General features: G+C 47.8%; 95 protein-coding genes, 17 tRNA genes and 3 rRNA genes (2 of these 115 running past the window's edge). 75 read left to right on the forward strand and 40 right to left on the reverse strand.

Annotated features, from left to right (window positions below):
• From MHI12_RS01625 to MHI12_RS01745, 25 genes are all read left to right on the forward strand, one after another.
• Nucleotides 1-61 carry the 3' portion of a transporter substrate-binding domain-containing protein gene (locus tag MHI12_RS01625; RefSeq protein ID WP_405171323.1) on the forward strand. The gene continues 767 nt to the left of window position 1, outside the view, so the window shows 61 of its 828 coding nt (coding positions 768-828); its start codon lies off the left edge, out of view; its stop codon occupies nt 59-61.
• Nucleotides 62-84: 23 nt separating this feature from the next.
• Complete coding sequence (locus tag MHI12_RS01630; protein WP_036671925.1) at nt 85-741, forward strand: amino acid ABC transporter permease; 657 nt, start codon at nt 85-87, stop codon at nt 739-741.
• Between the two features lie 141 nt (nt 742-882).
• Nucleotides 883-2103: an ornithine--oxo-acid transaminase gene (locus tag MHI12_RS01635; RefSeq protein ID WP_405171324.1), complete on the forward strand. Its 1221-nt coding sequence runs from the start codon at nt 883-885 to the stop codon at nt 2101-2103.
• Nucleotides 2093-3058 carry an arginase gene (gene rocF, locus MHI12_RS01640; protein ID WP_405171325.1) on the forward strand — a complete coding sequence of 322 codons (966 nt, stop codon included), beginning with the start codon at nt 2093-2095 and terminating at the stop codon, nt 3056-3058. The genes MHI12_RS01635 and rocF overlap by 11 nt, the downstream gene beginning before the upstream one ends.
• A 616-nt stretch (nt 3059-3674) precedes the next feature.
• Nucleotides 3675-5227, forward strand: a 16S ribosomal RNA gene (locus MHI12_RS01645).
• Nucleotides 5228-5534: 307 nt separating this feature from the next.
• Nucleotides 5535-8460: ribosomal RNA gene (locus MHI12_RS01650) — 23S ribosomal RNA — on the forward strand.
• 75 nt (nt 8461-8535) lie between these two features.
• Nucleotides 8536-8652, forward strand: a 5S ribosomal RNA gene (rrf, locus tag MHI12_RS01655).
• Together the 16S, 23S and 5S rRNA genes with 17 tRNA genes alongside form the textbook arrangement of a ribosomal RNA operon.
• 59 nt (nt 8653-8711) lie before the next feature.
• Nucleotides 8712-8785 (forward strand) — tRNA-Ile (locus MHI12_RS01660).
• A 34-nt stretch (nt 8786-8819) separates the two neighbouring features.
• Nucleotides 8820-8895, forward strand: a tRNA-Ala gene (locus MHI12_RS01665).
• A gap of 1 nt (nt 8896) precedes the next feature.
• Nucleotides 8897-8972: transfer RNA gene (locus MHI12_RS01670), tRNA-Asn, on the forward strand.
• Nucleotides 8973-8975: 3 nt separating this feature from the next.
• Nucleotides 8976-9067: transfer RNA gene (locus tag MHI12_RS01675), tRNA-Ser, on the forward strand.
• Nucleotides 9068-9084: 17 nt separating this feature from the next.
• Nucleotides 9085-9156, forward strand: a tRNA-Glu gene (locus tag MHI12_RS01680).
• A 6-nt stretch (nt 9157-9162) separates the two neighbouring features.
• Nucleotides 9163-9238 (forward strand) — tRNA-Val (locus tag MHI12_RS01685).
• 16 nt (nt 9239-9254) lie between these two features.
• Nucleotides 9255-9328, forward strand: a tRNA-Met gene (locus MHI12_RS01690).
• A gap of 27 nt (nt 9329-9355) precedes the next feature.
• A tRNA-Asp gene (locus MHI12_RS01695) sits at nt 9356-9433 on the forward strand.
• A gap of 23 nt (nt 9434-9456) precedes the next feature.
• Nucleotides 9457-9532, forward strand: a tRNA-Thr gene (locus MHI12_RS01700).
• A 97-nt stretch (nt 9533-9629) separates the two neighbouring features.
• A tRNA-His gene (locus tag MHI12_RS01705) sits at nt 9630-9705 on the forward strand.
• Nucleotides 9706-9716: 11 nt separating this feature from the next.
• Nucleotides 9717-9791: transfer RNA gene (locus MHI12_RS01710), tRNA-Gln, on the forward strand.
• A 9-nt stretch (nt 9792-9800) separates the two neighbouring features.
• Nucleotides 9801-9876, forward strand: a tRNA-Lys gene (locus MHI12_RS01715).
• 9 nt (nt 9877-9885) lie between these two features.
• Nucleotides 9886-9972, forward strand: a tRNA-Leu gene (locus tag MHI12_RS01720).
• 8 nt (nt 9973-9980) lie between these two features.
• Nucleotides 9981-10055: transfer RNA gene (locus MHI12_RS01725), tRNA-Gly, on the forward strand.
• A 6-nt stretch (nt 10056-10061) separates the two neighbouring features.
• A tRNA-Arg gene (locus MHI12_RS01730) sits at nt 10062-10138 on the forward strand.
• 16 nt (nt 10139-10154) lie between these two features.
• Nucleotides 10155-10228: transfer RNA gene (locus MHI12_RS01735), tRNA-Pro, on the forward strand.
• A gap of 12 nt (nt 10229-10240) precedes the next feature.
• Nucleotides 10241-10311: transfer RNA gene (locus MHI12_RS01740), tRNA-Gly, on the forward strand.
• A 186-nt stretch (nt 10312-10497) separates the two neighbouring features.
• The gene (locus MHI12_RS01745) at nt 10498-11103 is read left to right on the forward strand and encodes a short chain dehydrogenase (protein ID WP_405171326.1); all 606 of its coding nucleotides are present in this window, start codon (nt 10498-10500) and stop codon (nt 11101-11103) included.
• Nucleotides 11104-11326: 223 nt separating this feature from the next.
• On the opposite strand, the gene MHI12_RS01750 is transcribed toward MHI12_RS01745, so the two are convergent.
• Together MHI12_RS01750 and MHI12_RS01755 are read right to left on the reverse strand one after the other, a co-directional pair.
• Nucleotides 11327-12376, reverse strand: coding sequence for an ABC transporter substrate-binding protein (locus MHI12_RS01750; RefSeq protein WP_405171327.1), 1050 nt, complete (start codon nt 12374-12376; stop codon nt 11327-11329).
• A gap of 94 nt (nt 12377-12470) precedes the next feature.
• Entirely contained in the window at nt 12471-14153 is a 1683-nt protein-coding gene (locus tag MHI12_RS01755; protein WP_405171328.1) for a helix-turn-helix domain-containing protein, read from the reverse strand.
• Between the two features lie 147 nt (nt 14154-14300).
• Here MHI12_RS01755 and MHI12_RS01760 point away from each other — a divergent pair, with 147 nt between their 5' ends.
• Nucleotides 14301-14726, forward strand: coding sequence for a hypothetical protein (locus MHI12_RS01760; RefSeq protein ID WP_405171329.1), 426 nt, complete (start codon nt 14301-14303; stop codon nt 14724-14726).
• A gap of 252 nt (nt 14727-14978) precedes the next feature.
• Here MHI12_RS01760 and MHI12_RS01765 read toward each other — a convergent pair whose 3' ends face one another.
• Together MHI12_RS01765 and MHI12_RS01770 are read right to left on the reverse strand one after the other, a co-directional pair.
• Nucleotides 14979-15839: a hypothetical protein gene (locus MHI12_RS01765; RefSeq protein ID WP_405171330.1), complete on the reverse strand. Its 861-nt coding sequence runs from the start codon at nt 15837-15839 to the stop codon at nt 14979-14981.
• Between the two features lie 146 nt (nt 15840-15985).
• Complete coding sequence (locus MHI12_RS01770) at nt 15986-16894, reverse strand: LysR family transcriptional regulator (protein WP_405171331.1); 909 nt, start codon at nt 16892-16894, stop codon at nt 15986-15988.
• A gap of 367 nt (nt 16895-17261) precedes the next feature.
• Here MHI12_RS01770 and MHI12_RS01775 point away from each other — a divergent pair, with 367 nt between their 5' ends.
• The 4 genes from MHI12_RS01775 to MHI12_RS01790 all read left to right on the forward strand — a co-directional run bounded on the left by MHI12_RS01775 (nt 17262) and on the right by MHI12_RS01790 (nt 22769).
• Nucleotides 17262-18278 (forward strand): ABC transporter ATP-binding protein, encoded by a 1017-nt coding sequence (locus tag MHI12_RS01775; protein ID WP_047840482.1) that lies wholly within the window; start codon nt 17262-17264, stop codon nt 18276-18278.
• A 70-nt stretch (nt 18279-18348) separates the two neighbouring features.
• A complete protein-coding gene (locus MHI12_RS01780; RefSeq protein ID WP_405171332.1) occupies nt 18349-19422 on the forward strand; it encodes an ABC transporter substrate-binding protein in 1074 nt (357 codons plus the stop codon).
• A gap of 81 nt (nt 19423-19503) precedes the next feature.
• Nucleotides 19504-21174, forward strand: coding sequence for an ABC transporter permease (locus MHI12_RS01785; RefSeq protein WP_405172913.1), 1671 nt, complete (start codon nt 19504-19506; stop codon nt 21172-21174).
• Nucleotides 21171-22769 carry an MBL fold metallo-hydrolase gene (locus MHI12_RS01790; RefSeq protein WP_405171333.1) on the forward strand — a complete coding sequence of 533 codons (1599 nt, stop codon included), beginning with the start codon at nt 21171-21173 and terminating at the stop codon, nt 22767-22769. The genes MHI12_RS01785 and MHI12_RS01790 overlap by 4 nt, the downstream gene beginning before the upstream one ends.
• 76 nt (nt 22770-22845) lie before the next feature.
• On the opposite strand, the gene MHI12_RS01795 is transcribed toward MHI12_RS01790, so the two are convergent.
• Together MHI12_RS01795 and MHI12_RS01800 are read right to left on the reverse strand one after the other, a co-directional pair.
• Nucleotides 22846-23406, reverse strand: coding sequence for a GerMN domain-containing protein (locus MHI12_RS01795; RefSeq protein WP_405171334.1), 561 nt, complete (start codon nt 23404-23406; stop codon nt 22846-22848).
• A gap of 34 nt (nt 23407-23440) precedes the next feature.
• Nucleotides 23441-24853, reverse strand: coding sequence for an N-acetylmuramoyl-L-alanine amidase (locus MHI12_RS01800; RefSeq protein ID WP_405171335.1), 1413 nt, complete (start codon nt 24851-24853; stop codon nt 23441-23443).
• 282 nt (nt 24854-25135) lie between these two features.
• On the opposite strand from MHI12_RS01800, the gene MHI12_RS01805 reads away from it, so the two are divergent.
• Together MHI12_RS01805 and MHI12_RS01810 are read left to right on the forward strand one after the other, a co-directional pair.
• Entirely contained in the window at nt 25136-26365 is a 1230-nt protein-coding gene (locus MHI12_RS01805) for an anhydro-N-acetylmuramic acid kinase (protein ID WP_405171336.1), read from the forward strand.
• Nucleotides 26366-26491: 126 nt separating this feature from the next.
• Nucleotides 26492-27331 (forward strand): MurR/RpiR family transcriptional regulator, encoded by an 840-nt coding sequence (locus MHI12_RS01810; protein WP_036616797.1) that lies wholly within the window; start codon nt 26492-26494, stop codon nt 27329-27331.
• A 148-nt stretch (nt 27332-27479) separates the two neighbouring features.
• Here the strand turns inward: MHI12_RS01810 and murQ are convergent, their stop codons facing one another.
• Both murQ and MHI12_RS01820 read right to left on the reverse strand, forming a co-directional pair.
• The gene (murQ, locus tag MHI12_RS01815) at nt 27480-28385 is read right to left on the reverse strand and encodes an N-acetylmuramic acid 6-phosphate etherase (RefSeq protein ID WP_405171337.1); all 906 of its coding nucleotides are present in this window, start codon (nt 28383-28385) and stop codon (nt 27480-27482) included.
• A gap of 22 nt (nt 28386-28407) precedes the next feature.
• Nucleotides 28408-29364: an N-acetylglucosamine kinase gene (locus MHI12_RS01820; RefSeq protein ID WP_405172914.1), complete on the reverse strand. Its 957-nt coding sequence runs from the start codon at nt 29362-29364 to the stop codon at nt 28408-28410.
• Nucleotides 29365-29725: 361 nt separating this feature from the next.
• Between MHI12_RS01820 and MHI12_RS01825 the strand changes: the two genes are divergently transcribed.
• From MHI12_RS01825 to nagZ, 7 genes are all read left to right on the forward strand, one after another.
• Entirely contained in the window at nt 29726-31078 is a 1353-nt protein-coding gene (locus tag MHI12_RS01825; RefSeq protein ID WP_405171338.1) for an ABC transporter substrate-binding protein, read from the forward strand.
• Between the two features lie 55 nt (nt 31079-31133).
• Nucleotides 31134-32057 carry a carbohydrate ABC transporter permease gene (locus tag MHI12_RS01830; RefSeq protein WP_405171339.1) on the forward strand — a complete coding sequence of 308 codons (924 nt, stop codon included), beginning with the start codon at nt 31134-31136 and terminating at the stop codon, nt 32055-32057.
• A 64-nt stretch (nt 32058-32121) separates the two neighbouring features.
• Nucleotides 32122-32955 (forward strand): carbohydrate ABC transporter permease, encoded by an 834-nt coding sequence (locus MHI12_RS01835; RefSeq protein WP_017691096.1) that lies wholly within the window; start codon nt 32122-32124, stop codon nt 32953-32955.
• Nucleotides 32956-32998: 43 nt separating this feature from the next.
• On the forward strand, nt 32999-34108 hold the full coding sequence (locus MHI12_RS01840; RefSeq protein WP_405171340.1) for an ABC transporter ATP-binding protein: 1110 nt from the start codon (nt 32999-33001) through the stop codon (nt 34106-34108).
• 432 nt (nt 34109-34540) lie between these two features.
• Nucleotides 34541-35251: a hypothetical protein gene (locus tag MHI12_RS01845; protein WP_405171341.1), complete on the forward strand. Its 711-nt coding sequence runs from the start codon at nt 34541-34543 to the stop codon at nt 35249-35251.
• Complete coding sequence (locus tag MHI12_RS01850) at nt 35251-36447, forward strand: exo-beta-N-acetylmuramidase NamZ domain-containing protein (RefSeq protein WP_405171342.1); 1197 nt, start codon at nt 35251-35253, stop codon at nt 36445-36447. The genes MHI12_RS01845 and MHI12_RS01850 overlap by 1 nt, the downstream gene beginning before the upstream one ends.
• Before the next feature lie 31 nt (nt 36448-36478).
• The gene (nagZ, locus tag MHI12_RS01855; protein ID WP_405171343.1) at nt 36479-38197 is read left to right on the forward strand and encodes a beta-N-acetylhexosaminidase; all 1719 of its coding nucleotides are present in this window, start codon (nt 36479-36481) and stop codon (nt 38195-38197) included.
• A gap of 168 nt (nt 38198-38365) precedes the next feature.
• Here nagZ and MHI12_RS01860 read toward each other — a convergent pair whose 3' ends face one another.
• Nucleotides 38366-39766, reverse strand: coding sequence for a serine hydrolase (locus MHI12_RS01860; protein ID WP_405171344.1), 1401 nt, complete (start codon nt 39764-39766; stop codon nt 38366-38368).
• A gap of 266 nt (nt 39767-40032) precedes the next feature.
• Between MHI12_RS01860 and MHI12_RS01865 the strand changes: the two genes are divergently transcribed.
• Nucleotides 40033-42006, forward strand: a complete 1974-nt coding sequence (locus MHI12_RS01865; RefSeq protein ID WP_405171345.1) for a methyl-accepting chemotaxis protein — start codon at nt 40033-40035, stop codon at nt 42004-42006.
• Between the two features lie 274 nt (nt 42007-42280).
• Nucleotides 42281-43477, forward strand: coding sequence for a DUF2087 domain-containing protein (locus MHI12_RS01870; RefSeq protein WP_405171346.1), 1197 nt, complete (start codon nt 42281-42283; stop codon nt 43475-43477).
• Nucleotides 43478-43586: 109 nt separating this feature from the next.
• Here the strand turns inward: MHI12_RS01870 and MHI12_RS01875 are convergent, their stop codons facing one another.
• Nucleotides 43587-45587: a methyl-accepting chemotaxis protein gene (locus MHI12_RS01875; protein WP_405171347.1), complete on the reverse strand. Its 2001-nt coding sequence runs from the start codon at nt 45585-45587 to the stop codon at nt 43587-43589.
• 446 nt (nt 45588-46033) lie between these two features.
• Between MHI12_RS01875 and MHI12_RS01880 the strand changes: the two genes are divergently transcribed.
• The 7 genes from MHI12_RS01880 (at nt 46034) to MHI12_RS01910 (ending at nt 54497) form a co-directional block, all read left to right on the forward strand.
• On the forward strand, nt 46034-46738 hold the full coding sequence (locus MHI12_RS01880) for an AzlC family ABC transporter permease (RefSeq protein WP_405172915.1): 705 nt from the start codon (nt 46034-46036) through the stop codon (nt 46736-46738).
• Nucleotides 46729-47058 (forward strand): AzlD domain-containing protein, encoded by a 330-nt coding sequence (locus MHI12_RS01885; RefSeq protein ID WP_076319591.1) that lies wholly within the window; start codon nt 46729-46731, stop codon nt 47056-47058. The genes MHI12_RS01880 and MHI12_RS01885 overlap by 10 nt, the downstream gene beginning before the upstream one ends.
• A gap of 110 nt (nt 47059-47168) precedes the next feature.
• Nucleotides 47169-47966, forward strand: a complete 798-nt coding sequence (locus MHI12_RS01890; protein WP_405172916.1) for an NAD-dependent epimerase/dehydratase family protein — start codon at nt 47169-47171, stop codon at nt 47964-47966.
• Nucleotides 47967-48270: 304 nt separating this feature from the next.
• Complete coding sequence (locus tag MHI12_RS01895) at nt 48271-48927, forward strand: SGNH/GDSL hydrolase family protein (protein ID WP_405171348.1); 657 nt, start codon at nt 48271-48273, stop codon at nt 48925-48927.
• Nucleotides 48928-49225: 298 nt separating this feature from the next.
• Nucleotides 49226-51223 (forward strand): heparinase II/III family protein, encoded by a 1998-nt coding sequence (locus MHI12_RS01900; RefSeq protein ID WP_405171349.1) that lies wholly within the window; start codon nt 49226-49228, stop codon nt 51221-51223.
• Nucleotides 51216-53180: a glycosyl hydrolase gene (locus MHI12_RS01905; RefSeq protein ID WP_405171350.1), complete on the forward strand. Its 1965-nt coding sequence runs from the start codon at nt 51216-51218 to the stop codon at nt 53178-53180. The genes MHI12_RS01900 and MHI12_RS01905 overlap by 8 nt, the downstream gene beginning before the upstream one ends.
• A 180-nt stretch (nt 53181-53360) precedes the next feature.
• Nucleotides 53361-54497, forward strand: a complete 1137-nt coding sequence (locus MHI12_RS01910) for a glycoside hydrolase family 88 protein (RefSeq protein ID WP_405171351.1) — start codon at nt 53361-53363, stop codon at nt 54495-54497.
• 384 nt (nt 54498-54881) lie between these two features.
• Here the strand turns inward: MHI12_RS01910 and MHI12_RS01915 are convergent, their stop codons facing one another.
• Nucleotides 54882-55487, reverse strand: a complete 606-nt coding sequence (locus MHI12_RS01915; RefSeq protein ID WP_339196560.1) for a class I SAM-dependent methyltransferase — start codon at nt 55485-55487, stop codon at nt 54882-54884.
• A gap of 208 nt (nt 55488-55695) precedes the next feature.
• Here MHI12_RS01915 and MHI12_RS01920 point away from each other — a divergent pair, with 208 nt between their 5' ends.
• Entirely contained in the window at nt 55696-58071 is a 2376-nt protein-coding gene (locus tag MHI12_RS01920; protein ID WP_405171352.1) for an Ig domain-containing protein, read from the forward strand.
• Between the two features lie 411 nt (nt 58072-58482).
• On the opposite strand, the gene MHI12_RS01925 is transcribed toward MHI12_RS01920, so the two are convergent.
• The 6 genes from MHI12_RS01925 to MHI12_RS01950 form a co-directional block, all read right to left on the reverse strand.
• Nucleotides 58483-59028, reverse strand: a complete 546-nt coding sequence (locus tag MHI12_RS01925) for a chromate transporter (protein ID WP_017691072.1) — start codon at nt 59026-59028, stop codon at nt 58483-58485.
• Between the two features lie 2 nt (nt 59029-59030).
• Nucleotides 59031-59618 (reverse strand): chromate transporter, encoded by a 588-nt coding sequence (locus tag MHI12_RS01930; protein WP_017691071.1) that lies wholly within the window; start codon nt 59616-59618, stop codon nt 59031-59033.
• Nucleotides 59619-59630: 12 nt separating this feature from the next.
• Nucleotides 59631-60125, reverse strand: coding sequence for an Lrp/AsnC family transcriptional regulator (locus MHI12_RS01935; RefSeq protein WP_036616550.1), 495 nt, complete (start codon nt 60123-60125; stop codon nt 59631-59633).
• Nucleotides 60126-60395: 270 nt separating this feature from the next.
• Entirely contained in the window at nt 60396-61511 is a 1116-nt protein-coding gene (locus MHI12_RS01940; RefSeq protein ID WP_341005853.1) for a PAS domain-containing protein, read from the reverse strand.
• On the reverse strand, nt 61504-62154 hold the full coding sequence (locus tag MHI12_RS01945) for a response regulator transcription factor (RefSeq protein WP_017691068.1): 651 nt from the start codon (nt 62152-62154) through the stop codon (nt 61504-61506). Before MHI12_RS01945 ends, MHI12_RS01940 begins: the two co-directional genes overlap by 8 nt.
• Nucleotides 62155-62263: 109 nt before the next feature.
• Nucleotides 62264-62695 (reverse strand): GAF domain-containing protein, encoded by a 432-nt coding sequence (locus tag MHI12_RS01950; RefSeq protein WP_307415298.1) that lies wholly within the window; start codon nt 62693-62695, stop codon nt 62264-62266.
• Nucleotides 62696-63255: 560 nt separating this feature from the next.
• Between MHI12_RS01950 and MHI12_RS01955 the strand changes: the two genes are divergently transcribed.
• Nucleotides 63256-64032, forward strand: coding sequence for a Crp/Fnr family transcriptional regulator (locus MHI12_RS01955; RefSeq protein ID WP_339311836.1), 777 nt, complete (start codon nt 63256-63258; stop codon nt 64030-64032).
• A gap of 160 nt (nt 64033-64192) precedes the next feature.
• On the opposite strand, the gene MHI12_RS01960 is transcribed toward MHI12_RS01955, so the two are convergent.
• From MHI12_RS01960 to MHI12_RS01970, 3 genes are all read right to left on the reverse strand, one after another.
• The gene (locus tag MHI12_RS01960) at nt 64193-64750 is read right to left on the reverse strand and encodes a GNAT family N-acetyltransferase (RefSeq protein ID WP_405171353.1); all 558 of its coding nucleotides are present in this window, start codon (nt 64748-64750) and stop codon (nt 64193-64195) included.
• Between the two features lie 124 nt (nt 64751-64874).
• On the reverse strand, nt 64875-65030 hold the full coding sequence (locus MHI12_RS01965; protein ID WP_017691064.1) for a hypothetical protein: 156 nt from the start codon (nt 65028-65030) through the stop codon (nt 64875-64877).
• Between the two features lie 153 nt (nt 65031-65183).
• The gene (locus tag MHI12_RS01970; RefSeq protein WP_405171354.1) at nt 65184-65477 is read right to left on the reverse strand and encodes a hypothetical protein; all 294 of its coding nucleotides are present in this window, start codon (nt 65475-65477) and stop codon (nt 65184-65186) included.
• 224 nt (nt 65478-65701) lie between these two features.
• On the opposite strand from MHI12_RS01970, the gene MHI12_RS01975 reads away from it, so the two are divergent.
• The 4 genes from MHI12_RS01975 (at nt 65702) to MHI12_RS01990 (ending at nt 71742) form a co-directional block, all read left to right on the forward strand.
• The gene (locus MHI12_RS01975) at nt 65702-67216 is read left to right on the forward strand and encodes a DUF6359 domain-containing protein (RefSeq protein WP_405172917.1); all 1515 of its coding nucleotides are present in this window, start codon (nt 65702-65704) and stop codon (nt 67214-67216) included.
• Nucleotides 67217-67423: 207 nt separating this feature from the next.
• Entirely contained in the window at nt 67424-68053 is a 630-nt protein-coding gene (cdaS, locus tag MHI12_RS01980; RefSeq protein ID WP_315371026.1) for a sporulation-specific diadenylate cyclase CdaS, read from the forward strand.
• Nucleotides 68054-68339: 286 nt separating this feature from the next.
• Nucleotides 68340-69446 carry a Leu/Phe/Val dehydrogenase gene (locus tag MHI12_RS01985; RefSeq protein WP_405171355.1) on the forward strand — a complete coding sequence of 369 codons (1107 nt, stop codon included), beginning with the start codon at nt 68340-68342 and terminating at the stop codon, nt 69444-69446.
• Nucleotides 69447-69675: 229 nt separating this feature from the next.
• A complete protein-coding gene (locus MHI12_RS01990) occupies nt 69676-71742 on the forward strand; it encodes a methyl-accepting chemotaxis protein (protein ID WP_405171356.1) in 2067 nt (688 codons plus the stop codon).
• Nucleotides 71743-71985: 243 nt separating this feature from the next.
• On the opposite strand, the gene MHI12_RS01995 is transcribed toward MHI12_RS01990, so the two are convergent.
• The 4 genes from MHI12_RS01995 to MHI12_RS02010 all read right to left on the reverse strand — a co-directional run bounded on the left by MHI12_RS01995 (nt 71986) and on the right by MHI12_RS02010 (nt 76179).
• Nucleotides 71986-72558: a nitroreductase gene (locus MHI12_RS01995; RefSeq protein WP_405171357.1), complete on the reverse strand. Its 573-nt coding sequence runs from the start codon at nt 72556-72558 to the stop codon at nt 71986-71988.
• Between the two features lie 6 nt (nt 72559-72564).
• On the reverse strand, nt 72565-73581 hold the full coding sequence (locus MHI12_RS02000) for an ABC transporter substrate-binding protein (protein WP_405171358.1): 1017 nt from the start codon (nt 73579-73581) through the stop codon (nt 72565-72567).
• An 87-nt stretch (nt 73582-73668) separates the two neighbouring features.
• Nucleotides 73669-75252, reverse strand: a complete 1584-nt coding sequence (locus MHI12_RS02005; protein ID WP_405171359.1) for a helix-turn-helix domain-containing protein — start codon at nt 75250-75252, stop codon at nt 73669-73671.
• Nucleotides 75253-75315: 63 nt separating this feature from the next.
• Nucleotides 75316-76179: a LysR family transcriptional regulator gene (locus tag MHI12_RS02010; RefSeq protein ID WP_405171360.1), complete on the reverse strand. Its 864-nt coding sequence runs from the start codon at nt 76177-76179 to the stop codon at nt 75316-75318.
• Between the two features lie 156 nt (nt 76180-76335).
• On the opposite strand from MHI12_RS02010, the gene MHI12_RS02015 reads away from it, so the two are divergent.
• Nucleotides 76336-77397 (forward strand): alkene reductase, encoded by a 1062-nt coding sequence (locus MHI12_RS02015; RefSeq protein WP_405171361.1) that lies wholly within the window; start codon nt 76336-76338, stop codon nt 77395-77397.
• A 41-nt stretch (nt 77398-77438) separates the two neighbouring features.
• On the opposite strand, the gene MHI12_RS02020 is transcribed toward MHI12_RS02015, so the two are convergent.
• The gene (locus MHI12_RS02020; RefSeq protein WP_405171362.1) at nt 77439-78725 is read right to left on the reverse strand and encodes an MFS transporter; all 1287 of its coding nucleotides are present in this window, start codon (nt 78723-78725) and stop codon (nt 77439-77441) included.
• A 66-nt stretch (nt 78726-78791) separates the two neighbouring features.
• Entirely contained in the window at nt 78792-80039 is a 1248-nt protein-coding gene (locus MHI12_RS02025; RefSeq protein WP_405171363.1) for an ATP-grasp domain-containing protein, read from the reverse strand.
• 217 nt (nt 80040-80256) lie between these two features.
• On the opposite strand from MHI12_RS02025, the gene MHI12_RS02030 reads away from it, so the two are divergent.
• Together MHI12_RS02030 and MHI12_RS02035 are read left to right on the forward strand one after the other, a co-directional pair.
• Nucleotides 80257-80820 carry a hypothetical protein gene (locus tag MHI12_RS02030; protein ID WP_036673091.1) on the forward strand — a complete coding sequence of 188 codons (564 nt, stop codon included), beginning with the start codon at nt 80257-80259 and terminating at the stop codon, nt 80818-80820.
• On the forward strand, nt 80817-81227 hold the full coding sequence (locus MHI12_RS02035) for a DUF2000 family protein (RefSeq protein ID WP_405171364.1): 411 nt from the start codon (nt 80817-80819) through the stop codon (nt 81225-81227). Before MHI12_RS02030 ends, MHI12_RS02035 begins: the two co-directional genes overlap by 4 nt.
• 112 nt (nt 81228-81339) lie before the next feature.
• Here MHI12_RS02035 and MHI12_RS02040 read toward each other — a convergent pair whose 3' ends face one another.
• Entirely contained in the window at nt 81340-82554 is a 1215-nt protein-coding gene (locus tag MHI12_RS02040) for an MFS transporter (protein WP_405171365.1), read from the reverse strand.
• Nucleotides 82555-82834: 280 nt separating this feature from the next.
• Here MHI12_RS02040 and MHI12_RS02045 point away from each other — a divergent pair, with 280 nt between their 5' ends.
• Nucleotides 82835-83419, forward strand: a complete 585-nt coding sequence (locus MHI12_RS02045) for a TetR/AcrR family transcriptional regulator (protein ID WP_405171366.1) — start codon at nt 82835-82837, stop codon at nt 83417-83419.
• 94 nt (nt 83420-83513) lie between these two features.
• On the opposite strand, the gene MHI12_RS02050 is transcribed toward MHI12_RS02045, so the two are convergent.
• Nucleotides 83514-84638, reverse strand: coding sequence for an LLM class flavin-dependent oxidoreductase (locus tag MHI12_RS02050; RefSeq protein ID WP_405171367.1), 1125 nt, complete (start codon nt 84636-84638; stop codon nt 83514-83516).
• 264 nt (nt 84639-84902) lie between these two features.
• On the opposite strand from MHI12_RS02050, the gene MHI12_RS02055 reads away from it, so the two are divergent.
• From MHI12_RS02055 to MHI12_RS02100, 10 genes are all read left to right on the forward strand, one after another.
• The gene (locus MHI12_RS02055; protein WP_405171368.1) at nt 84903-86297 is read left to right on the forward strand and encodes a helix-turn-helix domain-containing protein; all 1395 of its coding nucleotides are present in this window, start codon (nt 84903-84905) and stop codon (nt 86295-86297) included.
• A 207-nt stretch (nt 86298-86504) separates the two neighbouring features.
• A complete protein-coding gene (locus MHI12_RS02060; protein ID WP_405171369.1) occupies nt 86505-87029 on the forward strand; it encodes a pyruvate kinase in 525 nt (174 codons plus the stop codon).
• Nucleotides 87030-87339: 310 nt separating this feature from the next.
• Nucleotides 87340-87528: an aspartyl-phosphate phosphatase Spo0E family protein gene (locus MHI12_RS02065; protein WP_223868875.1), complete on the forward strand. Its 189-nt coding sequence runs from the start codon at nt 87340-87342 to the stop codon at nt 87526-87528.
• A gap of 242 nt (nt 87529-87770) precedes the next feature.
• The gene (locus MHI12_RS02070; RefSeq protein ID WP_405171370.1) at nt 87771-89594 is read left to right on the forward strand and encodes a sensor histidine kinase; all 1824 of its coding nucleotides are present in this window, start codon (nt 87771-87773) and stop codon (nt 89592-89594) included.
• Nucleotides 89595-89599: 5 nt separating this feature from the next.
• On the forward strand, nt 89600-90367 hold the full coding sequence (locus tag MHI12_RS02075) for a response regulator (RefSeq protein WP_405171371.1): 768 nt from the start codon (nt 89600-89602) through the stop codon (nt 90365-90367).
• 103 nt (nt 90368-90470) lie between these two features.
• Nucleotides 90471-91766 (forward strand): ABC transporter substrate-binding protein, encoded by a 1296-nt coding sequence (locus tag MHI12_RS02080; protein ID WP_405171372.1) that lies wholly within the window; start codon nt 90471-90473, stop codon nt 91764-91766.
• 30 nt (nt 91767-91796) lie between these two features.
• Nucleotides 91797-92498 (forward strand): hypothetical protein, encoded by a 702-nt coding sequence (locus MHI12_RS02085; RefSeq protein WP_405171373.1) that lies wholly within the window; start codon nt 91797-91799, stop codon nt 92496-92498.
• Between the two features lie 350 nt (nt 92499-92848).
• On the forward strand, nt 92849-93763 hold the full coding sequence (locus MHI12_RS02090; RefSeq protein ID WP_405171374.1) for a carbohydrate ABC transporter permease: 915 nt from the start codon (nt 92849-92851) through the stop codon (nt 93761-93763).
• Nucleotides 93747-94601, forward strand: a complete 855-nt coding sequence (locus MHI12_RS02095; RefSeq protein WP_405171375.1) for a carbohydrate ABC transporter permease — start codon at nt 93747-93749, stop codon at nt 94599-94601. Before MHI12_RS02090 ends, MHI12_RS02095 begins: the two co-directional genes overlap by 17 nt.
• 59 nt (nt 94602-94660) lie before the next feature.
• A complete protein-coding gene (locus MHI12_RS02100) occupies nt 94661-95998 on the forward strand; it encodes an FAD-dependent oxidoreductase (RefSeq protein ID WP_405172918.1) in 1338 nt (445 codons plus the stop codon).
• 521 nt (nt 95999-96519) lie between these two features.
• On the opposite strand, the gene MHI12_RS02105 is transcribed toward MHI12_RS02100, so the two are convergent.
• The 4 genes from MHI12_RS02105 to MHI12_RS02120 form a co-directional block, all read right to left on the reverse strand.
• Complete coding sequence (locus MHI12_RS02105) at nt 96520-97170, reverse strand: amino acid ABC transporter permease (protein WP_405171376.1); 651 nt, start codon at nt 97168-97170, stop codon at nt 96520-96522.
• Nucleotides 97171-97393: 223 nt separating this feature from the next.
• On the reverse strand, nt 97394-98116 hold the full coding sequence (locus tag MHI12_RS02110) for an amino acid ABC transporter permease (RefSeq protein ID WP_036616642.1): 723 nt from the start codon (nt 98114-98116) through the stop codon (nt 97394-97396).
• A gap of 101 nt (nt 98117-98217) precedes the next feature.
• Nucleotides 98218-99051, reverse strand: a complete 834-nt coding sequence (locus MHI12_RS02115) for a transporter substrate-binding domain-containing protein (RefSeq protein ID WP_076216505.1) — start codon at nt 99049-99051, stop codon at nt 98218-98220.
• A gap of 39 nt (nt 99052-99090) precedes the next feature.
• A complete protein-coding gene (locus tag MHI12_RS02120; RefSeq protein WP_051449904.1) occupies nt 99091-99819 on the reverse strand; it encodes an amino acid ABC transporter ATP-binding protein in 729 nt (242 codons plus the stop codon).
• A gap of 480 nt (nt 99820-100299) precedes the next feature.
• Between MHI12_RS02120 and MHI12_RS02125 the strand changes: the two genes are divergently transcribed.
• Nucleotides 100300-101913, forward strand: coding sequence for a glycoside hydrolase family 28 protein (locus tag MHI12_RS02125; protein WP_405171377.1), 1614 nt, complete (start codon nt 100300-100302; stop codon nt 101911-101913).
• A 152-nt stretch (nt 101914-102065) separates the two neighbouring features.
• Here the strand turns inward: MHI12_RS02125 and MHI12_RS02130 are convergent, their stop codons facing one another.
• Nucleotides 102066-102917 (reverse strand): AraC family transcriptional regulator, encoded by an 852-nt coding sequence (locus MHI12_RS02130; protein ID WP_341005877.1) that lies wholly within the window; start codon nt 102915-102917, stop codon nt 102066-102068.
• A 200-nt stretch (nt 102918-103117) separates the two neighbouring features.
• Here MHI12_RS02130 and MHI12_RS02135 point away from each other — a divergent pair, with 200 nt between their 5' ends.
• Nucleotides 103118-103579, forward strand: coding sequence for a cupin domain-containing protein (locus tag MHI12_RS02135; RefSeq protein WP_062837177.1), 462 nt, complete (start codon nt 103118-103120; stop codon nt 103577-103579).
• Nucleotides 103580-103730: 151 nt separating this feature from the next.
• On the opposite strand, the gene MHI12_RS02140 is transcribed toward MHI12_RS02135, so the two are convergent.
• From MHI12_RS02140 to MHI12_RS02150, 3 genes are all read right to left on the reverse strand, one after another.
• On the reverse strand, nt 103731-104582 hold the full coding sequence (locus MHI12_RS02140) for a hypothetical protein (protein ID WP_405171378.1): 852 nt from the start codon (nt 104580-104582) through the stop codon (nt 103731-103733).
• Entirely contained in the window at nt 104579-105097 is a 519-nt protein-coding gene (locus tag MHI12_RS02145) for a sigma-70 family RNA polymerase sigma factor (RefSeq protein ID WP_341005879.1), read from the reverse strand. The genes MHI12_RS02140 and MHI12_RS02145 overlap by 4 nt, the downstream gene beginning before the upstream one ends.
• Nucleotides 105098-105371: 274 nt before the next feature.
• Entirely contained in the window at nt 105372-106199 is an 828-nt protein-coding gene (locus tag MHI12_RS02150) for an aldo/keto reductase (protein WP_405171379.1), read from the reverse strand.
• Nucleotides 106200-106533: 334 nt separating this feature from the next.
• Here MHI12_RS02150 and MHI12_RS02155 point away from each other — a divergent pair, with 334 nt between their 5' ends.
• The 4 genes from MHI12_RS02155 (at nt 106534) to MHI12_RS02170 (ending at nt 110105) form a co-directional block, all read left to right on the forward strand.
• Nucleotides 106534-107790, forward strand: a complete 1257-nt coding sequence (locus MHI12_RS02155; RefSeq protein WP_341005880.1) for a DUF445 domain-containing protein — start codon at nt 106534-106536, stop codon at nt 107788-107790.
• A gap of 353 nt (nt 107791-108143) precedes the next feature.
• Nucleotides 108144-108425, forward strand: a complete 282-nt coding sequence (locus MHI12_RS02160; protein ID WP_091038121.1) for a hypothetical protein — start codon at nt 108144-108146, stop codon at nt 108423-108425.
• Between the two features lie 15 nt (nt 108426-108440).
• On the forward strand, nt 108441-109781 hold the full coding sequence (locus tag MHI12_RS02165; RefSeq protein WP_405171380.1) for a hypothetical protein: 1341 nt from the start codon (nt 108441-108443) through the stop codon (nt 109779-109781).
• A gap of 51 nt (nt 109782-109832) precedes the next feature.
• A complete protein-coding gene (locus tag MHI12_RS02170; protein ID WP_091018402.1) occupies nt 109833-110105 on the forward strand; it encodes a hypothetical protein in 273 nt (90 codons plus the stop codon).
• Nucleotides 110106-110336: 231 nt separating this feature from the next.
• Here the strand turns inward: MHI12_RS02170 and MHI12_RS02175 are convergent, their stop codons facing one another.
• From MHI12_RS02175 to MHI12_RS02190, 4 genes are all read right to left on the reverse strand, one after another.
• Nucleotides 110337-111098 carry a YcnI family protein gene (locus MHI12_RS02175; RefSeq protein ID WP_405171381.1) on the reverse strand — a complete coding sequence of 254 codons (762 nt, stop codon included), beginning with the start codon at nt 111096-111098 and terminating at the stop codon, nt 110337-110339.
• 388 nt (nt 111099-111486) lie between these two features.
• Nucleotides 111487-113202, reverse strand: a complete 1716-nt coding sequence (locus MHI12_RS02180; RefSeq protein WP_405171382.1) for a copper resistance CopC/CopD family protein — start codon at nt 113200-113202, stop codon at nt 111487-111489.
• 207 nt (nt 113203-113409) lie between these two features.
• Nucleotides 113410-114066: a response regulator gene (locus tag MHI12_RS02185; protein WP_405171383.1), complete on the reverse strand. Its 657-nt coding sequence runs from the start codon at nt 114064-114066 to the stop codon at nt 113410-113412.
• 1 nt (nt 114067) lies between these two features.
• Complete coding sequence (locus tag MHI12_RS02190; protein ID WP_405171384.1) at nt 114068-114898, reverse strand: sensor histidine kinase; 831 nt, start codon at nt 114896-114898, stop codon at nt 114068-114070.
• A gap of 316 nt (nt 114899-115214) precedes the next feature.
• On the opposite strand from MHI12_RS02190, the gene MHI12_RS02195 reads away from it, so the two are divergent.
• Nucleotides 115215-115343: the 5' portion of a hypothetical protein gene (locus MHI12_RS02195; protein WP_017691019.1), read on the forward strand. It continues 39 nt past the right edge of the window; 129 of the gene's 168 nt are visible here — the first part of the coding sequence; its start codon is at nt 115215-115217; its stop codon lies off the right edge, out of view.

Genomic DNA, 115343 nt, shown 5'->3' on the forward strand with positions numbered 1-115343 from the left:
CAAAACGAACGGAGATATTGAACGGTTCGTCGTTGAAGCGAATGAGATGCTCGGCGAATAAACCGGACGAGTGAGGGATATGCCGTGAATTTAGATTTTTCCTTTCTATTAGAACATTGGCAGGACTATGCACGAAGTGCGTGGGTTACGCTTGAACTTTCCTTTTTCGGCGTATTGTTTGGTACGTTGCTTGGTGTAATCATGGCGCTAATGCGAATATCCCGAATATGGCCAATTAAATTTGTGGCATCGGCGTATATTGAACTCATTCGAGGAACACCGATGCTGGTACAGATTCTTATTATTCATTATGGTCTGACGGTTGTAGGTGTGAACTTGCCGGCATTTATGTCGGGGGTGGTAGCTCTGACGATGAATAGCTCGGCTTATATGGCGGAGGTGTTCAGGGCCGGGATTCAAGCGATTGATAAAGGACAGACCGAAGCTTCGCGCTCCCTTGGTATGACAAATGGTATGACACTTCGTTATATTATACTGCCGCAGGCTTTTCGTAACATGCTTCCAGCCATCGGTAATGAATTCATTATTATCATTAAAGATTCTTCGCTTGTCTCCATGATCGGCATAGCCGAGATTATATACACGGCCAGAACGATTCAGGGTGTTACGTTCCAGCCGCTTGCTCCGCTGCTTGTTGCCGCCGGCCTCTATTTTATAATCACATTTACACTGGCTAATTTACTCTCTTGGTTGGAACGTAGACTGTCTACTTCTCGCTAACTATGGATAAAGGATTGGATTCGAGAAAGGCTTGGAGTAGGCTGGAGTGGAAAAAGAGAGATGTAGTCGTAAATAGGGATGGCATCGCATACATTGTTATTGTATTTTGTATACAATATTTCGGAAAGGTGTTGGGTGTGTATGTTAGATTCCAAAATGTTAATGGATTGGTCGGAGCGTTATGCTGCACCTAATTATCATCCGCTCCCTATTGTTATTGAACAGGCGGAAGGGGTATGGGTGGAAGACCCAGAAGGCCGCCGTTATATGGATATGTTAAGTGCATACTCTGCATTGAATCATGGTCATAGACATCCTGCGATCATACAGGCGCTCAAGGATCAGGCGGATCAGGTTACGCTGACATCACGGGCATTCCACAGCAGCTCCGCTTCTCTTTTTTATCAGAAACTCTCACAATTCACGGGGAAATCGAAGATTCTCGCCATGAATACAGGAGCGGAAGCGGTGGAGACTGCGGTGAAGGCGGTACGTAGATGGGCTTATCGTTGCAAAGGTGTACCGGACAATCAAGCCGAAATAATCGTATGCTCTGGTAACTTTCATGGAAGAACTCTGACGGTTACGTCTTTTTCTTCTTCAGCGGAGTATAAAAAAGATTTTGGACCGTTCACACCTGGATTCCGGATTATTCCCTATGGAGATATAGAAGCGCTGAAGCAGGCCATTACACCAAATACGGCTGGTTTTCTTGTAGAGCCTATTCAGGGCGAAGCTGGAATCGTTATCCCGCCTGATGGATATTTGGCAGAAGCTTTTGCTCTGTGTAAGAGCCAGCAGGTGTTGACTGTAGCTGATGAAATCCAGACCGGATTTGGCAGAACAGGTCGCCGTTTTGCCTCCGACTGGGAAGGGGTTGAACCGGACATCTGGATTATGGGCAAAGCGCTGGGGGGAGGAGTCATGCCCATCTCGGCTATCGCTGCTGATGCGGAGATACTTGATTTGTTTGAGCCAGGGTCTCATGGTTCTACGTTTGGGGGTAACCCACTCGCTTGCGCCGTGGCTATAGCAGCTCTGGAAGTTCTTGAAGATGAGAAGCTTGCCGAGCGATCGGAGCGTCTGGGGAACTATTTTATGAAAAGACTTCGAGATATTCGCAGTTCAGCCATACGGGATATTCGGGGGAAAGGCTTATTTATCGGTGTTGAACTGCATGAACCAGCCCGTCCTTATTGTGAGCGTTTGATGTCTATTGGACTGCTGTGTAAAGAAACACATGAGACAACCATTCGATTTGCTCCACCACTGACGATTAAAGAGTCCGAGATTGACTGGGCACTGGAGAGAATTGAGCAGGTATTGATCAACAATGAGGGAGCTGACCTACATGAAAAATGATGATGATGTACATGGTGGAATAAAAGATACTTCTATTGATACAAATCAAACATCTGTGCGACGTAATATTGCTATCATTAAGGTTCCTTTTGGACTCGGTGGAGCAAGAGGTGGAGCAGAGTTGGGGCCTGATGAATTGATTACAGCTGGACTGAAGCGGGAGATTGCGAGTCTTGGGCTAGTGCTTTCCAAAGAAGTGCGGGTAGATTGTCCTTCTGAACCGGCTGCCCCTATTGAGCGAAATCGTGTAAAACATTTAAATGAGGTACGTCAGGTCAGTCAGAAGGTGTGTAGTGAAGTATCAGGCGCAGTAGAGGAGGGGGCTTTTCCACTTGTGCTTGGGGGAGATCATAGTGTAGCGATTGGTACTTTTGCCGGACTAACAGCGCATTATTCGAATTTGGGTGTGATCTGGTTTGATGCGCATGCAGACTTGAATACGGAAGAACGTAGCTTGTCCGGTAATATGCATGGGATGAGCGTGGCTGCATCCTTGGGGCATACTGCATTCAATCTGTCACACATTGCTGGAGCAGGCGCGTTTATTGATCCGTCCAACTTGGTCTATATTGGTCTGCGTGATTTGGATGAGTATGAGAAAGAGCAGATTAAGGGACTGGGAATCCGAGCATTTACGATGCATGATATTGACCGTATGGGAATACAGCAAGTTATTGAGCAAGCAGTAGCTACAGCGGGAAAAGGGACAGATGGTATCCATGTCAGTTTTGACATGGATTGTCTGGATCCGCGGGAAGCTCCGGGTGTAGGCACCCCAGTACCGGGTGGTTTGAATTACCGAGAGGCACATTATGCATTGGAGATACTCGCTTCCACAAATCAAGTTACATCGATGGAACTGGTTGAGGTGAATCCGTTGTTTGATCACAATAGACACACGGCACGAGTTGGTGTGGAACTGATCGCTTCGTTACTTGGTAAGCGCATATTGTAAGCACTGAGAAGTGAAACGGAATGTGTAAGCTGTGCCTAAGGAATGTAAATCTTATTTGAAATAGAAGGAAAGAAAACTGAGATCACTGAAAACCCGGGGCTAGTCACAATCAATTGTCCACTGCAATCGCAGTGGAAGTGACTTCCCTGGTTGTGTTTAATGGATAAGTATATTAGAAGCACCGTAATGAGAATGCTGAGAGTTAATTGTATGTACAGGAGCGTCAGATTACATATTGTGCTGATGATGTGGGTTAATTATCATTCTTGAAAAAAAGACTTGCAATTGAAATCTGTACATGATATATTCTAATTCCGGCCAAGAAAACACGGTTTACACGGTGCGGCAAGCGAATGAAATAAGCTTCGAAAGAAACTTAAAAAAAGAGCTTGCAAAGTTGGTTCGGACATGATATTATATAAGAGTTGCTGAAGAGAACGACATTCGGTAACAAAACAAGTTTGATCTTTGAAAACTGAACAACGAGTGAGTAAACATTCTGCTTGCAGAATGAACGCGAAAGTTTGAGACAAGCCTTGGCTTGAATCGACTGGAGCACAAATGAGATTTTTAATCTCGTCAGATTCAAAATGAGCTTATCGCTCTTTTCAATACTTTATTGGAGAGTTTGATCCTGGCTCAGGACGAACGCTGGCGGCATGCCTAATACATGCAAGTCGAGCGGACTTGAAGAGAAGCTTGCTTCTCTGATGGTTAGCGGCGGACGGGTGAGTAACACGTAGGCAACCTGCCCTCAAGTTTGGGACAACTACCGGAAACGGTAGCTAATACCGAATAATTGTTTTCTTCGCCTGAAGAGAACTGGAAAGACGGAGCAATCTGTCACTTGGGGATGGGCCTGCGGCGCATTAGCTAGTTGGTGAGGTAACGGCTCACCAAGGCGACGATGCGTAGCCGACCTGAGAGGGTGATCGGCCACACTGGGACTGAGACACGGCCCAGACTCCTACGGGAGGCAGCAGTAGGGAATCTTCCGCAATGGGCGAAAGCCTGACGGAGCAATGCCGCGTGAGTGATGAAGGTTTTCGGATCGTAAAGCTCTGTTGCCAGGGAAGAACGCTTGGGAGAGTAACTGCTCTCAAGGTGACGGTACCTGAGAAGAAAGCCCCGGCTAACTACGTGCCAGCAGCCGCGGTAATACGTAGGGGGCAAGCGTTGTCCGGAATTATTGGGCGTAAAGCGCGCGCAGGCGGTCATTTAAGTCTGGTGTTTAATCCCGGGGCTCAACCCCGGATCGCACTGGAAACTGGGTGACTTGAGTGCAGAAGAGGAGAGTGGAATTCCACGTGTAGCGGTGAAATGCGTAGATATGTGGAGGAACACCAGTGGCGAAGGCGACTCTCTGGGCTGTAACTGACGCTGAGGCGCGAAAGCGTGGGGAGCAAACAGGATTAGATACCCTGGTAGTCCACGCCGTAAACGATGAGTGCTAGGTGTTAGGGGTTTCGATACCCTTGGTGCCGAAGTTAACACATTAAGCACTCCGCCTGGGGAGTACGGTCGCAAGACTGAAACTCAAAGGAATTGACGGGGACCCGCACAAGCAGTGGAGTATGTGGTTTAATTCGAAGCAACGCGAAGAACCTTACCAGGTCTTGACATCCCTCTGATCGATGCAGAGATGTATCTTTCCTTCGGGACAGAGGAGACAGGTGGTGCATGGTTGTCGTCAGCTCGTGTCGTGAGATGTTGGGTTAAGTCCCGCAACGAGCGCAACCCTTATATTTAGTTGCCAGCACTTCGGGTGGGCACTCTAGATAGACTGCCGGTGACAAACCGGAGGAAGGTGGGGATGACGTCAAATCATCATGCCCCTTATGACCTGGGCTACACACGTACTACAATGGCCGGTACAACGGGCTGCGAAATCGCGAGATGGAGCCAATCCCAACAAAGCCGGTCTCAGTTCGGATTGCAGGCTGCAACTCGCCTGCATGAAGTCGGAATTGCTAGTAATCGCGGATCAGCATGCCGCGGTGAATACGTTCCCGGGTCTTGTACACACCGCCCGTCACACCACGAGAGTTTATAACACCCGAAGTCGGTGGGGTAACCGCAAGGAGCCAGCCGCCGAAGGTGGGATAGATGATTGGGGTGAAGTCGTAACAAGGTAGCCGTATCGGAAGGTGCGGCTGGATCACCTCCTTTCTATGGAGAATCGTTTCCTGCAACGGAAACATTCAAATACGCAGCTTAGCTGCAAAACACTCACTCGTTGTTCGGTTTTGAGAGCTCAAACTCTCAAAACAGCTTGCTTTTGCATGGAGCTTGTTCTTTGAAAACTAGATATCGAAACGAAACAAACGCGAATTAGAACATTCCTTTTTAGCTGAACTTGTGTACAACAAGTTTCAATAAAAACGGTAGATTGCACGTACGATGGTATCGAATGGGAGCGACTTTTGGCTTTGCGCAAGCAAAACAAGGGAAGCGAGCAGTCGAAACCGGAGCACGAGGTTAAGCTACTAAGAGCACACGGAGGATGCCTAGGCGCTAGGAGCCGATGAAGGACGTGGCGAACAACGAAACTGCCTCGGGGAGCTGTAAGCAAGCTTTGATCCGGGGGTGTCCGAATGGGGAAACCCAGCTGGGGTAATTTCCAGTTACTCACAACTGAATACATAGGTTGTGTAGAGGCATACCAGGGGAACTGAAACATCTAAGTACCCTGAGGAAGAGAAAACAATAGTGATTCCGTCAGTAGCGGCGAGCGAACGCGGAGAAGCCCAAACCAGAGAGCTTGCTCTTTGGGGTTGTGGGACGTCTCACATGGAGTTACAAAGGAACCGGTTAAGCGAAGAGGTCTGGAAAGGCCCGCCAAAGAAGGTAAAAGCCCTGTAGTTGAAAGTCTGTTCCCTCCGAGACGGATCCCGAGTAGTGCGGGGCACGTGAAACCCCGTATGAATCCGGCAGGACCATCTGCCAAGGCTAAATACTTCCTAGCGACCGATAGTGAAGCAGTACCGTGAGGGAAAGGTGAAAAGCACCCCGGAAGGGGAGTGAAATAGAACCTGAAACCGTGTGCTTACAAAAAGTCAGAGCCCGTTTTAGGGGTGATGGCGTGCCTTTTGTAGAATGAACCGGCGAGTTACGTTCCCGTGCAAGGTTAAGGTGAAGAGCCGGAGCCGCAGCGAAAGCGAGTCTGAATAGGGCGACATAGTACGTGGACGTAGACCCGAAACCGGGTGATCTACCCCTGTCCAGGGTGAAGGTGCGGTAACACGCACTGGAGGCCCGAACCCACGCATGTTGAAAAATGCGGGGATGAGGTGGGGGTAGCGGAGAAATTCCAATCGAACTCGGAGATAGCTGGTTCTCCCCGAAATAGCTTTAGGGCTAGCCTCGGAAAACAGAGTCGTGGAGGTAGAGCACTGATTGGGTGCGGGGCCCGCAAGGGTTACCAAGCTCAGTCAAACTCCGAATGCCATAGACTTACTTCCGGGAGTCAGACAGTGAGTGCTAAGATCCATTGTCAAAAGGGAAACAGCCCAGACCATCAGCTAAGGTCCCCAAGTGTGTGTTAAGTGGGAAAGGATGTGGAGTTGCACAGACAACCAGGATGTTGGCTTAGAAGCAGCCACCATTGAAAGAGTGCGTAATAGCTCACTGGTCGAGTGACTCTGCGCCGAAAATGTAACGGGGCTAAACACACCACCGAAGCTATGGCTTGATGCTTTGCATCAGGGGTAGGGGAGCGTTGTATAAGGGTTGAAGGTGTACCGTAAGGAGCGCTGGACATTATACAAGTGAGAATGCCGGTATGAGTAACGAAAAGATCAGTGAGAATCTGATCCGCCGAAAGCCTAAGGGTTCCTGAGGAAGGCTCGTCCGCTCAGGGTAAGTCGGGACCTAAGGCGAGGCCGAAAGGCGTAGTCGAAGGACAACAGGTCGAAATTCCTGTACCACCGTAAGCCGTTATGAGCAATGGGGGGACGCAGTAGGGTAGTGACGCGGACTGATGGATGTCCGTCTAAGCAGTAAGGCTGATGTGTAGGCAAATCCGCACATTGTAAGGCTGAGCTGTGATGGGGAGCGAAAATTATAGTAGCGAAGGTCATGATCTCACACTGCCAAGAAAAGCCTCTAGCCAGGTGATGGTGCCCGTACCGCAAACCGACACAGGTAGGCGAGAAGAGTATTCTAAGGCGCGCGGAAGAACTCTCGTTAAGGAACTCGGCAAAATGACCCCGTAACTTCGGGAGAAGGGGTGCCCCGGTAGTGTGAATAGCACGAGGGGGCCGCAGTGAAAAGGCCCAAGCGACTGTTTAGCAAAAACACAGGTCTGTGCGAAGCCGTAAGGCGAAGTATACGGGCTGACGCCTGCCCGGTGCTGGAAGGTTAAGGGGAGTGGTTAGGAGCAATCCGAAGCTGTGAACCGAAGCCCCAGTAAACGGCGGCCGTAACTATAACGGTCCTAAGGTAGCGAAATTCCTTGTCAGGTAAATTCTGACCCGCACGAATGGCGTAACGACTTGGGCGCTGTCTCAACGAGAGATCCGGTGAAATTTTAATACCTGTGAAGATGCAGGTTACCCGCGACAAGACGGAAAGACCCCATGGAGCTTTACTGCAGCTTGATATTGAATTTGGGTACGATCTGTACAGGATAGGTGGGAGCCTTTGAAACGTGAGCGCCAGCTTGCGTGGAGGCAACGTTGGGATACCACCCTGATCGTATCTAGGTTCTAACCTGGTACCGTAATCCGGTGCGGGGACAGTGTCAGGTGGGCAGTTTGACTGGGGCGGTCGCCTCCTAAAGAGTAACGGAGGCGCCCAAAGGTTCCCTCAGAATGGTTGGAAATCATTCGAAGAGTGCAAAGGCATAAGGGAGCTTGACTGCGAGACCTACAAGTCGAGCAGGGACGAAAGTCGGGCTTAGTGATCCGGTGGTACCGCATGGAAGGGCCATCGCTCAACGGATAAAAGCTACCCTGGGGATAACAGGCTTATCTCCCCCAAGAGTCCACATCGACGGGGAGGTTTGGCACCTCGATGTCGGCTCATCGCATCCTGGGGCTGAAGTAGGTCCCAAGGGTTGGGCTGTTCGCCCATTAAAGCGGTACGCGAGCTGGGTTCAGAACGTCGTGAGACAGTTCGGTCCCTATCTGTCGTGGGCGTAGGAAATTTGAGAGGAGCTGTCCTTAGTACGAGAGGACCGGGATGGACGTACCGCTGGTGTACCAGTTGTTCCGCCAGGAGCACCGCTGGGTAGCTATGTACGGACGGGATAAACGCTGAAAGCATCTAAGCGTGAAGCCCCCCTCAAGATGAGATTTCCCAGTATGTAAGACCCCTTGAAGACGACGAGGTAGATAGGCTGGGGGTGGAAGTGCAGCAATGCATGGAGCTGACCAGTACTAATCGGTCGAGGGCTTATCCAATAGCAAGTGATAATTCGCGTGTTTCGTTTCGAATCTAGTTTTCAGAGAACAACACTCTGAAATGTAAGCTACGCGTTTGGTGGCGATGGCGGAGGGGTTCCACACGTACCCATCCCGAACACGACCGTTAAGCCCTCTAGCGCCGATGGTACTTGGACCGCAGGGTCCTGGGAGAGTAGGACGCCGCCAAGCGATTTCCCTTTGGGGTATTTTTTTTGCCCCCCTTGCTAAGGAATAAGGGATATATATTAGGGCCCTTAGCTCAGTTGGTTAGAGCGCACCTCTGATAAGGGTGAGGCCGGTGGTTCGAGTCCACCAGGGCCCATAGCAAGACCACAACAATGAAATACACAGTGTATGGGGCCATAGCTCAGCTGGGAGAGCGCCTGCCTTGCAAGCAGGAGGTCAGCGGTTCGATCCCGCTTGGCTCCACCATTCCCTGATAGCTCAGTTGGTAGAGCACTCGACTGTTAATCGAGTTGTCACAGGTTCGAGCCCTGTTCGGGGAGCCATATGGAGAGGTGTCCGAGCTGGCCGAAGGAGCACGATTGGAAATCGTGTAGGCGTCACAAGCGTCTCGAGGGTTCGAATCCCTCTCTCTCCGCCAGATAATTTTTTTAGCAAGGCCCGTTGGTCAAGGGGTTAAGACACCTCCCTTTCACGGAGGTAACAGGGGTTCGAATCCCCTACGGGTCATATTATGGAGGCTTAGCTCAGCTGGGAGAGCATCTGCCTTACAAGCAGAGGGTCGGGGGTTCGATCCCCTCAGCCTCCACCATATAACTTTATAACGACGCGGGGTGGAGCAGCCCGGTAGCTCGTCGGGCTCATAACCCGAAGGCCGCAGGTTCAAATCCTGCCCCCGCAATTATACTTTCCTTTGAGAAAGTGATCTGGAACCGTGGTGTAGTTGGCCTAACATGCCTGCCTGTCACGCAGGAGATCGCGGGTTCGAATCCCGTCGGTTCCGCCATTTTTTAATTAAATATACACCGTGCCGGTGTAGCTCAACTGGTAGAGCAACTGACTTGTAATCAGTAGGTTGGGGGTTCAAGTCCTCTCGCCGGCACCATTTTTAGTATTTACATCTGAATTTGTGATAGAATGTATATTACAAGTAAAATTGTTAATACTAAGATTCTCTTAGTGGATGAATGGCTTACTCTATGGCGGTCGTGGCGAAGTGGTTAACGCACCGGTTTGTGGATCCGGCATTCGGGGGTTCAATTCCCCTCGATCGCCCCATGATTTTTTAATGGGGATTAGCCAAGCGGTAAGGCAACGGACTTTGACTCCGTCATGCATAGGTTCAAATCCTATATCCCCAGCCATTTCATTACGAGTCATTAGCTCAGTTGGTAGAGCACCTGACTTTTAATCAGGGTGTCGAAGGTTCGAGCCCTTCATGACTCACCATTATATTTTGCGGTCGTGGCGGAATTGGCAGACGCGCACGGTTCAGGTCCGTGTGGGCTAACCCCCGTGGAGGTTCGAGTCCTCTCGACCGCACCATATGTTTTGCGGAAGTGGCTCAGCGGTAGAGCATCGCCTTGCCAAGGCGAGGGTCGCGGGTTCGATTCCCGTCTTCCGCTCCAATATTTGCGCCCTTAGCTCAGCTGGATAGAGCGTTTGACTACGAATCAAAAGGCCGGGAGTTCGAATCTCTCAGGGCGCGCCATTATTCTCATAAGTATCGGGATGTAGCTCAGCTTGGTAGAGCACCTGGTTTGGGACCAGGGGGTCGCATGTTCAAATCGTGTCATCCCGATTTTTTTTATTTGCGGGTGTAGTTCAATGGTAGAACTTTAGCCTTCCAAGCTAATAGCGTGGGTTCGATTCCCATCACCCGCTTCCTAGTAACATATAGAAGAGCCTTTGCTTATAGCGGGGGCTTTTTTTGTGTGTTAAAAAGAATAAGTGTAATCTATTTAAAATAGGGGCAATTGTCATTTGATTAAGGATGAAATCTTTGTTTAAATAAATAGAACAATTCGTATCTGATTAACCGTATTTATTTATAAAGGAGGACAAACAGTAATGAAAAGAGCTCTGGTCATTGGTGGAAGCGGAACATTAGGTAAAGCCGTTGTTGCGAAACTGAGAGATTATTCCGTTGAGGTTATTAAGGCAGGTAGACAATCCGGGGATGTTCAGGTGGATATGACGTCGACAGAGAGTATTACTACCCTTTTTGAAACGGTGAGAAATATTGATTACGTCATTGTGGCGGCGGGCCAGACCCATTATGCGAAACTCGAAGAACTGACACCAGAGAACAATATGATTAGTGTGCAGGGTAAACTGCTTGGACAGGTCAATATCGTATTGATTGGTCAGCACTATATTAACGATAAGGGGAGTTTCACGCTGGTCAGTGGCATTATACAAGACCACCCTATTGAGCAAGGTGCATCAAGTGCTATGGTCAATGGGGCTATTGATTCGTTTGCCAGAGCGGCAGCGTTTGAGTTACCAGGAGGCATTCGTTTGAATTCGGTTAGTCCTAATCTGTTTGTAGAGTCGGCGGAAAAATATAAGGATTTCTTTATTGGATTTAATCCTGTACCTGTAGAGAAAGTGGCTAATACGTTTATCCAGAGTGCACTTGGGATTGAAACAGCCCAAAATTTCAAAATATATTAAAATCCGGACAGTTATATATGATTTTGATGATTACCTATCCCTAATTAATTGTAGAATGAGAAAGGTGTACATGAAGTACATTTAGCTGTTAAGCATGTAGAATGATTTTTCATGAAACTGGACTGAATGAGGCCATTTGGAATATTAAATATAAAGGAGATCCACCGAAAATTCGGTGAATCTCCTTTTGTTTGTTGTGGATGAAATAGAGGTATGTTTACTATTATGGAGCAATTAGCCCAAGAACTTCGAGCATTTCATTACGTTTGAGCGATTCGGCAATGGGGCCGTCAATGAGCCATTTCTTAGCATTGAGGACATAGACATGACCATTTTGAACAGCGGGTAGGCTTTTCCACACTTGGAGTTGCTGGATTTCGTTGAGTTCATCTTTTGTTTTTTGCAATGCTTCAGCTGATCCATCTGAGCTAATGGACACGATAAACAGATAGTCTGCTTTGATGTCAGGCAAAAGCTCTACCGAGATACTGGCATTCATCCGATCCGGATTCTCGGCCTCAAGTTTGGTAACGAGAGCATCGGGAGTGAATCCAACCTCATAACCCGCTCCTACATAACTGGAAGCTGGGAATGGCGTGGATGGAATGGAAGAGAAGAACAAACGCATATCCTTCTCTTCTAGGCGCAGGAATGCAGCTGTAGGTTTGGTCTTGGTGATATCGGCTGCAAGCTTCTGAGCTTCAGTTACTTGATCTTTATTTTTTTGTAAAAGCTGTTCAGCCCGCTCTTCAATATCCAGTGCAGTAGCTACACGCACGATAGATTCCTTCCAATTACGGCGATCATAAGTGATCGTAGGCGCGATCTTCTCGAGTTGTTCGAGAATTTTGGCATCCAAACTGGCATTGGCAATAATGAGGTCCGGATTGGCGCTGACTACAGCTTCAAAATTGACACTTTCATTAATGGGTTCGACAGCCACGCCTTGGGCTTCAAGTTGCTCATTCAGGTAATCTTGCCGGCCAATAGGTGTAGCAAGTACCAGTGGTACCTCCAAGGAGAGGAGAATGTCCTCCATATTAATGGACACAATCCGTTCGGGATGTGCCGGGATTTCTTTGCTGCCACTGGCGCTCTCCACAGTCTTAGTAGCTAATTCAGTGGATGAGTCGCCATCTGTCCCCGCAGCTGATTTTACGCCATCTGCAGATGGCTGCGAAGTGCTTGCAGGTGTCTGTCCACACGCAACAAGTAACATGGCGAGTATGAACAGGATCCCCGTTATTTTGACATAATGCTGTTTGTACATCATAATCCCCCTGTGTTTCTAATGATATTCATTCTCAGTACACTATATATTGTAGCGGTCTCATGTTGGGGGAGACATAGCCTTCTGTGCTATCCGGTCATGGATTAATGTGCTGAGTTCCACCAAAAAGTTTCAGGGTTTCATCGATGATCTGATCATGAGCATATGGTGAATAATCCAACCAAGGCATTTCATCTAGCAGATATACATGTTGGTTCTGCACAGGCATCAAATCTTGCCATAGCTGAGTATGTTGTAGTTTATGCCAACGTTGCTGGGATTCTGAGTCCTGATCCACAATCAGTAACATGCGATCTCCAACCATTTGAGGCAACTCCTGTTCATCCAATGCACGATAGACTTGCCCTGGAAGCAGATCGTGTGAAGGGGACACGCCCAGGTCGTTATATAGAACAGCGCCCCCATTGCGTCGCCCGTAGATTAACAGATGACCCATCATGATATGAATAATGGAGACCGTATCCTTACCGATTAAATGAGTAAGCTGCTCTTTGGCATGGATTACCTTGTCATCATACTGCTCCAACCATTGCTGAGCTTCTTGTTGCTGTCCCACAATGGAGGCAACTTGTACGAAGTGTTCCCGCCAGCTCAATCCTTTCCATGGGATAACGATGGTAGGAGCAATTCGCTGCAGCGTTCTTTTTAACGTATGGGCTTCGTACTCATTACAGAGTATGAGGTCCGGGCTTGCTTGCATCAACAACTCAACGTTGGTTTGCCAGATATGAGGATTCATTCGTTTGCTACGTCCCAGATGATAAGGGATATTCGAGAAAAACAGATTCCTGTGTTGATCCCGTCGGTTATCGATCAATGCCGCATGAGGGATGATCTGCAATGCCAGCAGATGGCCAGTGGTTCCGAAGGAGAGAGCAGCAATTTTACTGCGTTTCTGCCGCTGATAGGTAGAGGGAGACACGCCAACATATTTTTTGAATTTGCGACTAAAGTAAAACTCATCCTGAAAACCAACCTGTGAGGCGATATGTTTGATGGTTTGGCCGGGGACGAGCAGCATCTCTTTGGCTCGGTCCATGCGGATGCTATTCACGTATTCCATGGGACTGATGCCAGTCCGGTTTTTGAATACCCGCGAATAGTGCCATACACTCATGCCTGCCACTCCGGCAAGAACTTCACGAGAAAGATGCTCAGCATATCCAAGCTCCATAAGTTCAAGCGTTTGATCCAAAGCAGAAGTGTGTTCGGAATCTCCTATTGCACTTTCTTTGGGAGGAGCATACACATGGGTCAACAATTCATGCATCAAAGTCTGAATACGAAATGGACGATTTTCTTGAGGTACAGAGATGCATTCATGGAGCTGTGAGGCAATTCTGGTACATTCCTGAAAAAGTTCATGCGGTAACTCATCGGCATACGACGAACGAAGTAATCCTTTTTGGTAAATCTCCATTACAGTAGAGCCGGAAGTAGCTTTATTGATTTCGGAGAGAGGCTTCAACATATCAAAATATATCGCGATGCCCTGTAAAGGATGAACCTCATCCGTTGTATATTCTATCGCTGTTCCTGGCAGGATTAGATACATCTTGCCGAGTGTGGCATGATTCAGCCTATGCCCAATACGGATATCGGCTTCACCGCCAGTACAGATGAGCAGAAGATGTGAGTCCGTTAATACGAATGGGGGAAGAAAAGACGCTTGATCGAGAACTTCGGATGTCTTGAATCTTGCATATAGGTCACGGGTATGGTCACCGTTAGATATCAGTGGAAAGACTTGCAAAGTCACCAGAATCCCTCCTTAACTTGCAATAGTAACATTACATATGATGTGTTTGAGAATAATTATCAATTATCGCATATTGTCATACAAATAAGAAGTCCATATGATAATATGAAATGATATACACAAGAGAAAGCGAAGGGGGTATATAGAATGTGGTTTATACTTGGTTTTATTATCTTAGTTTCGATATTTGGTATTCGCACGACGGGTCGATCTAATAAACTAAAACAGCAGTTCGGATCAAGGTTACATGCAGTAGGGATTCATCAGTCAGGGCTTCCACAAGTTGCGGAAGGCAGGCGGGTGGATGTGCTGTTAGGTAATGGGAACTTATATATTCAAAGTGGTCAGCAAACGTTTGAACTCTCATTAAGAAAAATTGGGAGTGCAGGATATCCAAAAAGAACAGGTAGCTCAAATTCGAGAAATTATCTCGTAATACACTACGAGATGAATGGTAGGGTACGTCCGATAGTATTAAGATTTATGAAGCCTGCGCACGCTAAAGCATTTCTATGGGAAATCGAGGGTCAGCTATTCACGCGAAACTCAAGTGATGGAATTATAAGACTGTAGAAATTCTGATCATTGAACCACGTAACTCTCCACTATAACTTGAATTGATATAGGTTACCGAGTTGGAAAATAGTCATTACATAGTTACTATCATGCAAACCGTTGAGCGAATAATTAGTGGAAATCTCAACTGATGTTAATCGTAGAATTACTTAAATGACAGATGATTTAATTCACTACGCAAAAAAAGACAAGCCCTCTCCTACGATGAACGCAGGAAGAGGAACTTGTCTTTTTAATTAGAGCTTGCGATTAATATCTTTCCAGAATCGTCTGTGTTTTCAAGCCATCAGCCGGAATCAGCCAGTTGTTGTTCTCCAGCAATTGCAGCAGTTGGGTACGCAGCCCGGATACGACTACAGCATCATCGGTTTTGAAAGAAACCTCTACGATATTCTCAATACCTGTACCTGCTGCGTCACGGATCGGCCATACTTCGAGTGTAAGTTCTTGACCATTCCATGTACCTTCATAACGTTGGAATGTGATTGGACCATATGCACGGGATTGCGTAAGTTGTTGTTTACCCCAGTTGGAGGAAGTCCAGTTTTTCAATTTGCCCGGGAGCTTGTCCAGTAACATGTTCAAGGCTTCTTGCTCCGAAGGAAGTTGAACACCTGTTGCTTTGGTATCGACTTTTTTGGTGTTGGAGAAGCTCAAGGTTTGTTTGCCGTATCCCCAATCAATTTCAGCCTCGTAGTTATCATCTGATTTATCAAAACCCTCTTGATTAGCCAGAGTCAGTGCTGCATTGATGTCACCATTGATCACAGGGTAGCGTTTTTTATAGGTCAGTTCATAATTGTTTTTATCATCCTTTTTGCGAAAGCGAACATTCCATCCTTGCTCATCCAGTCCGATCGCATTGGTGTCGAAGTACTCTACGTTAATGTTTTTTGGCGTGGAACTCAGGCCGAGTGTCTGAATCACTTCACTGCGTGGTGTCCCATCTGTATTCAATACAAGTTCCGGCTTGGCCAGAAACTTCACTTCATATGCAGGAACGGCATTGGCAGCAGCTGAAGCCTGGGGTGCTCCCAGAAATGTCATTCCACTTCCCAATGTTACGATGCTCAGCATCAATGAGGCAGTTACCTTTTTCCACTTTTTCAAAACCAATCACTCTCCTAATCTGGATTAACGTACAGACTCACTTTATCGCCCGAATATATGAGAGCGATTAAAGGGAAGTGCACATTGCGTTAACCCTGCATAGATTTGATGAATGGCAAACGATAGTTTATAGCGGATCGGGGCAATCAGCCATGGAAAATGGTGGAGCCGTGACTCACCTCTCGCAGCACTTCTTTGAAGCGGTTTACCTGAACGGAAGGGTGGCGGTCCTTGTTATGTACCGTATAGATATGGCGCGGCGCTTGCTCTCCGGGAATGGGAAGAACTTGAATGAGCCCGTGCTGTTCCTCCCACTGTACCGCCATCCGAGACATGAATGAGACATGCCCCCCGATTAACACGAGCTGTTTAATCGCTTCCAGGGAATCCATCTCCACGGTGCTCCGCAAACGAATGTCATGTTGCGCAAGCCATTGATTGGTTAACCGCCGTGTACTGGATTCATTGCCATGTAAGGCAAAAGGAATCTGTGCGATATGATCAGGTGTTAATGCATCCTTCTGGGCCAACCCATGTTGCGGAGAGCAGATTAATACCAAGTCATCTTCACACAGCGTCTCGGCTTGCAGGGCAGGTCCAACAAACGGCTCGGAAGAGATCACCCCCAGATCAATTTGATGTCGAATTAACATCTCGCGAATAACAGGTGATGGTTTGACGGATAAGACGATACGGATGCCCGGGAATTCCTGCGAAAAGGTATTGAATATGGCAGGCAGCAGATATGTAGCCGGTACATAGCTTGCCCCAATGTGCAGGGTGCCCCGATAGAGACTGTCATATTCCTTTACGACCCGTCGTGCCTCTTGGGTCAGAGCATTGATTTTGACGGAATAATGGAGTAGAGCTTGTCCAGCCTCGGTTAAAAAAGTCTTCCCACTGCGCGATTCGAACAATCGCACGCCCATCTCTTCCTCCAATGACTTCATATGAAATGTAACGGTAGGTTGCTTGATCCCCAGTAACTCGGCCACGCTTGTCATGTGATGATGCTTATCGATCAGCTCAACAATTTGTAGTTTGATCAGATTCAATGTCCCGACTCTCCTCTCACTTCTACTAGCCCAATATATAAGATGATCTAATATTTTTCATAAAGACGGAGAGTACAGAACCAATCTGAAGAAGCGGAGCGTTCGCCTTTATCCCCGGATTTCTACCTTTATAAAGGGAAAATAAGAAATCTGGGGATAACAGCGATCGGAAGATGGTGCTGTAATCGGAGCGACAACATGAAAATTAATTTAGTTCACCTACTATAGATTTAATCTATGAACATCAACAGAATTCATCTAAAAAGTTAATTCCAATTTTACATACAAGACATACAACTCGCGAAAGCGGACGTTAAACTGAGAACAGTGCAAGAGATCAAGTAACAGAAGACAGGCAGGGATGCTTATGAAATTAGAGATGACAGGAATTCAAAAATCATTTAATCAAACACCCGCACTGCTGCCGACAGATCTAACGCTTGAACATGGAAAGTTCACGACACTGCTCGGCCCATCGGGCTGTGGCAAAACAACACTGCTCCGTATGTTGGCCGGGCTGGAACAGCCGGACGCGGGGGAGATTCGTGCAGATGGTCAGTGTATCTACTCTGCGGCTAAGCGGATTGATATACCAACACACAAGCGTAATCTGGGCATGGTGTTTCAGGATTTTGCATTATGGCCGCATATGACCGTATACGAAAATGTAGCGTTTGGCCTGAAGGCCGGAAAACAGAAATCTGATCTGCGGCAAAAGGTGAACGAAGCACTTGGCATGGTTCGCCTGCAAGGCATGGAAGATCGATATCCTCATCAGCTGTCTGGTGGACAGCAGCAACGGGTTGCTTTTGCCAGAGCCGTAGCGGTCAGACCTGGTGTGATCCTGTTCGATGAGCCACTAAGTGCATTGGATGCTGTACTCCGGGAAGAGATGCGGATTGAGATGATGTCCTTGGTACGGGATATGGGACTGACTGCGCTGTATGTCACACATGATCAGATTGAGGCGATGTCGATGTCGGATGAGATTGTGGTGATGCAGAAGGGGCGGATATTGCAAAAAGGAAGTCCGGAGACGATCTACTCAGCACCAAGTGATCCATATGTCGCTTCGTTTATCGGAAAGTCCAACTGGCTCACGCCTAATCAATCGATGGTGCGACCAGAGCATGTCACTTGGAACAAAACAGGTCATGACGATCTGTGTTATCCGGGGACGGTACTTAGTGTCAGCTATGTAGGCGAGCGTTATGAAGTACGAGTGCAGATGGAAGGGCTTGGCGTATGGACAGCCTATATGAACCAAAGGGTGCGCGTAGGGGAGCGTGTGCAGCTCTATGTAACCCCTGAGCGGATATGCCGAATGGACGGTTATGACCACCCGAGTATGAAGCAAAACGAAGCGATCGCAGTGGCATATTAAATTGTTGAACGAGCACGCAGTTGGAAGCAGGAGTACACATTTTATAAGAAACCAGGGGAGATGGACGAATATGTTGGGTATGAAAACACGGAAAAAGAGCGCAATGCTGTTATTAACAGCGGTAATGAGTATCAGTTTGTTCGGATGTAGCACAGGGAACTCGACCACAGGCAACGCGGTACAACCCGCGGGTGAAGGAAACACGGCAGCAGCGGCGGAAACAACGAAACCGGCTGGCGGCAAGTTGGTTTTGTATAGTGCTGGCCCACAGAAACTGGCGGATAACATCGTGAGCGGATTTACGGACAAAACGGGGATTGAAGTCGAGATGTTCCAGGGAACGACAGGAAAAATTCTGGCTCGTATGGAAGCTGAGAAATCCAATCCGGTGGCAGACGTTGTGATCCTGGCTTCTTTACCTTCCGCACAGGCTCTGAAAGCCGATGGACTGACTATGCCTTACCCGGACGCAGCCAATGCAGACAAGCTGAACAAGGACTGGTCGGATGCAGAGGGCAACTATTTTAGCAGCAGTGCTTCCGCACTGGGGATTGTGTATAACACCAAACTGGTATCTACACCACCAACAAGTTGGGCAGAGCTGGCTACGCCTGCGTGGAAAGATGCAGTAAACATTCCCGACCCTACATTATCAGGTTCAGCACTCGACTTCATCACAGGATACCTGAGTGCGAATGGTGAAAAAGGATGGGATCTGTTGAGTGCCTATAAAGCCAATGGTGTAGCGATGGCAGGTGCCAATCAGGAAGCACTTGATCCGGTCATTACGGGGGCCAAAAGCATCGTAGCAGCAGGTGTGGACTACATGGCGTATTCCTCTAAAGCAAAAGGTGAACCACTGGATATCGTATACCCTGAGGAAGGCACTGTAATCAGCCCAAGACCAGCAGCGATTCTGAAATCCAGTCCGAATGTAGAGAATGCCAAAGCATTCATTGACTACCTGTTGTCCGATGAAGCACAGAAGCTCGTTGCAGATGCTTATCTGATTCCGGGCCGCGAAGACATTGAAGCGACCAACCGTGCCAATGTGAAGGATATTCCACAACTTAAAGTGGATTGGAACTGGATGAGCGAACATGGCGAAGAGACAGCGGCGCGTTTTTCCGAGAATTTTAAGTAATAGGATAGAGACAACTAGGCAAAAGGAATACCTGCTGTCTGTGGAAAGTCATGTGAGGTGAACGTAGTGAAACCTGTTGTAATGGACAACAACCGAATTTTTCGGAGAGTGGGCGTGATTCTGGCCCTCTTTCTGCTGACCATAAGCATTGGCGTGCCGCTCTTGCTGATCTTCTGGCAAAGTGTGTATCCGGACGGACAATGGGACTGGATGGCACCGATTCGCACGATTACCGGTCATCATCTATCCGGTGTGTTGCTGAATTCCGTCTGGCTTGGCATCTGCGTTGTAGCGGTAACCACACTGCTGGCGCTACCGCTGGCCTGGATGATGGCGAAGACTCGGATGGGCGAGCATCGCTGGGTCAATGTAATCCTGATGATTCCGTTCATGACCCCGCCGTATATCGGCTCGATGGGCTGGATTCTGTTTATGCAAAAAGGGGGATATCTCCAGCAATGGGTGCCTTCATCTGCGGGCTGGAGTGAGCTGTTCTTCAGCTTCTGGGGCATGGTGCTCATCATGAGCTTGCACCTGTTCCCGTTCCTGTATCTGCTGCTTCGAGATGCGTTGATCCGCATCGGTGGCAATCTGGAAGAAGCGGGAGCCGTGCACGGTGCACGTGCAGGATACCGTTTCAGACGCATTATTTTACCCTTATTGTTGTCGTCTTACGGCATGGGAATCATGCTGGTCTTTGTCAAAACGATTGCGGAATTCGGAACACCCGCAACCTTCGGGCGCAAGATTGGCTATTATGTCATGACCTCCGAAATTCATAAGTACATCTCCAGTTGGCCGATTGACTTCGGCAAGGCAACTTCGCTGGCATCGGTGCTGTTGTCCGTCTGTCTGGTGATGTGGTATATGCAGTCTGCCATGAGCCGGAAGTTCACGTATCGTCTGGTTGGTGGCAAAGGGCAACGTTCAAAGCGATATTCTCTTCGTGGCGGAGCAGGATGGTTGTGCGGGGTGTATCTTGCAATCCTGTTGATCCTGTCGATAGGTATTCCGTATTTCTCCATCATCGCCGCTTCGACCATGAAGTTACGGGGATCGGGAATTGCTTTTGATAATCTGACCTTGGATCATTATAAGGAGCTGTTATCTTGGGGATCGGTGAGTATGAAGGCCATCGGGAACAGTCTCGGTCTATCCCTCGCGGCTTCAACTGTTGCTGTTATTATCGGAACCGGATTTGCACTCGCGATCGGCAGATCATCTTCATTCATGCAGCGAGTGATTGACCTGTTCAGTCTGTTGCCTAATACGGTGCCCGGCATCGTGATGGTCGTGGGTCTGATTCTCTTCTGGAACTCACCCTGGATGCCTGTCACGTTGTATAACACCTACGGCATGGTTGTGCTCACGTACGTTGTTCTCTTCTTGCCTTACACCGTGCAGTATGTAAAATCGAGCTTTACCCAGATTGACGGAACATTGTTCCAGGCTGGGCAAGTATTTGGCGGGAAACCGCTGTATATTTTGCGGCGTATCCTGATTCCGCTGATCCTACCCGGCATGCTGGCGGGCTGGATGATGACCTTTACGATTGCTACCCGGGAGCTGGTAGGTTCGTTGTTGATTCTTCCGCCGTCGATGCAGACGTCGGCTACGTATATTTTTGCCCAGTTTGAGCAAGGTCAGGTATCCCTTGGCATGGCGATGGCCGTGGTGACTGTAGGTATGACGGTGCTGATGCTGCTTGGAATCGAACTGCTGAATTCAAAGAGAAAGTGGAATGCATCATGATCAAACTTAACGTATGGGGCGGTGCAGGGGAACATGGACGTTCCGCCTATCTCCTGAGTGGCAGCAATGTTCGCCTTTTGCTGGATTGTGGTGTGAAAAAAGAAGGTACGGGCGAGTATCCGCTGATTGACCCGAAGATCGTCCCGCAACTGGATGTGGTCCTGTTGTCCCACGCCCATGAGGATCATTCGGTCGCCATCCCTTTGCTTTATAAGATGGGCTACCAGGGTGAAGTGTGGACGACGAGGGAGACGAGGGCGCAGCTGCGTACGTATTTTGCCAACTGGCGTAGGTTTGTAGAGCGTGTAGGCGAGAAACTCCCTTATGATGAAGCAGATGAGCGAGCTATTCGTTATCGGTATCTGGAAGATGAGGTCGTATCCCAAACCTGGTTCGAACCTTTTCCCGAAGTAAAAGTGATGTGGGGCCGGAGTGGACATCTGGCTGGATCGGTGTGGTTTGGACTTGAAATAGAAGCGAAGCGGATTTTCTATTCCGGAGACTACACGTCCGAATCGATGCTTTTACAGGAGGATTGTCCAGCGGAGGCGTTCTCACGGGAAAACATGATTCGTGAGAATCCTGTGTCCGATGCTCCGAGCAGTGAACAGTGGGGCGCGGAGGAACTAATTGCTATAAACAGTGGGCAAAAGGCTGGAGAACTCATAACGTCACCAGATCAGACATCTGTTGCATCAGAAGCGTCGTCAAGAACACTCGTATCCATGGAGATACCCATGAAGCAGGGAAATTTCACATCCAACGGAGCAGATGGAGTAGGCAGAGAAAACGTAGCAGGCAGAGCAAGCGGAGCAGATAGAGCAGCAGTATCTTCCGTCGGGCTGGTAGATCTGGCGATCGTTGATGCGGCCTACGGTACGGACCAAGATACACAGGCTTACAAACTGGAACAGCTGGAACGAGCCATTCGCCAGACGATTGCTCAAGGTGGAAAGGTGCTCTTACCTATGCCTGTCGTAGGGCGTGGACAGGAGATCATACTGTGGGCACAGCAACAATTCCCGGCTATCCCAATTGTAGTGGAACAAGGGCTGGTGGACGGCATGAAACAGCTTATGCATGTTCCGTATTGGTTGAGGGAGAAGGGAGAGCATGTCATCGGAAGTTCGTTGAAAGACAAAATTGATTGCTTTCTGACAGGACGAGGATGGGATCTGCCTACAACTACCCAAGAGCGGGAACAACTGTTGGAACATCATGCTGCTTCGCTATGGTTTATTCCGGACGGCATGATGCAGTCCTCGCTTGCCCGTTGGTATTATAGTCAATTATCGGACAGGGAGGAGAATCTGATTCTGCTCACCGGGCATGTTGCTCATGGTACATTTGCTGATAAGTTGCTACGGGTTCCTGACAAGTATGGAGTGTGTGATGTGCGGAAAATACGCTATAAAGTGCATCAGGGCTGGAAGGATGTTGAACGGATGCTGCATCAGGTTCCAGCAAGGCATACGGTCCTTGTGCATGCTGACCGGGCAGAGACGGACAGATTAAAAGAAGGATTGCTCAGAAATAGCCCGTCACCGGGAACAGTTATACATTCACTGTCTGCTGGTGACGAGCTATATGTGTGAATTGTGCATGAATCGAATTGATGCGTCAGATTGGAACGTCCATAGGGACGTTCTTTTTCCATTGTTGTCTGATCAGTTAGGGTTCGCGATGAATGGGGTGCTCCAGTTCGGCATGACCCATCAAACTATCAACGGCTTCACCATCCACCAGTATATCCAGGCTCTTCACTTCATCAAATTGAAACATCGTTGTTGTTAAAGCTTCCAATGCGAGCAATTCTCCACTGGTACCAAGACTGGCTTCAGCGGGGATATGAACATCCAGAGTTACCGTACCCTCAGCATATTGGATAGAGAGCAATTCCACCTGCTCCCAGAGGGAAACAAGCTCTGAATCGGTGTTTGTTTGCAACGCTGCAAATGTTTTTTCGTATTTTTCGGAATCATCCTTGTATTCAATTTCCTGTTCTGTTTTCTCTAGCTCAAGTACCTGAGAGTCTGCCAAATATACATCGACGACTTGTATATTCATTGTGCCCAGATCCACCTCCGTTTCGGATGGGTTTGGTGCCTGCACCTGTCCTCCCTGAACAGCAGGTTCATTTGAACCGGGTTCGCTCACTGGCTTCTGGGCACATCCAACTCCGATAAGGATCAAGCATGATAATATAAGTGCACAACCTAACTTCTTATTCAAAGAATCACTTCCTTTATCTGATTTATTTGATGATTTACAGGCCCAAATACTCCTTGATTCCATCGGCTATCGCTTGAGCGGCTTTCATCTGAACAACTTCGGACGACATCAGTTCTTCATCGAGTACATTACTCAAGAATCCCACTTCCAAAAGCACTGCAGGCATGGTCGTGTCTCGGATCACTTCCAAGTTGCCATTTTTCACACCACGATCTCTGAGACCCATGGCTTTCACCAAACGTTGATGAATGATAGTGGCTAATTCCTTACTATTACTGCGTTGATAATAATATGTCTCCGTACCTGTGGCTAGAGGGGCGGACTTCACGCTATTGCCATGGATAGATACGAATACATCCGCATTTAATTGATTGGCGAGTTTAACTCGCTCAGGGCGGGTCGGATAGGTATCACCTTCACGAGTCATCACCAATTCGATATTAGGTTCATTGAGCAGCAGGGCTTGTACTTTGTGAGCTATTGCCAGATTGTATTCCTTTTCGGGTTTGTTCGTGATGCTGATCGTCCCTGGATCACTGCCACCGTGTCCTGGATCGATGACCACAACCTTGCGTCCTGAGTCGCCTGCTGGAGTGACTGGAGCAGGTGTGACATTGTCACCCGCAACATTCAGATCAATAATCAGTTTGTCGGCAATCACATTGTGGCTGTACTGGACATTCTTCACATTATTCATTTCTACGACAATGCGAACTTGTGCCGGTTCTCGTTTGAACAGTGAATATCTCACTTCTGTCACATTGGGATAACCGCTCACATCCAACTTGCCATTGAGTCCTTGATCCAGCGGCTGGGAGATATCACCAAAGGTGGCTCCGGGCAGGTCCACAACCAGACGATCAGGGTACTTGAGGGTCGTTACTACCGGCTGAACGGCCCCATCGGTGGATAAAACGAGCTGATTGTTGGCAAATTGGATATCGGTAACCTGGGCGTTAGACGTTGAAGGCCCTTTTCCAGAACTGTTGCCTGGATCGATAGCAGGTTCCTTACTGGTGTTTGTTAAGTATACGATCTTGTCTTGATTATTCCATCTTACCTTAAGCCCCATTTGTTCACTGACAAATCGAATGGGCACCACCAGCGTTTTATTCAAAATCTGCGGTGCTGTGTTCAAAGTGACTTGTTTGTCAGCAACCATGGCTTGCTTTTGGTCGACGCTTAGGGAAATCGTCTGTTGATCTTGCTGAATTTTTACAGTGCGTGCTTGCTGGTTCCAATCGACTTTGAATTTCAAATTTTCGGCAACGACACGAATCGGGATCATCACGTTTTTATTGATAATCGTCACCTGTACATCACTTGGGAGGACTAATTGCTCTCCATCCATAAAAATTTTCGACGTGCTTGCAGCGGCATTTCCCTGATTAGGGAGCAAAAAGAGTAAGAACAGACTCAAAAACAGTAGTAAAATGGTTTTCTTCATTATGCACCTCGACTAGTATTAGATCTTTATCTCACTTCCAAAATATACCTACATAGTATAAACGGTAAAAATGTAAAAATGTTTCTCTTCTGATGTCTATTTATCAATTGATGGAAGAAAACATGATGTGTGATCGCAAATGGGATGAATATCTCTCTTTTTATTTTCAATGATGTAATTAAATTTCATATAATGTTTGACTTGTGAAATTTAATATCATATACTGGGTGAAATTATGGCAGGATGATGTGTTCATCGGGTCTTGCAGGAGGTTGGAAGTGGATGGATACAGGCAGCTATCCGATGTGGGAGAAGTATCGTTTGAAGCAGGAGCATCTGGTCATCGGACTAATGTCAGGAACGTCACTTGATGGAACTGACGGGGCACTGGTGCGTATTCAAACCGATATGAGCGGGGTATTACAGCAGATCGAGCTGGTTGATTTCGTCTGTGTGCCGTATTCGAATGGATTGAGAGACGTACTGATTCGGTTATGTTCACCGGGGACGGCGCGTGTCGACGAGCTGACAGCCGCGCATTTTGGTGTATCAGAGTGGTATGCGCATAGCGTTACGGAACTGATGCGGTCTGCCGGTATTTCAACGCAGCAGGTGGATGTGATTAGCATGCATGGACAGACGGTATGGCATGCTCCTGTAGCCTCTGCATTTCCAGGGCCAACGGGAGCCAGTATTGATGTGGTATCGACATTGCAGATCGGTGAATGTGCTGTCGTTCGAGAACGGACAGGGCTGCCAGTGATTGGTAACCTACGAGCAAGGGATATGGCGGCTGGTGGGGAAGGTGCCCCGCTTACGCCTTATGCGGATGCTCTGATGTTCCGCAGCCCGACGGAAGGACGGCTGGTGCAGAATATCGGCGGCATTGGCAATGTGACGGTGCTTCCCTCCGAGTCATCTACCGAAGGTATTTCGGCATTTGATACGGGACCGGGTAATATGGTGATGGACGCCATTGTGCGGCAGGCAACGGATGGGCGGCAGCATTATGATCCGAATGGAAGTATTGCGGCACAGGGGAAGGTCGATCAGGGTCTGGTAGAACTGTGTTTGGAGGATGAGTACTTCAAAAGACTTCCGCCGAAAAGTACCGGGCGAGAAGTATATGGAGCCGCATATGCAGTGAGACTGATGGAGATGGCCGCAGCGCGTTCCTTAACGCTTGAAGATACGCTGGCTACTGCCACCTGTCTGACCGCGGAGACCATCGTGCGCGCAGTAAAGGATTTTATCCTGCCCAAGGTGCAAATATCGGCCATGCTTGCGTGCGGTGGTGGCACTTCCAATGCCACGTTGATGGAGATGATCCGTCAGAGACTACCGAAAGATATCCGTTTGGAACGAACAGCAGATTATGGCGTACCTGATGATGCTCGGGAAGCCATTGGATTTGCTCTACTTGGCCATGAGGCACTAATGGGAAGAACCAATACACTTCCGGCCGTAACCGGCGCGAAACACGCCGTAATCTCAGGCAATCTCACACTTTAGTGAGGCCTGACTTTTAATATGAGTTCAGTTATGGAAGGGCGAGGAATTCGATTAGACGTGAGTGGAATTATAAGATAAAATGCTTGTACATGAATGCAGTACGGAAAGGAGGAGCGAATGGAAGGCATGAAAGGTGGACTTGTACGTTTACGCGCATTAATGGATGACTTAACTCCGTCCGAACGGAAGATCGGAGCTTATATTCTCGATCACCCGCAAGAAACTGTTCAATCCTCGGTGGCCCAGTTGTCTGAACGGAGTGGAGGCAGCCCAGCTGCCATTATCCGTCTTTGCAAATCACTGGGTGTAACGGGTTTTCAGGAGCTGAAGCTGAAGATTGCCGGAGATTTGCAGACGAGTGAGCCATATCAATATACGGAGATTCGTCCCCAGGACTCCATGGAGAGCATTATTCAGCATGTGTCCGCAAACAATATTCAGTCGGTGAAGGATACGGTTCATATTCTGGACCCACGTCTGGTGGAAAAAGCCGTGGACGTGCTTCATCAGGCAAACCGGATCTTTTTCTATGGAGTAGGGGCCTCCAACCTGATTGCGCTGGATGCACATTACAAGTTCATGCGAATCAATCGCACAAGCTTTTCGTTCGCCGATCCGCATATGCAGATTTCGTCCGCAACGACGCTTCGTGAAGATGATGCGGTGGTATGTATCTCGTATTCAGGGGAGACTTCAAACGTAATCTCCTGTCTCAAGCATGCTCATGATGGCGGTGCAGCGACAATCAGCATTACCAAGTGGGGCAGCAATACACTCAGTAGTATGGCGGATGTGCCTCTGATGATTACTTCCACCGAAAGTGATATTCGGAGCGGAGCCACATCGTCACGGATTGCTCAGTTGAACGTGATCGACATTTTGTATCTGGCGATTGCCAGTCGGGATTACAACCAGTCGGTGGAGTATTTGGAGAAGAGCCGACAGGCTATTCTGGAGCACAAGTGAAGTAGAACCATATGAATCCCTTTCTGTTTATGCAGGAGGGGATTTTTTGACGGATTATATCCGCTTTTAGAATAAAAAAATAAAAAAAAGAGCCCAGACTAATGTTGGGCTCCTCTCTTTCAACCTCTAATAATACCCCTTGTACGGCTCAGGAAGGCCCCGCAATGGCGCTGCGGACAAATCCGTCAGCCAGATCAAGCCTGTGTTGGGCTTCAGTTGCGTCCACGCCTGCCATCAGCATGACGATTGCCGTTTTTACATGACCGTCTGCACCGGTAAAAGCCTCTTCAATATCTGCTTCATTTGCTCCGGTTGCCAGATGTATCATGCGTTTGGCCCGATGGACAAGCTTCTCGTTCGAAGGGTTCAGATCGACCATGAAATTACGGTAAACCTTGCCCAGACGAATCATGGCGGTAGTGGTGAGCATGTTCAGAATCATTTTCTGGGCGCTGCCTGCCTTCATACGTGTTGAACCCATGACAACCTCTGGGCCGACAACAGCCTCAATGCTTACATCAGCCAACAGGGTCATCGGCGCGCCTGCATTATTGCTCAGGCTGATCACCGTAGCCCCGATCTCCTTGGCGTGTCTCATCGCACCCAGCACATACGGCGTTCGTCCACTGGCTGCAATGCCAACCACGACATCGTTTTTGTCTAAGCCCTGTTCATCAAGGTCCGCAGCTCCCAACTCCTGACTATCTTCAGCACCTTCAACCGGATCCTTCACTGCCCGGAATCCCCCTGCAATAATACCCTGCACCATGGAGGGCGGGGTTCCGTAGGTAGGCGGGCATTCCGAAGCGTCAAGTATTCCTAATCGTCCACTGGTACCTGCGCCTACATAAAAAAGCCTGCCGCCAGAATGAAACGCCTCCAAGATCCGATCCGCAGCTTGAGCAATGACCGGAATCAGGGGCTGAATGAGCTCCGCAATCCGTTGATCTTCCTTATTAATGAGCCTCATAATTTCTGCCGAAGGCAATTCATCTATATGATCCGTTAGTGGATTGGGTTGTTCTGTTATTAGTGAATTCAGCATGTGATTCATCCGTATGGCCTCCTTCTCTCTTTTAAAATGATTCATTCAGGGAACAGCGTTTTCTTGCCAGTTGTGCTGCGCCAACCGCTGGAGCGGGGGCATCTTCACGATATACAAAGTCCAACTCTCCATAATATCCCGATAACTTCTGGATAAATGTATTTCGGAAAAGTGTAGCGTATCGAAACATTGATCCGGACAGGACAACCGGAGTGGATGCAAATTCGGGATGACGGGCAATCAGCGCCTTGGCGGTATCCACCAATTGCGAGGCTTCGTCGATGATCAGTACCCGGGCGGCCTCATCTCCGAGTTCAGCTGCTTCTATAGCAAGGCGGGCGATGGATGCGGTCTCGGTTTTGCCCCAATCCGTCTGATACACCCGTGTCTTTAGCTCCGATATATCCCGAAGGTTCAGTTTCTTTAGAAGAAGCAGGGTTAAACGGGTTGGAGGAAGAACACCGTCATAACTCTGCATAACCACTTGGAGTGCACGCTGCCCAATACGATAGCCACTCCCCTCATCTCCGAGCAGGTGACCCCAGCCACCTGCACGGTATCGCTCTCCTTCCCGCGTAAATCCGTACACGATGGAACCTGTTCCAGAGATACACAATACACCGTGAGTATGTCCAAGAGAGGCCATCAGAGCATTCTCTCCTTCGGATACAACCCAGACTGGACAACCTTCAGATGCCTGTCGATTACGACTCTTCATATAGTTATTTACTGCTTCGGTTATAAGTTGCCGTTCTTGGATCGTATCTACACCTGACATACCAAGGCATATACCCTCACAATTTGTCGATAAATCACGTATTAGATTAAATAGCTGTTCCAGCACTCGTTGCAGTTCGGAAATGGCCTGTTCAGTTGATACGCTGTGAGGATTCGTGGGACCGCCGCTGAGTCGGGCGAGAATTTCACCAGATTCAGAAATGATTGCTGCATCAGTATTGGTACCGCCTCCATCTACGCCTACAAACACTCGCAAAGTGGCTCACCTCGCTTGCTTGGGTTTTCTTTTTACATAGTATAGTTGCATGAAAAGAAAAAGTAAAATTAAATTTTATAATAAAAAATAATGTTGAATTTTTATTTTACAACTCATATAATGAATTCAATCTACAATTTTGGAAGGAATTAATACTGTTAATGTCAATTAAGTTGACGTTAATATTGCATTTAAGAGATTTTGCCTGCGACTGACAGGCCCAATCTACAGGGGAGGTGCTTTTCCTTACTGCCGCGGTATAGGTGGATGGCGTTTGGAGGCCGAACGATCACAAAGGGGTAGCATGGTTAGGCAATGAAAGAATCGGATGATGACATGCAAAGGAGATGAAGGGATGAAAAAGAAGGGTCTGGTATGGGCAATGTTGTTGATGATGGTTTTGGTTACTGCCTGTGGGAATAGCGGAGGTGCTGCTTCGGATGACCCGAATGCCGATGATACGGTAACGGTATGGACCTATCCTGTACATGGCACATATGAAGATGAACTGAAGGATCTAATCTCTGATTTCAATAAAGAACACCCAAACATTACCGTGAAGACGGAAATGCTCTCCTGGGCGGAAGGGCCCAAAAAATTCGATGTCGCTCTGAACGCGGGTAACCCGCCGGATCTTTACTTTCATAGTGTAGACGGCACATATGTGAATACGGGATTGGCACTCGAGCTGGACAGCTACCTGACACCTGAGATCAAGGACGACTACCTGCCGGGTACGCTGGATTTAGGCCAGATTCAGGGGAAACAGTACGGACTACCGTTGTATCAATTCCAATGGGCATGGGGTGGTAACAAACGCATTCTGGAGGAAGCGGGCATTGATTGGAAGTCCATTCAACAAAATGGCTGGACCTGGTCCGAATTCAACGATGCTGCTGCCAAGCTGACCAAAACGCTGGATGGCGGGGCTAAGCAATATGCACTGGTTACCGACGGAACCTCGCTTGACTTCATTGAAATGCTGTCCCGGAACAACGGCATGATTGATGTTCTTGATAAAGACGGCACATTCCAATGGAATGATGGTCGCATTCTGGATACCCTCTCTTTTATCGAAAACCTGATGGATCAAGGGTATATGCCGAAGGAAACGGCGGCTCTTGCTCCAGCAAAACGGACGGATATGTTCTACGCGGGGGAAACGGCGATCATCTCCAAAGCGATTCCTTATTATGATGTGATGATTCAGAACCGCAATAAGGACATCGATGATGGCAAGGTGCAGGGAGAGAAGATTGATTTTGTCCTGTTGCCTGTACCGCATAATGATGATCAACCTGCGGCCACAACGATGGGTGGCGAAGGGTATGTAGCCTTCAAACAGAAGAAGGACAAAGGCGAACAGCATGCCAAAAATACGTTCCTGGTCATGGAGGCGCTCAGTGGTGCCAAAGCAGGGAACTCGGCCAATGAACTGGCGCTTCCATTCGTAAGACAGTCCCAGGTAGAACTGTTTAAAGGGAAAGAACTTGGGCAAGCGGATAATCTGGCTGCTGCAAAAGTCATGGCAGAGAATATCGCGATGCCGGTTGTACTTGAACTGGATATCGATAAAGCATCCCAGCAAAAACAATTCAAGGAACAGGTTGTGAAGCCAAACATCCAGGCGCTGTTCTCGGGTGAGAAAACACCGGAGCAGATCGCAGAAGACTTCAAGAACAAAGGCCAGCAGATGTTTGGACAATAACTCGGACAATCAAACATAACGTAAAACCACACTGATTAGGAGAGGAGGATTCGCCATGCAGACCGCCCTTGCGCCAAAACCGTCAGTGCCCCGGACTTCCCGGGTTGCCCGGTTTTGGCGAGACTACGGGTGGGCGTATTTGTTTGTTTTGGCGCCTGTCCTGCTGTTTCTCATTTTCACACTGTATCCTGTTCTGACGGCTCTTGTGATGAGCTTCCAGAAATACAACATTATGAACTCAACGTGGGTTGGATTGGATAACTACGAGCGACTGGTGAAGGATGAGACGTTCTGGAAGTCGATTAAAAATACGGTCATCTTCACCGTAGGCACAGTCCCGGTCAATATTCTCATTACATTTGTACTGTCCTATTTCATCTATCAAATGAAAAGCAAATGGCAGACATTTTTCAAAGCTACCATGTATCTGCCTGCGGTAGCCTCCGGGGTGACCATCTCCATTGTATGGCTGGCGATCTTTGACCCGACGGATTCAGGACTGTTCAACCGTTTCCTCGGTCTGTTCGGCCTTGACCCGGTAATCTGGCTGGGCCAGTCGGGAACGGCACTCTTTTCCCTCATTCTAATGAACTGGCTTGGATCGCACGGAGCGGGCATTATTCTGTATCTGGCAGCCATGGGTGGTATTCCGAAATCGCTGTACGAGGCGGCGGATATTGATCATGCCAGCGGCTGGACCCAGTTCAGCAAGATTACATGGCCGCTGCTCAAACCAACGACGCTGTATCTGCTCGTCACGGGTGTTATTACATCCTTCCAGGTGTTTATCTCTGTATATCTGATGACACAGGGTGGACCAAACTTTGCGACAACTACAATCGCTTATCTGATCTATGAGACGGCATTTAAGTTCTATGAGTTCGGATTGGCTTCGGCTCAGTCGTTTGTACTGGCGATTATCATCATTGTCATCTCCGTCATACAGTTCAAATATTTCTCCAGCGATATTGAGTATTAGAGGTAGTTCAAAACACGTACTATTAGGGCACGTTGCATTAAGCATCCGGGGGTGAATGAAATCCATGAAATCAACACAGAAAAAGATCCTGCTCGTTGTTGCATCCATTCTGCTGGTGGTCTGGGCGCTGGTGACGGTCATTCCGATGTATTGGATGCTCGTTGGTTCGGTGCAGGATAGTGCGATGTCGGCTTCGTTTAAACCACAGATGATTCCGGAGCAGTTGTCGTTATCACCATATGAGCGCTTTTTTGCCAAAACCGATGCCTGGCGCTGGCTGTACAATTCGCTGCTCATCTCGATCATTCTGACCGTAACAAATGTATTCTTCGCCTCCCTGGCGGGATATGCGTTTGCCAAACTGAAGTTTCCGGGTAGTCAGGCGGTATTCTGGACCTTGCTTGGGACCATGATGATTCCGGCACAGGTGACACTGATTCCTTTGTACATTCTGATGGTCAACGTGTTTGACCTGGGAGATACGTATACGGCCATTATTCTGCCTGCTGCCGTTAGTGTGGGCAACATTTTCTTGATGAAACAGTTCATGTCTACGCTGCCTACATCTCTGATCCATGCGGCACGTATCGATGCATGTAGTGAATTCGGTATCTTCTGGAAAGTCATTCTGCCGATGGCAAAGCCGGGAATCGCGGTGCTGGCGATATTCACGTTTGTGGCTTCGTGGAATGAATTCTTCTGGCCGTTCCTCATTACCAATTCCAACGAGATGCGTACCATTCAGGTGGGGCTGGCATCATTCGTATTTGCCGAATCAACGGACTTCGGCGCAATGATGGCAGGGGCAACAATAGGTGCGCTGCCCATGATCATTCTGTTTTTCTCACTGCAACGTTATTTCCTACAAGGCATTACGATTGGTGCAGTTAAAGGTTAACTGTTAGTTCAGGACAAGCGACAACGTAAAGGGGGATCTACCTATGGCACGCGTGGAGTTTCGCCAAGTGCGCAAAGAATTCAAAGACGATCATAAAGGAACGTTCACGGCTGTGGCCGGCTCGGACTTTGTTATAGAAGATAAGGAATTCGTAGTGTTTGTGGGTCCTTCGGGCTGTGGCAAGACAACGTCACTGCGGATGATTGCCGGACTTGAAAAGCAAACGAGCGGTGATATTGTGATCGGTGACCGGCTTGTTAACGATCTGCATCCGAAGGATCGCGATATTGCGATGGTGTTTCAGGATTATGCACTCTATCCGCATATGACCATCCGCGAGAATCTTTCCTTTGGCCTGAAAAATCTGAAAAAGCCAAAGTCCTATATTGATGAACAGGTGCAGAATGCGGCCTCCATTCTGGGACTGGAAGCGATGCTGGAGCGCAAACCACGCGAGCTGTCTGGTGGTCAGCGCCAGCGTGTTGCGGTAGGACGGGCGATCGTCCGTGATCCGCAAGTGTTTTTATTCGACGAACCACTGTCCAATCTGGATGCCAAGTTGCGGGTACAGATGCGGGTGGAGTTGGGTGAGCTGCATAAACGTCTCGGTGCCACGATTGTGTACGTGACGCATGATCAGGTAGAAGCCATGACACTTGGGGAACGCATCGTGGTCATGAATCATGGAGATATTCAGCAGGTGGCTTCACCAAAAGAACTGTATGCGAGTCCGCGGAATATGTTTGTTGCCGGATTTATCGGTTCCCCGGCGATGAACTTCATTGATGCCCGGATTGAAGGCACGCAGGTTGTCGTGGACGGTGCATCATTCACCTTGCCAGCAGATGTACTCGCTCGTCTTCAGAGTCATCAAGGCAAGCCGGTGATTATGGGTCTGCGTCCAGAGCATATTTTTGGAGATGATGTCGCTCCGAATATCCCGACAGACCACATGCTGCAGGCGCGGGTTCAGGTTGTAGAACATCTGGGCTCCGAGAATTTGGTATATTTCCATTCCGGTGCCCGTACTGTTACGGCCAAGGTCCACCCGGAAACACATGCTTATGTAGGAATGGACAAAAAGTTTGTGCTGGACTTGCGTAAGGCACACTTTTTTGATCCAGAAACGGAGCTTGCGATCGGACGGGAGTAGGCGGGGCTGTTCTAAAAGCAATGAGCGTGAATCTGTACTATTCTTTGCTCGTTATCATTTGGTTTTAAGGAACCTTACACACGTTATTGGCTCCCATTTGTACCGGTTTGAAATGTAACGAATCACAGAGACTTTATTTACTCGAAGATGTTGTTTTTTAGGCTCTGACGCCTTATTTGTACCGAAATAACGGCACTGAAGTTCGTTACAATTGGGATGCCTCGAAAATCCGTCGTTTAAGGTGCGGTAGATTCGTTAGCACGTTACAAGTTTGGTACAACATACTGACCGGTGGTGCGGCCAAGCCAACCCAAATGGGAGCCCTTTTAAGACAGCTCTTGTGGGCGAACGCTTCGCTTCTCCAGATTTGTTCTGTTTTCTCCGTTATCGTGTAAAATGTTTAGCTCAACTTATATAGAAGGGAGAATAAAAATGCGTAAGCTGAGTGAAGTATTGATCAAGTCGGGTGCGGAAATCTATCGGGATATTATTCCGGTGGCCTTGTACAGTGTCGTTAGTTCCATCCTATTGGTTCCCATTCTGATGTTTGCTCCGCTGCCGATCGCTATACTGCTCCTAGCCTTGATATATATGCCCATCCTGTTCGGTGTTTGTTATGCCGTGCATCACAGATTGGAACGTAAGCAACGGCGCAATGGACTTAAGGATATTTGGATCGGAACGTTGAAGGGAATAATCCCGGGAGGATCGGTGGGTGTGCTTTTCACAGTGCTTGGTTTCATTCTATGGTCAACCTGGTGGTATTACGGTGGACAGGGTGGAATTACAGGTACAGCTGTGAGCGTGTTCCAGACATTCTTTGTTCTCATGGCGCTGATGTCACAGTTCTATACCTGGCAGCTTGTTTTACAAAAAAACATGGGCATCGTTCAGGCGATGGGGGAAAGTGTAAAGCTGTTCTTCCGTCACCCGGGGTACACGATGGGCGCTTGTTTTCAGGCCATGTGCCTGACTGCGTTGCTGATGCTAACTGTCGTTGGTTTCGGAGCGCTGTTTGGAGGTATGTTTGCCATCTATCAGCATAAGGTTGCTCTTAATGTGCTGGAGCCTGAAGAAGAGCCTGTCGTAACAGGTGGTAATGATCACCAGCATACAGGCTGGATCAGCCAGGGGAATGTGTGATGGGCCAGTTGAATGGGACCGAGCAGATCCCGGCTGTAAAAACGGGAATTGATCTTCTGTCCAGAGGGCTATCGCATCCATGGATAACGGGTAACCGAATCGGTCTAATTACAAACCCGACTGGTATTACAGCGGATTTTGTATCGACAATAGATGTGTGCGCCGGACTGGCTAATACCGAGCTTACAGCGCTCTATGCCTGTGAGCACGGACTGGATGGAGAGCTTCAGGCGGGTGTCAGATTCGGAGACATGCTTCACCCACGTCTGGACATTCCGGTGTTCAGCCTGTATGGAGATTACAAGAAACCTACGCCTGCAACGCTGGCTGGAGTGGATACGGTGCTGTTCGACATTCAGGATGTGGGCATCCGTTATTACACGTATGCCTCAACCTTGTTCCAAATGATGGATGCCTGTGCTGAAGCAGGCAAACGTATGCTGATTCTGGACCGTCCCAATCCGCTGGGTGGAAACGTTGTGGAAGGCGGTGTGCTGAACGCGGGGTATGAATCACTCGTTGGCGCTTGGCGTGTACCTGTACGTACCGGATTGACGATAGGTGAACTCGCCCTGATGGTCAACAGCGAGATGGATGTACCTTGCAAATTGGACGTGGTTGCCATGGAAGGATGGCAGCACTCCATGGAGTATGCGGATTGTGGCCTTCCCTGGATGTTACCCTCTCCCAATATGCCCACGCTGGACAGTGTGCGGGTATATGCGGGTACGTGCCTGTTCGAAGGCACTAATGTATCGGAGGGCAGGGGCACGACCCGCCCATTCGAGTGGATTGGAGCCCCCTGGGTTGAGGGTGAGCGTTTGGCGGAACGATTTCGGGAATACAAGCTGGAAGGTGTGCATGTGCATTCGGTGTACATGTCGCCAACATTCTCCAAATATGCAGGTGAGCTGTGTGGTGGCGTAAGGATTTTTGTAACGGACAGCAGGAAATTCCGTGCGGTAGAGACAGGGCTGGTGCTTTTGCATGAACTGGTTTCACTCTATCCGGAGCAATTCTGCTGGCTGGAGCCACCAGAGCCGGGTTCAAGATACTTTATCGACCTGCTGGCAGGGGGTAAGGAAGTCAGGGAAACGATCCATGACCGGGCGGGCTTTGTTCGTTTAATCGAAGCGTGGAATGTACAGGCAGCGGAATGGAAGGAGCGGCGAAAGCCGTTTTTGTTATATGAATGAACGGATGTTTGTTAGCGGAGGGAGGCATGAAATGAGTGGGCCAAAAGAGTTATACCAGTCGAAGCTGAAACAGATGACTTTGCGTGAGAAAGTTGGGCAAATGCTGCTTTGTGGTTTTCATGGCACCGAAGCTGTTGGCGATGTGGAATCCTTTCTCCGAAAGTATCCAATCGGTGGCGTCATCTATTTTGCGCGCAACGTTGAGTCGCCAGAGCAGGTAGAGCGGTTATCGTTAGGGTTACAGCAGATTGCCAAAAGCAGTGGTAATGTGCCGCTATGGATCTCCATTGATCAGGAGGGCGGCATGGTTGCTCGAATCACCGAAGGGATCGCCTTGATGCCTGGACAAATGGCCATTGCCGCTGCCGGTTCCATTGACGATGCGTATCATGCGGCATATATCAGTGGGTTGGAGCTGAAGTCCATGGGCATTAACATGAACTTTGCTCCGGTATTGGATGTGAACAATAACGCGGCTAATCCGGTCATCGGTGTGCGATCATTCGGCGAATCTCCACAATTCGTTGCAGAATATGGGGCCAGGACCATTGCGGGAATACAGGACGCTGGGATTGCAGCGACAGCCAAGCACTTCCCGGGGCATGGGGATACGGATACCGATTCTCATCTGGACCTCCCGATCATCACTCATGATCGTGAACGGGTAGAGCGTCTGGAGTTGATTCCATTCCGAGCCGCTATCGCCGAAGGTGTCGATGCCATGATGTCGGCGCATATTTATTTCCCTGCACTGGAGCCAGAGCGTCTGCCCGTAACGCTATCGCAAACCGTATTAAGCGGTCTGCTTCGCCAGGAACTGGGTTATGAGGGCATGATCGTGACAGATTGCATGGAGATGGATGCTATTGCCGTGAACTATGGCACTGTCGATGCAGCCGTAATGGCGGTAGAGGCCGGGGCAGATCTGGTGTTAATTAGCCATACGGCTAAGCTTCAGGCAGAAGCATTTGAAGCATTGTTAGCAGCTGTGGGGAGCGGGCGAATTAGCGAGAGACGTATTGATGAGTCGGTGAATCGCTTGCTGATGTACAAGGCGAAGCGTGGTTTACTGGAGAGTGAAACGGGTGGTGCAGGTGATGAGGAAGTGAATATTGCAGTATCGAATGCATCATTGCCAAAGGCATTCAACGCTCCTGCTCTATCCAGTCCGTCGGAGCGCAACAGTTCATTACACCAAGAGGTTGCCCGCCGAATTAGCGAGAATAGTATCACACTGGTGCGCGATCAGCTGAATATGCTGCCTTTGAAGTCGGAACGCACACTGGTCATAACGGTTGCCACGTCCGTGACGACAATTGCAGACGAACAGCTGAATCAGATGTTCACCTTGGGCTCAGCCTTATCCAATTATGGTCTGGATGTTGTTGATCTGACGGTCACGCCCGAGGACGTTGCCATTCGTTCCGCACGTCTGCTTCAAGCGGCGGAAGCTGATGACATTCGGCAGATTGTGTTGGGAACCTACAATGCGGGAAGCCCCTCCGGCGATCCACAGTGCAGGCTGATTGGCTGGTTGCAGCAATTGGGCAAACCACTGGCTGTTGTGGCATTGCGAAGCCCCTATGATCTGCTGGCGCTCCCGGATGCCCAGGTCTATGTAGCGGCTTACGAGAGCCGGCCACTTGCCATGGATAGCGTCGCTCAGGCGCTGATGGGGCGCATTCCTTTTGCGGGGAAACTTCCTGTAACGTTAAAGCAGACGGATGATGAAAGAGTGGATGTCTCCTAGGCAGTGATAAGAATATGAGTTAATCCGCCTTGTGCAGGATGAAGAAGAGATGAATTGTGGGTTGAGCGAAACGGAAGTGTGAGTCGTTAAAATGAGAACATATACAACACAAAGAGACGATCCTTTAAAGGACCGTCTCTTTGCTCATTATAAGCTATTAATTATAGATTATTGCAATTGCAGTGCTTTGGCTGTCTGTGCCTCAACTTCATCCAAAAGTGAAGTCATGTCCATACCTGCGTGGTTGCCGAGCAGGATAATCGTGATATCATCGGACAGATTACGTGAAAAGGCTGTGGCAAACCCGCCACCACTACCGTTGTGGAAGACGGTACGGTTTGCGCCATTCTCTTTGAGAATCCAGGCGTAGCCATAGTTTTTATCAGAATAAGGCTCATACATCTGTTCAATCGTATCTTGGCTCAGAATCTTGTCTGTATACAACGCACGATCCCATTTCAGCATATCGTCCACCGTGGAATAGATGGTTCCTGATCCGGATTGAGACACATAGTAAGGTGCAGTTACCCATGCGTTATCTTCTTGAACAAAACCACTAATCGTGTGCACTTTACGGGAGGCCTCTCCCGAATTCTTCATACCAAGTGGTTTCAGTATCGTCTGCTGCACGTAGTCGGCATAACTCATGCCAGATACCTGTTCAACGACGTATGCAAGTAAAACATACCCGCTGTTGCTGTACAGATAGGCACTTCCTGGTTCAAACTTCAGCGTTTTGTGGCGAATCTCCTCTACAGTCTCTTCCATAGAAGTTCCTTCACCCCGACCAAATGCGGATGGCAGACCTGAAGTCTGGGATAACAGCATATGCAGCGTGATCTGATCTCCCTTTGGTATACCGGAGATATACTTGGAGATTGGATCTTGCACATTAATCTTACCATCCTCCACGAGACTCAGAATGGACGCGGCCGTGAAGGATTTGCTCAGCGATGCGATTCGGGTCTTTTGATCCGGGCGATTCAGCGTCAGTTCATCGGCAAGTCCGTAGCCTTGCTTTAGAAGTACTTCACCATCGCGGGCGATCAGAGCCATACCTGGATAGTTGATCTCGCGCAGATACGTATCAACGCTGGCAACCTCGCTGTTCAGCAGGCTGACTTGATCAGTGACCATACTTACACTCATCTGCCCCGTGGCTGTACGTTGGACCTTGATGTCTGCTTTGATTGCATTAGCCATGGCCCGGACAGGTACCATCAACGTACCGTTAACGGTACGTGAATTCACACCTGTAGCCAGATCGACCTTGTTTACTTTAATGGAATTGCTGCCAGCCTGATGGATCAGCTTGTCTCTGCCAACGGTAATGGTAGCCGTCTTGGTACGATTATCCCATTTCAACGTGCCTTTAACCGATGTGACCACATCCCGTAGTGGAACAAAAGTTGAGCCTTTGATTATAAGTGGTGCGTTTTTCCAGGATTGTTGCTCACCATTCACTTCAATGTGAACTGCTTGCGTCGCCTGCGCTGCGGATACCGTAATACCAGCTTGTCCCAGAATCGGGCCTGCACACAGGATGAGCGCTAACAGAATGCGGAACATGGATGAATATACAGTGGAAACATGTTGCCTTTCATTTGCCTTGCGTAAGATTTGAATCCTCTCCTTCCAATCGTTTCATGAATAACCAGCTTATGAGCATTGTAAACGATCTCGCTAAGGGGGTCAAAACGAATAGAAGGATTAGGTGAATCCATCTAAACTGACTGAAAAGATTAAATTTATTCTAATTTAGTATCTATACATAATATTTTTACAGCGATTGTCCGATAAAAGGATGGGTGAAGATTATGATGGGGGATAGTTATATGAAGAAAAGGATTCGAAATTGGTTTACTTTAACCGTAAAAAAACGCCTGATCGCTGCATTGCTCCTGTTCCTGATTGTACCGAGCATTACTGTTGGTTGGTTGTCTTATCAAAAAGCTGCTGACCAGGTTAAAATGGAAATTATTCGTTCCGCACAAGCCAAAACAGAAATGCTTAGTCTGCAGATAAATCAAATGCTGGATATGGAGAAGGATAACGCAGCGCAGATGGCTGCGGGTATTACTTCAAACGATATTATTAATAAATCCCCTGCATTGCAAAGGCAGATGGATCGGATGTCTCAGAATCATAAGGAACTGGGTGTACTCACCGCAGGTGCGGAAGATGGCAGCTGGATGAAATCTCCTGATCCCGGGGAACAGATCTATGATCCGCGTGAACGTTCATGGTATACGATGGGCATGTCTCAGGACGAACCTGTAATCTCGGATACATTCCAGTCGGCCACGACAGGTGAATGGGTCGTAACGGCGGCTGCCAAGCTGGCTGATGGCAAAGGGGTATTCGGGGCCAATGTCAGTCTCAATCATCTGAAAGAATCCGTTGATCAGATACGTATTGGTAAAGAAGGCAAACTGTACATGCTGGATAACGGGGGTAAATTCCTGTTCCACTATAATATTGAATCCGGTACACAGTCGGATCAACCTTACATCAATGAGATGTATACGAAGGAAAGTGGAACGGTGAAGTATACATATGATGGTCACGAAGTGGAAGCTGTGTATTTCACCAATCCGGTGACAGGTTGGAAAATTGTTGGGGAGATGGTTCCTTCCGAAGCAAGTGAAGCGGTAAGGCCTATTTTGATCCGTTCAATTACAATTGTGGCATCTGCATTGGTTATCGGGTTGATTCTGCTTATATTCATTATCCGCAGCATTCACCGGCCATTGCTGCAATTAACGCAGGCAGCATCCAAAGTAAGCGCCGGGGACCTCACCGTTCGGGTAGGTTTACAGCGCCGGGATGAGTTCGGACAGCTCGGGGAAAGCTTCGACACGATGACGACTTCACTACGTAGTGTGCTTGGAGAAGTACATGATACGTCCAGCCAGTTGGCGGCATCTTCTGAAGAACTGATGGCAAGTTCCGAGCAGACATCCAAAGCCACAGAACAGGTGGCCGAACTGATGCAGGATGCAGCTGCGGGAACGACTTTGCAGAACAATAGTCTTGCTGCTACAGGTCAACTCGTGGGCGAAATGTCCATTGGAGTCAAAGAGATCTCATCAAGTGCTGAAGACACCGCTCGTATCGCTCTGGATGCTTCCACCAAGTCGGAAGCGGGTATGGTTACAGTAGAAGAAGCGGTTACCCATATTCAGCAGGTGAATGATGAGAGCAAAGCCATGTCTGTGGTCATTGAGGATCTGCGCGCGAAAAATGAAGAGATTCTTGTGATTGTGGCCGAGATTACGGCCATTGCCAAGCAGACGAACATTCTTGCATTGAATGCATCCATTGAAGCTTCAAGAGCTGGCGAGCAAGGGCGCGGATTCGCGGTCGTAGCCAACGAAGTGAAGACACTGGCTCACAGTTCAGGCGCATCAGCCGAGCGGATTAATGAGCTTATGCATGAGATGCAGGAGAAAACCAATGCGGTGCAATCCACTTTTGCCCGTACGGGAGAAGGTATGGTGAAGAGTTCGCAGATGGTTACAGAAGCAGGCGAAGCATTCAATAACATTCGTACTGCGGTACAGTTGGTGGCTGCACAAGCTGGAGAAGTATCCACGGCTTCCCGTCAAATTGATGGGGGCATGAGTCATATCAACAAGGCAGTAAGTGATACAATGGTTCTTTCGGACAGAATTGCCTCTGGAACGGAAGATGGATCAGCGGCAGCTCAAGAACAGTTGGCTACAATGGAAGAGGTTGCAGCTTCTTCTGCAGCATTGTCACGTATGGCTGAAGATCTGCAAAGCATGATTGAACGGTTTAAGTTGTAACTGGGATTGAAATGAGACAATGAGTCATGATGAATACTTAAGGAAGGTGCTGAAATGCCCTTTCTGCGATGAGACTGCAGGGTTGCGACCCTGCGGTCTTTTTCTGTTGAACAAGGGGCAACCGTTATGTCTTTAAACACAGCTTTCTTTTCCGTTATATTGACATACAATAAACAAAAATATATTATATCTATAAATAAACAAACATAATTACAAAATATTTGATTAATATACGGTTAGAATGACCATAAGAATGATAAAAAGGAGCTTTTACATGAAATCATCGGAATCCTGGTTGCAAACAGCTTCATTGGAAGAGATCAAGCGTGGTTATATGGAGGAGGGGCCCGCCTATATATGTGTCTGCTGCGGATACAGGACGGAAGCGGGGATTATCTATCCTGAAGATGGAGTGCTCTATGAGGCAGCCCGTTATATGCGAGTGCATATTGAGAAGGTTCATGGATCGGTATTTGAATATTTGCTGGAGCTGGATAAAAGCGTAACCGGATTGTCTGATGTCCAGCGGGGCTTGTTATCACAATTCTATGAAGGCAAGAAGGATGCTGAAGTACAGATGGCCCTTGGTATCGGGAGTGCTTCCACGATCCGGAATCATCGGTTTGTATTGAAGGAGAAGGAACGGCAGGCCAAGATATTCCTGGCATTAATGGAACTGCTCAAAAGTAAGGATACCCAGGCTCCAGCCGAATGGGTGTCACCGGTGACAAGGCATGGACATACGATCCGTCGTGATTCATTTGATATTACAGAACAGGATCGGGAGAAGGTGCTGAATAAGTATTTTCCAGAGGGTACCGGCGGTCCACTGACGACGTTTCATATGCAGCAAAAGCATAAATATATTGTGCTCACCGAGATTGCCAAACGATTCGATACAGAGCGCAAATATACCGAAAAACAGGTCAATGAGCTGCTGAATGAAGTTAATGATGATTACGTGGAAATACGGAGGTATCTCGTCGACTATGGTTTGCTGGAACGTGAGCCAGACGGCAGTCAGTATTGGCTGGCAAGCAGCGCAGATCAACAGATCGCCGGAGATGGAAAACAGGAACGCAAAGAAAAGGGGGAGCAGGAGAAGATGAATCGTCGCAAAGAATTGCAGGAACAGGCCAAAGAAGTTAAAACGGAAGCGGGCGTCTACCAGATTCGGAATGAACGTAACGGCAAAGTTTATATCGACAGCACACTTAACCTGAAAACCATTAACGGACAACGGTTTATGTTACAGATGGGGAGCCATCTGAATCGAAGATTGCAGGCTGAATGGAATGAATATGGAGAGACTGCGTTTGTGATCGAGGTGCTGGAGACATTGAAGCAAGACGATAACCCGTATTACGATCCCAAAGATGCACTCGCCAAATGTCTGAATCGCTGGTTTGAACAGTTAGAGCCCTACGGAGATCAAGGGTACCACGGAGATAAAAAGAAATCTGCTGAATAGGAGAGACATTCTCCTTTCTAAATTTCATGGCCCTTCATAACCCAAAGGCCCCTTTGCCAATGTGATGGCAAAGGGGCTTTTGGTATTACAGACTACTTGTTATATAAGATTACAGCTTGAATTGTTCCACCAGCTTCTGCAGCTTGTGAGCCAGATGGGCAAGGGAATCAGCAGAGGAAGATATCTCCTGCATGGAAGCCACTTGCTCCTCCGTAGCAGCAGAGATGTTCTCCGTTCCATCGGCATTGGTTTCCGATATGGCGTGGATCTGATCAATGGATTGCACCACTTCGGCTGTACTTGCAGACATCTGTTGTGAGGCGGCTGCAATGTTCTCAAGCTGATGATTGACGACCCCAACAGCCTCACTAATCTGGGCAAAAGCTTCATCTGCAAACTGCACGGCACGAATGCCGTTGCTTACATCCTGTTGCCCGATCTGTACATTGTGATTGGCCATTGAAATCTCCTGTTGAATCGCTCCGACCATCTCTACAATCTTCTGGCCGGACAGGCTCGATTGTTCCGCCAGCTTGCGGACTTCGCTGGCAACTACGGAGAAGCCGCGTCCATGCTCACCTGCACGTGCTGCTTCAATGGAAGCATTGAGAGCAAGCAAATTGGTCTGTGCAGCGATATCTGTAATGACAGATACCATCTCACCAATGGATGTGGAATGCTGTTCAAGTCGTCCAGCAGTATCTGCCATACCTTGCACAAAGCGACTCACGGAACTCATCTCGGATACGGCCGTCTGCATGGTGGCATTCCCTTTATCCGCGAGCTCACTTGCTTGCATGGCAGCTTCGGATACTTGCTGTGTGCTGTTCGTTACCTGTCCTACACCTCCAGCAAGCTCATTCATCTGTAGTGCTGTATGTTTCAGGCTGCTTGTTTGTTTCTCAAGTCCAGCTGCGGATTCTTCCGTGATCAGGGCGACTTGCTCAGTTGCTTTGGTTGTCTCCGATGAGTTGACTGCCAATTGTGTGGATGAGGCGGTTAACTCGTCAGCCGTGTGTCGCACGTCCTGAATAACGGTTCGCAGGGATTCGCTCATCTTATTGAAGCTGGTGCTCAGCTTGCCGAATTCATCCTGTCCTAATACAGCAACTTCGATGCTCAGATTACCATTACTAATTTCGTCAGATGCCTTCACCAAGCGGTTCAGTGGTTTGGTGATTGATTGCACAATCCAGAAAATAATAATGGAGCTCACCGCAATTGCAATCGCTACAACAATTAGTGTGGTGTATAGGATCGGACGGACAGAAGCCGTCACTTCCCCACTGTCGATGACACCAACCACGGTCCAGCCCGTCGTTTCATTGGTGGAGAAAAAGGCGTGTTCCTGGTTTCCATTTAGTGTATAGGTCAGACTTCCGTTTTTCTTTGCAAAAATATCTTTATAGGGTGCCATGGTTCCTTCGGTCCCCGGTTTTTCGGTAGGATGTACAATGATTTTATTGGCATTATCAATGATATAGATATAACCCTTCTCGCCAATCTTCGTGGAGTTAACCGTCTTCGAGAGGGCTTCAAGCGACAGGCTGACAGAGACGACACCATGGCCATCCGCTGAGGTCTGAGCTACCGAAGCAACAACATTGCCGGTATTGCTTGATAAGTAGGGGGTGATTACGGTAGGGACATCTTTGTTCTGTGTAGCAGCCTGATACCACGGGCGTTCGCGCGGGTCATATCCTTCTTTGTTCACCGCAGTTACAGGGGAGTTAATATACACGCCCTGATCGGTACCGATGGAGGCAAGTTCCACGTCATCATGGGTTTCCTTATACGCGTCGAGCAAGGTACGGATGGTATCGGTTTCGTCACCCTGATTGGATCCGACATTGCCTGCGTCCAGCTGACTTGCCAGGAAATCAACATTTTTGCGTGTTGCACCAATGATCTGGTCAATGGTCTGGTTGAGCACAGTAACACTGCTAATCGCGTTCTCATACATTTTCTCTTCAACCTTGGCATCAGCTGTTTGGAACGAGATAATGCCCAGACTAATGGTTGGAATGAGCAATACAATGGCAAATGACAAAATCAGTTTCTCTCTCATCTGCATTGTTCTTTTGACCCCTTGTTTACGAATTTTTTTCATACACATTCCCCCTCTGTGTAACCCATCCCCATGTCAAGTGGACAAGCCCATCTGGTAAAAGATATTTCATTCCATCCTTTCCAGAAGTTTCTGGTGCTATCGTATGACAAATTTCGCGTTTATTCAACATAATTTATGAGTTTCGCGAAAATATTTTTCGGTTTTGTAGGTATTTAGGATTACATCTGTTCTATAAAAAGGAATCTGTCTCTCCCTTAGTGCACATCTTGTGGTATATTTCTGAATTAATGTGAAGTGAATTTTGCAAAATGTGAAATCCATAGGGCATGTAACTGGTAATGTTGAATACACAAAGAAGTTGTTTTCATGAAGAGTGGACCTGGATGGATCTACATCCATATATATCGGTTTATGGGGACTGAAATTGGAGAGGAGTTGTACGGCAGTTGGACCAAAGTACACTACAGATATCTGGACAGGAGAACATGGAAGAGGTCCAGGATCAAGCTACATTCATTCAGGGGGTCAAAGATTGTATCCCAACCCTGCTTGGTTATTTAAGTATTGGCTTTGCGGCGGGTGTCATTGAAATGACCGCAGGTCTGAGTCTGGCGGAAACGGCACTGCTCAGCCTGATTTTATATGCAGGATCGGCTCAGTTCATTGCAGCAGGCATGCTCGCATCGAATGGGTCAGCAGTAGCCATCATGTTTACCATATTTTTTGTGAATCTTCGCCATTTGCTGCTCAGTGCAGCTGTATCACCGTTTTTTCGGCATCTGACCCCGCTTAAAAATATGTGGATTGGTTCACTGCTTACCGATGAATCTTTCGGCGTCGCGATGACACGTGCGATTGGCAGGGAAAGGCTTAGTGAACGCTGGATGCACGGTCTGAATATTACCGCATACCTGAACTGGTTCGTTGCTAATATGGCGGGAGCATACTTTGGACGCTGGATCACCAATCCGGAACGACTGGGTCTGGATTATGCTCTGCCAGCGATGTTTATTGGACTGGTCGTGCTCCAGTTGGTGCATCGCAAAAACAAAAAAATACACATTAATGTGGCTATTATCGCCGTTGTCTGTGTAATCTTCGCCAGCATGGCTTCACTTGGCAGCATGAGTGTCATTGTGGCTGCGGTCATTGCGGCAACGATGGGAGTGTTCATGGAACGATGGAAGTAAGATGGGATGTATTCTGGATTATTATGGGATCGGCGCTGTTAACATTTATCCCGCGTGTACTGCCACTGATGCTGTTCAGCAAGATACAGATTCCAATGTGGTTATTACGCTGGCTGGAGTATGTACCCGTAGCGGTCATGGCAGCGCTGATTGGTCAGGAACTGTTCATGTCGGACAACCAGTTGGTGCCGATTACGCAAAATGCAGCTCTGTGGGCATCCCTGCCTACGATTGCAGTAGCGATCTGGACACGCAGTCTGCTTGGAACCGTATTGGTCGGTATTGTGGCTATGATGATACTGCGATATTGGATCGGATAGTTGCTAGGTTGTATTGTAATATCCGGTAATTCTTTCGCCTGATCGGTTAATACTGTTCTATAGAGGACAGATAGCCTATCTGAGCGAAGGGAGCTGGATTCATGAGTGAACTGAAGCGCAAGCTGTTAATAACGGGAGCTGCCGGAGTCATTGGTCGCAGTCTGCTGGAGGGGCTGAGAGCCAAGGGTGCGTATGACATCGTTGCAGCGGATCTGCTTGAAGAAAAGGAAGCTGGCATTTTAGCCATGGATGTGACGGATGGGGAACGCCTGAAAGAACTGATGAAAGGGGTTCACACCGTTCTGCACATTGCATGGGCTAAGGATGAGGAAGATTTTCTGGGCAAAGTTCTGCCAATCAACGTAACCGGAGCCTACCATGTGTATGAAGCAGCACGGTTGAACGGTGTTCAGCGGGTGATCTTTGCAAGTTCCAACCATGCGACAGGCTTCTATCCTACAGGTGAAGATATTGAAGTGGATGACCCGTACCGGCCGGACAGCTTCTATGGACTTAGTAAATGTTATATTGAACTGCTGGGACGTTATTACGTCGACAAATATGACCTGTCCTCATTCAACATTCGGATTGGAAACTTCTCAGGTGATACATATCCACACTCGGAGCGCTCGGCTCATATCTGGATCTCACCAAGGGATATGGTCCAGCTCGCTGAGTGTTGTATTGAAGCGGATCCGGATATAAAGTATCTGAATCTGTACGGGACTTCAGCGAATACAGACAATTACTATGATATTGGCTATCTGGCGCAGAAGATTGGATACCGCCCACAGGATGATGCGGCCGAGTTGTGGGAAGAGGCAAAGCTTAGGGGCATACCCGATAAACAGGACGAGACAGCCTATCAGGGCGGAGGACATGTGGAGAAAGAACCAAAAGATTTATAAGATTGGGTATCTATATAAGATGAATGAATCAATTACACGATAACGGAGAGGACAGAAAAAACCTGAAAAAGCGAAGCGTTCGCCTTTATCCTCGGATTTTCACCTTTATAAAAGGGAATCAAAAAAATCTGGGGATAACAGCGATTGGAAGGTTGTTCTGTCATCGTAGTGCCCGTGTAAATATATGTAGTTCAACTTATATAGTGATGAAAACGCTATTTTCTATTGTGACCGAAAGGGATAAAATGGAGACTGAGGTGTTCAGTGTTTCCATTTTGCACAAGAGGAAGGAACGATTTCAATCATGAGTACAAGTCCATCCGTTATATTGTTTCAGGGAGACTCGATTACAGATGGGGGAAGATCACGCAATGATGATCCGAATCATTTTCTCGGACACGGGTATGCGTATCTGATCTCCAGCAAACTGGGTATGGAACTGGCGGGCAAGCAAAAGACCTTCTATAACAGAGGCATCAGCGGGGATCGGGCATCGGATCTGTACGCACGCTGGAATGAGGATACCATTAGTCTAAAACCGGACCTGATCAGCATCCTGATTGGGGTTAACGATGCCTGGCGCACGATGAATGGTGAACCTAGCGGGGTAACGGATCGTTTCGGCCGGGCGTATCGCCATTTGCTCGAAGAAACTCGGGAAGTGATGCCGGATACGGGGCTGGTTTTGATGGAGCCGTTTATTCTGAGAACCGGAGCGACCGCGGAGAAATGGGAAGCCTGGGAAGAGTATATCGGTCAATATCAGAAACTGGCCCAAGGTCTTGCTGAAGAATTTGGAGCTGTGTGGGTGCCATTGCAGCAGACGTTTAATGACGCTCTGAAACAGGCGAATGCAGCGTACTGGTTATGGGATGGCGTACATCCAACCGCGGCAGGTCATGAGCTGATTGCACGCCAATGGTTGTCTGTTGTACAGAATTCTTCGCTTGCGATTGTGTAATAACAACAGCGGACAGTTACAATATGGGCAACAGCATTATAGGTATACAGGATTAGTTGAGGATATAAGATAGTTAAGAATATGAGATAGCCATAAAAAGCCTGTAGTGACAGGCAGAATGTAACGGAGGACCTGACGAAGGTTCTTCGTTTTTTTGTGTTGGGAAGGAGAAGGACGTAACGTCGTGGAAAGGGTTCTAATGGATAATTCTTCAAAAGTGTTATCATATCCGGTAAAATGAAATCGATTACATTATAATATGGGCATGACAATCCATTAACGAAGAGTGGTGAATCCAGTGGAAGATTCCATTCACGAAGTCGAAAATGAAAATATAAACCAACGTGGTACTGAGAGCAGAGCATTGAGTTCCTTAAGTGCCGACAGACTCTTGGAGAAGTTATCCCGGCCTGAATTGGCTACGTTATACACAGACTTGAAGGCTTACGGTGAACGTGCCTTGAAAGAACCCATGCCTTCCTTGTCGTTCCGTCTATATCGACAATTCAGCGATACGGGTGAGCGGAAAGCCTATGAAGAGGCTTATTTCGATCGAAGGGGCAGACTTGCTGCTGTGGCGATGCTCGCCTTGGACACGGCTAGGCTTGATGCACTGCAAGCGCTGGAAGAAATGTTGTGGGACGTGTGTGGTGAGTATACGTGGTGTTTGCCTGCGCATCTGGGTACGGGAGAGGTCAACCAGGTGAAAGGGAACATCGATCTGTTCGCCGCAGAGACAGTACATATGCTGGCCGAGATTGTGACCATTCACGCCGAGCGGCTGGATCGCCTTGTCATAGAGCGAATCAGGTCTGAGGCAGAGCGGCGAATCTTCATCCCGCTTTACCGGGAGCAACGGAAGTTCCACTGGCAGACAGCGGATCACAACTGGTCGGCGGTCTGTGGTGGGTGCTGTGGCATGGCCGCATTGTTGCTGCACGAAGATGAGTCCACACTACAGGAATCGATCTCCCATACGGTCAGCTGTATGAACGCATTCTTGAGCGGATATGGCGAGGATGGCGGCTGTGCCGAAGGCATTGGATATTGGGTATATGGTTTCGGTTATTTCACCTATTATGCCGAGATGCTTCGTGAGTACAGTGAGGGCGAACTAGATCTGCTGACGGGTTCCAAAATAACAGCTATCGCAGCCTTCCCACTGCGAGTTCATCTGTCAGGTGGCACATATGTGAATTATTCGGACAGTGCCGAGCAGGAAGAGATCCCTTCCGGATTGCTTTCCCTGCTCGCGTCCCGGGTTGGGTTGCAGGTGGATCTGCCGCTTCAAATTCCACTGTTTACCGATGATCCCTGTCATCGCTGGGCTCATCTGTTGCGGAACGTGATGTGGAGCGATCCGGCAGTGTACGGTGATAAAGGTGCCTCTGCACAGGCTGAACGAGGATTTATTTTTCAAAATCTGGGCTGGATGATTGCAAAAGGATCGCTCGATTCTCTGGATACAAAACGTACGTACGGCGGACCTCTTCAGGTGGCTATTTCCATTAAAGGCGGGCATAACGATGAACCTCACAACCATAATGATCTGGGGCAGTTCATTATCCATTGCGGTGGTGAGAATATTTTATGTGATCCAGGAGCAGGGTTGTACAGCCAAGCGTATTTTGCACCAGGCAGAGAGCAGCTGTTCCACATCTCGTCATCCGGCCATAACGTTCCGCTCATTGAAGGCCAGGAGCAATGCTCCGGTCGGCAAGCGCAAGCCCATGTGTTAGAGGCAAAGCTGGCAGAGGGTGGCTGTGAGCTGGATACTACTTTGGATCTGACATCCGCATACTCTGAGGCTGCTTCTCTGGCTCGTTATACGCGCCAATTTCATTGGAAGATGACTTCTGACGGTAGAGGGCATGGAGCGGAATTGCATCTCAATGACCGTTTTCAATGGAAGAGTAGGGTGGTGTCTTCAGCTGAACGATCATCTTCGGTGGACGATTCAGATTCACATGCAGAGTGTTCAAGTGTTATGGAACGATGGATGAGTAGAGTACAGCCTGAGGTGGTGAAGAGTGGTAATCTTCGCTGGCAAGGCGTACATGGAACGGTCCATATGACGTATGATGCGAACCAGTGGCAGGTCTTTACGGAGGTTATGAACACAGTTGATCATGACAATGTTCCCGTCACATTCTATCGAACGTCACTATCATGGACAGGTGTGATTGATGAGACGGATGTTCGGATAGAAAGTTCTGATCTGATTGAAACAGTGTGTGAGGTACGCTTCATCATTGAACCGAAAAAGGGAGAAACCGAGGTGAGCATGCATGAGTAAATATACATCTGCGTCCACGTATCCATGGAAAGACGAACTCGAACATTACCGTACATTGGCAGAACAAGCGGGCCCCCCTCCGGCAGACGGCTGGAATAGGGAGCGCAAGTTGGCACTTGTTGAAAGTGTTGTTCGCGCTTACACACCATATCAGGACAGCCAGGGTGCAATTATCGACCCGTTCTCGGGTGTGGAGAGATATTATTCTACACCGGCCTATGCGATGGCTGCGGCAGTTCTGGTTGATGCGGGGCGTACAGATTTGCTCCAATCCGCAGCAATAGCCCTGTCACAGAGTATTGATGCCGTGGTCAATGGTAGCGCACCTGATAATCACCCTGATTTTTTTCCAGTGCTCATGATGAGAGCTTATATGTTGTTGAAGTCACATCTGCCTGAACAAGCACAGATCTGGGCCGAGGCACTCAAGACGATCAGTCCTGAACAAGATTATGTATTTACGATGAGCAAGATGAACAATCCCAATCGCATGATTAACTGGAACGCCATTATGATCTCTGGCGAATATCTGCGGTGGCATGAACAGCTGGCGAGTGAAGATACAACGTGGATGGATCGATATCTGGAAGCCTATCATCTGCCCCGGTTTACAGCCCTTGGGTTGTATCAGGATGGACCGATGGACCGCCCGAATTGTCCATTTTCCTATGATATTGCCACCCGTTATCACCTTGGGGTGATGCTTGAAGCAGGTTACGAGGGAACCACTGCCGATACGTTACGTGAGCAGCTGCGCCATGGTGCCTTCAGCTCGTTACTAACGCTCTCGCCGCTAGGTGAGATTCCACCGCGTGGTCGCAGCTCCCAGCATCAGTGGAATGAAGCTGCCGCAGCTTATGTATGTTCTACACATGCAACGCAGGCTCTGGAGGCGGGAGATCCGGTGATGGCGGGTGCTTTTGCACGTGCGGCCAATCGGTGTTTTGCTGCTGTTGAGCGCTGGAAGATGGATGATGGACGCTTGAAAATTGTACGCAATGAATACGCGCCAGAAGATCGGCACGGGTATGAGATCTATACCAACCATACCTGTTACAACCTGTGGACGGCAGCAGCATTGGCCCACGCTTGTCTCAGTGATCCGGGAGACGATGTGAGCGAAGTGTACCTTCCTTCTGAACTGGGCAGCAGGGTGTTGCAGACCGATGGGTGGTTCGCAACTGTGATTGCTTCCGTACCTGGACAGCAACTGGTATTACACACGGCGATGAATGATCCGTACACGATTCCTGGTTTGGTACGGATTCAGCAGATGGGGTTACCTGGTCTGATTGGTCCGTCCGCCGCCAGCCATTTTCAGGCTGGATTTACGGAATTTGCCGAAGGGGTGGTCCGTCCGCTCAGCTACTGTCCTGCCTGGAAGACAACAGATGGGGCATGGCACAGTCTTGCAGAGGGGATTCCATCCGGTGGTGCATATGATCGTGACGTTGGATTGGACCCTGCACAAGGAGGAGGTTCCATTGTGTACGAGAATGTGGGCTATGATTCGCGGAACCAAGTGGAGCAGCATCTGGTGAAAAGAGCAGCAGAAGATGGCATAAATGCCTTGGAGAATGTTTTTGCCGTGACATGGGTCGGTCCATTACCCGAAATTGAGACATTGCGTACTCATTATGTTCAACAGGCAGACTTGCTGACCATAACGTATGAATTCGAAGGTGAGATTGCGACGGCAGGTGCACTCATTCCATTGATGTTCCATGATGGTCGCGAACAGGCGGTGATTACCCATACGGATCATAGCGTACGAACGGAGTATCGGGGAGCATATGTAGAATCTACAGTGTTGGATCAGGGAGCCATAATTCATCTGGAGGAACAGGCTGTGGCTTCCCGTAATGGGTTACTGAAGGAAGCGCGGATTGAAGTGAACGGAGCACGAAGTCTGTCATTTACGATCCGATTGGGCGAGATTACACATGAAGGCGTTTAGGTCGAGGATCATTAGATTTCGAAACATCTCGAAGCATAGTTAAAAGTGTTATTCGTGGATGATTAGTGATATTTATCGGATAGCTATTGCAGTTACGGCATACGACGCTATAGATAAGTTGAGGATGAGCTGGAGCATCAAGCATAGATGTCCGGTATTGAATCGAGGAGGGATATGTTCATGAACACATCAACGTCGGTAAAATGGCTCGAGGAAGCGTGGCAACAGGGGGCTGCCAAGACAATTCGGAATGCAAAGCGGATCAAGGATACTTTTCCACACACTGCCCCGCAGGGGACGTATGATCGAAATGATCCGGAATGGTGGACAGCAGGTTTCTGGCCTGGATTGTTATGGCTGGTCTATGGGGATGCGCCGGAAAGTGAAGCGGTGGCTCCGCTACATCGCATTGCCGAAAGCTGTGAGCGGCAACTGGAAGGTTGTCTGCGTGATCCCGAATCGGTGGATCACGATCTGGGGTTCATCTGGCTGCTTAGTGGCGTAGCCAACTACCGCCAGACGGGCAGCATGGATGGACGGCGGCGTGGCATGCTTGCCGCCAACCTGCTCGCTGCCCGGTTCCACGTGCGCGGTGAGTTCATCCGCGCCTGGAACTTCAGCTCGTCAGCAATGGATACGCGCGGCGTAGCCATCATTGACAGCATGATGAACCTGCCGCTGCTCTACTGGGCATCTGAGCAGAGCGGCGACCCTCGCTTCCGCTGGCTGGCGGAAGCACATGCCGACACCGTGGCGCGCGAATTCATCCGCGCTGACGGGTCCATCTGCCACGTGGTGGAGTTTGATCCACACACGGGGCAGAAGCTGCGAGAGCATGGCGGACAGGGCCATGCTCCAGGTTCCGCCTGGGCGCGGGGCACCGCCTGGGCGTTGCACGGGTTTGCGCTGTCTTTCAAGTATACGGGCGAAGCCCGATATCTGGAGACAGCGGAGCGTGCGGCCGATTTCTTCCTCGCCATGCTTGGCGAAGAGATCGTGCCGGTGTGGGATTTCCGCGCACCTGCGGAGCATCAGGTGGCGTGGGACTCGTCCGCTGCGGCGATTGCCGCGAGCGGGTTGCTTGAGCTGGCGAAGCTGTCGCCACGCGGGAAAACCTATGCTGCCGCTGGAGAACGTATCGTCCGCGGCTTGCATGAGCACTATAGCTCCGGCGATTCGGCAGCGGAAGAAGGTCTGATTATGCAGGGAACGGTGCATTACCCGGAAGGGCGAGGGCTGAATGTGCCGATTATATACGGCGATTATTTCTATATGGAAGCGCTGGCGAAGCTGCGTGGACATGCGGGGTTATTTTAAAAGAAGAATTGAGAACTACGGGCTGGAAGAACTGAAGGTGAGAACGGATTAGTAAGGTATTAGTGTTGTGAGCCTTCGAATTATTTCATTAGATTCAACTAGTTAAGCAGTTATATATTCAGTATTTAGTTGTCAGTAGCATCAGTAGCAAACCATCATCACCTGTCCGCATAAGGCTGTCTCCAGGATTAGGAACGATATTCCCTCTACTGGAGACGGAGTATACCTAAGCTTGAGCTTTGAATAGACAAATCAAGGTGAGCGGACAGGGGGATGGTGTACGTAATCGAAGGAAGACAAAAGAATATCTGGCCTATGAATACTCATTCTTACGGGTCCAGTTGGGGTGCAGAATTAGCTATGCTCTACTGAAAGAATCACTTTTCACTTCGAAGGCGTGCGTCTCAGGATGACAAAGTCGGCAGAAGATTGATCTGGATAGCGCTGCGGAATAATCTCATGAACTTTGAAATCAGGATAATCGAAGAGATACTCGAACAGATTACGGTCCTGGATTGTATCAATCCCCGGGTTGCCGTTTTCTTTCAAACGGGTGTAAAGCACCACCCATGCTGTTGAGGAGTGCAGAATATCATAGAGGGTATTGCGAAAATCTGTTTCATCCGTGATGTGATATAACACATCCAGACAGACCGTCAGATCGGCTTGCAGGAAACCTCGGTTAATCCATAGGCCTGGTGTATACAGCATGAAGCTCTTGGAAGAATCCTTGGCAAATTGGGAAGCACAACGCTTTACTGAAGAAGCCGCTACATCCACGCCCAGGTAGTCCTCATAGTTCATGTATTGCAACTGGTTGCCGTCCCCACATCCAAACTCAATGACACGATGAATCCCTTCACGTTGAATCAGTCCGTTCACAACCTCGGCCTTGAATTCAGCCAAAACCCCGTATGACCCCCTCCCGGAAGTTTCACCCGAACGATATGTTTCCTCCCAATACCCGATGTAATCAAAAGGCTGAACCATTATGTTTCCTCCAATCCTGTTAAAAGAAGTTCAAGACAGTCAATATACATAGGTATGCGCAATATTCGCAGGTATGATCTGTTGAAACAGGAATAGAAGATAAATTAATTTCCATAGAATTCCCTGAAAATTTCCTGAAAGTCTAAACATCTGGAAAGGACTTGCCGACATAAAACATAAGGAAAAAAATGATGATAATCGGGGGGAAATGATGTTAAAGCCAAGATTGACCAAGTACATGGTGATGATGCTGGTGTTGATGCTGAGTATTTCCAACGTAGGCTTGGCCGCTGCGGCAGACAAAGAACTGTCCAAAATTGTGGTTTCCAAGAATGAGATGTCGCTCGAAGTTGGTGATTCCAGTTCCGTTACGGTGACGGGTGTATATTCTGATAATACGTCGGCAAACGTAACGATCAGTTCATCCTGGAGTACCAGTGATGCTTCGATAGCAACTGTATATAATGGCGCAATTACAGCCAAAAAAGAAGGTACAGCGACGATTACCGCAGCTTACCAGGGTCAGAGTCAGACCGTTCAAGTGAAAGTGACGAAGAAAGTCAAAGCCCTTTCGAAAAACGTGCAAAGTCTGGATTTGCGCACGGGAGATACAAAAGAAATTATTTTGACAGCAACGTATAGTGATAATGAAACAAATAATGCAGCAGCAAGTACCGCAGAATGGTCTACCAGTGATGAGAAGGTTGCTACCGTTGTGAATGGTAAAGTAACTGGACAAAGCGCAGGTACGGCAGTTATTACTGCGAAAGTTGGCAGCCAGAGCGTGACGGTGGATGTTAACGTTGAAGTGGTTAAACGTGTAGATGTAGATAAACAGCAAGTTAACTTGCTGTTGAACAAAAGTGAAAGTGTGAAAGTGACGGCTACGTATCCAGATGGCACAACCAAAGATGTAACCGATCTGGCGGAGTGGACATCCAGCAATGAGAAAGTCGCGGACGTTCTTAAAGGCGAAATTACAGGATACTCGGCAGGTTCTGCCAAGATCACAGCCAAATACGGTACGAAATCAGTATCCGTTGACGTGGATGTGGATCTGACCAGCAAACTGAGTGTGGAGAAACAAAGTATTTTCTTCCGTTTGAGTGAGACAACCAAAACGGCTAATGTCGTTGTAACGGCTTCTTATCCAAACAGCAGCGATGTGAATGTAACGGATCAGGCAACTTGGACATCCAGCAACGAGAAGGTTGCAACGGTATTCAAGGGACAGATCACAGCCATTAGCGCAGGTTCAACAACGATCAAAGCAACCTATAGTGGAAAAACTGTAGAAATTGCTGTAGATGTAGATACGGCAAGATATCTGGATATCAAAGATGTAAATGACAAGCTCGCCATGAGTGTTACCGGTGATAACAAGTCTAAGACATTGGTAGCCAATGCCGAATATATTGATGCCAGTACAGAAAATGTAACTTCCAAAGCAACATGGACTTCAAGCAATCCAGATGTCGTATATGTATCAAACGGCGATCTGATTGCATACAAATCCGGTACGGCTACGATCACTGTAGCTTATGGCGGTAAAACGGTTAAATTCACAGTGAATGTAGACGTAGCAGACAAGTATGAGATGGACAAGAAGAAAGCATCGGTAGCCGTTGGTGGAACGACTTCTGCCAAAGTACTGGCGTTGTATGGTGAAACATCCAAAGATGTATCTGAAGATGCAACTTGGAGCAGCAGCAGCGACAAAATCGCTGAGGTAGATAGCAAAGGGGTTATCACAGGTGTTGCTACAGGTAAAGTAACCATTACCGCGAAGATTGAAGGCAAAACACTGACTCTGCCTGTTGAAGTAGGTATGGCTAGTGGACTGGAAGCAGATGTGAACTTCGTTGTTCTGTCTGCCAAAGAAACTCAGACGATCCTTCTAACAGGTACGGATGAGGACGGCAACACGTTGGATGTTACATCCGAAGCAACCTGGAAATCCAGCAATGCACGTGTAGCAGATGTGAAAAAAGGCGTGATCACAGGTAACAGCAGTGGTAAAGCCAACATCACAGCAGAATACGGCTCCAAAAAAGTGACGATCCAAGTTGAAGTGGATGTCATCACACGTATTGAAGCTTCCGAGCCAGTTCTTTCCCTGAAATCAAGCGATACAGCTGATCTGACGGTAACTGCCTTCTTGAGCGACGGTAGCGAGCGTGATGTTACGGACAAAGCTGAATGGAAAACGAACAGCTACAAAGTAGCTCAAGTGACCAAAGGTAAAGTCAAAGCTACAGGTTCAGGTAAAGCCAAAATCACAGCAAAATACGGTAGCAAGTCTGTCACCATTGCTGTAGATGTGGATACACTGAAATACTTGCAGACGGATAAAGTAACGTTGACCATGAAACCTGGTGAAAAGGTAACTGTGGCGGCAACTGCAACGTATGCCGATGGCAGTGAAGCTAATGTATCCAAACCGGCTCTCTGGAAATCTTCCCGTATTGCAACAGCATCGGTGAAAGATGGCATTATTCAGGCGAACGGCAAAGGTAAAGCAACGATTACGGTGACATTTGCAGGTGTGAAAACCAAAGTAACGGTAGTGGTTGAAGCGAAGTAAACGATATTTTTCAAATGTGAGTGTGAAACGCGCAAATAAAACGGTGATGCCAGCTAATAGCTGGTATCACCGTTTTTTGTTTATAAACTAGAACGTGTCTTCAAGCGCTAACGAATCTGAAACGTCTTATTCAGGGGTCTGGAGCGTTTACAGAAATCTAAGGAATCTGAGACACGTTATATCGGAAATTACAGTCTTTTATAGCACTTTTGTCAGGTGATTGTGGTAAATAACGTGTCTGATATTCCTTACAATTTATAAAGAGGACCTAAAGACCAAATAAGACGTCCTGAGTTCCTTAGAAAATGAAAATAATCTAGCTATTCGCCAACGTCCAGAACCCTTGCATACACCACCCTATTACAGAGGTATAACCAAGTGGTTCTGTGACGTTCCCTGTACGTTCTACTACTACATCGTGTGAGATAGTACCAGTGCACCATAGGCAAAAGCGATCACGATTAGAATGGCTGGGTGCAGCTTGGTCTTGGTCATAACCCAGAGCGAGATGCCGGCAATGATCAATGTCTGCCAGATGCCGATGGAATCAGTGGATAGCTGTCCAAATTCCCATGTAAGCAGAATCATGAGTACAGCGATAACAGGCTGCACGAGTAGGGTCATGCCTTTGACTTTCGGTGACGTGCGATGTTTGTTCAACAGACGAAGTAATATAATTAGTGCAGTTGCGGAAGGCACGATTGTGGCAAAACTTGCGATAAATGCCCCAAACCAGCCTGCTACGTGGTACCCGACAAATGCAGCAATTTTGGTTGCAATCGGCCCGGGAAGGGCGTTACCAATCGCCAGTACATCACCGAATTGCTCTGTGGTCATCCATTGGTAATGGTTCACAATCTCTTCCTGCATTAGCGGAATGGATGCCGGGCCGCCCCCATATCCCAAGATGTTTGCTACGAAAAATCCCCAAAATAATTCCCACCAGGTCTGGAGCATCCTTAGGACACCCCCTTATCAGACTCGCCTTTGGACTTGAAGCGCTGAACCAGATCCAGATGGAAGACACCATATCCAAGGAAAACAGCGATCACAATCCCCGGATGGATATCCAGCAGCTGCAATAGTACAAAGGCAATTACGCCGAATAGGGCGGCAAAAACTTTACCAAGTCCCTTCCAGGCTTTCATGGCAAATTCATAAGCCATCATGCCCAGCATGACAAAAATGACCGGCCGCACGGCGGCTACCATGCCTGCTACCACTTTCGACTCGCGTAGCGCGTACATGGAACCGAGCAGCGCGATAATGGCAATGCTTGTCGGTAAAATGTGAGCGAGTACGGACACGATCGCGCCCAGCACACCTTTGGTTTTATAACCGAGATATGCGGCCATCTTGGTCGCGATGGGACCCGGCAAGGCGTTGGCGATAGCCAAAATCTCGCCGAACTCCTCATCACTGACCCATTTGTAACGCGTAACGGCTTCGTAACGGATCAACGGAATAACCGAAGGTCCACCGCCATATCCGAGAATTCCGGTTCGTACCATTCCGATGACGAGACCGTTGTAATCTTTCCAACCCATGCTGATTTCCTCCTAGAGTCTCATGCCCATCCGGCTTTTATAACGTTTCAACAATAGCTGTGATTCCACTTTGACGATACCCGGCATCTTATAGAGCTTCTCCAGCAAAAACTGCTCCATCTCTTCCATATCCGCAAAAATACCGTGCATGTGCAGGGTACTAGGGCCTGTCATATGATATAGGCTGGTGACGGCTGGCTCTTCATCCAGTTTCTCAGCGACTTCATCCAGGAAGGGCGGTTCAACATCGACATTGAAAAAGGCGGAGACCTGAAGCCCAACTTTGCCTGGGTTGATTACAACGGTGAAGCGTTCGATGATTCCTTTTTCGGATAACGCATTAATGCGTGCCTGAACAGCCACACGTGACAACCCGATCTGTGTACCCAGATCCGTATAGGATATCCGGCTGTTGTGGTGAAGCGCGGCGATGATTTTGCGATCCATCTCGTCCAGATTGTACATTTGAGGAATTTCCCCACCCTTGGAGGAGCGTTTCTCTGACATGTTGACCATCCTTTTCTCTCGCTATATGAAATGAACAATGAAATTTTACTAATCATACAATGTGTATGTGGCATTCATAGTTTAATGACGAATCGTAACTGGAGTCAATCTATTTATCATGATTATTGAATTTAACCGATTTTGAGCCTTCATTTTGTCATTTCGACCAATCGGAAATAAAAAGACCACTCGCACAGTCCAATAGCGAGCAGCCGTTAAATAATAGATAAGCTGGAGTGAAGCGCAAAGTGTGATACGAAGCATGTCCGGTTATACTTGGGCTGTCTTGGGCAATAAAAGGGTAACGGTAGTCCCTTCGCCAGGCTCGGAAGAAACTCTCAACGTTCCTCCTGCACCACGGGCACGCTCTTCCATGCTGAACAATCCAACGCCATTGCCTGCGGTTGCTTCGCTGAATCCAGCACCTTGGTCTTCAATAATAACCATCGTCATGTTCTCAGCGTCTTCTATAGTAACACGTGCCTCGGCAACATCGGCATACTTCGCGACATTGGTTAAGGCTTCCTGAATAATTCGGTAGATGGCTATCTCCCGGTTCATCTCCAGTCGTTTGCGCAAATTACATTCCAGATCAACTTCGATCCCGTAGTGACGGGTGTAATTCTCGATATACGTACGAATCGCCGGAACAACACCCAGGTCATCCAGAACGGATGGTCTCAGCTCCCATGCCATACCGCGTACATCTTCCATGATACCCGTGACCTGCTTACGAAGTGCTTCAACCCCGGGTTGAGGCTGGTCTGCCAGCAGGCGGTCCATCTGAATCACCAGAGAGAAGAGACTCTGTCCAATCCCGTCATGCAGTTCACGCGAGATCCGGCGTCGCTCCTCTTCCTGAATGTTCATCACTTGGGACATCATCTTTTGCAATTCGGCTTCGACGGATTTCAGCTTGGTGACCTCGCTGCGTACAGCCAGGTATTGATAGGGCTCCCCGTCGTTATCAAGGAAAGGCACGATGGTGGTGTTGACCCAATAATGACTGCCGTCTCTGGCACGATTGAGAATTTCCCCGTTCCATACCTTACCTGAGGATATCGTGTCCCACAGGTTTTTCATAAAGCTTTTGCCATGGTATCCGGAATTAATGATTCGATGATCCTTACCGATCAGTTCCTCGCGCTCATACTGCGAGATTTCACAGAATTTATCATTCACATACTGGATTTTCCCCTTGCGGTCTGTCAGGGCTACAATGGAGGATTCATCCAAGGCAAATTTCAGATCACTCAGTTGATGCAGGGAACCCTTCAACCTGCTGCGAAATTCATTATCCGTAATGTGATCATCGATTTCGTTCAGCAGGAGGCGTACGGGCTGGTCTGCGAGACCACTTAATCTGTTCTTGCGTGCACTACTCAAAGTTCAGCAACCCCTTTTTCATAGCGAACTTCACCAGTTCCGGTCGTGTACGCAGGCCAAGTTTCTCCATCAGATTGCTTTTGTGGGATTCGACCGTTTTGACACTGATGATCAGATGTTCGGCGATTTCCTTGTTGGCATAACCCTTGGCAATCCAGGACAAAATCTCTTTCTCCCGCTCGGATAACGTGTCATACGGTCCGGCGTTTTCCTGTTTGGCTTTGTCCAGGTATTCACTCATCAGCCGCTTGGTCGCACTGGGGTACAGATAGGCGCTACCCTCTGCTACGGAACGAATCGCAGCAAGCAATTCTTCATGCGGCGCACTTTTGAGTATATATCCGGATGCTCCCGCGTGGATGGCGCGGAACAGATATTCTTCATCGTCATGCATGGTTAGTATCAAAATGGAGACATCTGGCATCAATTTCTTCAATTCAGCGGTAGCGGTCAGACCGTCTTTGCCTGGTGGCATGCTAAAATCCATCAAGACCACATCTGGTTTCAACTCTTGAGCCTTGGCAATGGCTTCATCGCCATCTGCGGCATCTCCAACGATATGTATATCATTCTTTCCTTCAAGTAAGGCGATCAGCCCGGAACGCACGACAACATGGTCGTCTACAACTAATAGTTGAATCACATGATTTCCCCCTGTCCGCTTCCTTAGTTCTATCTATATCATAACAAAAAAAGAAGCCATTCAGAGCTTTAATCTCCGAATAGCTTCTCTTACTCTCTAGTTCAAACTTTTATCCAAACACCTTTGGCTGAAGATGTAGAGCGATTTGCTCCGTCTGCCGGATCATGTCCGATGAGAAGGTGCAGGGCAGTCTGCTGCCAACAAGCAGCACGGCACCAGGCACACTTCCTTCCTGGAACACAGGTACTGCTATGGCACTTACCAGGCGCTCAGCAAGCATTAACGGGCAACGACCGGGTGTATGCTCCCCGGTGGATTGTGCATCAGATCGAGCTGTGCGTCCAGTCCGAAGGGCTGTGCCCACCAGATCTTGTCCGGGGCGCATTTCCATGCGTTTCACCCGTTCATTACTAGCCCCAGAGGTATATTTCCAGCGTAGCATCGTCCCGTTCAGACAGGCAAGTCCACAGAAGTCGCTGGATGTGTTCAGGCGCAGGCCGTCGATCATCTCCTGAATGCCGGATGGCAGTTCATCATGCATGAGAGGACACTTCCTTTTTCGAAATTATAACGTACGTAAAGTGTAATTATTATCATTAACCTTTTAGGATCATCTTAAAGAGGTAGTTCAAAAAGTCCGCTTTTGATTACGAAGGATGCCTATCGGCATCATCAGCATCGAATATGGAATTCAGCCGAAATGTCCGTTGCTCACGTAGTTTTGCCTACGCTCCGCTACTCCATTTCTAGCTTCATCCCATCTTCTCGGTACTGAAAACCGCTCTTTTTGAACAGGATCATCTTAAAGTAAGGGTATTACAATGTTAGTTCTATTGTAGACCCTTTCTCTTACGTTGTAATTCAGGGAAAACCCCTATTTCCGTTCCGTAATCTACTGAACTTGGGCAGTGGAGGACTCCTGAGTCAGATGCACCAAGGGATTGAAGAAATGCGAAGGATGAGGCATATCGGTGAAATGTGACTTTTCTCACAGCAAACTCAGGGAGTTTCTCGTCAATGATCAGGTAATCCCCCGATAACCCTCGCGCTACTTTCGCGGTATGATGGATACATAAGGAATCACCGAGGGGGACGAAGGTTATGGGTACAGTATTTGTAGAAAGAACAACCCAAAGAGCAGAGCAGAAACAAACGGAGGCGGGCAAAATGACACGGGAAACAGGCGGAATCCTTTCGTTCGTTACATCTGAGCAATGGGACCTGATTGAAGCAAAGATGCAGCCCAAACGGGTGAAGTCGGGGTATAGTCTCTTTCTCGAAGGCGATGAAGCCGGATATCTGTACTACATTCGTTCAGGACGAGTGAAAATGACCAAGTCGACGGAGGATGGCAAGGAAATTATTTTATCCATTCAGCAAAGCGGCGATCTCATCGGTGAATTCGGCGGCATCGGCGGATTGAATCATAGCTACAGTGCAGAGATGGCGGAAAAAGGGGAACTGGCCATTATCTCGCTTAGCGATCTGGAAAGTATACTCAGCAAACATGGCGACCTTGCCTTGAAATTCTTGCAATGGATGGCACTGTCGCAGCGGATTACCCAGTCGAGATTCCGTGATTTGTTGCTCTATGGCAAGGCGGGTGCGCTCGCTTCGACACTGATCCGTGCCAGCAATTCGTATGGCAGGGTTACACCGGATGGTATTGTGCTGGACATGAAGCTGAACCATACCGATCTTGCCGAGATGATTGGAGCGACCCGGGAGAGCGTAACGCGGATGCTGGGGGCATGGAAGGAACAAGGTACGCTGGATATGATGGACGGCAAACTGATGATTCGTGACCTGGCAGCCCTGCGCTGTATGTGCGGATGTCCGACATTCCCAAGCTGCCCGGTAGAGCTGTGCCGACTGTAACATAGCTTGTTCCGGTGTTCCGAGTTGAGGGAAGAACAACGGTTGCATCCCTGAGGAACAAATTTGATTTGGAATCCAAATGAGGCTTCAAGGCTTCACCTCCATTGGCGATTGGGGTCGTTACGGAGCAAAAGAAAAGCTGGCGTCCCATATATGGGAGTCAGCTTTTTGTGTTTCTTTGAAATTGTTCATCAGTATATTCTCTGGCGAGAATCGAATAGATCACAGAGTCATGAAAGGAACCTTTGTAGAACCAGTGCTCGCGTAATAGCCCTTCTCGCTGCATGCCAATCTTCTTCATGACATTCTCCGAAGCAGTGTTATGCGGACGACATTTGGCGTAAATCCGGTGAACGTCCAGTTCGTTGAAACCGAAGCCTAGTAGAGCACTGGCTGCTTCGGCGGCATAACCTTTTCCTTGATAGGCGGGATTAAGGACGTAACCGATCTCTGCATTGGTTTTCTCCATCACGTGAATACCTACTCCGCCGAGGAGAGTTCCATCATTTTTCAAACATATCGCCAGTTCAAAGCCCTCTCGTGGTTGTGTCTGCTGCATATCCAACACAAACTTCACGTACTCTCGCGTATCTTCTTCTGTATTAGGCCCCCACGCTGTATGCTGAGTAACTTCTGTCATGGATGTGTAGCTATGTATACTTTCCCAGTCTGTCTCCAGAATATCCCTGATGATGAGTCGTTCGGTCTCCAGTTGCATCGTTGTTCACTCCTTCACGTTTGAGTAACTTTACTGTACATTGTACAACAAAAATAGCCCATAACAGATTCAAAGAATGAATCGGTCATGAGCAATAATGTAGATCTATGATGTATGTGGCATGCTATTGTGGTTGTTTACATTGAACTGCAGGATAAGTATAAGCCAGCTTACGGATAATTTCCTTTTGCCATCTCGTATCACCCAGATTGGTTGCCAGGTTCAGAAGATCCAAATAATCGTCAAGCTGCAGATCAGCCTTTTGCAGAGTTGTATTCATTCGATGTTCGTTCCCCTTTATCTATAAAATCGTAAAATCATATGCAGTAGAAAGTTACAAAGAGACAAGTTCAAGAATGATAATCATTATCATGTTTATATATTCATTATGCAATGAACGCTGGCAAAATGCAATCCCAAGTCCGCATCGAATTTAACTTTTTTCTGAAAATAGGCTCATCCACAGCACATAGGGAATGTATACACCGAGATATGCAGACGGATACAAGAACCAGCCATTCAGCAGGAAATGGTGAATCTCGGTGGTGAATGTGGTCATATGAGCATTCGTCGCATACACATCACCAGCGATGACGGTTGCCGCACTGTAGAAACAGAGTAGCGCAAGAATATGGAACACTCGGGTAACCATTCGGGAACGAAGAGCAACATAAGCCATAATCAGCGGAACAATCAACAAGAGTAACAAAAATACCAATTTCATCATCGTTTTACTCCTTCAGTAAATGGAATCCTAATGATAATCAGTATGGGCCAATAGACTCAACTTCTAAACTTTTTCATAAACTTTACAAAAAGAAAGAGGAATTCAGCATATGAACAATTAAATTAAAGGAGGATAACCCATTATCAGGTAATTTGGAGGAGGAGAAAGGGAATATGAAGAAGGCGTTATGGCAGCACTGGATCGGGGCATTCCTGGTCTTTATCATGATGGCAACCGCACTGCTGGGGCCGGGTTCGCAAAGTCCGGTACAAGCTGCAGCACCACTTACGGTATCTCAGGCCATCGCTGCCCAGAGCGGTGGAGGAACAGCAACGGTTGAAGGAATCATTGTTGGACATGCTACCGGGTCGCTTACCGCGAAGTTTACATCTCCGTATGCCAATGATTTTAATGTTCTGATTGCGGATTCAGCGTCAGAGCGGACCAACGCCAGATTATTGGATGTACAGATTCCCTCATCTTTCCGTTCGCAATATGGATTGGCGTCCAACCCCAGTCTTGTAGGCAAAAAGATCATCGTAACCGGAACCCTTGGTGCCTACAACAGCTATGCAGGAGTCAAAAACCCAACGTCCATCACACTTTCCTCCGGAACAACCAATCCTGATCCAGAACCGAACCCAGGCACAACACTGCCGGACGGTACCGGCAAGAAAGTATTGTTCGATAATACCCACGCTCAGACAGCAGGTGCTGCCGACTGGATTATTGACGGGGCATTTTCGGATTTTGCCAATGGTTTGCGAAACGCAGGCTTCGCCGTGGATCAGCTGGAACGCAGCATCCCGTATACATTCGGTGAGCAAGCCATCACCTATAATAAATTGAAAGATTACGACGTCTTTGTCATCGGCGAAGCCAACGTACCGTTCAAAGCGACTGAGCAGGCTGCGCTGGTGCAGTACGTGCAGAACGGAGGGAGTGTTTTCTTCATCTCCGACCACTATAATGCAGACCGTAACAAAAACCGCTGGGATTCTTCCGAAGTATTCAACGGTTATCGCCGCGGTGCCTTCCTGAATCCGGCCAAAGGCATGTCTTCGGCTGAAGCCGAATCACCAGCGATGCAGAGTGTGACGAGTTCAGACTGGCTCGCGACGAACTTTGGTGTCCGTTTCCGCTACAATGCCCTGGGAGATGTGAACGCATCGGATATCGTTGCACCTGCACAATCCTTTGGCATTACGGCTGGTGTCAATTCTGTAGCCATGCATGCGGGATCGACCATTGCGATTATAGACCCTAACAAGGCCAAAGGCTTGGTGTATGTACCAAGTGGTGTGTCCAAGTGGGGCAATGCCGTGGATCAGGGCGTATACAATGGTGGTGGACGAGCTGAAGGAGCCTATGCTGCGATTGCAAAGGTTGGTGCGGGCAAAGCCGCATTTATCGGTGACTCTTCCCCTGTGGAAGACGCGACTCCGAAATATTTGCGTGAAGAGACCGGTGCTACCAAGAAGACCTATGATGGATTCAAAGAAGTGGATGATGCAACGTTCCTTGTGAATACTGTGAAATGGCTCGCGGTCAAAGAGAGTTACACCAGTCTGGCACAAGTGCCAGGACTGACATTGGATACGGCCACAAGCCTGCTTTCGATGGAAGCTCCAGCTGCATCAACCGAGCCGCAACTTGAGCCGTGGGCTGCACCTGCGGCAGGGTACAAATGGTATGATCCAACTACATTTAAGACAGGTTCATACGGCAAAGCGCAATAAGTGAAGTAGACATCAACTCAACATGCGAATAGGGTCTGACCGTGGAGTTTGCGGACAGGCTCTTTTTTTTTTGCTTGTTATATCAGTTACAATGAAGCCCATGATTAGCTCCTACAGCCCTGCCATTGCATAAATATCTGCTCCAGAGGGGAAGGTATGGGTACTAATGATGCGGCGTGAAGCCCAACATAACCTAGGAGGCGGCGAATGATGACTCAGCAAGCAGACTGTGACAGTTCCTCGATGAGGCAGAAGCTTAAGGCAGACCTCCATCGTGTAGCAGAGCGTATGAATCTGACGTTATCCCAATTTGACAATGACAGTGCCTGCCTGCTGGGGCAATTTGCAGAGATTCGAGCGGAAATCAAGCAGATCGAGGTGCTCGCCTCTTCGTTTTATCTGGATTGTTATCTTTCGCCCTTTACAGAGAAGTTTGCCGAATTAACATCGAGCGTACAGCATCTATCTGACCGGAGATATGGGGCGTTGATTGTGATTGAACGGGAGATTCCGTTGGAGTCGATCATTCACTCAGGCGTAACTGTGGATGCAAGAGTGACACATGCACTGCTGGAATCGCTGTTCATTCCCGGTGCACCTCTGCATGATGGGGCTGTGTTGATTCGTGGTAATCAGATTGTATCCGCTGGTAATGTGCTGCCGTTGTCGCAAGCGGAAGTGCATGAACGAAAAATAGGCACTCGTCATCGTGCAGCACTGGGACTCAGTGAATTGACGGATGCGGTTGTGTTGGTTGTCTCCGAGGAGACAGGACAGGCTTCATTCGCTGTGGATGGTGATTTGCATCCAATCAATGTGGTTGAAACGCTCCCTTAAATGAGAAGGATCAAGTGGCCTACATGGGCGATTAAGTTAAGGCTGTTGAGGAAAGTGTACCTTTCTCCTGTAAGGGAGAGAGGTTTTTCTATTGATAGACGATAAAATTATAATCTGAAATTCTACAGCTTTGCTCCCGCCATATGAGAAACATCGATCGATGCTTCTCTGACATTGCGATGTGATTTTGCACAAACTGGGTATTCATGGGTACAATAGAGGATGGTCAATGAATAGAGAACAATGCGATTGGATCGCAAAAATGGTTGGAGGAGACGGTTAGCACATGAGTTGGTTTGAAGCAATGGAGCATCACGATTATGAGGAACTGGTTCTGTGCCAGGATCGAAATTCAGGGTTAAAAGCAATTATCGCCATACACGACACAACACTCGGCCCTGCGCTGGGAGGCACGCGGATGTGGACTTACGCTTCAGAAGAAGCCGCCATTGAAGATGCCCTGCGCCTTGCCCGTGGTATGACATATAAGAATGCGGTATCTGGCCTGAATCTCGGCGGTGGCAAAACCGTTATCATCGGAGATCCGCGGCGCGACAAAAACGAAGCGATGTTTCGGGCGTTTGGACGATATATTCAAGGGTTGAACGGACGTTATATCACGGCCGAAGATGTGGGAACAACGGAAGATGACATGAACCTGATTTATCAGGAAACCGATTATGTGACAGGCATCTCGGCTAGTTATGGTTCATCCGGTAACCCATCGCCTGCAACGGCTTGGGGTGTATATCGTGGGATTAAGGCAGCATCCAAAGAAGCATTTGGTACCGATCTGCTGGAGGGTAAAACGATAGCGGTCCAAGGTGTTGGCAATGTAGCGATGCATCTGTGCAAATATCTGTATGAGGAAGGTGCACATCTGATCGTTACGGATATCCATAAGGACTCGGTGAAACAGGCTGTGGACCGCTTCGGCGCGACAGCAGTTGATCCCGCAGACATCACTAGTGTGGAATGTGATATCTATGCACCATGTGCACTGGGCGGCACGATTAATGACGATACGCTCAAAACGCTCAAGGCGAAGGTTGTAGCGGGCTGTGCCAATAATCAGTTGCTGGAGACCCGTCATGGGGATCAGCTGTATGATATGGGCATCGTATATGCGCCTGACTATGTTATCAATGCAGGTGGCGTCATTAACATTGCGGATGAGTTGAACGGTTACAACGCGGATCGGGCGTGGAGCAAGATCGGAGAGATCTATTCCAATCTGGAGAAAATATTCGAAAGCTCACGTACCGAGGGCATCGCTACCTATGTTGCCGCAGATCGTCTGGCTGAGCGACGGATTGAACAGATGAAGAATACACGCAGTACATTCCTGCAGAATGGTCATCACGCATTGAGTTCCCGGAGATTGCGCAAGTAATCTTAATAGAACATAAAAAAACTTTAAACGGTCTGTTAGATAACGGCAACATCCATTCCCAAGATGGATAGTCGATCTGACAGGCCATTTTTTATGTTGCTATTAGAATTAAAAAAAGAAAAACAGTGGCAATATCTCCCTAAATGATCAATTCTACTATGGATTTTTCCGATAATGTATGTACATCGTTCAGATGCATATGGTTCAGGGAAGTGGGGAGAAGTGGGAAATGGGGAAGAGAAAAGGGTTAGGGCATAGGATCAAAAATATGTCGCTTAAAATCAAATTGCCTTTCATGATCAGTGTATTGGTTGTTTTGGTTCTGCTTGGTGCAACGACCACAAGTTATATGATCTCATCTGATGTTGTGGTCAAGAAAAGCAAGGATGAAATGAATGTGATGGCTGACCGCCTTGGGGAAGGGCTTTGGACAGCTATGCAGCTTCAACAACAATTGAGTCATGCCATATCGGTGCATAATACCTTCAAGGAACTCTTGGAGTTGCGTGATACCAATGAAATGCCAGATGATACCTTTTTCACAGATGAGAATCCATATTTCAACAGAGCAAATACGATTCTCACTGACAGTATATCCGATACGGAAGGCTCCAAGCCGGACCTGTTCGTATTTGACAAGGAAGGAACCATGGTGGCGGGTACCATGCCAGAAGTCATTGGTCAGTCACGGGGAGATCGGGAATATTTTAAGGAATCCATACAGGGGAAATCCTTCATCAGTGACGCGGTCGTCTCTAAGACTAGCAAGAAGCTCATTATTGTATTCTCGGAGCCTATCACCGATGAACAGGGGAATATACTAGGTGTGTTCGCCATGTCGGTGGACAGCAGCTTTTTCCTGGGGCAACTGGGAGACATTAAAATCAATGCCGAAGGCAGAGTTGAAGTGCTGAGCCGGAGCGGCATCATCATGTATGATTCACTGGACCCTTCCATTGTGGGACAAACGCTGGAAGCGGACAAGGAAGCGATGGGAATCATCGAGGCCAGAGCCACTGACAAAGTAAAAATCACTTCGATGGATCGAGATAACATCTATTATCGCGTTAATCAGATTCCCGGTGCAGATCTATCTGTGGTCATCATTGACGACTATGACGATATCAAGCGTCCAATAGAAGATATCCAACGTCAGATGGTTATCGTGACCTTGATCGGAGTTGCTCTGGCTATTGGTGTGGGGTTGCTGATTTCTCGTAGTATTACAAGACCTATCATTCGTCTGATCGGACTGTTCCAACAGCTTGCTCAAGGCAATCTGACCGTTAAGGCCAATGGCAGATATAACAGTGAATTCAAAGATCTGGCGGAGAGCTTTAATGGTATGGTGGAGCAGAACAGGAACCTCATTACCGATATGAATAATTCAATCCATGTCCTTCAAGCCAGCACTCAGGAATTGGAGGAGACATCCAGACAGACGGCAAGATCCATTGATGAGACATCGGCGACGTCCATGGGGATTGCCAAAGCCATGGAGGCCCAATCGGAAGATACCGAGCAGATTGCAGGTAAATTCAACAGCTTTGGCGATAAAGTGGCTGCCATGAACAGCAGTGCACAGGATGTGAAGGCAAGAGCAGATGAGATCGAGACTGTATTTCACAATGGGAATGAAGTCGTGAATGAACTGATGCGTATTAATGAGGTGAACGAACGGGAAGTGGAGAAAATCTCGGAGATTACCGTCAAACTTCAAACCAGTTCGGGCAGTATTAGTCAGATCACGGAAGCCATCAGCCAGATTGCGAAGCAGACCAATCTGCTTGCATTGAATGCTTCCATTGAAGCATCACGGGCTGGAGAGCATGGCAGAGGATTTGCAGTTGTAGCCGAGGAGATCCGCAATCTGGCAGAGCAGAGTTCCCGCCAATCCAAGGAAATCTCCAGCATTATCGAGCAGAATCTGGCCGATGTTGCCGAGAACAACCAAAGTGTTGCCGAAATTCACACCATTTCGTCCAGACAGGATGAGCTTGTCTTGCAGACTCGTCAGGCATTTGATGTGATTCTGGAGAAGGTAACGGTCATTAATCAACAGATCGCTACGATGGCAGTACAGATGCAGGAGATGTTACAGAACAAGGATGATGTACTGGAGTCAGCCCATAGTTTGTCAGCTTCAGGAGAGCAGGTATCCGCTTCGGTTGAAGAGGTAACAGCAACCATGATGGAGCAATCTTCAACAGTACAGCAGTTGGCCAACATGGTCGATACGATCGATCAATTGACGCAAAAGCTGGCCGAATCGGCTGCGCGATTCAAGGTGGAGTAAGGGGCTGTCTCAAAAGGAATTCCGCCTCGCTCCAAGTGCTAACGAACCTACCGCACCTTAAAAGGCGGATCATCAACGCTTGCAAGATTTAAAGAATCTCAGATCGGGGAAAATGGGAGCGAATAGCGTGTCTCAGGTTCATTAAAACAAAATAACACGAACAAGGGATGTCCCCTGTCATATTCATGACTTATGGGACATCCCTTTCTTTTTTATGGTCTCGATCAATGTGCTCTAGTCCATTTAGTGATCAATGAGATGCAACAGTTGAGGGAGAGGTGTGCGAGGCTTGGGCATAGGCTGATCTTCAGCGTTAAAATACCCCATGTGAAGTGTACCTACTATTTTTTCCTCTGATGTCACACCAATGGCTTCACAGAATAGTGGACTTTCATTGAAAGGGCTTGTCTTCCATACGACGCCGATGTGTTGTTCCCAGGCGAGCAACTGTATGTTCTGGATCAGTGCCGAGGTTGCAGCAAAAGCCTCTTCCCATGCTTTGGAGGGCAGGTTGGCTGTCATAACCACAACCAGATGCACAGGTGTCTGTGCACAATAGGCCGCTCTGATTTGTTGTCCGTACTTTGCTACAAATTCAGGATTGCGTGTACTCAATACAGCACTCGCGAATGTTTCTCTGCCCTCATTCATAAACAGAATGAAGCGCCAAGGTTCCTTTTTGGAGTGAAAAGGTGCCCATATCGCGTCCTCCAGAATCTCATGAATCGTTTCCAACGGAATGGGTAGGCCATTAAATTCCTGAATCGTACGTCGTTCGATCACGGTCTGCCTAAGGCTTGTTTTGGGTTTCATCATGTCCCTCTATAACTCGAAGGAAGCAGCGATCTCATCAATGATTTTACTCAGACCGATGGGACCGTATCCTGCAAACCACAGGTTGGCATCACCGATATATACATGATCGTTCTGGACTGCATTCAGATTGGACCAGATGGATGTATCCATGATGTTATTAAGCACAACCTTGTTTTCTTCCCCTGGACGAAGAATGATAAACAGTCGATCCGGGTTCAACTCAGGCAGAATTTCCTCGGAAATTGCCACATTCCATGATCCCTGGAAATCTACACTGTCTACTGAAGCAGGGGTTAATCCCAGAGCACCAAACAGAGTGAAGTTATCATCAGGTTTAATCAATTGAAGCTGTTTATCCTGTACACGCATGTAGGCCACCGTTTCATCTTTGGCTTTTACGGCAAGCTCATCATGGGTTTGGGTCACTTTGGCATCATAGGCATCTTTGACCGCTTGGGCTTCTTTTTCTTTGCCAAGAACGGCTGCTGTTTCCATGAATCGCTCCCAGTCTCCTTTTTCTTCATTATCAAAAAGGATCGTTGGAGCAATCTTGGAGAGTTGCTCATAGTTTGCTTCATTTAACGTTTTGGAGGCCAGAATGAGATCCGGCTCAGCCTGGAGCAATGCTTCAAAATTGGGAGACTCGCCGGAACCTACGGCAGTGGTATCTTTCATCTGATCTGCCAGATATTCAGGGAATCCGAGATCGTTATACGTTACCATGGCTGTTGGTTCAATGCCGAGAGCGAGTAATTGGTCAGCAAAGACGTAGAGCATACCCGCAATTTTTTGGGGTTCGGCAGGAATTTCGATATCCCCTTTGATCGTAGAAATAGTGCGTGTATTCTCACTTCCCTGTTCAGCGGTTGAGGGCTCTGCCCCATTGGACTCGGGTGAAGCGGAGTTCCCGCTGCTCTGGGAAGTCCCACAGCCCGCAAGCATGCTGCATAGAACAAGAACGGTTATAAGGAATCGTCCTGATTTGAAAAAGGTAGAGAAGCGTTGGTTGTTAGGTAAAGACACGTTGTACACACCCTTTAACTGATTTTGATTATCATTATCAAAATAATTATAGGTGCATTCCAAATCGTAATCCATGGATATTCCTGTTTAATGCATGGACGTTTGGCTCAGGAACAATTGACTAACCCGATTCAGAAACAGATTATGAGCCAAGGAAGTATAACAGGAGTAGGGGGAGGAATCGCCCAATTCATAGACTTGATTCATACGAACCGCCTCCCATTGCTGCCAAATTGAATTTTGCATAAGCGACGCCACAGTGTGCGCACGCTCGTCTGCTTGGCCACTTGTAAACAGAATGAAGTGTTCAATATCCGACTGAACCAGCTGTTCCAGTGACATTATACGGGAATGGGATACGTGATGTAGAGCTTGGGGTACGGATAACTGCAAATCATCATAGAGTACCGTCCCCAGATTACGGTTGCCGTAGACCCGGAACTGTCCATCTTCGTATTGCGCCACAGCCACAGGGCGGTCATCGATGGCATGCTGTATACTGGAGATTTTTTGTTTGACCGATAGATCATAACGTTCCAGCCATTCTTCACCAGCTGTTATTTTACCCACGGATTGTGCAATGGAGTACATCTGTTTACGCCAATCTCCTGCAAAAGATATGGTGCAAGTGGAGGCAATATGCCGAAATAATTCGGCTTTTTTGGGCTCTTCATAATCGGTTCCTTCATACCCAATGATCAGTTCCGGGTGTGCGTTCATTAATAGTTCCAGATCAGGCTGATCTCTGCCCACTTGAATCACATTTTTGAATTCATATGATGTCCTATGGACCGGATTAATCAGTGCCGCATAAGGCTCAATACCAAGGGCAAGCAGATGCCCCGTATAGGGATGGGCAAGTGAAGCGATACGTGTTACGGAGCGATGCTTTTTAATATAAACCATGGGAGACAATCCGGTGGTTGCTTTGAATTTTCGGCTGAAATAGAATTCATCTTCATACCCGACCTGGCGGGCTGTTTGTTTGATCGTGTTGTCTGAGGCCAGTAGCAGATCACCGGCTTCCCGGATGCGTACAGCGTTCAAATATTCGATAGGGCCTTGTCCAATCATTTTTTTGAACAATCTGGAATAACGGTTGACACTCAGTCCAGCCATTTCAGCCAGTTTTTCGCGTGAGAAGTTATCCTGATAATGTGTATTGATATATTTTTGGCTCTGCTTTACCGCTTCTATTGCTGTATCTTCCTGGAATTTCTGCTTATTCTGCTTCAATAGGACAAGACACAGTTCCTGAAAGAGAATCTGACGTGCCATTCCAGCCCATGGATCTTCCTTCTGCCCACCTTCATGGATTTGAATGGCGAGAACGGGAGCTGAGGGAATAACAGCGGCAATGAATTCAAGATGTGGATCAATAACTCGCTGCATGTTGCCATCCAGTTCTTCGTTGTAGACATTGTAGGTTAAGGTGACACATTCAAAATCAGGCTGTACCTCGGTAATTGCGATACAGGTGTGAGAAGGAGGGACGGAAAGGACTTGAGGAGCGCATAAAGAGATGATTTTGTCTTCGACTTTGACGGTTAAGCTCCCTTTGATCACAACAAGCAGCGTATGATGTGGACAGGATGGAAAGGACACTTGTTCAGCATTGTTGTCGACACGCCGGGCGTCAATGAGCCTATATAAAAGATTCGTGAGTTTCATCTGATCTTCTCCTGACTGCTATGAATGTACATACTATACTGCTGCTTATAAAAGTTATCTATATCAAAACGTAATGCACTTCTGATTCAGCAGCTTCATGAATTGATCCAGCGCACTGCTGACGTACCGATCCTCACCGCGGACAAAGGTTGTCGTGGTATGGGTAAAACGATCTGCCAGATCAAATACGGAGAATTCATCCGGTTTCTTGTGAATAACGTTGCACGGCATAATGGTAAAAGCAATTCCAGACTCCACACAGCTGAGCAGGTTTTCCATCGTACTCACTTCGATGATATTACGTGCGGACAACCCTTCTTCCTGCAAAAATTCTTCGGTCATTTCACGATACGGACAGCCCTCGGGGAAAACAACCCACGATACTTGGCACAGACTTTCGGGTGGTGTATCCATCTGCTTGGAGATGATATGAACCGTGTCCTGCATCTCATATTCCACCTTCAGACCCTCCTTCACACAAGCCCCGCTGATAAAAGCACCATCAATCTCATCGTCCTGTATTTTCTTGCGCAGTACTTTGGGTGAAGTGGCGTTAACGAGTGAGATGGACACCTTTGGGTAGGTTATCTGATATTCATTCAGGATCTCCATAAAGCGGCTGGATGCCGCCGTCTCCACAATGCCGATTTTCAGCGTGCCGGAAGGCTCCCCGGGATCGTTCATATCCTGCTTCAGATCATGTAAAAGGTTGTGAATCTGTGTGGCGTACTGTACGAACTGTTCTCCTTTGGAGGTCAGTACAACGCCTTTGGGAAATCGGTTGAACAACTGGATTTGATATTCCTGCTCCAGTTTTTTGATGCGTGTAGTGACATTGGATTGTGCGTAATTCAGTTCTTTGGCGGCCTGTGAGATTTTGCCTGAACGTGCTACCGCGAGAACAATATCGATATCGGAAAGTTCCATGCTGTATCCTCCTGAAAGTGGAATAACTTCAGTTGCTTCCGCAGACGCTGATGTTAGGTATCTCTCTGAGAGATACAACTATATATTTCAATCATTTTACGATATATCAGGGTCGCCTTACAATATCCTTAAAGACGAAGAGAGTAGGGATATGACATGGATAACTTGAATACACGCTCAGTACTATTAAGCCCGGTAACGATTCACCAGTGGCAATTAAGGAACCGAATGGTGATGGCGCCGTTGACCCGGGGATTTGCTGATGATCGGGAGGGGACCGTGACGGATGAGATGGTGGCGTATTATGAGCAGCGTGCGCGTGATGGCGTGGGACTGATCATTACCGAGGGCATTAACCCGAATCTGGCAGGCAAAGGCACCTACGGCATCCCCGGTTTATATACAGATGAACAGACGACTTCTTGGAAAAGGGTAACGGATGCTGTCCACAAACATGGCGGCACTATTATTGCTCAACTGTGGCATGTCGGCAGGTTGTCCCACTCCGATCTGATCGGAACCACTCCAGTGGCACCTTCCAGCCTTGTGGCAGAGGGAAGAGTGCATAAGCTGCATAAGCCGTATCAGGTTCCCCAAGCGATGAGTACACAGGATATAGCGGATACGATTCAGCATTTTCAGACTGCTGCCCGCAATGCGGTTCTTGCGGGGTTCGACGGGATCGAGCTGCATGCTGCGCATGGGTATCTAATCGACCAGTTTATCAATGAGAAGACCAACCACAGAACAGATGAATACGGAGGAGACACTGCGGGTAGATTGCGGTTCCTGCGGGATATTATTGTGGCTGTGAAAAAAGAGATCAGTGTAGATCGCATATCGGTACGATTTTCCGAGAAAAAGGATGATGATGCATCCTATGCATGGGCAGACAAAGCTGGAATGATCGATGCATATCTGAACTTGTTCCGCGAGACGGGAATTACGATCTTGCATCCCTCAACAGATCATTATGCGAAAGCATGGGAAGGGGAGCAGTCTTTTCACGAGCGGATTCGTAGTCGGTGGGATGGAATTATCATTGGTGTGGGGGATTTGGATGTTCAGACCGCGGAGCAAGCTATCGGCATGGGAAGCATAGATCTGGCTGCGTTCGGCAGACCGTTTATCGCCAATCCAGATCTGGTACAGAGACTGCATGCGGGTCAGCAATTGATTGAGTATGATGCGAATGCACATTTGCCTGTTTTGGTGTGAAAATAAATTGAAAAAAAGGGCAGAATAGGCTGCCCTGAGGTTCAGATACTTTTGGAGTGATCCAGCGGTTTCATTTCGTTTCTTCTTGTTGAGCTTTTTTCGATATACCAGAGAATTATCATGCACAACGCATAGACCAGACTGAAAGCCAGAATAATGATCCATACACTTTCCATGTCCATGCTTTTGATGAAAATGCCTGTCAAATATGGGCTAAGTGTATAACCCAGGCAACCTACGAATAACAGCAAGCCATTAAACCGCCCCTGATGTGTATCGGGTACACGCGAAGCAATATACAGATTGATATTGGTCTGCACGAGAATCTCTCCAATGGTCCACAGCACCGTGGATAAGGCGACGATGGAAAAATGGGGGAAGGGTCTGAGCAGGTTCAAGGCTCCAAATCCGATTCCATAGAAGAGTGCACCTGTAGCTATGGAGTTTAGGGCAGTTAATTTGCGTGTAGCGGACAGGATCACGGTGGTAAGAATAATGACGCTAATGGCATTGATGGTCATGACAGAGCCGTAATAGGCTGCCCCGTTCTCGCCAAACGAGTGATTCATCTGGAGTGGGAGGCTGAATGAGTATTGCATATAGATAAAATAGTTAAGAAATGACACAACGATGAAGAAGGCAACGAGTGGATTTTTCAGTAGTAGTCTGAATAACGGCGAAGGCGGTTGGCTCAATCGTTGTTGTTCTTGTTGTTGTCCAGCATGTTCGCTGTTTGTTGATGCCAATTCCTTGCGTGTGCCGATCTTAACCTGGTTGATGATGATAAAGGTAGATATCAGAAACACGGTACCGATACTTATAAAGACAATGTTGACGTGATCTTTGATAAAAAAACCGGCGACCAGTGGTCCGATGGCTATACCCAGATTGGCCCCCAGATACATGAGGGAAAAGGCGGACTTTCGCTCTTTCTCCTCCGTACATAGTTGAATAATCAGTGCATTATATGCAGGCCGGGTAATACTGATGAAGAACATGACTGCAATCAGAAGATAACCAACGGTAATGGTGCCTGACCAAAAAGAGCAGCTTATAATCATGATGGCAGACAACACTTGCCCGATGACAATAATTGTTTTTTTGCCCATAATATCGCTTAAATAGCCGCCAAGAAGTACACCGGGTCCGCTAATCAGGGCTGCCATGGACACAAAGATCCCTGCACTGACCACATTCATGCCCATCTGTAACGTAAGCACCAAGGTAATCAGGGAGAATACAAAATCTCCCGTGCTGTTAATCGTTCTGGCTAAACAGAGATAATAGATATCGCGGCTCAGACCCGCGTAGGTTTTGAATAACGACAATAATTCCAGCCCTCCCCAAGATAACCGTCACTCCAGACCAAAAACGGTGAGGATCATCCGTACATCTTATACAGTTTCAGTTTCAGCAACCGTCACTTCAATCTTGAAGCGATCATACATATCCAGCAGGGTTTGGCGCAATTCTTCAAACGAATCACCCTCCACGATGGCAAATCCTGATCGGGTCATGGTATCGTTTACGTCCCCGGCGCGCTGTCCCACTTGATAGGATACATTGAACTCAACGATGCCAGGGATATCCGCATAATCCTCTATCCCGGATATGTGTTGAATTACCCCTGCGCGTGAAGGGAAGCAGATCATGCCTGTGAATTTATGGCTCGTCTCCTGTTGCTTAAATTCATATATTCCAACTTCCAGATCAGTGACGGCTTCGAAGAAATCAACGCCATGGGTGTTCTTGATACAAGGAGGCATAACATGTGATCCCCCGATTCTTGCACCAATTTCCCCAAACACCACTTCTCCTTCCGGAGTCAGAAAAAGCTCGGCATGTGTTACGGATTGATTGATACCCAAGGCAGCAATGACCTGTTCATTGATTTCTTTGATGTGATGGATAAAATCAGCTTCCTTGCCTTCAGGGAACGTAATGCTGGCCGGAGGTTTCTGCTTCGTCGCAATATCCAGGCAGTTATACAGGTATTGGGACACGGATGCAAATACAACCTTGCCCTTGGACACAATGGAATCACAATGAAACTCCGTACCGTGGATGAATTCCTCCAGCAAATCCCTTTGCTGTGCTTGTCTTGTATGGTGTAGATAATGTACCAGTTCATCCATGCTGGATAATTTGAACGTATTGATACTTCCATATCCGCTAAGTGGCTTCACAATAATCGGAAACCCGTGTACAGCAGTGAAACGAATATAGTCCTGTTCATGTAGAGCAATGGCAATTTCGGATGTCCGAATTCCGCGTTGATGCAGCATTTGTTTCATGATCCATTTATTGCGAACAGCCTCAGCCTGATTGCGCTGCATACCGGGGATTCCAAACTCGGAACGGAGTTGACCACCGATCTCAATCGCATTCTCACCCGGCGTTAACAAAGCAGAGATGGAATGGGATTCTCGGATCTGCATCATATGCTCCCGGATGGCATCTACGGACTCCAGATGATCGACATATCTAATTTCATCAAAGAAGTCCCTGAGGACCTCTTCATGATGCAAATTATGCCGTTCAATAATCAGAATTTTCTTGTGATCCACCAATTTCTGCAAAGGTTTAACGAAGTTTAATCCAGTTGGAAGCCTGAAATCAGATATGTATACAATGGTTTTCATAAGGTCTCGTATATCCCCTTTCAACAAAATACTAAAAATAGTAAAAATTCATTTCATAACATTATAGCTCAATATTTTCCATTTTGAATACACCTTTTGGTTAAAAATATGAACCATAATACATATTTATGTTGCGTTAAAGTGTTAATTGACAATAGGAATTTTTTGGTATACGATCTTTAGCGGATTAGAAATAAAAAGGAGGAAATAGAAATAAATGGAGATCGTTAAAGAGAAATATGCCATACTGGGAACGCTGGGAGACGATGAAGGATTCCTGACTTGCAGCATGCATATCGCGAAGAAATTAGGCAACTCGGAACGTATCAAGCCATACCCTGAATTTGAAGCGGCTGCGGAAGACTTGAGATCAGGGATCATATCCTGCTTACTGGTCCCCGGGGCGTATCCCAAGCTCAACAGCTTCATCATGGATTCTGAACTAGCGGTGTCTGAGAGCTTTGTGGAGAAAATTCCTGCGCTGGTTCTATCCGGCTTCCATGCGGTATGTCCCGATCAGATCGATATTATCTATCATCATCCAGCAACCACATACTTGTTATCTGAACTTGATACAACCTATAGAGAGAACAGCACCGTATCGTCCAACCCTGAAGCTTGCAGGAAGGTCATGCACAACACGGAGAAGTCCATTGCGCTCACGAATCAGCTATGCGCTGATCATTACGGGCTTGTGACCTACAAAGTATTGCGTGAGGGAATCAATATGCCATGGGTATGTTTTACACAAAATACACAGAGGGTGAATACAGTCATATGAAAAGAATTGCTATTATACTGGATAAAAATCTGGAACCTGGCGCCGCCGCTAATGTGGCTGCCCTGTTAATGGGACAAGCAGCCATGAATGAGCCAGGGTTATATTCTGATCAACCTGTGCTGGATCATAGCGGTGTTCAGCATGCGGGCATCCGATATAGCACTGTCATTTTGAAGGCCGGGGAGAATCAACTGATCAATCTGGCCAAACTCTGCTCAGATGACAGCGGGGGACTGAGCCATGTTGTTTTTTCACAGACAGGCCAATCGCTCAACAATGCCTTTGAACAATATGCAGTTGAGATTGCTTCGATGGAATTGGAAGCTACCAAAGTGGTAGGTGTCATTGTATGGGGCGAGGATGATCAAGTTAGGGCAGCGACCAAAAAATTTAGTGTCATGAAATAAGGGAAAAGGGCAGAAGCGGATCTTTAGAGATCACTCTGCCCTTCTTTATATATGAAAGAATTGTTATAGAGGTTGTTCTCGGTACTGAAAACCGACCTTTTTGAACACTCACTTATAGATGTTTGCTGGCAACGGCAGCTTTCTTTTCCGTAAAGTAATACACCAAAGCGAGCAGCGGCATGATCATGCCAATCAGCGTTGTAAGATTCCAGCCTCCGTTAGCATAAGACCAGCTTCCAAGGGAAGAACCGATCGCACCGCCAACAAAAAAGATCGACATGAATATACCATTCACGCGCCCTCTTGCTTCATTTCCTAGCGAATAGATGATGCGTTGACCCAGCACCAGATTTCCCGAGACAGCCATATCCAATGTGATCGCTACGATCACAAGCAAGATCAATGCAAATGTGGAGTGGCTCTGGAACACATAAGCAAGACCGAACGAAGCAACAGCGATCACCATGGCAGCACCCGTCAGAATACGTGTTAGTCCGCGATCAGCCAGTCTCCCGGCGATAGGAGCGGCAATAGCACCTCCGACACCAGCCAGTGCGAACCAGGCGATTCCTTGCTGTGACATGTCAAAATCGTTAGCGAGCCTGAGCGGAACCGTGGTCCAGAACAAGCTGAAAGCACCAAACAGGCTGGCCTGATAGAACGCCCGGCGGCGCAGCAGCGGCATCGTTCTGAACAGTGTGCCCAAGGACACGATTAATTGCCCGTATCTCAAGGTGGGTTCAGGCTGGCGAGCAGGAAGAGCACGTGATAGGAGCAGCATTAGAAGTGTTATGACAATGGCGGAGAATACAAAGACCGTCTGCCATCCGAAGAGGCTGGTGATAAAGCTTGCGACAGGACGAGCCAGCATGATGCCCAGCAACAGACCACTCATTACATTGCCGACAACTCGTCCGCGCTGTTCCTCGGAAGTAAGATACGTTGCATAGGGCACCAGAATCTGAGCGACAACAGAACCTATGCCAATGAACAAAGAGGCAGTCAGAAATACAACAGCGGTGGGCGAGAAAGCCGCAGCAATCAGGGCAACAACCAGTACGATGAGGAAAAGAACGACCAGGCGTCGATTCTCGGTAATGTCACTGAGCGGCACGATGAATAACAAACCAATGACATAACCAATCTGAGTCAACGTTACGATCAATCCGGCAGCGGCAGAAGACAGCCCCGTTGTCATGCTGATCGGACCGATAACGGTCTGAGCATAATACAGGTTTGCCACAATCAGTCCACAAGCGGATGCCAGCAAAAAAATAATCCAGGTGGGCACAGGTGCCTTCTTCACTTGTTGCCTCATATCCATCATAATCATCCTCCACAGTTCTAAATTGGTATTCCCAATAAACAGGTGATATTTAAAAACATTAATTACTAAACGGTGTGTTCACTAATTACAAATATATAATAAACTAAACGTATAGTATTGTAAATAGGCTCTACATATTTAATGAGAATTTAAATGAGGATAAAAAGGTGCGTGGTGGATGGAATTGTGTGTACTCATGGCAGTTTAGTATAATGAACGTATCGTTTTTATGAATATTACTGATGATTACATATATTTTTTACATCCAGGAGGGCTCAAGATGACTGCCAAAAGAGGACGTCCACGTAACATGGAAACCCAGAATGCCATTCTTACAGCATCGTATGAGTTGTTGTTGGAACACGGATTCGGGGCGGTTACAATCGAGAAGATTGCTGAACGTGCACAGGTGAGCAAAGCCACTATCTACAAATGGTGGCCGAACAAAGGCGCTGTCATCATGGACGGATATATGTCTGCCGCAACGGCAAGATTGCCAGTGCCGGATACAGGCTCGGTATTGGAGGATATACGCATACATGCGAGTAATCTGGTTCGTTTTTTGACTAGTCGGGAAGGAAAAGTGATTACACAGATTATTGGGGAAGGGCAGTCGGATGAAGGGCTTGCCGAAGAATACCGTACAAGATACATCCAGCCACGTCGGCGTGAAGCTCGGGGAATTCTGGAGAAGGGTGTGGAGCGCGGTGAATTGAAGAGTGGAATAGACATTGGACTGTACATTGATCTGATCTATGGGCCTGTGTTCTATCGTATGTTAGTAACGGGGGAAGCGATGGATGATGCGTTTGTAGATGTGATGCTCCGTTCATTGTTTGAAGGCATTCAGTCCAAGGAGATATAGGGATAGTCGCGATACAAGTGGGAGGAAGAGGGAAGAGGGCGATTCGTAGGAATCACCCTGGAAGGAGCACATGTATATTGTACGTGGGAGATTATTAGACCTGGAATATAGGTGAGATGGCTGTGGGCCATGAGTCTGTAACATTAGAGGAAAGGGAGGATGAGTGCTGGGTTAACACCGGGGGTTCATTCCATACCGAACTGGGCAGTTCGCGGCGTAATACAGGGGCAACTTCCTTGGCAAAACGCTCCACTTGCTCCAGCTGCTCGCTATGCGTCAGTCCATCTACGCTGATACTCAGCACCTGATGTCCGTAAGCGGCATGATAGTCCAGAATTTTCTCAATGACCTGCTCCGAACTGCCGATTAACGCAGGGCCTCGTGCAATGTTATCCTCCAGATCGGTGAAGGGAGACTGATTATGCTGTGCGGCGGCAGTGGCATGGAACGCTTCATAATATGGCTTATAGCGGCGGATTGCTTCTTCACCCGTATCCGCAAGATAGAGACTCCCGGCACCAGAGCCAATCACTGCTTGCTGCGGATCATGACCATAATACTCGAGGCGCTCCCGATAATGATCAATTAACGCTTTGTATTTGGCTTGCGGATGGAAAGAGTTCGACGTAAAGAGAGGCTCGCCATATTTGGCAGCGAGTTCGGTCGAGACCGTGCTGGACGCGCTACCATGCCAGATCGGGATGGATTGCTGAAGCGGCCTGGGCCACGTGGTCACTCCCTCAAGAGGAGGGCGATACGTTCCCTGCCAGGTTACATTCTCTTCAGACCAAAGCCGTTTTAGCAGATGGTAGCGTTCATCGAGTGAATCCCACTGTTCCTCTTCGCGGATGCCAAACAGCGGATAGTGCCGAGGGTCATTGCCTTTCCCGATGATCATCTCCAGCCGTCCGCCCGATAATTGATCCAGCGTGGCATAATCCTCGGCAACCCGGACTGGATCAAGTATACTAAGAACAGTGACGGTGGTTAGTAACCGAATGCGTGTGGTTGCTGCGGCTATTGCGGTTAATACGACAGGTGGCGAGGAAGATAAAAAAGGCGCACCGTGTCGTTCACCGATTCCATAAGCATCGAAACCCAGTCGTTCAGCCAGCTTTGCTTGCTCTAATATATTGTGGAATTTCTGCTGAGTCGTCAGAGCTTCCCCGGTTACGGCATTAGGCAGATTCATCATGAGACTAAACAAGGCAAATTTCATCTGACCTTCTCCTTGAACTGAATTGATAATATCTGTGTCGTATAATCCTATTGAAATACTAGGATATGTAAGTTGGATTAAATGTATCACGTTCTCACGGATTCTTCTAATGGATTTTTTCTATAAGCAGGAACAATCAGGCTTCATTGCATAAATGTGAAGGGAATTGCCACGATTTTTATTGACCGCTGTAAAATTTAGGATTAAAATTGTGCTTATCATATAAATTCAAAATTATGGATTTTCATTGTGGAGGTGGGATACATGGAACCTACAACTACGATACGCTCATATATTGAGGACTACATCAGGAAACAGGGGTACACCCTGCAGTATTTTGCCGATATATCGGGAGTTAACGCTGGAACGCTTAGCGCAATTATTAAGGGGACTCGGCCCATCGCTATGGCGCAACTGGATCTGATTACCCAAGGCATGAAGCTGGAAGAGGGGTATTTCTACGAGATTTATGGGGCTGAATGTTTCGTGGAATCGGCACCTCATTGGAGGAGACTGGAACCATTCCTGCAACGCTGTGCTGAATTGGACAAGCTGGAATGTATTCATAAGGTTATCCAGGAAGTGACGGATGATCGCTCGTATATCTCGGAGTTGTTCGAGATGGCGGAAGGCATGCTTGAACGTGGACAGACGAAGGCTGCACGGATGTTGTACGAATGTGTGGCGGAGTGTGAGAAATATCAACACTCGGAACGTCTGGCTCTGTGCCAGTATCGCATCTTCACGTTATCTCTCGGTCAGGACCAGCATGATAACCTGCGGGCCGCTGTTCACTTTGAGCCATATATTAATCGGTTGGATGAGGAACGGCAGTTGGATGCGATTAGGGAGTTGGCTAATACATATGGTGGGATATGTCACTGGGATAAAGTGTTCCAGTTAGCTGAAGAACTGTTGCAACGGGTCAAATTTTTGGAACAATACAAAAATAAAAAAAAGGGATTGGAGTTTATTAGAGCCTCCAAACACCCGTTATTTACTTATAAATACTATGCTTACTTATTAATTGCAACAGTATGGGGAGAACGTAAAGAGTATGAAAAGGCACTAGAGTATACTTCGTTCTATTCAAATATTATTATTGAGGACCCTACTTCAGAGGATCAAGAATTTGTTGAAAGATACAAAGATTGGGCTGAAGTTAATACTTATCTGTACAAATTGATGATGGGTGATTATGATTCACTAAATTCCTATTTAGATTTTATTGAAGAGAATGAAAATGAAACCCTTCTTGGTCTGGTTAAGGTTATGGAAGCGGCTAATTTATATAATTTGAATGTTGACCACGCCCTAAGAAGATTCGACCTATATATTCATATGTTATATGAAGATCGTAAATATGAGAGTAGTTATAATGATCAAATAAAGGATGATAGATATACTAAATTTTGGGCTGAATTAGCATTCTATCAGTTATCCAAAGAAAGATATCATGAAGGATTTAGGAACCTACTTACCTGTCTGAAATCTGCCCATAAGATCAAAGATGACTCTACCATAATTTATTGTGTGGGTTTATTTGAAGAATACAGAGTTCAGGCTTCTGATTCAGTAGAGTACCAATATACAAGTCTTATCAAGGAGGTTTACGGTCGATATGATAAAAAAAGCAAAATTAGTATTAACACTGTTTAGTTCGTTCATCATGTTCTCTAGTTTAACTGGCGGTATAAACTCTATTATAAATGCAGTTTTTAATCACGGTTTGGGAGGATACTAGGGCTTAATCAGTCAGTTAATTAAGGTCCCACACTAACATGCGTCTTATTTCCGGGATATGGAGATGGGACGCTTATTTGTACTGTCTATGTAGATCATTCATAACGAAAAGAGGATTTATCATTGCATATTGATATTCAGAAGCTTTACGACAAATATATAACGTTGAACATCCCTAATCCATTCACTTTAGAGCAAATTCATGATCGACTAACCAAGAAATACTACGCTGAGAAGGTGGATTTAGAAGAGTTTTCCGACTTACGCAACGACCCTCATGCGGGATTTGATCAGGCGGTTGCAGCTTATGTATTTAAGGATGAGAGGGGAACCAAGCAATTAATTAGCCTGAACAAGGATGAGGATATCCATGAGCCACTGGAATTTGCATGGATAATCAATTCCACTGTGCGAGGATTTTCTCTTCTATTAACTCTTGAAATCGATGTATTTTATGGGATGGAAGAGAGTGAGATGACTCTTGGCAATCAATGTTTTGAGGAATATCTGATCTTACTCTATTTAACAGGTTACATTAAGTTTGAGAATGACTCCTTCATTAATCTATTGCGTGCTCGTTATCGAGAGGGCTACAGACTTCGTTATTTTGGTATGCAGAACGGTGATGAAAATTACCTATACAAATAGATTACTTTTCGATAAATTTATTAACTTCTCGCGTGAGAAAGGTGCAAGAGATACTTAGGATAAAATGGATAATATGTCCATAACGTACTTTGACGGTAAAGGAATCGTGTATCCTCGAATACGATATGTAGACATGTTATAATTTTCTTTGCCCACATCTTGTAGAAAAGAAGAGACGTCAACTCTCTATGCAAATTGCTTGATGTTGAAAGTATCTCTATGTAAATAAACATTTTATTCTGCAAAGGAATATAATATGAATTTTTTGGCAATGTATCCTAAAATGTTATACAAAGAGGGGGTGCATGCTGTGAGTGAACCGGTACAGATCACAGATAAAATCGAACGGAACAGGCAAGAGTTGAGTCGTTTGGCGGAGAATCATGGCATGCAGGACAACCAAGTCCTCCGACAGTCCATGGTACTGGACGAGCTTATTAATGAATATAATCGATTCAAATATAAAAGCCATCTTAGGAACAGACAACCGATTGCATAATGCAGTCGGTTTTTTGGTCTAAATAGTGTTCTATAGAAATAGCGTAGTCGACTGTAGCGATACAGTCGGCTTTTTTGCGTTCACCCTGAAACCTATGCGGATAACTTGAAATTCCGTACCAATTCCAGGATTGGCAGGATAGCGAATGATCATTAAAACTGGATATGATGACCCCAGTTATATCCAGATTGATCTGTGAAGGGGGCTCATACAATGATCGGGAGAGGGAGGGATGAACGGAAATGATGGACAAGGTACGCATTTTTTTCGGAAAAAACGTAAACCTGCGCACCAAGTTGCTCCTGTTGTTCCTGGCGCTGACGTTGCTGCCGCTAGGCTTGCAGGGAGTGATGAACTACAAGCATTTCTCGCAGACGATGGATCGCAAGACCGAGCAGTTCACCATTGAACTGGTTCGCCAGATTAACGCCAATTTGAATCGGTTGCTGAAGGACTTTGAGCGGTTGTCGCTCTTGCCGCTTTACGATCAGATGGTGCTTGGCATTCTGGGCAAATACAATGCTTCAATGGGATCGGGTACGTGGGCGAGGTCTGAGGATTATCTGAAAATGAAGCTTTACACATCGGGTCAAGCTTATGACCGGCCCGAGATTCGGGGAATTCATCTGATTAGCAACAGCGGTATTTTGTTCTCCAATCTCGATTCGCTGGCGGTCAAGCCGGTATGGGACAGCAGGCAGGATGATTGGTTTGCAGAGCTTGAAGACTCGGAAGGGACATGGCGCCTGCTTCCTCCGCATGAACCTGGCTATTACACGGGCGGTCAGCAAGAATCGTATATATCGGTGGGCAGAGTGCTTCGAGATCCGGGTACGCTCCAGCGATTGGGGTACATTCTGATTGATATCCGTCTGGAGGCCTTCGGTCAACTGTTATCCAATCTGAATTATGAGCAAGATGCAAGCCTGATGATTGTAGACAGCAAACAGCGTCTGCTGTTCGAACGGACCTCAACTGGAGGAATGTCTGCGTACGACCAATTGCTAATGCAGGGACAGCTTCAAAACTATGCAGGAAACCAAAAAGTTGTTCTGGATGGGCAGCCCTATCTCTATGTACAACACCATTCCAGCTATTCTGGGCTTTCGGTGATCAGTCTTACACCTATTGCCGTGATTCAAAAGGAGTCGGGTGAGATGCTCACCTTTACAATATGGTTCGCAGTGTTATGTATGGCGGGTATAGCGATTCTGGCGGTTCTGTTATCTTATCGTATCACCCGGCCACTGATTCGACTGAAGCACCACATGATTCGGGTAGAGCAGGGAGATTTTAGCCAGCGTGTAGCACACTTCAGCAGTGATGAATTCGGACAGATTAGCCGGGGCTTTAACCGAATGATGGAAGAGATTCATCGACTGTTCAATGAGGTGTTTCTGCTGGGCATTCAAGAGCGGGAGGCAGAGTTGTCAGCGTTACAAAGCCAGATGAATCCCCATTTTATATACAACACGCTGGAGTCCATTAACATGATGGCCATTCGCCAGAAGCATGCTGAGGTGTCAGACATGGTGACTGCGCTTGGCAAGCTGCTGCGTTATACGATTGATAAGGTGGACCGGATGGTTCCACTTGGAGAAGAACTTGCTTTTGTACAATCCTATGTACGCATTCAGCAGGTACGTTACGACGGCAAGTTAAAGATTATCTATGATATCGAAGAAGCAATAACGGAGTATTTGATTCCCAAGCTGGTACTGCAACCGCTGGTGGAGAATGCAGTCTACCATGGCATTGAAGGGCAGGAAAATGGAGGAGTAATCTGGGTATCTGCCTTGAAATTCGACCACGAGCTGCTGATTAGTGTACGAGACAACGGTAAGGGTATGACTCAGGCAAAGATTGACGAGTTAAATGAGTCCATATCAAAACAGCCTTCCAATGAGGCATTACGTTGCCATGCCGGTGATAGTCTGGGGCTTAACAATATCGCCCAGAGGCTTCGCCTTATATATGGAGAAGGCGGCAGCCTAAGCATTGATGGAAGTCCCGGGCAGGGACTGGTGGTCACGATATCCATTCAACTTCTACCGAAAGGGGATTGAAGCGCATGTATAAAGTATTGCTTGTAGAGGATGAGACGGTCATCCGTCAGGGACTAAGGGAGCTGATCGTACAAGCGTCTTCTCAGTTTCAGGTAACGGGCGAAGCGTCGAGCGGTACCGAAGCGCTGGATTTTCTGAGATGTGAGGTGCCGGATGTGTTAATCACGGATATTCGTATGCGTGAAATGGACGGATTAACTTTGGTAAGCAAAGCAAGAGACATGTATCCTGAATTGCTAATGCTCATCATTAGCGGCTATGGCGAGTTTGAATATGCACGCAGAGCGATGGAGTTTGGGGTGTTGAACTACCTGTTGAAGCCAATCGATCGTTATGAACTGGCATTATGCATACAAAAGATTCAATTGCTGCTGGATCGCAGATACGGTATTACAACTATTTCTATCCCTGAGCCATCTGGGAAAATAGAACACGCTGGTGGAGATACACGGAAGATTATCCGAGATGTGAAGGAGCACATCAAGCAACATCCCGATGGAGATCTGAGACTTCAGACGATAGCAGATCTTGTTAACTTGAACCCTACTTATTTAAGCCAGTTGTTCAAGAACGAAATAGGCATCAATTATTCGGAATACATCACGGAGGCACGTATGGAGCGGGCCAAGTGGTTGCTGATTAACACGGGTCTCAAAATCTATGATGTGGCACGGTTATCCGGGCATCAGAGCCCGAAACACTTCATGCTGGTGTTCAAGCAGCAGGTGGGATGGACCGCAGGAGAATATCGAGACCGATTCAGTATCTCTTGAAAAACCATACCATTTCTGTAGTTGACGTGATTTAAGGGGGAACGATGCTTTCGTTATACTTTGGTTGCACATGTATACCACGACGTCCATAAGGGGGATTTCCATGAAAAAAGCAGGACTGATACTGGTGTTTATACTCATGATGATGGCTTCAATCGCGTGCACAAGCTCCAATTCCGGCAGTGAATCTGGGGGTGCAAGCGGAGAGAATGGAGAGGTCGAGCTGAAGTTCATGATGTGGGGCAATCAGGCTCATATGGATGTGTACAACAAGTTGATCGATGACTTCACAAAGGAAAATCCAGGCATCAAAGTAACGATGGAATCCGTACCTTTCGCAGAATACCAGCAAAAAATTTCGGTGCTTGCCGCCGGAGGCTCTCTTCCTGATCTTGCCTGGGTATCGGAGCGAATGGTGCCACAATTCAAGTCCAATCACATTCTGGCCGATGTATCCGAGTTCAAGGATGATGCACAGTTTAAGCTGGATGATTATATTCCAAGTACATTGGATTTGTTCCGTGATGGCGATGAACTGCTGGGACTACCTTTTTCTACACCGCCGGTGGTCATGTTTTACAATAAAATGCTATTCGACCAAGCTGGCCTGACTGATCCAAACACACTTGCCACCCAAGGACAATGGACATGGAAACAGTTCGAAGAGTCTGCCAAAGCCATTACCAGCAAGGATGCGACCAACCGAGTCTATGGTGCCAACTTTTTTCGCGATTGGAAGACCTGGGCGGTTCTCTCCTCCTACTCTTGGTCCAATGGAAGCGGTCCATTCGATGAAGGTATGACAAAGTTCACCTGGAACGATGACTATGGCGTAAAGACCTTTAAATTGCTGGAACGCATGATGTTCACCGATGAATCACACCCGAAGGCGGGCGAGCAGGTCAGCTTTGATGCGGGTAATGTGGGCATGTTCTTTGATAATTACAGCTACGTCTCCAAAGCAAGGGAGATTACGGATTTTGAATGGAGCATCGCTCCTATGCCTTCCGGCTCTCAAGGCAGTGTGCCGATGCTGGGGCAGGCCGGATATGCCATGTTCAACGACAGCAAACATCCAGAGGAAACGAAGAAACTCTTGAAGTATTTTGCCAGTGAGCAGGGGATTCAGGCGACAGCCACCTACTTTGTGCCTCCGCGTACCTCTGTTCTGAACTCAGATGCATTCATTCTTCAGCCGAATAACCCGAGCAAAGAGCATATCGTGCAGGCCGTCATTGATGAAATGCCAAAAGCGCGCTTAATTCCCGGTCATATCCGTTGGCAGGATATCGACAATGCGGTATTGCAGGGATTTGACCGACTGTTTGCAAAGACAGCGACAGCTGAGGATAACCTGAAAAAAATGCAGGAAGAGATCCAAAGTGTGTTGCAACCCTAAATCATTCAATCGAAACCGGAGGTGAGAACGATGGGCAAATTCAAAGAGTTACTTGAACGGAAACCGCTGTCGCTGGTGGTCAGCCTGCCTGAGAATGATATTGCTTTGGCTCGGGCAGCCATGGAAGAGGGCGCTGATGCACTGAAGGTGCATTATAATGTCGGTCATCGCGCCAGCGGGAATCATTTTGGTCCATTGGACATGTACGCCGAGGTGTTTCGGGCGATCCGCAGTGAGTTTGGTGGTCCGCTTGGGGTCGTACCTTCTGGCAGTATTGATGGAGCAAGGCGAGAGGATGTGGAGCGTCTTGGGGGGCTGGGCTTTAATTTCTATTCCATCTATGCACATGACTTGCCATCTTTCATGTTGAATGACTTGGGGCTGGACCCAACGTTTGCGATCAATGAAGAATATGATGCTTCCCTCGTAACATCGGCAGCACACTTCGGCTTCAGCGCTCTGGAGGCATCCATTGTACCTGGAAAAGAATATGGTACACCGCTCAGCTTTGCGGATGTGCTCAAGTATCGCCGTCTGGTCTTGCAAGCCCAGATACCGGTATTGGTTCCTTCCCAGCGAAAGCTGGTGCCGGAGGATGTTCGGGTGCTGCGCGATACCGGGGTAAAGGCGATCATGCTTGGGGCGGTCGTGACAGGCAACACGGAGGAACAGTTGCGAAGGGCTGTGAACGGGTTCCGTAATGCGGTGGACAGTCTGAACCGTCGGGATTAATCAGTTGAAAGTCACGTGTATCACGGGGCACCCCATGTTAGCATTCATTCGTTCTAACGAATCGAGGACATGTTATTCGCGTCCATTTGTACGGATCTGAAGTTTAAGGAATCAGAGAGACGTTATTTCGTCCATTTGGTCGATTTTTAAGGTTCTGAAGACGTTTTATGGAGATATAACATGACTGAGATTCGTTACACGGTGCATTCTTTAAAAATCTGCCTTATAAGATGCGGTAGATTCGTTAGCGATTTGGAGCGAGGGGATCATTCCTTTTGAATCAGCCCCTTATACAGAATCGTCGCAGAGTTCAGCTCCGGAGGAAATTGGATTAAAAGGGGGAGGCCTGATTGACCCATTCACGCAAGCGCAAAAGAGGGGGGCCGCTCGCCAGAGAGGCCCAGATCGCAGGTTGGCTGTTTGTATCGCCGATGGTGCTTGGGTTTACCCTGCTGCTGTTATTTCCCATGGGTCTCGCATTATATATGAGCCTGACCGATTGGCCGCTGCTGGGGGATCATCATTTTATTGGATTGGAGAATTACCGGAATATTATGACAGACGCGATGTTCTGGAAAGTGCTTGCCAATACGGTCTATTTCACAGTGGGGCTGGTGCCGCTTAATATTGTGCTCGCCCTGCTGCTCGCGTTGCTGCTATCCAGAAATCTGCGGGGCATCGGAATTTTCCGAACAGCCATCTTTGTTCCGGTCATGACCTCGTTGATCGTATGGGCCATCGTGTGGAAGCTGATGTATGCTACAGAGTCTGGATTGATTAATCAGCTTCTGTTGATGCTGGGCATCAAAGGTCCGGCCTGGCTTTACAATCAGGATCTGGCAATGCCAGCGGTTATCGTGACAAGTGTGCTGAAAAATGTCGGTCTGAATATGGTGCTGTTCATTGCAGCTATTCAGCAGGTACCGCGTTCACTGTACGAAGCAGCAACATTAGACGGGGCGGGCAAGAGGGGAACCTTCTTTCACGTCACGCTGCCCATGATCACGCCAACCGTGTTTTTGACAGTAGTCATGACTGTGATTGGTTCACTCAAAGTATTCGGGCAGATCTATGTGATGACACAGGGCGGGCCGAGCAACAGCACCAAGGTATTGGTTTATTATATCTGGGAAAAAGCATTCAAACTATTTCAGTTTGGCTATGCTTCTGCTCTCGCATATGTGCTGTTCTTTATCGTGCTAATTCTGACGCTGCTGCAATGGCAGCTCCGAAAGAGGTGGGTATTCAATGAAGGCGATGCCTAGTCCTTCGGGTCGGAAGATAGGAAGTACTCTGGGGACGTATTTGTTGCTGACCCTGATTTCCCTCATTATGATTGTGCCATTTATCTGGATGATATCGACATCATTCAAGGAACCCCAGAGCATATTCACCTATCCACCGCAGTGGATACCGGAACCATTCCGATTTCAGAACTACATCGATGTCTTTCAATTGATTCCGTTTCACCGTTTTTATTGGAACAGTATCTACATTTCTGCGTTGGTTGTGCTGGGAACGGTATTCTTTGCATCTCTCGCCGGGTATGCATTTGCCAAAATTCCGTTCAAAGGACGTAATGTGGTATTTCTCATCCTGCTGAGTGCGATGATGATTCCCCATGAGGTGACGGCGATACCGATGTTTCTGTTCATGCGACAACTGGGGTGGATTGATACCCATCTTCCGTTGATTTTACTGCCGATCTTTGGCGCGGGTGGTGTCTTTGGCATCTTTGTGATGCGGCAGTTCTTCATTACGGTGCCAACGGAGCTGGAGGAAGCAGCGATGATGGACGGCTGCAACCGATTCCGGATATATGCGCGAATTATGCTGCCGATTGCCAAGCCGGGTATGGCTACGCTGACGATCTTTACGTTTGTGACGATCTGGAATGAGTTTTTTGATCCGTTGATCTTCATTAACTCGCGTGATCTAATGACGCTGCCGCTTGGATTATCCCTGTTCACAGATGAAGTGGGTACAGCCTGGCAATATCTGATGAGTGCCACCGTCATGGCAACCTTGCCACTGTTAATTGTTTTTTTCTTGGCACAACGGCGCTTCATTGAGGGGGTTGCCATGACAGGGCTGAAAGAGTGAGCAGTGCAACATGTGCAATAGAACGGAGGGAGGGACAACATTTGCGTGAACAGAAGAGTATGAAAAAGGAAGAAGCAGATGTCGTTATTGTGGGAGGGGGCCCTGCGGGTATAGCGGCAGCCATTGCGGCTGGACGGCAGGGTATACGAACAGTGCTGGTGGAGCGATATGGATTCGTGGGCGGGATGTCAACTGCCGCTATGGTCTATCCCTGGATGACTTTCCATACGGAGCGTGGTGAGCAGGTCATTAAAGGCATTGCGCAGGAGATTGTGGATCGTTTGCAGGCACGTGGTGGCTCTCCGGGGCATCTGCGCGATACAGTTGGATTTGTGCATACCGTTACGCCGTACCATCCAGCCATCTTTCAGGTGGTTGCAGCAGAGATGTTGCAGGAGGCTGGTGTCCGGCTGTTATTGCACAGCTTTGTGGACGAGGTGGCCGTTGTAGGTGAACGGGTGGAAGCGGTGCGAGTGACCAACAAGTCTGGAAGAATGGAATTCCAGGCGAATGTATTTGTGGATTCAAGCGGGGATGCGGATCTGGCTTATCTTGCGGGTGCTTCTGTGGCAAAGGGACGAGACGGCGACCATCAGTCACAGCCGATGACCATGAAATTCCGCATGCGTGGTGTGGATCTTGGACGAGTGAAGCAATACATGCTGGAGCACCCGGAGGATTTCTATGTGAAAACTCCCTTTGCTGAACTGGACAGCATTCCGTTAACCGGGGTGAGTGGCTTCTACTCCCAGTGGAAAAAAGCAGGTGTGCCGATTAATCGCGACCAGGTGTTGTTTTTTACCGGACCGGCAGAGGATGAAGTGCTGATTAATTGTACGCGGGTGCAGGGACTTGATGCGACGGATGCCGAGGATCTGACCTCTGCGGAACAGGAAGGCCGGAAGCAGGTGCTGATGATCGCTGAGTTTTTGCAGCGTGATGTGCCTGGATTCGAACGGGCTTCAATCTCGGCAGTAGCGTCGCAGATTGGTATTCGTGAATCGAGACGGATCATTGGACATTACGCTTTGACCAAGGCTGATGTGGTTGCAGGACGAAAGTTCGACGATGTGATCGCTAGAAGCGGTTACCCGATTGATATTCATGACCCTTCGGGTCAAGGCGTTGTGGCTGCCTTTATAGAGGGAGACGGGGCATATGATATTCCGTATCGCTGTCTGATCTCTCGCAATATCCGCAATCTGCTGGCGGCAGGACGCTGCATCTCCACCACACATGAGGCGCATGCAACGACAAGGTTGACTCCAAGCTGTATGGCTACCGGGGAGGCCGCGGGAACAGCGGCTGCACTCACAGTGAAGATGAAGCTGGACCCGGTGGAACTGCCGATCGAGCTGTTACAGGCGGAATTACGTCACAACGGAGCGGCGATCTAGCAGATGAGTTGATTGTGGACGAATTGGGCGAATCGGGTGAATCATTAATAGTGGGAGTGGGTGTTTATTTAATTCGCGGTGGTGTAAATTTTAACGAACCTGAGACGTCTAATACGGGGCTATAAGCTGAAATGGAAAATGTAACGAATCTCAGTGAAGCTATTTTACTCAAAACCCTGTAATAGGGGGTAAAAGTAAGGTGAATCGGAAGAATAGGGCGTCTACGATTCGTTAGATTAGGAATTGTCCCGAAAATGGCTAAATAAGCTTTCCTCAGTTCGTTACAAATTGGTGGGAAGCTCGTGAATTGATGAGCATAACTGTAGCCCCAAAGACTCCAAATCACACTGCTAGGTGGGTTTAGAGTCTTTGGGGCGCTTTCATTCTTTTCATCTATTAGGTTCTTTACTTCATATCTAGTCCCTCGCATCTAATCAATCACGAGGTCTCGGTTCCGTCATGCTCCTTCATGTTTCGTATTATCTCATACCTTATTCTCAGCGCTTCATTCATTCAGTCATTCAATTCATCCGTGCCTCAAGTCGTCTTGCGACAATGGACAGCGCGTAGTTGATGACAAAATACAATACGGCTGCGAGCAGCAGGGCCGGGATAATGTAATCGAAACTTTGACCGCCAAGGATCTGCACGTTGTGCATCAGCTCCGGCAGAGAGATGATGATCGCCAGTGAAGTATCCTTCAGGAGTGAGATGAATTGGCTGACCATCGGCGGGGACATGCGGCGTAGCGCCTGTGGCATGATGATGCCACCAAGGGTCTGCATGTAGCTGAGGCCCGAGGAGCGGGCAGCTTCCACCTGACCGCGCTCAACGGATTTCAGACCGCTACGGACGATCTCGGCAATCATCGCGCCTTCAAACAGACTCAGTCCAACAACTGTGGACCAGAAGACGGACATTTTAATCCCGAGCTGTGGAAGCACCATATGGATGAAGAAAATGATAAGCAGCAGCGGCAGATTCCGGATCGTATCCACGATCACTGCCACGATCTGTGACAGAACAGGGATACGGGTAAACCGGATCGTACCCAGCACAGTGCCGAACACAAAGCTGAATATAATGGATAACCCTGCTACCTGCAGGGTAATCAGGAATCCTTGAAGCAGGAAACGAAGGTTGGGCCACACATAGGCCCCGCTAAAGTCCATATTTTATTAGCCTCCTTCTGTATGCAGGAATGGAATAATGAAGATCAATAGATGGGGCATGGACTGTGTATAAAGCAACTCAAGCACTGTAGCAGTGAATTACAATATGCACTGTGACATGATCACCAATGCCAGTAAAACACAGATGATCCAGTACTCATTTAAACCACTTGGACAAGCCGATATTTCTCCCTAAAAATCTGCGGAGGTACAAGTCGATCAGTTACATGGTGACCTGACCGGCCGGTTTGTTCTTCTTCGGTTTGCCCTTGGTGCTGCGCGCCTCTGCATCGCTCTGACCGAACCTGCGCTCCATATAATGCACCAGGAAGCTGAGTGGTAGCGTCAGCACCAGATAGAACAGCGCAACAATGGTGTACACACTTAGCGGTTGGAACGTATCCGAGTTAACCAGGTCGGCAAAATACATAAGATCCATACCGGCGACAACGGCAAGAATGGATGAGTTTTTGACCAAATTGATGAACTGGTTGCCGATGGATGGCAATACAATCTTGATGGCCTGGGGCAGAATGATCAGGTTCATGGCCTGTACATAGGACAAGCCTGAGGATCTTGCAGCTTCCAGCTGTCCACGCGGCACAGTCTGAATGCCCGCTCTAATCGCTTCGGCAATGAAAGCGGCCGTGTAGATGGTTAGGCCCAGAGTACCGGAGACAAACCCATCCAGCGAAATACCAAGTGCAGGCAGTCCGAGATAGAAGAAAAATACAACCAGCAGCAGCGGAATGTTCCGGATAAATTCCACAAAAGCCGTACCGATCCAGTTCAGCGGTTTCACAGGGGAAATCCGAAAGATAGCCAAGATCGCGCCAAGGATAAAGCTGCCAATGAGAGCCATAATGCTCACTTGAATCGTATTCAGGAATCCTTCCAGAAAACGATCCGAGTGTCGCATTAGTACGCTGAAATCCAATGTGCCCATATAGGCGAAGCCTCCGTTCTCCAGATGTAGAAACGGCGATTACGTCTGCTCATGCTTCGCATCCAGCAGACGAATTCGCCGCTTATCTATCTTAATTCGGGTTACTCGGGCTTCGCGCCCAGCCATTTCTCATGTAATGTGTCATATTCCCCGCTGTCTTTCATGCTTTTGAGCAGCGTGTTGACTTCCTCCACGAAGGCAGTGTCGCCTTTGCGAATGGCCATACCATAAGGTTCGCTTGTGAAATTGCCACCAACCAATTGGAAGCTGTTATCCGTCTGTTGCATACCGATGAGTATGATGTTATCTGTGGTCAGCGCTTCGCCTTTACCTGCTTTGAGAGCAGTGAATGCATCCTGATAGTTATCGAATTCAAGCACCTCAGCATCCGGTGCTTTCTCGCGAATATTCTGAGCGGATGTGGAGCCTTTCACCGCGAGTACTTTCACCCCGCTGAGGCTTTCCAGGCCGGTAATTGCACTGTCGTTTTTCACCAGCAGGGATTGACCTGCCTCGAAATAAACATCACTGAAATCCACCTGTTCCTTACGCTCATCCGTAATTGTCATCGTGGCGATGATGATGTCGATGTCTCCATTTTGCAGCATGGGAATACGTGTCTTGGAAGTGACCTCTTTCAGTTCGACCTTAGTCTCATCTCCAAGGATCTGTTTGGCGAGTGCCTTGGCGATATCAATATCGAATCCTTCAACGTTGCCACTTGCAGGATCTTTCAAGCCAAACAGCTTCGTATCGTATTTCACACCGGCAATGAGCTTGCCGCGTTCCTTAATCCGCTCAATCGTGCCTTTCGCCTCGGCGTCACCTCCACCACCGCTCGCTGAAGGTGTATCTGTACCTGTACTACAACCGGACAATACAAGCGAGAGAATGAGAACAAGCATAAATGATGGCCATTTCAATAATTTCTTCATGAATAAAGACCCCTTTCAAAATGGAATAGTGGATTATTCTCAATGATGAATCAGACGGCTCAGGAATTGCTGTGCTCGTTCTTCTCTGGGGTTGTCAAAAAATTCGGCAGCGTTGGCCTCTTCTACAATTCGGCCTTCGTCCATGAAGATGACCCGGTCCGCAACTTCGCGGGCGAATCCCATCTCATGAGTAACAACGACCATGGTCATGCCATTATGGGCAAGGGAACGCATAACATCGAGGACTTCCCCGATCATCTCGGGATCGAGAGCAGAGGTAGGTTCGTCAAAAAGCATGATTTTGGGCTCCATGGCGAGTCCTCTGGCGATGGCTACCCGTTGTTGCTGTCCACCGGACAACTGGGAGGGGTAACTGTCTGCTTTGTCGGCAATGCCCACCCGGGTCAGATACTTCATTGCTGTTGCGGCTGCCTGTTCTTTGGGTTGTTTGCGCACCTTCATGGGTGCAAGGGTAATGTTATCGATGACTTTTTTGTGAGGATAAAGATTGAAGTGTTGAAATACCATGCCGATGTCACGGCGGAAGAGGTTAATGTCCACCTTTTTCTGATGTAGAGGAATCCCACTGACGACAAGTTCACCTTCGGTAATGGTCTCCAAGCGGTTAATACAGCGGAGTAACGTGCTTTTGCCGGAGCCGGAAGGTCCGATAATGACGACGACTTCTCCTTCTTCAATGTGAAGATGGATATCCTTGAGGACATGAAAATGACCGAAATGTTTCTGGACACCCCTAAATTCAATCAAGAGTACACCCCATCCTTTCTGCAACGTCTGTGTGTAAAAGGAATAATAAGGAATAAATTGAAACTAGTTATTTAATCATACATAGTCATCCTGCTTATGGCAATTGGTTTGTGATAAAACATGACATAAGTAATGGGTTCCCTAGGGCTATAGCCAGAAAATGTGTTATATATCTGTCATGTTATTAAACTCCTTGTGACGAATCCTGACAGAAAAATGAATCTATTCTCCTAGTTGCTTTCCAACCTTTGGAATAGTTGTATAGAGTATACTGAAAGTGATGTTTGATTTATGACTCTGATTAACAAAACAAATAGCATCAAGTTCCACGTGTACATGGCAAGAAAGCTCAACCCTACACGTCATGCCATTGATATGATGGAGCGAGAGAGCGTCCGTTTGAACGTAAGTAAGGAAAGTAAAAGCGATGTATTGATCCCATAACAATTCCATTACATGTAGAGAGGATGATTCTGCACGATGAATACATATCACTCCCCAATGTCGACAGGAGCAAGTGCCCAGTCCGATGTTCGAGCTTATGAAGCTAATTTGCCCGTCATTCCTGCTCAGGATTTTCAGCTTACAGACTATGGAGCTGTTGGAGACGGCGTAACAGATAATACGGAGATGTTCCGACTTGCCATCGCTTCATGTGCTGAAGCAGGAGGTGGGAGAATCGTAATTCCTGCCGGGGTATGGCTCACAGGCCCGATTGTAATGCGTAGCCGTATCGAGCTACATGTGGAAGCAGGGGCACTGGTTACGTTTAGCCGAGATTTTGATCAATACCCATTAATTGCATCAAGCTTCGAAGGTTGGCAAGTGGTACGTTGCCAATCCCCGATCGATGGTGATCAACTGGAGGATATTGCGATTACTGGTGAGGGGATATGGGATGGGGGCGGGGAGGCATGGCGTCCGGTGAAACGCTCCAAAATGACCACTTCACAATGGAACCAATTGGTCGCTTCCGGTGGTGTTGTAGAGCAATCCGGCGGAGATGAAGAAATCTGGTGGCCTACCACAGCTGCACTTGAGGGTGGCACCATCGCGAATCGATTGCATCAGGAGCAGGTGCGTGATGTCGCTGCCTATGAAGAAGTCAGAGACTTTTTACGTCCCAACATGGTCAGTTTACGGAGATGCAAACGGGTACTGCTGGACGGTCCAACGTTTCAGAACTCGCCTGCATGGAATCTGCACCCCTGGGCATCTGAGCATGTCACCATTCGTAACGTGAGTGTGCGGAATCCGTGGTTTTCTCAGAATGGAGATGGGCTGGACGTTGAATCCTGCCGTCATGTGGTGGTCGAGAAGAGTGTATTCGATGTCGGTGATGATGCGATCTGTCTGAAATCAGGCAAGGATGCCGAAGGCCGTGAACTGGGTCTTCCATCGGAGTACATCACCATTCGGGATTGCACGGTGTATCACGGTCATGGCGGGTTTGTCATTGGCAGTGAAATGTCCGGTGGTGTGCGGCATGTGCGTGTGTCGGATTGTACGTTTATCGGCACGGACATTGGACTTCGCTTCAAAAGCGCACGTGGGCGCGGCGGAGTGGTTGAGGATATTCAGATTGAGCGCATATATATGAAAGATATCATTATGGAAGCGATCTCGTTTTCCTTTTTCTATGCAAATCAGGAAGGGTCTGCCCGGGGCAGTGATCTGTCTCAGGAGATTAGCGAAGAGACGCCAGTGTTCCGGGATATTCGAATATCGGATGTGGTCTGTGCCGGTGCCGACACTGCGTTGCTTGTGAGTGGATTGCCGGAACTGCCTTTGGATGGGGTGATCATCCAGCGTTACAACGTGCAAGCTCGCAGTGGTATCCAATGTGCTCATGCAAAACATCTGCATATCGCTGAATTGCAGGCGCAGATCACTGAAGGTCCGCTGGTTCATTTGCACCAGTGCAAAGGGGCAGAAATAGAGAGCATTCAGGGCAAAGGCGCAGATGGCCGACTTCTGATGGTGACCGGACACGAGTCCGCAGGCATTGTATGTCGTGAAGTCGATGCCGACACAGACGGTCGTCAGATCTCTGTGGGTCCTGAGGTACGAAGTGGTGTGATCATTCGCAGATAAAAAGTATGTAGTAGGGTTTATACAAGTTGGTCCAATTCAGCCGTAGTGGTGCAGCCATAGATCCAGTAATCGTGATGCCTTTTGATATAAGGAGTACGTAATCTCTGGAGCGAGGCCACCCACTCGGCTTTTATATGAAGTTATCTGATGATCTACCGGTGTTCCTTGCGATAGCGCAGCGGTGTTGTACCGGTAACCTGTTTGAATGTTTTGTTAAAATGAGCCGTATGCTCAAATCCTACCTTCTCAGCGATCATCTGGACACGCTCTTGTGTGGTCAGCAATCTTCGTTGTGCCTCCCGGACACGAACAACACGCAAATATTCGCTAAAGCGAAAACCGGTAAACCGGCTGAACATTCGGCTCAGATAGGATGGACTGATATAAAAACGATTTGCTGCACCCTCCAGCGTAAGTGGTTCGGTATAGTTTTTATTCACATAAGTGACAATTTCACTGATTTTGTCCTGCATCGGATGCAAGGGACCGGGGCATGACTGCCGGATGTTCTCCTCTACCCGATGAATACGGATCAAAAGTTGGGCAAGGAGACTTCTTACGGCGATCTCATAGTGAGGGCGTCGCTCTTTGCATTCTTGCAGCATCTGCCACAATATACGCTCCATCTCGGGCTGTTCCGCTTCAGGCAGGCGAAGGAGTCTTGAACAATTAAAAGGCAGCAGACCACATATGCCAAGTTCCATCCCCGTTGCAAAAGCAGGCGAAAAACCGATTAATATCCGTTCGAAGCCGGGAATACTTCCTTTGGAAGTGGTATGTACATCGTGTGGATTAATCAGAATAAAATCACCCTTGCGGGCGGACAGTATCTGACCATTCATGGAATACACTCGTTCACCTTCAAGTAAGTAATACAGTTCGTAGAATGGATGAGCGTGAGGTTGTGGCATACCATTTCCATCATGTCTGCGCATATGTTCAATGGTAAATGAATGTTCACCGATTCGATATTTGGGTCCAATCCGATCCTCTATGAGACTCATGGTACAGCTCCCCTCTGCTTCACGGATTAACAACGATATCCATATCATAACGGAACATCCATCTTTTTGTAAACGCTATCATTGGAAAATGTGTGCTGTCAAGGTGACAAAACTTGAATGATGTTTTAGAGTAGGGAGAGAGAGGCGAAACTCTGGTTAAGGAGTGTCTCCAATTTGATTTGGAAGGAAGGAAACAGGTTATGACGACACATGAATTATCGCCATTGGTTGCTGCGCTCAATATGCAACCTCACGTTGAAGGCGGTTGGTATAAGGAAGAATGGAAGGCATCTTATCAGATTCCACAGTCCGTTCTGCCGGATACATACTCCGGCCCACGATTCTCGGCAAGTTCCACGTATTTCCTGCTACACGCACATGAAATCTCCGAGTGGCACACGGTTCTGTCCGATGAACTTTGGCTGTGGCACAGCGGCAGTCCGGTTGAACTGAAGCTGGGCGGCAACGGGGAGAATCCTGAGAACGAGGAAGTTCTTGTTCTGGGGATGGATATTGCTGCGGGGCAATCACCACAGGTGCTCGTTCCTGCCGGCGTATGGCAAACCGCGCGTCCACTGGGCGATGAGCCTGTACTGGTAACTTGCGTAGTAGCGCCAGGTTTCCACTTTGATGATTTCAAGCTGGTATCCAAAGGCGAATAGGTTTTGATATGTGAAAATCCCGATCGGAGATGCTCAGGGCATCCGAATCGGGATTTTTTTGGATTGAGCGTATTAAGTATGCTAAGGTTTGTACCCAGTTCAGGGATAGATCATTCCCTTTTGAATAAGCATCACTTTTGGCAATAACTGATCACTTCGGGTTCTCGTTACTTATCCAGCTGTCCACATAAAACTCCTCATGATAATCCGGTTGCTGAGCGAGTTCTTTGAGCTTCTGTTCAGCTTCTTCAGCGGTAGGATATTCTCCAATAACTGCTGTAAACTCACCAGTGGACGTTTTGAGGAAAGAGATGTCCTCATCCGGATAGGATTCTTTAATTATACCCATCGATTCTCCAAAAGGCATTGATTCTGTACGGAGAGAGTATACCTTCCGAGGTGTGACCGGTTTACCGTCAAAAGTCAGTTTCACTTCCAGGTATCCAGGGTTCTTGAACTCCGTTACGGCATACTGTACCCCTTCTTTTAAAACAACTACGAATCCGACGGAAGAGTCGTCTAAAATCATGGAACCATAAACATCTTTCACTAAAGGCTGGGTCATGAAGTCGGCTTTGACTTTCTCTATATCCATGTAACGTGCACCGCTAAACGTGAAGAGGATACGATTCGGTGCTTCTTTGTGTACCACATTATAATGGGGTGCATCATTAGTCTGATCTTGCTCGTCGGTGCTAAAATTGATTTTTAGCGTATTTTCGGTTGCTTCCGATCCCACAGTTACTCCATCGGTAATCTTGCCGCCATCGCCGAATTGAAGTACCTGAACAATCGTTCCGACCACAGGTATTTTGACCATGGCGTTTGCGACAGTAGGAATGTTGACTATGAACAGAAAAGCGGCACATGCTGCCAGAATGGAAGCGTAGCGAATGATACGGGAGGAGCTTTTGCGAGCGGCAGCCTTTTGCTGGGCTTGACGAATAACATCTGTAAGTTGAGCTGGAATTTCAATGTTTTCGTAACGTTCTTTACCTGTCATAGATCTCCAACCTCTCCTTCGATTAAATCCATTTTTAATTTGTTGATAATCCGGTAGAATTTTGACTTAACGGTATTCTCCGACAGGGAGAGCACTTCAGCGATCTCCCGGAAACGCATATTACCAAAGAACTTTAATATAATATAGGCTCTATCTTCGGGCACGAGTCGATCCAGTGCATCATACAGATCCATTTTCTCTTCCGCGGATGCCCCTCGCTCTGGAGCCACAAACTCCTGCGCATGATCCTCCATATAGGTCACTCGCTGGTTGCGTCGAATATGATCTATCGCTGTGTTAATCACAATTCGTGACATCCAGGAATCAAAATAAGTCATGGACTCCATCTTTCCATAAGCGATGTACCCTTTATAGACCGCTTCGGATACGATATCCAGCGCTTCTTGTTCATTTTTAACATAGCAGTATGCCAGTCGATATAATTTATTTTGAATCTCTGTTATTTTTTCGCTGAACTGTTCTTCTTTTGTCTTTCTATGGTTCAGTCTAATCACTCCTGATCCCCCCTGATAAACCTAAATATTCAAGTCACCGCGCGTTCCAGGCCTGGATTCTATATAAGTGCTTGAGTTCGCTTGACACTCGTTAGACTGATGAGGAGACAAAATAGTTCTAAACGTTCAAAAAACTTTTTTTCTTTCGGCCCTGAACAGGATAACGAGCCTCGCCTCCATTCTTATCAACGAATAGTTTGCCTATAACATCACATATCAAAACACCCGCTCTTCCAAGATCGAAGGCGGGTGTAATCGAATTAATCTGCTTATATTAGAAGTTAAAGTTGTCTGGATCAGAACCAAAGCGTTTGTTCTCGTTCAGACCGTTAATCTGCTCTACTTCTTCCGAAGTTAACTCAAAATCGTAGAGATCGGCATTCGCGCGAATACGCTCAGGCGTGACGGATTTCGGTATGGTCACGATGCCGTTCTGCAGATCCCAGCGCAGAATCACTTGTGCCGGGGACTTGCTGTATTTGGCTGCGATGTCCTTCAGCAACGGATGATCCATCAGATGACCTTGTCCGAGCGGAGACCAGGCTTCGATCTGAATCTGATGTTTGTTGCAGTACTCACGAAGCTCTGACTGAATCAATAGTGGGTGAAGCTCCACCTGATTAACTGCTGGTTTGATCGTGGCATCGATCATCAAGTCTTCCAGATGGTGAATCTGGAAGTTGCTCACACCGATCGCCCGGATGCGTCCTTCTTTATGGAGTTTCTCCAGCGCTCTCCATGTATCTTTGTACTTGCCCTTAACCGGCCAGTGGATAAGATAGAGATCCAGATACTCCAGTTCGAGTCGTTCCATGCTGGCTTCAAAAGCAGCTAGCGTGGATTCATATCCCTGATCGCTATTCCATACTTTAGTGGTAATGAACAGATCCTCACGAGCTACTCCAGATTCACGAATACCTTGAGCAACACCTGTTTCGTTGTTATACGCTTTGGCTGTGTCGATGCTACGATAACCAGCTTGAATGGCTGTTTTGACAGCATGAACGACTTCGTCTCCGTCTTTAACTTTGAATACCCCTAAACCCAGCCATGGCATTTTGACTCCGTTATAGAGCGTGGTTGTGTCCTGCACGTGTTTCATGGTCCGAAATTCCTCCTCTTATTGATTCATTGTTCCACTATGTAATTACCCTGCTGTTCAGTAGCCAATCGATATCGAAGGGCCGTCTTGAATGATTATACTAAAATCTTCCTGGTCTTGGAAAAGGGAGCGATCCATTTTACGAAGTAAACACCGCTATTATCCTTTTTCTTCAACCAGAGGTTTGGTTTTGACGCTTGTGGGTGATAAGATGAAGTATACGAAATATGGAAGTCAAGACTTTGTAATTGGAGAGTTTTACATAAGAACAGACGAAGTGCGGAATCGGGTACAGGCCGGGCCGTACGATTAACGATAAAGGAGCAAGAATACAATGGCTAAACCTAAACAAACCAAAAAAGCAGCTGCCTGGTCTCTCGTAGTAATGGGAGCGGGATTTGCTGCATCCTTGCCGTTCCAGGGCGTTCCTGTGGGCAAGTTGCTGGTAGGATCATTTGAAGCGGGACTCGTGGGTGGACTTGCCGACTGGTTCGCAGTTACCGCACTATTCCGTCACCCGCTGGGTATTCCAATTCCGCATACAGCTTTGTTGCCAAAAAATCGGGATAAAATGACGGAAGGTCTGGTCTCCGCGGTAGAGAATAACTTGCTCAACAAAGACAGCATTACCGAGAAAATTGCAGATTTCAAAGCAGCAGAGACGGTGCTCGATACGTTGACACGTGAGCTTCACAGTGACGGGATCAAGATCATGATTGATACACTCTGCAAACGAATTCTGGCGGGTCTGCCGTTAGAGCAGATTGCCCCGCTCGTGGCACGTGAGATCAAGTCACAGGCGGGCGCCTTTGATCTGGGTCCGATTCTGGAACGGGCTGCCCACCAGATGACAGAGCGGGGCTACGATGCCAAAGCGCTGGACTACGGACTGAAGCAAGCCGAGGAGTGGCTGGTTAAGCCCGAGACAATCATGTTTTTAGGTGAAAGCGGCATGAAAGCCATCAGCGGCATTCAGATGAACGGATTGATGCAGTTTGCGATGAATGCGTTCTTGGGTTATATGAACGAGGAGCGTCTGGGTGGCATTTTACAAGGATATCTCTTCGATCGGGTAGAGGATATGAAACGTGAAGGTAGCGCTCTAAGGTACAAGGTGCTTGATATGGTACGTACCCAGACGGTGCGTTTGGCGATGAGCGAGGCTATGCAAGATGGAATCAACAGCTGGAAGAACAATATGCTTGAGGGCTGGAACGCAGAGGAAACGGTGCTGAACAAACTCATCGAACTGAGAGACAAGGCGCTCGCTGCGATGGAAGATGGACAGTATGTAGATACATATGCACTGCCAGCCATTGAGCGAGTATTGGTTGATCTGCGGGCAGATGACGAGTTGATGACAGGCATGAATGCCAAGATCGTAAATGGCGTCACAACACTGCTGGAGAAAAACCATTCCAAAATCGGTAAACTGGTACGCGAAAATGTGGACAAAATGGACAATGCCACTTTGGTTTCGATGATTGAGGATAAGGTTGGACAGGATCTGCAATGGATTCGGATCAACGGAGCTGTTACCGGATTTGTTATCGGGATTGCGCTGACTGCGCTGCAGATGGCATTGGCATAACAGTAAATCATGTAAAAGTAGGGCCGCTCTTTCGAGGAGCAGGCTCTTTTTGTCGTGGATGGGGAAATTATCATGTTCTTGATACAAGAATTAGGAAAGTGGGTAATGTACACCAAAGTGTCCTACTTGAATCATATAGGAAGAAAGTTACATGAAAACGATCCTGTTAGCCGATATGGCTCATGTTGATTTTGTACTATGATGCAGGTAACAGATGAATAGGGTGTACTTCACATATAGTGAATGCCTCGATTCTACCAAGAGGGGGGATTCGTATTAAACGTGCAGGATGGTTGAAGGGTTTATTCACACTAATGATAGTGTTTACTATATTTCTGGGAGGTTGTCAGAACATGAATGCAAGTGAGAAGGAAGCTTTATACCAAGAAGCTGAAGCAACCGTAATTCAGCACTTCAAGCAGAAGTTTGAACTGGATGTTGTGATTACAAGCAAAGAGTTGTTGCCGGAAATGGCAGTGTCCCAGATTGGGCTGAAAGGGCATGTGAAAGATCATGAAGATCAGAGCTTTGGCATTTCGTACGACTACAAAAAGAAGGTAACCAAGAACCTGGTCATTAGCCCTGAGATTGAGAAAGTGATGATGGCCAAGGGACACGATCCATACGCCAAATAAAGGGAGGTGTAGTTATTGAGTAACGGGTCCAATATTGATGATGAAACGTATAAAACGATGTCTGATCTAGCCTACCAGGATCAAAAGGCTGGAGACAAATTAACGGAACTTCCCGGATGGGAGGTCCTTGAGGGGACGGAAAGCAACAAATTTTCCGGTTTTGATGCTGTAACATTTTATAATCCCGAGACCAAGGAAGCTGTCATTGCTTATCGTGGAACAGAAGGAAGTGCGTCCTTGGATCGCTCTGTACCTGACTTTGTCATGGATGGCCGCATTGGGGGCGGAGAATTGATTCGTAAGGGTCAGCAGGAAGCCGGGAATTTTGTTAATAATCTTACGCCGGATTGGCTCGACAAAGGGGTCGAAGGCGTCAAGGACTTCACGGGCATATCCAAAGTGGAGGATTGGGCTGGTGACAGGGTAAGAGACGTGGAGAACTGGACGGGTGATCGCGTAAAGGATATTGAAAAAACCGTTTCCCCTACAGGCTGGGCCAATCAGATGTATCAATCCGAAGACTACGCAAATCACATGCAGAACAAGCATAAGGATCTGAATTTCTCGATGACCGGACATTCCTTGGGCGGGGGAAATGCACAATATGCATCTGCTTATACCGGAATTCCAGCCGTGACGTTCAGTGCACCATCGGTAATGGGTAATTTGACACCAGAAATGCGGCGCCGGGCTGAAGCGGGTGCATTTGACGGGCAGGTTGTGAACTATGCCAATCCCAGTGATCTGGTAGCCAGCGGAACATTGGGAGGATATGACCGGCATGTAGGATCGACCTTCTACATTAATTCCAATTATGAGGATGCAAATGATGGAGTGGGCATTATCGATAAGGCCAAGAACTCATTTGGCGGGGAAAACTATCACAGTCTGGATCAATATGATTTCAAAAATGGTTACATATCCAATGACCTGTACGATCCGATTACTGGAGAGAGAATCCGCTATTCACCACGCCTTATGGATCACATGGGACCGTTCGGCAAGAACTTCGGTCCGTTACGTTCCAAGTCTGGCGGAGGTGGAGGTATGGCTTCGGCTGCTGCGGCTTCAGGTCTGATTCAGGTAACGCCGGAAGAACTGAAAAGTGTCGCTTCACGGTGGAAGCAAAATGCACAACAGTGCAATGCGGAGCTGAATCAGGTGCGAACCCGCATGGCCCAGTATCTGCATACGAGCCGTAGTCGCAGGCTGGAGCCAATTGTCACCCAACTGGACGCGTCGATTCAAGAACTTAGCACATGGCATATGAAACATACCAGCCAGTTCCTGAACTTTATTGATGAGAAAGCAGATGCCTTCCGGCGGGCGGACGAGAGTCCGGTTCATTTTAATTAGGAACCAGGTTGGTTAATGTCGCTATCACGTACATGGGGGAGGGGAACGCAAGTGGGTGGACAATTGCTGGTGGAATTGAATGATCTTCGAATTGCGGAAAAAGAACTGACACAGCTGCTTGCCCGTCTGCAAGCCGATGAACAGGAAGCGAGGGCGTTATACAGTCGCCTGAACGATTGGAAAGGGCAGTCTGCTGATTATACACGGCAGCAGATTGAAGAGTTTTTTGCGGGCCTGTCCAAACGTATTCAATCCATCGAAATGCAGAAGAAAAGCTTGTTGCAATATATTGAGATTATGATCCAGACGGATCAGGAACGCTAGCTAAAGAGTGGTTTGGCTGATGCCATATTGCGGATGGTAATCAGCGTGGATATCAGTGTGAATGTGGAGCGGCATGATTAGTGCTTTAACCACGTATTGTAAAGAACATGGGTAGCCAATCAAGATGATGATAGCTAAAAAGCCTATGGCACATCGGGTTTGATCCCGTATGCCATAGGCTTTTTGTTATCTGAATTTTTCTCAGGTTTTCGTAAAACTGTAAGTTAGTTCTTAACGGTTTTTGCGACGTGTAGCCAACGCAATCCCCAAGAAGGACAGGATCAGGGCCAGAATGGATACGATCAATGTTGCTTGTTGAAGTTTCAGCGTACCCGGGTCTGTATCCGTGTTGTTTGGCTCACCTGTAACGGTGTCATTGAGTGCATCGCCCAGCGTGGTGTCATCATTTGCTTTGCTATCGTCGGTAGCTGCATTATCACCAGTGGCTCCTTCTGTACCTGCACTATCATGTCCTCCACCTGCCGCAGCATTATCAGCAGCAGCCGGATCTTCGCTAATCGTCGTGATACTGTGCGGGTTGGCGTCACTTGGTTGGCCTGTCCATTCTACGATGCTGCCATCGCTGTAATATTGGAAGGCATCCCAAGCTACTTCAGCTTCAGCCGTAGGGTTCTGTGCAACGAAGTTGAACTGCTGGAATTGTCCTGCCAGAATGCCTTCGTTATCGCCATCAACTTCCCATGTGATCGATGTGACTTCATTGGAATCGTTCTTCTCTGTAGTGATTTTCCAGCCTGCCAGTGGTTGGTATTGCTTGAATGCAACACCTTCCGGAACTTTCATGGTGATTTTGGTTGTAGGCAGTTCTTTCTCGGATGGAATCTTAATCGTGTACGTCTGCCATGCACTTGTCTGTGCAACGGATGGGCTAACGGTAACGTGAGCACTCGCGAATCCGGCGAATAACATGAATGCTGCGGTACCTGTTGCGATAGTGGATGTTAGTTTGGAAATCCATGATGTTTTCTTCAAAATAAATAACCCCTCTCAGATCTTATCATATATGATGCGGCCCATTTTCTTAAATGAGTGTCTACGTTCTGCAAAGGCACCGTTCGGTTACGAATGGTTCTTTCGAGTGATTAAAAGCAGGTTACACTTGCTACTTCGATGACAGAATAACCCTCCGATCGCTGTTATCCCCAGATTTTATGATTCCCTTTTCTTAAAGGGTAAAATCCGGGGATAAAGGCGAACGCTTCGCTTCTTCACGCTATTTCTGTCCTCTCCGTTCTCGTGTAGACTCAGAAAGCTTTTAGCTTCGCTTCTCCAGAATCAATTTCATTCCCTTCACTACATTTGCAGTTTGTAGAAACACTAATTTTAGATTGGGTCACTTTTCAATATAAACGTTGTGTAACTATGGCTTGGCGGTGTCGATCTCAAATTCGGCATCCAGTGCATCCAACGTTTTGGTCAGAAGATGTACCTTGATATTCCAACGTCCAGGCATGGAGATGTAATCTTCAGCCTTGTACACACCGGTGTCGTTTTTCGGAATGGTAATCTCATAGATCCCCATATCCATGTCCAGATGTGTGAGTGACAGTGTGATCTGTTCCAGATCGTTAACGATACTTCCATCTGCTCGTTTCACATCAACTTCGAATTGGTTCTCTCCCGTTACATTGGGACTCACCTGAAGTGTGATCGCCGAGCCGTCTTCTGTAGTCTTTGTCTCCTGATACGGTCCGACCGCAGCGGGTTGTCCTGGGGACAGGTGGGTCAGTACGGCAGCCAGAGCGAGAATGACAGCACCGGTAGCAAGTTCGGCTTTCAGGCTGCCGGATAATCTGCTTCCCGTTGCTGCTTTTGCCAATCTGGCATGACGCCACGCGAAGACAAGCATCACAATAAGCAGGACGATCTTGCCGATCAGGACAAGGCCATAGGCTGTAGTGAACAAGGAAGTCAGCAGAGGTGCTGGTAGAATAATCAGACTGCTGTATATTCCTGTAGCAACCAGAGCGGCTACGGCGCCAATTCCCCAGGCGGTAAACCTGCGAATAGCAACCCAGTAGACTTCTCCTCGCACCTTCGATGGCAGCTTATCCGCCAGTGGAGGCAGACATACCGCCATGGCGGTTAGTGCGCCAATCCAGAAAGCGGCACCGATCAGATGTATGAAATCCATGGCAATCGCGAGCGCACGTTGATCCGCCGCAGCCGGATGTCCCGTCATGGCATGCGTGAACAGCCATCCAAGCACAAGCACGAGTGACCCGTAAGAAGACCAGATGCGAGCACGGATGGATCGATCGCGATCATATCCGGAGAGAATCGTGACGGCCAGCAGCATTACAATGAGTATCTGTAACATCCAGATCTGACCAAAGGATGTCAGCTTGAGCGCACTTCCGATCAGTCCCCAGCTTAGTTCGTTCAGAGCCACACCAGATTCATATAACGTATTCAGTGGCAGGCTGACCAGAGCGGCAAAGGAAGCAGCAGCGTAGCTGATCCATAACAATCTGTAGCTACCCGGAACGTCCATAGGTTCTCTTGTCATGGATGTCGGTGCGATTCGCAGCAGCAAGAATGCAAGTGTCCCCAGAATGACAGACAATCCGAGATACTGAATCCAGTCTGTCAGGGATACAATCCATTTCAGCGGCCCACCTGTTGAACCGGAACCGGATGTAAGATCACTCAGTCCGGCAGGAGAACCGGATGGTTCACCGATATGGAAAACATATGCTCCTTGAATCGGGTGTCCATCGGCAGATACAGCTTTCCAATTAACGGCATAAGTCCCGTTCCCGAGTCCAGTCTGCAGGCCAGTCTCCAGAATATGAGGGCGATCCACATCGATCTGTACATTTCCATCGTCTGCCTGATTGCCGTCAGGTCCGGTAATTTTGATATCATAAAAGGCCGTCTGCAAGGATTCGTTGAACTCCATTGTCAACCGCTCCGGAGCAGCTACGAGGATCTCATTTTCTCCTGGCGAAGCCTTAACAATATAAGCATGGGCAGATGCCCACTGTGGCATAACAAGGCAGCACACAAGCAACAGGCTGGTGACCAATGCCCAGTGCCGTTTGCCCCATTTCAGGGTAAAGCGTGTAAAAATCAAAAAATCATCACCCTCAGGTTATAGATTTGTAGTCATTCGTGGCCTTTAAACACAATCTAACCCATTATAACTTTGTCCAAAATGACTGCGTATGACTACATTGGGCTATAAAAAAACGATTTGGTCTACATAATTGTGACAAAAGCATGAATGCTATGTCATTTCTCACCTATGTCTGACGCACCTGTGAATCCGAAGCAACAATGTTTATTTGCGAAGTTTACGTCCTGCAAGCCCGCTCTCTAGCGCGTAGCGGGTGAGTTGTACCCGGTTTTCAAGCTGCAGCTTCTGCAAAATGTTCTTCAGATGATTCTTCACCGTCTGGTCTGAAATACCGAGCTGATAAGCGATCTCCCGATTGGTATATCCCGCGGATACCCATTGCAGAATCTCAAGCTCCCGCGCTGTTAGCGGGTTATCTTGCACATCTTCACTGCGTGGTGCGGGAAACTCCTGCAAAATCCGGTAGGCCAGTTCCTTACTGAGTGGTGCATCGTCACTGACGATGGCGCGCAGGTACTCCAGCCAGGTGGAAGGCGTTAGATTTTTGAGCAAATAACCTTGAGCGCCTTGTTTCAATGCTTCGAACAGAAAGGTCACATCATCCGAGACCGTGACCATAACAACAATAACATAAGGGAATCGCAGCTTGATCTGACGGGTAGCTTCCAGCCCATCCATGCCCGGCATCTGCACGTCCATCAGGATCAGGTCAGGCATCCACTGTCCGGTGAGCTCCAGCGCTTCCTGTCCATTCGAAGCTGTACCAATTACTTCAAACAGGCTGTCCTCGGATAAAATGCTACAGATCGCTTCACGCGCATGCGCATGATCATCAACAACCAAAACACGTACATGTTCCATATTAAGTATGCTCCTTTCCTATCGTCATTCGGGTATGCCCCGGTCTTGAATCGAGGGTAAAAGACCAACCCATCTCGGCAGCACGCTCCTTCGTAATTCGCAGTCCGTACCGATCCTTCAGATGAAGAGGATCTCCACTTAGTCCATTCCCATTATCCTGAATATAAATGAACCAGGCAATTGGGTTACCTTCTGCGTGAACCTGAACGCGGGTAGCCTGCGCATGTTTGCGTACATTCAGTAAACCCTCCCGGATACAGGCGAGCAGTTCCACTTGTTCCTTGGCAGAGAAAGTTACACCCCTGAGGTCCCAATGAATCTGTGCACCAGGTACCGTTTCCTTGACGAGCACTTCGACCTGCGCATGCAGTGAAATAATCTCGGGCGCCACGGTAGAGGAGGGAACATAACGCAACTGGGCAATAGCTTGCCTTACATATGTATTGACTTCATGCACAGTTTTTTGAATCTCCTGGATCTCATGCTCATGTCCGCTCCCTGCCAGACTACGGCCGGCTTTATCGGTCTTCACTGACAGCAGGAAAAGAGACTGAGATATGCCGTCGTGAAGTTCTCTTGCCAATTGGTCACGAGCTTCCAGCGCTGCTTTCGCTGCACGTTCCTGCTCCAGAGCAGCCCTGGCACCTTCAAGCATGTGGAACAATCGGCTGAGCAGTGTCACGCTGACGAGGTAAACGATGACGGGTGTTAACCAGTTTCCAGCATCCATCGAAAGGTACGGCATCAGAAACTGATGGCGAATGTATTCCCAGATGCCAACTGTGAATGTGGGGATCAGCAGAATCATCCATTTAATTTGTTTATAGGACATGAATGCAGAACTCCTTTGATCTAGGATTAGCTTAATTAGGTACTTTATTTATACAGGATTTATACAGGGATGGGATCATTATAACGCAAGCTTGTCCAAGACCCTAGTCTGTGTCTTTGGAGAAAGCTGGGGAGGATCAGGGAGTATTTAGAAGGATATCTAAGAACGACAAGGGGTGAAATGTTGTCACGCTAGGTGAGGGTTGGTGTGTCCAGCTGAGGAAGGCTGAGTCCGTTTTCCCTATCGGAGAAGGTCCTCTATACTTAATATAGAACGTGAATTCATTACAAAACATGTTAAGGAGTGACGCAACAACATGAGTCAAGAAGTATTGGAACGTCGCAGTGAATTGCTCAAAAAGAACATTCATCAGATGCTTGTTCAAGACAATCAGCACGGTATCAGTCGCCAAGACAACATGTTTTTGCAGCAGATGATTAAAGAG

The organism is Paenibacillus sp. FSL H8-0280 (genome assembly GCF_045040665.1).
Classification (GTDB): Bacteria; Bacillota; Bacilli; order Paenibacillales; family Paenibacillaceae; genus Paenibacillus; species Paenibacillus xylanexedens_A.

Excerpts from the sequence above, each read along its gene's own strand:
- MHI12_RS01635 (WP_405171324.1), top strand. The coding sequence starts at position 883 with ATGTTAGATTCCAAAATGTTAATGGATTGGTCGGAGCGTTATGCTGCA.
- rocF (WP_405171325.1), top strand. The coding sequence starts at position 2,093 with ATGAAAAATGATGATGATGTACATGGTGGAATAAAAGATACTTCTATT.
- MHI12_RS01745 (WP_405171326.1), top strand. The coding sequence starts at position 10,498 with ATGAAAAGAGCTCTGGTCATTGGTGGAAGCGGAACATTAGGTAAAGCC.
- MHI12_RS01750 (WP_405171327.1), bottom strand. The coding sequence starts at position 12,376 with ATGATGTACAAACAGCATTATGTCAAAATAACGGGGATCCTGTTCATA.
- MHI12_RS01760 (WP_405171329.1), top strand. The coding sequence starts at position 14,301 with ATGTGGTTTATACTTGGTTTTATTATCTTAGTTTCGATATTTGGTATT.
- MHI12_RS01775 (WP_047840482.1), top strand. The coding sequence starts at position 17,262 with ATGAAATTAGAGATGACAGGAATTCAAAAATCATTTAATCAAACACCC.
- MHI12_RS01780 (WP_405171332.1), top strand. The coding sequence starts at position 18,349 with ATGTTGGGTATGAAAACACGGAAAAAGAGCGCAATGCTGTTATTAACA.
- MHI12_RS01785 (WP_405172913.1), top strand. The coding sequence starts at position 19,504 with ATGGACAACAACCGAATTTTTCGGAGAGTGGGCGTGATTCTGGCCCTC.
- MHI12_RS01790 (WP_405171333.1), top strand. The coding sequence starts at position 21,171 with ATGATCAAACTTAACGTATGGGGCGGTGCAGGGGAACATGGACGTTCC.
- MHI12_RS01800 (WP_405171335.1), bottom strand. The coding sequence starts at position 24,853 with ATGAAGAAAACCATTTTACTACTGTTTTTGAGTCTGTTCTTACTCTTT.
- MHI12_RS01805 (WP_405171336.1), top strand. The coding sequence starts at position 25,136 with ATGGATACAGGCAGCTATCCGATGTGGGAGAAGTATCGTTTGAAGCAG.
- MHI12_RS01810 (WP_036616797.1), top strand. The coding sequence starts at position 26,492 with ATGAAAGGTGGACTTGTACGTTTACGCGCATTAATGGATGACTTAACT.
- murQ (WP_405171337.1), bottom strand. The coding sequence starts at position 28,385 with ATGAATCACATGCTGAATTCACTAATAACAGAACAACCCAATCCACTA.
- MHI12_RS01825 (WP_405171338.1), top strand. The coding sequence starts at position 29,726 with ATGAAAAAGAAGGGTCTGGTATGGGCAATGTTGTTGATGATGGTTTTG.
- MHI12_RS01830 (WP_405171339.1), top strand. The coding sequence starts at position 31,134 with ATGCAGACCGCCCTTGCGCCAAAACCGTCAGTGCCCCGGACTTCCCGG.
- MHI12_RS01835 (WP_017691096.1), top strand. The coding sequence starts at position 32,122 with ATGAAATCAACACAGAAAAAGATCCTGCTCGTTGTTGCATCCATTCTG.
- MHI12_RS01840 (WP_405171340.1), top strand. The coding sequence starts at position 32,999 with ATGGCACGCGTGGAGTTTCGCCAAGTGCGCAAAGAATTCAAAGACGAT.
- MHI12_RS01845 (WP_405171341.1), top strand. The coding sequence starts at position 34,541 with ATGCGTAAGCTGAGTGAAGTATTGATCAAGTCGGGTGCGGAAATCTAT.
- MHI12_RS01850 (WP_405171342.1), top strand. The coding sequence starts at position 35,251 with ATGGGCCAGTTGAATGGGACCGAGCAGATCCCGGCTGTAAAAACGGGA.
- nagZ (WP_405171343.1), top strand. The coding sequence starts at position 36,479 with ATGAGTGGGCCAAAAGAGTTATACCAGTCGAAGCTGAAACAGATGACT.
- MHI12_RS01860 (WP_405171344.1), bottom strand. The coding sequence starts at position 39,766 with ATGTTCCGCATTCTGTTAGCGCTCATCCTGTGTGCAGGCCCGATTCTG.
- MHI12_RS01865 (WP_405171345.1), top strand. The coding sequence starts at position 40,033 with ATGAAGAAAAGGATTCGAAATTGGTTTACTTTAACCGTAAAAAAACGC.
- MHI12_RS01870 (WP_405171346.1), top strand. The coding sequence starts at position 42,281 with ATGAAATCATCGGAATCCTGGTTGCAAACAGCTTCATTGGAAGAGATC.
- MHI12_RS01875 (WP_405171347.1), bottom strand. The coding sequence starts at position 45,587 with ATGAAAAAAATTCGTAAACAAGGGGTCAAAAGAACAATGCAGATGAGA.
- MHI12_RS01880 (WP_405172915.1), top strand. The coding sequence starts at position 46,034 with ATGGAAGAGGTCCAGGATCAAGCTACATTCATTCAGGGGGTCAAAGAT.
- MHI12_RS01885 (WP_076319591.1), top strand. The coding sequence starts at position 46,729 with ATGGAAGTAAGATGGGATGTATTCTGGATTATTATGGGATCGGCGCTG.
- MHI12_RS01895 (WP_405171348.1), top strand. The coding sequence starts at position 48,271 with ATGAGTACAAGTCCATCCGTTATATTGTTTCAGGGAGACTCGATTACA.
- MHI12_RS01905 (WP_405171350.1), top strand. The coding sequence starts at position 51,216 with ATGAGTAAATATACATCTGCGTCCACGTATCCATGGAAAGACGAACTC.
- MHI12_RS01910 (WP_405171351.1), top strand. The coding sequence starts at position 53,361 with ATGAACACATCAACGTCGGTAAAATGGCTCGAGGAAGCGTGGCAACAG.
- MHI12_RS01915 (WP_339196560.1), bottom strand. The coding sequence starts at position 55,487 with ATGGTTCAGCCTTTTGATTACATCGGGTATTGGGAGGAAACATATCGT.
- MHI12_RS01920 (WP_405171352.1), top strand. The coding sequence starts at position 55,696 with ATGATGTTAAAGCCAAGATTGACCAAGTACATGGTGATGATGCTGGTG.
- MHI12_RS01925 (WP_017691072.1), bottom strand. The coding sequence starts at position 59,028 with ATGCTCCAGACCTGGTGGGAATTATTTTGGGGATTTTTCGTAGCAAAC.
- MHI12_RS01930 (WP_017691071.1), bottom strand. The coding sequence starts at position 59,618 with ATGGGTTGGAAAGATTACAACGGTCTCGTCATCGGAATGGTACGAACC.
- MHI12_RS01935 (WP_036616550.1), bottom strand. The coding sequence starts at position 60,125 with ATGTCAGAGAAACGCTCCTCCAAGGGTGGGGAAATTCCTCAAATGTAC.
- MHI12_RS01950 (WP_307415298.1), bottom strand. The coding sequence starts at position 62,695 with ATGCATGATGAACTGCCATCCGGCATTCAGGAGATGATCGACGGCCTG.
- MHI12_RS01955 (WP_339311836.1), top strand. The coding sequence starts at position 63,256 with ATGGGTACAGTATTTGTAGAAAGAACAACCCAAAGAGCAGAGCAGAAA.
- MHI12_RS01960 (WP_405171353.1), bottom strand. The coding sequence starts at position 64,750 with ATGCAACTGGAGACCGAACGACTCATCATCAGGGATATTCTGGAGACA.
- MHI12_RS01965 (WP_017691064.1), bottom strand. The coding sequence starts at position 65,030 with ATGAATACAACTCTGCAAAAGGCTGATCTGCAGCTTGACGATTATTTG.
- MHI12_RS01970 (WP_405171354.1), bottom strand. The coding sequence starts at position 65,477 with ATGATGAAATTGGTATTTTTGTTACTCTTGTTGATTGTTCCGCTGATT.
- MHI12_RS01975 (WP_405172917.1), top strand. The coding sequence starts at position 65,702 with ATGATGGCAACCGCACTGCTGGGGCCGGGTTCGCAAAGTCCGGTACAA.
- cdaS (WP_315371026.1), top strand. The coding sequence starts at position 67,424 with ATGATGACTCAGCAAGCAGACTGTGACAGTTCCTCGATGAGGCAGAAG.
- MHI12_RS01985 (WP_405171355.1), top strand. The coding sequence starts at position 68,340 with ATGAGTTGGTTTGAAGCAATGGAGCATCACGATTATGAGGAACTGGTT.
- MHI12_RS01990 (WP_405171356.1), top strand. The coding sequence starts at position 69,676 with ATGGGGAAGAGAAAAGGGTTAGGGCATAGGATCAAAAATATGTCGCTT.
- MHI12_RS01995 (WP_405171357.1), bottom strand. The coding sequence starts at position 72,558 with ATGATGAAACCCAAAACAAGCCTTAGGCAGACCGTGATCGAACGACGT.
- MHI12_RS02005 (WP_405171359.1), bottom strand. The coding sequence starts at position 75,252 with ATGAAACTCACGAATCTTTTATATAGGCTCATTGACGCCCGGCGTGTC.
- MHI12_RS02010 (WP_405171360.1), bottom strand. The coding sequence starts at position 76,179 with ATGGAACTTTCCGATATCGATATTGTTCTCGCGGTAGCACGTTCAGGC.
- MHI12_RS02015 (WP_405171361.1), top strand. The coding sequence starts at position 76,336 with ATGGATAACTTGAATACACGCTCAGTACTATTAAGCCCGGTAACGATT.
- MHI12_RS02025 (WP_405171363.1), bottom strand. The coding sequence starts at position 80,039 with ATGAAAACCATTGTATACATATCTGATTTCAGGCTTCCAACTGGATTA.
- MHI12_RS02030 (WP_036673091.1), top strand. The coding sequence starts at position 80,257 with ATGGAGATCGTTAAAGAGAAATATGCCATACTGGGAACGCTGGGAGAC.
- MHI12_RS02035 (WP_405171364.1), top strand. The coding sequence starts at position 80,817 with ATGAAAAGAATTGCTATTATACTGGATAAAAATCTGGAACCTGGCGCC.
- MHI12_RS02040 (WP_405171365.1), bottom strand. The coding sequence starts at position 82,554 with ATGATGGATATGAGGCAACAAGTGAAGAAGGCACCTGTGCCCACCTGG.
- MHI12_RS02045 (WP_405171366.1), top strand. The coding sequence starts at position 82,835 with ATGACTGCCAAAAGAGGACGTCCACGTAACATGGAAACCCAGAATGCC.
- MHI12_RS02050 (WP_405171367.1), bottom strand. The coding sequence starts at position 84,638 with ATGAAATTTGCCTTGTTTAGTCTCATGATGAATCTGCCTAATGCCGTA.
- MHI12_RS02055 (WP_405171368.1), top strand. The coding sequence starts at position 84,903 with ATGGAACCTACAACTACGATACGCTCATATATTGAGGACTACATCAGG.
- MHI12_RS02070 (WP_405171370.1), top strand. The coding sequence starts at position 87,771 with ATGATGGACAAGGTACGCATTTTTTTCGGAAAAAACGTAAACCTGCGC.
- MHI12_RS02075 (WP_405171371.1), top strand. The coding sequence starts at position 89,600 with ATGTATAAAGTATTGCTTGTAGAGGATGAGACGGTCATCCGTCAGGGA.
- MHI12_RS02080 (WP_405171372.1), top strand. The coding sequence starts at position 90,471 with ATGAAAAAAGCAGGACTGATACTGGTGTTTATACTCATGATGATGGCT.
- MHI12_RS02085 (WP_405171373.1), top strand. The coding sequence starts at position 91,797 with ATGGGCAAATTCAAAGAGTTACTTGAACGGAAACCGCTGTCGCTGGTG.
- MHI12_RS02095 (WP_405171375.1), top strand. The coding sequence starts at position 93,747 with ATGAAGGCGATGCCTAGTCCTTCGGGTCGGAAGATAGGAAGTACTCTG.
- MHI12_RS02100 (WP_405172918.1), top strand. The coding sequence starts at position 94,661 with ATGAAAAAGGAAGAAGCAGATGTCGTTATTGTGGGAGGGGGCCCTGCG.
- MHI12_RS02105 (WP_405171376.1), bottom strand. The coding sequence starts at position 97,170 with ATGGACTTTAGCGGGGCCTATGTGTGGCCCAACCTTCGTTTCCTGCTT.
- MHI12_RS02110 (WP_036616642.1), bottom strand. The coding sequence starts at position 98,116 with ATGGGCACATTGGATTTCAGCGTACTAATGCGACACTCGGATCGTTTT.
- MHI12_RS02115 (WP_076216505.1), bottom strand. The coding sequence starts at position 99,051 with ATGAAGAAATTATTGAAATGGCCATCATTTATGCTTGTTCTCATTCTC.
- MHI12_RS02125 (WP_405171377.1), top strand. The coding sequence starts at position 100,300 with ATGAATACATATCACTCCCCAATGTCGACAGGAGCAAGTGCCCAGTCC.
- MHI12_RS02130 (WP_341005877.1), bottom strand. The coding sequence starts at position 102,917 with ATGAGTCTCATAGAGGATCGGATTGGACCCAAATATCGAATCGGTGAA.
- MHI12_RS02135 (WP_062837177.1), top strand. The coding sequence starts at position 103,118 with ATGACGACACATGAATTATCGCCATTGGTTGCTGCGCTCAATATGCAA.
- MHI12_RS02140 (WP_405171378.1), bottom strand. The coding sequence starts at position 104,582 with ATGACAGGTAAAGAACGTTACGAAAACATTGAAATTCCAGCTCAACTT.
- MHI12_RS02150 (WP_405171379.1), bottom strand. The coding sequence starts at position 106,199 with ATGAAACACGTGCAGGACACAACCACGCTCTATAACGGAGTCAAAATG.
- MHI12_RS02155 (WP_341005880.1), top strand. The coding sequence starts at position 106,534 with ATGGCTAAACCTAAACAAACCAAAAAAGCAGCTGCCTGGTCTCTCGTA.
- MHI12_RS02160 (WP_091038121.1), top strand. The coding sequence starts at position 108,144 with ATGAATGCAAGTGAGAAGGAAGCTTTATACCAAGAAGCTGAAGCAACC.
- MHI12_RS02185 (WP_405171383.1), bottom strand. The coding sequence starts at position 114,066 with ATGGAACATGTACGTGTTTTGGTTGTTGATGATCATGCGCATGCGCGT.
- MHI12_RS02190 (WP_405171384.1), bottom strand. The coding sequence starts at position 114,898 with ATGTCCTATAAACAAATTAAATGGATGATTCTGCTGATCCCCACATTC.